This is a genomic window from Kitasatospora sp. NPDC001664 (assembly GCF_053596675.1).
Genome location: NZ_JBSFGS010000002.1, coordinates 225,980 through 341,322 on the forward strand (window position 1 = coordinate 225,980; position 115,343 = coordinate 341,322).

General features: G+C 73.5%; 88 protein-coding genes and 6 pseudogenes (2 of these 94 running past the window's edge). 48 read left to right on the plus strand and 46 right to left on the minus strand.

Features of this window, described 5'->3' with window-relative positions:
- From ACWCYY_RS03450 to ACWCYY_RS03470, 5 genes are all read right to left on the minus strand, one after another.
- On the minus strand, nt 1-4,139 hold the 5' portion of the coding sequence (locus ACWCYY_RS03450) for a tetratricopeptide repeat protein (RefSeq protein WP_449794944.1). It extends 187 nt beyond the left edge of the window; only the first 4,139 of its 4,326 coding nucleotides appear in the window; it begins with the start codon at nt 4,137-4,139; the stop codon falls past the left edge of the window.
- Nucleotides 4,136-5,170, minus strand: a complete 1,035-nt coding sequence (locus ACWCYY_RS03455; protein ID WP_449794945.1) for a hypothetical protein — start codon at nt 5,168-5,170, stop codon at nt 4,136-4,138. The genes ACWCYY_RS03450 and ACWCYY_RS03455 overlap by 4 nt, the downstream gene beginning before the upstream one ends.
- Nucleotides 5,171-5,175: 5 nt before the next feature.
- Nucleotides 5,176-6,162 carry an AAA family ATPase gene (locus tag ACWCYY_RS03460; RefSeq protein ID WP_449794946.1) on the minus strand — a complete coding sequence of 329 codons (987 nt, stop codon included), beginning with the start codon at nt 6,160-6,162 and terminating at the stop codon, nt 5,176-5,178.
- An 18-nt stretch (nt 6,163-6,180) separates the two neighbouring features.
- Nucleotides 6,181-7,587, minus strand: coding sequence for a toll/interleukin-1 receptor domain-containing protein (locus ACWCYY_RS03465; protein ID WP_449794947.1), 1,407 nt, complete (start codon nt 7,585-7,587; stop codon nt 6,181-6,183).
- 137 nt (nt 7,588-7,724) lie between these two features.
- Nucleotides 7,725-9,185: an FAD-binding oxidoreductase gene (locus ACWCYY_RS03470; protein WP_449794948.1), complete on the minus strand. Its 1,461-nt coding sequence runs from the start codon at nt 9,183-9,185 to the stop codon at nt 7,725-7,727.
- Between the two features lie 141 nt (nt 9,186-9,326).
- On the opposite strand from ACWCYY_RS03470, the gene ACWCYY_RS03475 reads away from it, so the two are divergent.
- The gene (locus ACWCYY_RS03475; RefSeq protein WP_345283270.1) at nt 9,327-9,956 is read left to right on the plus strand and encodes a C39 family peptidase; all 630 of its coding nucleotides are present in this window, start codon (nt 9,327-9,329) and stop codon (nt 9,954-9,956) included.
- 20 nt (nt 9,957-9,976) lie between these two features.
- On the opposite strand, the gene ACWCYY_RS03480 is transcribed toward ACWCYY_RS03475, so the two are convergent.
- Nucleotides 9,977-10,939: a phosphotransferase family protein gene (locus ACWCYY_RS03480; protein ID WP_449794949.1), complete on the minus strand. Its 963-nt coding sequence runs from the start codon at nt 10,937-10,939 to the stop codon at nt 9,977-9,979.
- 73 nt (nt 10,940-11,012) lie between these two features.
- Here ACWCYY_RS03480 and ACWCYY_RS03485 point away from each other — a divergent pair, with 73 nt between their 5' ends.
- Complete coding sequence (locus ACWCYY_RS03485; RefSeq protein WP_449794950.1) at nt 11,013-11,765, plus strand: class I SAM-dependent methyltransferase; 753 nt, start codon at nt 11,013-11,015, stop codon at nt 11,763-11,765.
- A gap of 88 nt (nt 11,766-11,853) precedes the next feature.
- On the opposite strand, the gene ACWCYY_RS03490 is transcribed toward ACWCYY_RS03485, so the two are convergent.
- Nucleotides 11,854-13,056, minus strand: a complete 1,203-nt coding sequence (locus ACWCYY_RS03490; RefSeq protein WP_345283274.1) for a low temperature requirement protein A — start codon at nt 13,054-13,056, stop codon at nt 11,854-11,856.
- 299 nt (nt 13,057-13,355) lie between these two features.
- On the opposite strand from ACWCYY_RS03490, the gene ACWCYY_RS03495 reads away from it, so the two are divergent.
- The gene (locus ACWCYY_RS03495; protein ID WP_345283275.1) at nt 13,356-14,903 is read left to right on the plus strand and encodes an ATP-dependent DNA ligase; all 1,548 of its coding nucleotides are present in this window, start codon (nt 13,356-13,358) and stop codon (nt 14,901-14,903) included.
- A 278-nt stretch (nt 14,904-15,181) separates the two neighbouring features.
- Here the strand turns inward: ACWCYY_RS03495 and ACWCYY_RS03500 are convergent, their stop codons facing one another.
- Nucleotides 15,182-16,039 carry an SCO6745 family protein gene (locus ACWCYY_RS03500; RefSeq protein WP_345283276.1) on the minus strand — a complete coding sequence of 286 codons (858 nt, stop codon included), beginning with the start codon at nt 16,037-16,039 and terminating at the stop codon, nt 15,182-15,184.
- A 249-nt stretch (nt 16,040-16,288) separates the two neighbouring features.
- Here ACWCYY_RS03500 and rpe point away from each other — a divergent pair, with 249 nt between their 5' ends.
- Complete coding sequence (rpe, locus tag ACWCYY_RS03505) at nt 16,289-16,972, plus strand: ribulose-phosphate 3-epimerase (protein WP_449794951.1); 684 nt, start codon at nt 16,289-16,291, stop codon at nt 16,970-16,972.
- Between the two features lie 126 nt (nt 16,973-17,098).
- Nucleotides 17,099-18,058 (plus strand): pirin family protein, encoded by a 960-nt coding sequence (locus ACWCYY_RS03510; RefSeq protein WP_345283278.1) that lies wholly within the window; start codon nt 17,099-17,101, stop codon nt 18,056-18,058.
- 124 nt (nt 18,059-18,182) lie between these two features.
- Here ACWCYY_RS03510 and ACWCYY_RS03515 read toward each other — a convergent pair whose 3' ends face one another.
- A complete protein-coding gene (locus tag ACWCYY_RS03515; RefSeq protein ID WP_449794952.1) occupies nt 18,183-18,680 on the minus strand; it encodes a class F sortase in 498 nt (165 codons plus the stop codon).
- Nucleotides 18,681-19,116: 436 nt separating this feature from the next.
- Nucleotides 19,117-19,803 carry a hypothetical protein gene (locus ACWCYY_RS03520; RefSeq protein WP_345283280.1) on the minus strand — a complete coding sequence of 229 codons (687 nt, stop codon included), beginning with the start codon at nt 19,801-19,803 and terminating at the stop codon, nt 19,117-19,119.
- Nucleotides 19,804-20,515: 712 nt separating this feature from the next.
- On the opposite strand from ACWCYY_RS03520, the gene ACWCYY_RS03525 reads away from it, so the two are divergent.
- Nucleotides 20,516-23,380: an ATP-binding protein gene (locus ACWCYY_RS03525; RefSeq protein WP_449794953.1), complete on the plus strand. Its 2,865-nt coding sequence runs from the start codon at nt 20,516-20,518 to the stop codon at nt 23,378-23,380.
- Between the two features lie 21 nt (nt 23,381-23,401).
- Here the strand turns inward: ACWCYY_RS03525 and ACWCYY_RS03530 are convergent, their stop codons facing one another.
- The 4 genes from ACWCYY_RS03530 to ACWCYY_RS03545 all read right to left on the minus strand — a co-directional run bounded on the left by ACWCYY_RS03530 (nt 23,402) and on the right by ACWCYY_RS03545 (nt 31,991).
- Nucleotides 23,402-25,018: a peptide ABC transporter substrate-binding protein gene (locus ACWCYY_RS03530; protein ID WP_449794954.1), complete on the minus strand. Its 1,617-nt coding sequence runs from the start codon at nt 25,016-25,018 to the stop codon at nt 23,402-23,404.
- Between the two features lie 130 nt (nt 25,019-25,148).
- Nucleotides 25,149-27,299, minus strand: coding sequence for an NPCBM/NEW2 domain-containing protein (locus ACWCYY_RS03535; protein WP_449794955.1), 2,151 nt, complete (start codon nt 27,297-27,299; stop codon nt 25,149-25,151).
- Nucleotides 27,300-27,381: 82 nt separating this feature from the next.
- Nucleotides 27,382-29,217, minus strand: coding sequence for an alpha-galactosidase (locus ACWCYY_RS03540; protein WP_449794956.1), 1,836 nt, complete (start codon nt 29,215-29,217; stop codon nt 27,382-27,384).
- A gap of 272 nt (nt 29,218-29,489) precedes the next feature.
- Nucleotides 29,490-31,991, minus strand: a complete 2,502-nt coding sequence (locus ACWCYY_RS03545) for a ricin-type beta-trefoil lectin domain protein (RefSeq protein ID WP_449794957.1) — start codon at nt 31,989-31,991, stop codon at nt 29,490-29,492.
- A gap of 439 nt (nt 31,992-32,430) precedes the next feature.
- On the opposite strand from ACWCYY_RS03545, the gene ACWCYY_RS03550 reads away from it, so the two are divergent.
- The 10 genes and pseudogenes from ACWCYY_RS03550 to ACWCYY_RS03595 all read left to right on the plus strand — a co-directional run bounded on the left by ACWCYY_RS03550 (nt 32,431) and on the right by ACWCYY_RS03595 (nt 50,865).
- Nucleotides 32,431-32,943, plus strand: a complete 513-nt coding sequence (locus ACWCYY_RS03550) for an ATP-binding protein (RefSeq protein WP_345283049.1) — start codon at nt 32,431-32,433, stop codon at nt 32,941-32,943.
- A complete protein-coding gene (locus tag ACWCYY_RS03555; RefSeq protein WP_449794958.1) occupies nt 32,940-34,091 on the plus strand; it encodes an ROK family protein in 1,152 nt (383 codons plus the stop codon). Before ACWCYY_RS03550 ends, ACWCYY_RS03555 begins: the two co-directional genes overlap by 4 nt.
- Before the next feature lie 284 nt (nt 34,092-34,375).
- Nucleotides 34,376-35,425 carry a substrate-binding domain-containing protein gene (locus ACWCYY_RS03560; RefSeq protein WP_345283053.1) on the plus strand — a complete coding sequence of 350 codons (1,050 nt, stop codon included), beginning with the start codon at nt 34,376-34,378 and terminating at the stop codon, nt 35,423-35,425.
- 77 nt (nt 35,426-35,502) lie between these two features.
- On the plus strand, nt 35,503-37,080 hold the full coding sequence (locus ACWCYY_RS03565) for a sugar ABC transporter ATP-binding protein (protein ID WP_345283055.1): 1,578 nt from the start codon (nt 35,503-35,505) through the stop codon (nt 37,078-37,080).
- Nucleotides 37,077-38,108 carry an ABC transporter permease gene (locus ACWCYY_RS03570; protein ID WP_345283057.1) on the plus strand — a complete coding sequence of 344 codons (1,032 nt, stop codon included), beginning with the start codon at nt 37,077-37,079 and terminating at the stop codon, nt 38,106-38,108. Before ACWCYY_RS03565 ends, ACWCYY_RS03570 begins: the two co-directional genes overlap by 4 nt.
- Nucleotides 38,109-38,187: 79 nt before the next feature.
- Complete coding sequence (locus tag ACWCYY_RS03575) at nt 38,188-41,154, plus strand: AAA family ATPase (RefSeq protein WP_449795119.1); 2,967 nt, start codon at nt 38,188-38,190, stop codon at nt 41,152-41,154.
- A 92-nt stretch (nt 41,155-41,246) separates the two neighbouring features.
- Entirely contained in the window at nt 41,247-45,377 is a 4,131-nt protein-coding gene (locus ACWCYY_RS03580; RefSeq protein WP_449794959.1) for a beta-galactosidase, read from the plus strand.
- A gap of 316 nt (nt 45,378-45,693) precedes the next feature.
- Nucleotides 45,694-47,304 (plus strand): annotated as a pseudogene (locus tag ACWCYY_RS03585) (NPCBM/NEW2 domain-containing protein); the annotation flags it as partial.
- A 39-nt stretch (nt 47,305-47,343) separates the two neighbouring features.
- Nucleotides 47,344-47,760, plus strand: a pseudogene (locus ACWCYY_RS03590) (NPCBM/NEW2 domain-containing protein); the annotation flags it as partial.
- Between the two features lie 213 nt (nt 47,761-47,973).
- Entirely contained in the window at nt 47,974-50,865 is a 2,892-nt protein-coding gene (locus ACWCYY_RS03595) for an ATP-binding protein (RefSeq protein WP_449794960.1), read from the plus strand.
- Nucleotides 50,866-50,885: 20 nt separating this feature from the next.
- Here ACWCYY_RS03595 and ACWCYY_RS03600 read toward each other — a convergent pair whose 3' ends face one another.
- The gene (locus ACWCYY_RS03600) at nt 50,886-51,536 is read right to left on the minus strand and encodes an HD domain-containing protein (RefSeq protein WP_380150322.1); all 651 of its coding nucleotides are present in this window, start codon (nt 51,534-51,536) and stop codon (nt 50,886-50,888) included.
- A 71-nt stretch (nt 51,537-51,607) separates the two neighbouring features.
- On the opposite strand from ACWCYY_RS03600, the gene ACWCYY_RS03605 reads away from it, so the two are divergent.
- A complete protein-coding gene (locus ACWCYY_RS03605; RefSeq protein ID WP_449794961.1) occupies nt 51,608-52,039 on the plus strand; it encodes a DJ-1/PfpI family protein in 432 nt (143 codons plus the stop codon).
- Complete coding sequence (locus tag ACWCYY_RS03610) at nt 52,036-52,581, plus strand: GlxA family transcriptional regulator (protein ID WP_449794962.1); 546 nt, start codon at nt 52,036-52,038, stop codon at nt 52,579-52,581. The genes ACWCYY_RS03605 and ACWCYY_RS03610 overlap by 4 nt, the downstream gene beginning before the upstream one ends.
- A gap of 88 nt (nt 52,582-52,669) precedes the next feature.
- Here ACWCYY_RS03610 and ACWCYY_RS03615 read toward each other — a convergent pair whose 3' ends face one another.
- Complete coding sequence (locus tag ACWCYY_RS03615) at nt 52,670-53,965, minus strand: NAD(P)-binding domain-containing protein (RefSeq protein ID WP_449794963.1); 1,296 nt, start codon at nt 53,963-53,965, stop codon at nt 52,670-52,672.
- Nucleotides 53,966-54,075: 110 nt separating this feature from the next.
- On the opposite strand from ACWCYY_RS03615, the gene ACWCYY_RS03620 reads away from it, so the two are divergent.
- The 6 genes from ACWCYY_RS03620 to ACWCYY_RS03645 all read left to right on the plus strand — a co-directional run bounded on the left by ACWCYY_RS03620 (nt 54,076) and on the right by ACWCYY_RS03645 (nt 58,462).
- Nucleotides 54,076-54,429 carry an ArsR/SmtB family transcription factor gene (locus ACWCYY_RS03620; RefSeq protein ID WP_345283068.1) on the plus strand — a complete coding sequence of 118 codons (354 nt, stop codon included), beginning with the start codon at nt 54,076-54,078 and terminating at the stop codon, nt 54,427-54,429.
- Nucleotides 54,430-54,454: 25 nt separating this feature from the next.
- The gene (locus tag ACWCYY_RS03625; protein WP_345283070.1) at nt 54,455-54,943 is read left to right on the plus strand and encodes a GNAT family N-acetyltransferase; all 489 of its coding nucleotides are present in this window, start codon (nt 54,455-54,457) and stop codon (nt 54,941-54,943) included.
- 214 nt (nt 54,944-55,157) lie between these two features.
- Nucleotides 55,158-55,718: a hypothetical protein gene (locus tag ACWCYY_RS03630; protein ID WP_380150320.1), complete on the plus strand. Its 561-nt coding sequence runs from the start codon at nt 55,158-55,160 to the stop codon at nt 55,716-55,718.
- A gap of 56 nt (nt 55,719-55,774) precedes the next feature.
- A complete protein-coding gene (locus ACWCYY_RS03635) occupies nt 55,775-56,578 on the plus strand; it encodes a COG4705 family protein (protein ID WP_345283074.1) in 804 nt (267 codons plus the stop codon).
- Between the two features lie 262 nt (nt 56,579-56,840).
- Complete coding sequence (locus ACWCYY_RS03640) at nt 56,841-57,686, plus strand: undecaprenyl-diphosphate phosphatase (protein WP_449794964.1); 846 nt, start codon at nt 56,841-56,843, stop codon at nt 57,684-57,686.
- A 128-nt stretch (nt 57,687-57,814) separates the two neighbouring features.
- Entirely contained in the window at nt 57,815-58,462 is a 648-nt protein-coding gene (locus ACWCYY_RS03645; protein WP_345283078.1) for a DedA family protein, read from the plus strand.
- Nucleotides 58,463-58,687: 225 nt separating this feature from the next.
- On the opposite strand, the gene ACWCYY_RS03650 is transcribed toward ACWCYY_RS03645, so the two are convergent.
- The 3 genes from ACWCYY_RS03650 to ACWCYY_RS03660 are packed head-to-tail and all read right to left on the minus strand — an operon-like array spanning nt 58,688 to nt 61,237.
- Nucleotides 58,688-59,308: a C39 family peptidase gene (locus ACWCYY_RS03650; RefSeq protein ID WP_449794965.1), complete on the minus strand. Its 621-nt coding sequence runs from the start codon at nt 59,306-59,308 to the stop codon at nt 58,688-58,690.
- Nucleotides 59,301-60,296: a threonine ammonia-lyase gene (locus tag ACWCYY_RS03655; protein WP_449794966.1), complete on the minus strand. Its 996-nt coding sequence runs from the start codon at nt 60,294-60,296 to the stop codon at nt 59,301-59,303. Before ACWCYY_RS03655 ends, ACWCYY_RS03650 begins: the two co-directional genes overlap by 8 nt.
- The gene (locus ACWCYY_RS03660) at nt 60,293-61,237 is read right to left on the minus strand and encodes a D-alanine--D-alanine ligase family protein (protein ID WP_449794967.1); all 945 of its coding nucleotides are present in this window, start codon (nt 61,235-61,237) and stop codon (nt 60,293-60,295) included. The genes ACWCYY_RS03655 and ACWCYY_RS03660 overlap by 4 nt, the downstream gene beginning before the upstream one ends.
- 123 nt (nt 61,238-61,360) lie before the next feature.
- On the opposite strand from ACWCYY_RS03660, the pseudogene ACWCYY_RS03665 reads away from it, so the two are divergent.
- A pseudogene (locus ACWCYY_RS03665) lies at nt 61,361-62,760 on the plus strand (UDP-N-acetylmuramoyl-tripeptide--D-alanyl-D-alanine ligase).
- A 1-nt stretch (nt 62,761) separates the two neighbouring features.
- Here ACWCYY_RS03665 and murC read toward each other — a convergent pair.
- Complete coding sequence (gene murC, locus ACWCYY_RS03670) at nt 62,762-64,186, minus strand: UDP-N-acetylmuramate--L-alanine ligase (RefSeq protein ID WP_345283088.1); 1,425 nt, start codon at nt 64,184-64,186, stop codon at nt 62,762-62,764.
- Between the two features lie 96 nt (nt 64,187-64,282).
- Nucleotides 64,283-64,555, minus strand: coding sequence for a hypothetical protein (locus tag ACWCYY_RS03675; protein WP_449794968.1), 273 nt, complete (start codon nt 64,553-64,555; stop codon nt 64,283-64,285).
- Nucleotides 64,556-64,638: 83 nt separating this feature from the next.
- Between ACWCYY_RS03675 and ACWCYY_RS03680 the strand changes: the two genes are divergently transcribed.
- Together ACWCYY_RS03680 and ACWCYY_RS03685 are read left to right on the plus strand one after the other, a co-directional pair.
- Nucleotides 64,639-65,604, plus strand: coding sequence for a helix-turn-helix domain-containing protein (locus tag ACWCYY_RS03680; RefSeq protein WP_449794969.1), 966 nt, complete (start codon nt 64,639-64,641; stop codon nt 65,602-65,604).
- On the plus strand, nt 65,601-66,164 hold the full coding sequence (locus ACWCYY_RS03685) for a peptide deformylase (protein WP_345283092.1): 564 nt from the start codon (nt 65,601-65,603) through the stop codon (nt 66,162-66,164). Before ACWCYY_RS03680 ends, ACWCYY_RS03685 begins: the two co-directional genes overlap by 4 nt.
- A gap of 87 nt (nt 66,165-66,251) precedes the next feature.
- Here the strand turns inward: ACWCYY_RS03685 and ACWCYY_RS03690 are convergent, their stop codons facing one another.
- On the minus strand, nt 66,252-66,890 hold the full coding sequence (locus tag ACWCYY_RS03690) for an IS3 family transposase (RefSeq protein WP_449794970.1): 639 nt from the start codon (nt 66,888-66,890) through the stop codon (nt 66,252-66,254).
- Here ACWCYY_RS03690 and ACWCYY_RS03695 point away from each other — a divergent pair.
- The 4 genes and pseudogenes from ACWCYY_RS03695 (at nt 66,882) to ACWCYY_RS03710 (ending at nt 71,547) form a co-directional block, all read left to right on the plus strand.
- Nucleotides 66,882-68,008: pseudogene (locus ACWCYY_RS03695) on the plus strand (DUF6236 family protein). The gene ACWCYY_RS03690 and the pseudogene ACWCYY_RS03695 overlap by 9 nt on opposite strands.
- Nucleotides 68,009-68,426: 418 nt before the next feature.
- Nucleotides 68,427-69,662, plus strand: coding sequence for an FAD-dependent oxidoreductase (locus ACWCYY_RS03700; RefSeq protein ID WP_449794971.1), 1,236 nt, complete (start codon nt 68,427-68,429; stop codon nt 69,660-69,662).
- A gap of 75 nt (nt 69,663-69,737) precedes the next feature.
- On the plus strand, nt 69,738-70,094 hold the full coding sequence (locus tag ACWCYY_RS03705) for an ArsR/SmtB family transcription factor (RefSeq protein WP_345283100.1): 357 nt from the start codon (nt 69,738-69,740) through the stop codon (nt 70,092-70,094).
- Nucleotides 70,095-70,200: 106 nt separating this feature from the next.
- Nucleotides 70,201-71,547 carry an MFS transporter gene (locus tag ACWCYY_RS03710; protein ID WP_345283102.1) on the plus strand — a complete coding sequence of 449 codons (1,347 nt, stop codon included), beginning with the start codon at nt 70,201-70,203 and terminating at the stop codon, nt 71,545-71,547.
- A gap of 141 nt (nt 71,548-71,688) precedes the next feature.
- Here the strand turns inward: ACWCYY_RS03710 and ACWCYY_RS03715 are convergent.
- Nucleotides 71,689-71,889 (minus strand): annotated as a pseudogene (locus ACWCYY_RS03715) (TOBE domain-containing protein); the annotation flags it as partial.
- A 53-nt stretch (nt 71,890-71,942) separates the two neighbouring features.
- Nucleotides 71,943-72,008, minus strand: a pseudogene (locus ACWCYY_RS03720) (MerR family transcriptional regulator); the annotation flags it as partial.
- A gap of 312 nt (nt 72,009-72,320) precedes the next feature.
- Between ACWCYY_RS03720 and ACWCYY_RS03725 the strand changes: the two are divergent.
- Nucleotides 72,321-72,737, plus strand: a complete 417-nt coding sequence (locus ACWCYY_RS03725) for a TOBE domain-containing protein (protein ID WP_345283104.1) — start codon at nt 72,321-72,323, stop codon at nt 72,735-72,737.
- A 94-nt stretch (nt 72,738-72,831) separates the two neighbouring features.
- Here the strand turns inward: ACWCYY_RS03725 and ACWCYY_RS03730 are convergent, their stop codons facing one another.
- The 4 genes from ACWCYY_RS03730 to ACWCYY_RS03745 form a co-directional block, all read right to left on the minus strand.
- On the minus strand, nt 72,832-73,518 hold the full coding sequence (locus ACWCYY_RS03730; RefSeq protein ID WP_449794972.1) for a M24 family metallopeptidase: 687 nt from the start codon (nt 73,516-73,518) through the stop codon (nt 72,832-72,834).
- A gap of 38 nt (nt 73,519-73,556) precedes the next feature.
- Nucleotides 73,557-74,303, minus strand: a complete 747-nt coding sequence (locus tag ACWCYY_RS03735) for a methyltransferase domain-containing protein (protein WP_449794973.1) — start codon at nt 74,301-74,303, stop codon at nt 73,557-73,559.
- Nucleotides 74,300-74,974 (minus strand): pyridoxine/pyridoxamine 5'-phosphate oxidase, encoded by a 675-nt coding sequence (locus ACWCYY_RS03740; RefSeq protein ID WP_449794974.1) that lies wholly within the window; start codon nt 74,972-74,974, stop codon nt 74,300-74,302. Before ACWCYY_RS03740 ends, ACWCYY_RS03735 begins: the two co-directional genes overlap by 4 nt.
- A gap of 181 nt (nt 74,975-75,155) precedes the next feature.
- Nucleotides 75,156-76,511: an FAD-dependent oxidoreductase gene (locus ACWCYY_RS03745; RefSeq protein WP_449794975.1), complete on the minus strand. Its 1,356-nt coding sequence runs from the start codon at nt 76,509-76,511 to the stop codon at nt 75,156-75,158.
- A 108-nt stretch (nt 76,512-76,619) separates the two neighbouring features.
- On the opposite strand from ACWCYY_RS03745, the gene ACWCYY_RS03750 reads away from it, so the two are divergent.
- A complete protein-coding gene (locus ACWCYY_RS03750; RefSeq protein ID WP_449794976.1) occupies nt 76,620-76,973 on the plus strand; it encodes an ArsR/SmtB family transcription factor in 354 nt (117 codons plus the stop codon).
- Nucleotides 76,974-76,999: 26 nt separating this feature from the next.
- Nucleotides 77,000-77,488: an N-acetyltransferase family protein gene (locus ACWCYY_RS03755; RefSeq protein ID WP_449794977.1), complete on the plus strand. Its 489-nt coding sequence runs from the start codon at nt 77,000-77,002 to the stop codon at nt 77,486-77,488.
- Nucleotides 77,489-77,573: 85 nt separating this feature from the next.
- Here the strand turns inward: ACWCYY_RS03755 and ACWCYY_RS03760 are convergent, their stop codons facing one another.
- From ACWCYY_RS03760 to ACWCYY_RS03770, 3 genes are read right to left on the minus strand one after another with little or no spacing between them, the layout of a single operon-like run.
- Nucleotides 77,574-78,605: an ArsO family NAD(P)H-dependent flavin-containing monooxygenase gene (locus ACWCYY_RS03760; protein ID WP_449794978.1), complete on the minus strand. Its 1,032-nt coding sequence runs from the start codon at nt 78,603-78,605 to the stop codon at nt 77,574-77,576.
- Nucleotides 78,602-79,363 carry an aquaporin gene (locus ACWCYY_RS03765; RefSeq protein WP_449794979.1) on the minus strand — a complete coding sequence of 254 codons (762 nt, stop codon included), beginning with the start codon at nt 79,361-79,363 and terminating at the stop codon, nt 78,602-78,604. The genes ACWCYY_RS03760 and ACWCYY_RS03765 overlap by 4 nt, the downstream gene beginning before the upstream one ends.
- A 26-nt stretch (nt 79,364-79,389) precedes the next feature.
- The gene (locus tag ACWCYY_RS03770; RefSeq protein WP_449794980.1) at nt 79,390-79,701 is read right to left on the minus strand and encodes an ArsR/SmtB family transcription factor; all 312 of its coding nucleotides are present in this window, start codon (nt 79,699-79,701) and stop codon (nt 79,390-79,392) included.
- A 51-nt stretch (nt 79,702-79,752) separates the two neighbouring features.
- Between ACWCYY_RS03770 and ACWCYY_RS03775 the strand changes: the two genes are divergently transcribed.
- The 4 genes from ACWCYY_RS03775 to ACWCYY_RS03790 all read left to right on the plus strand — a co-directional run bounded on the left by ACWCYY_RS03775 (nt 79,753) and on the right by ACWCYY_RS03790 (nt 83,549).
- Nucleotides 79,753-80,166 carry an arsenate reductase ArsC gene (locus tag ACWCYY_RS03775; protein ID WP_449794981.1) on the plus strand — a complete coding sequence of 138 codons (414 nt, stop codon included), beginning with the start codon at nt 79,753-79,755 and terminating at the stop codon, nt 80,164-80,166.
- On the plus strand, nt 80,160-80,678 hold the full coding sequence (locus tag ACWCYY_RS03780; protein ID WP_449794982.1) for a hypothetical protein: 519 nt from the start codon (nt 80,160-80,162) through the stop codon (nt 80,676-80,678). Before ACWCYY_RS03775 ends, ACWCYY_RS03780 begins: the two co-directional genes overlap by 7 nt.
- 74 nt (nt 80,679-80,752) lie before the next feature.
- Nucleotides 80,753-82,294 (plus strand): alkaline phosphatase D family protein, encoded by a 1,542-nt coding sequence (locus ACWCYY_RS03785; protein ID WP_345283126.1) that lies wholly within the window; start codon nt 80,753-80,755, stop codon nt 82,292-82,294.
- The gene (locus ACWCYY_RS03790; RefSeq protein WP_449794983.1) at nt 82,287-83,549 is read left to right on the plus strand and encodes a hypothetical protein; all 1,263 of its coding nucleotides are present in this window, start codon (nt 82,287-82,289) and stop codon (nt 83,547-83,549) included. The genes ACWCYY_RS03785 and ACWCYY_RS03790 overlap by 8 nt, the downstream gene beginning before the upstream one ends.
- A gap of 7 nt (nt 83,550-83,556) precedes the next feature.
- Here ACWCYY_RS03790 and ACWCYY_RS03795 read toward each other — a convergent pair whose 3' ends face one another.
- Both ACWCYY_RS03795 and ACWCYY_RS03800 read right to left on the minus strand, forming a co-directional pair.
- Complete coding sequence (locus ACWCYY_RS03795) at nt 83,557-83,739, minus strand: hypothetical protein (protein ID WP_449794984.1); 183 nt, start codon at nt 83,737-83,739, stop codon at nt 83,557-83,559.
- Nucleotides 83,740-83,856: 117 nt separating this feature from the next.
- Entirely contained in the window at nt 83,857-84,900 is a 1,044-nt protein-coding gene (locus ACWCYY_RS03800; RefSeq protein WP_449794985.1) for an NlpC/P60 family protein, read from the minus strand.
- 297 nt (nt 84,901-85,197) lie between these two features.
- Between ACWCYY_RS03800 and ACWCYY_RS03805 the strand changes: the two genes are divergently transcribed.
- The 5 genes from ACWCYY_RS03805 (at nt 85,198) to ACWCYY_RS03825 (ending at nt 89,650) form a co-directional block, all read left to right on the plus strand.
- Entirely contained in the window at nt 85,198-86,694 is a 1,497-nt protein-coding gene (locus ACWCYY_RS03805; RefSeq protein WP_449794986.1) for an ATP-binding protein, read from the plus strand.
- A 23-nt stretch (nt 86,695-86,717) separates the two neighbouring features.
- Complete coding sequence (locus tag ACWCYY_RS03810; RefSeq protein ID WP_345283163.1) at nt 86,718-87,104, plus strand: roadblock/LC7 domain-containing protein; 387 nt, start codon at nt 86,718-86,720, stop codon at nt 87,102-87,104.
- Nucleotides 87,105-87,171: 67 nt separating this feature from the next.
- Nucleotides 87,172-87,531, plus strand: a complete 360-nt coding sequence (locus tag ACWCYY_RS03815; RefSeq protein ID WP_345283135.1) for a DUF742 domain-containing protein — start codon at nt 87,172-87,174, stop codon at nt 87,529-87,531.
- On the plus strand, nt 87,512-88,141 hold the full coding sequence (locus ACWCYY_RS03820; RefSeq protein WP_449794987.1) for a GTP-binding protein: 630 nt from the start codon (nt 87,512-87,514) through the stop codon (nt 88,139-88,141). Before ACWCYY_RS03815 ends, ACWCYY_RS03820 begins: the two co-directional genes overlap by 20 nt.
- A gap of 42 nt (nt 88,142-88,183) precedes the next feature.
- A complete protein-coding gene (locus tag ACWCYY_RS03825; protein WP_345283139.1) occupies nt 88,184-89,650 on the plus strand; it encodes a cytochrome P450 in 1,467 nt (488 codons plus the stop codon).
- Between the two features lie 153 nt (nt 89,651-89,803).
- Here ACWCYY_RS03825 and ACWCYY_RS03830 read toward each other — a convergent pair whose 3' ends face one another.
- Both ACWCYY_RS03830 and ACWCYY_RS03835 read right to left on the minus strand, forming a co-directional pair.
- On the minus strand, nt 89,804-91,135 hold the full coding sequence (locus ACWCYY_RS03830; protein WP_449794988.1) for a diaminopimelate decarboxylase: 1,332 nt from the start codon (nt 91,133-91,135) through the stop codon (nt 89,804-89,806).
- A 308-nt stretch (nt 91,136-91,443) separates the two neighbouring features.
- Nucleotides 91,444-93,159 (minus strand): helix-turn-helix domain-containing protein, encoded by a 1,716-nt coding sequence (locus tag ACWCYY_RS03835; protein ID WP_449794989.1) that lies wholly within the window; start codon nt 93,157-93,159, stop codon nt 91,444-91,446.
- A gap of 205 nt (nt 93,160-93,364) precedes the next feature.
- Here ACWCYY_RS03835 and ACWCYY_RS03840 point away from each other — a divergent pair, with 205 nt between their 5' ends.
- Nucleotides 93,365-94,237 (plus strand): D-hexose-6-phosphate mutarotase, encoded by an 873-nt coding sequence (locus ACWCYY_RS03840; protein ID WP_449794990.1) that lies wholly within the window; start codon nt 93,365-93,367, stop codon nt 94,235-94,237.
- A gap of 125 nt (nt 94,238-94,362) precedes the next feature.
- On the plus strand, nt 94,363-97,779 hold the full coding sequence (locus ACWCYY_RS03845; RefSeq protein ID WP_449794991.1) for a molybdopterin-dependent oxidoreductase: 3,417 nt from the start codon (nt 94,363-94,365) through the stop codon (nt 97,777-97,779).
- A 22-nt stretch (nt 97,780-97,801) separates the two neighbouring features.
- Here the strand turns inward: ACWCYY_RS03845 and ACWCYY_RS03850 are convergent, their stop codons facing one another.
- The 8 genes from ACWCYY_RS03850 to ACWCYY_RS03885 all read right to left on the minus strand — a co-directional run bounded on the left by ACWCYY_RS03850 (nt 97,802) and on the right by ACWCYY_RS03885 (nt 111,153).
- On the minus strand, nt 97,802-98,995 hold the full coding sequence (locus ACWCYY_RS03850; RefSeq protein WP_345283148.1) for a CapA family protein: 1,194 nt from the start codon (nt 98,993-98,995) through the stop codon (nt 97,802-97,804).
- Between the two features lie 112 nt (nt 98,996-99,107).
- Nucleotides 99,108-105,122 (minus strand): SAV_2336 N-terminal domain-related protein, encoded by a 6,015-nt coding sequence (locus tag ACWCYY_RS03855; RefSeq protein ID WP_449794992.1) that lies wholly within the window; start codon nt 105,120-105,122, stop codon nt 99,108-99,110.
- An 8-nt stretch (nt 105,123-105,130) separates the two neighbouring features.
- The gene (locus ACWCYY_RS03860) at nt 105,131-106,192 is read right to left on the minus strand and encodes an AAA family ATPase (protein WP_449794993.1); all 1,062 of its coding nucleotides are present in this window, start codon (nt 106,190-106,192) and stop codon (nt 105,131-105,133) included.
- Between the two features lie 3 nt (nt 106,193-106,195).
- On the minus strand, nt 106,196-107,626 hold the full coding sequence (locus ACWCYY_RS03865) for a VMAP-C domain-containing protein (protein ID WP_449794994.1): 1,431 nt from the start codon (nt 107,624-107,626) through the stop codon (nt 106,196-106,198).
- 100 nt (nt 107,627-107,726) lie between these two features.
- Entirely contained in the window at nt 107,727-108,686 is a 960-nt protein-coding gene (locus ACWCYY_RS03870) for a trypsin-like peptidase domain-containing protein (RefSeq protein ID WP_449794995.1), read from the minus strand.
- Complete coding sequence (locus ACWCYY_RS03875) at nt 108,683-109,102, minus strand: CU044_2847 family protein (RefSeq protein WP_449794996.1); 420 nt, start codon at nt 109,100-109,102, stop codon at nt 108,683-108,685. The genes ACWCYY_RS03870 and ACWCYY_RS03875 overlap by 4 nt, the downstream gene beginning before the upstream one ends.
- Nucleotides 109,103-109,217: 115 nt before the next feature.
- A complete protein-coding gene (locus ACWCYY_RS03880) occupies nt 109,218-110,354 on the minus strand; it encodes an FAD-dependent oxidoreductase (protein WP_449794997.1) in 1,137 nt (378 codons plus the stop codon).
- 112 nt (nt 110,355-110,466) lie between these two features.
- Nucleotides 110,467-111,153, minus strand: a complete 687-nt coding sequence (locus tag ACWCYY_RS03885; RefSeq protein WP_345283151.1) for a TetR/AcrR family transcriptional regulator — start codon at nt 111,151-111,153, stop codon at nt 110,467-110,469.
- A 146-nt stretch (nt 111,154-111,299) separates the two neighbouring features.
- Here ACWCYY_RS03885 and ACWCYY_RS03890 point away from each other — a divergent pair, with 146 nt between their 5' ends.
- Entirely contained in the window at nt 111,300-111,818 is a 519-nt protein-coding gene (locus ACWCYY_RS03890) for an EF-hand domain-containing protein (protein ID WP_449794998.1), read from the plus strand.
- A 58-nt stretch (nt 111,819-111,876) separates the two neighbouring features.
- Here the strand turns inward: ACWCYY_RS03890 and ACWCYY_RS03895 are convergent, their stop codons facing one another.
- Together ACWCYY_RS03895 and ACWCYY_RS03900 are read right to left on the minus strand one after the other, a co-directional pair.
- Nucleotides 111,877-112,347 (minus strand): MarR family winged helix-turn-helix transcriptional regulator, encoded by a 471-nt coding sequence (locus ACWCYY_RS03895; protein ID WP_345283154.1) that lies wholly within the window; start codon nt 112,345-112,347, stop codon nt 111,877-111,879.
- A gap of 107 nt (nt 112,348-112,454) precedes the next feature.
- A complete protein-coding gene (locus tag ACWCYY_RS03900; RefSeq protein WP_345283155.1) occupies nt 112,455-112,595 on the minus strand; it encodes a hypothetical protein in 141 nt (46 codons plus the stop codon).
- Nucleotides 112,596-112,669: 74 nt separating this feature from the next.
- On the opposite strand from ACWCYY_RS03900, the gene ACWCYY_RS03905 reads away from it, so the two are divergent.
- Together ACWCYY_RS03905 and ACWCYY_RS03910 are read left to right on the plus strand one after the other, a co-directional pair.
- Entirely contained in the window at nt 112,670-113,200 is a 531-nt protein-coding gene (locus tag ACWCYY_RS03905) for a SigE family RNA polymerase sigma factor (protein WP_345283157.1), read from the plus strand.
- A 121-nt stretch (nt 113,201-113,321) separates the two neighbouring features.
- Nucleotides 113,322-114,491: a hypothetical protein gene (locus ACWCYY_RS03910; RefSeq protein WP_380150318.1), complete on the plus strand. Its 1,170-nt coding sequence runs from the start codon at nt 113,322-113,324 to the stop codon at nt 114,489-114,491.
- Between the two features lie 78 nt (nt 114,492-114,569).
- Here the strand turns inward: ACWCYY_RS03910 and ACWCYY_RS03915 are convergent, their stop codons facing one another.
- On the minus strand, nt 114,570-115,343 hold the 3' portion of the coding sequence (locus ACWCYY_RS03915) for an endonuclease I family protein (protein ID WP_380150317.1). 30 nt of this gene lie beyond the right edge of the window; only the last 774 of its 804 coding nucleotides appear in the window; its start codon lies beyond the right edge, outside the window; it ends in the stop codon at nt 114,570-114,572.

A 115,343-nucleotide genomic window follows, 5' to 3' on the forward strand; every position in this document is an offset into this window, starting at 1 on the left:
ATTTCAGTGAGCATCAGCACGGCTCGTTGCAGCACCTCGACGGCGCGGCTGTTGTCCCCGAGTGAGCTGAGTGCGTTCCCGAGGTTGTTCAGGGCCTGGGCCGTCGCGTGCTGGTCGCCCAAGGTGGTGAAGAGGCCCGCGCTCTCCTCCAGTTCCTGCACGGCGTCGCGGAAGCGGCCGCTCTCCAGGAGCGCGATGCCGAGACTGTTGCGGGTCTGCGCCTGTCCGCGGGGATCGCGGGTGTCCCGGAAGAGGGACAGGGCTTGCCACAGGGCCTCCAACGCCTGTTCGTACTGCTGTGAGCGCGTCGACAGGTTGCCGATGTTGAACAGCACCTCCGCCTCGCCCGCGAGGTTGGCGGCTGCCTGGTGGAGCTCCCGGGCCCGGTGCAGGTAACGGATGGCGTCGGACATGCCGCCGATCTCGAAGCGGGCCAGACCGAGGTTGTTGAGCGTGTGGGCGAGCTGCTGGGTGTCGCCCAGTCGTGTGTGCAGGTCCGCGGCCTGTTCGAGGCGCTGGGTGGCCTCCTCGAAGCGGCCCGTCTCCATGAACGCCGCTGCGAGGCTGGTGAGGACCTGGCCGTGCGTGCGGGTGCCGGCGGGATCGTTCAGCGCCGCGAGCGCGCCCTCCAGGGCGGCGACGGCCTCGGACGGGCGGCCTGCCTGGCGGTAGGTGTCACCCAGGTTGGAGAGGGCGAGCGCGAGACCGGTGCGGGCGTTGACGCTCCGGAAGAGATCGGCGGCCCGCTGCAGGGCCCCGACGGCCTCGTCGGTGCGCTGGGCCGCCCGGTACGCACCCCCCAGGCCGGTGAGTGCGAGCGCGAGATCCACGACCCGGGACTCGTCCCTGCCCGCGAGGTCGACGGTGACCTCGTAGGAGTGGACGGCGTCGTCGTAGCGGTGGAGCTGCAGCAGGGTGTGGGCGCGGTTGCCGAGGATCCGGCCGAAGGCCCGGGGAGAGGCCGACGCGTCACCCAGGTACGCGATGGCCTGGTCGAAAGCGGCCAGCGCCTCGTCGAAACGCTGCGCCTCCAACAGGCTGGCGCCGATGTTGCTGATCACCTGGGCGTGGTGGCGGCTCCCGGTCCCATGGGTGAGTGAAGCACGGCGGAACAACGTGAGTGCCTGCTCCGAGTGGCCGGTCCCGTGGAGGGCGACGGCCTGGTTGTTCAGCGCGCCGGTGAGTGCGGCGGCGTCGTCCACGACCTCGGCCGCCGTCACGGCCAGGGCCGCGAGCTGCTCCAGCTCGTCGAAGCGCTGGGTGGTGGTGAGGTGCTCGGCGAGGCCGGCGGCGATGTCGATGACGGCTCGGTACAGGTGCTGCCGGTGTGCCTCGTGTGCGACGGCCACCAAGTTGGTCCGTTCCGCTTCGAGCCACCGGGTGCTGTCGACCTGGTTGCCGTCGTTTGCCGGTGTCCGGGCCCGCAGCCGCGCATCGGCCTGGACCAGCCGGCCCACGTAGTGCTCCACCAGGTGCAGCAGGGCGGCGCGCTGCTCGGACTCGTCCGTGCCGACCTGCTGTGCGTATCTCCGCACCAGTGTGTGCATGGCCCATCGCTCGCCGTCGTCCCCGTCCGTCCGTCTCACCAGCCCGGCCTGGGCGAGGGCCCGCAACTGGACGAGCGCCGTCCGACTGCCGTACCTCGGCCGGAGCAGGTGGAGGGCCGCCTCCGTGCTGATGTCCGGACCGGGGTTCGCCGCGAGCTGGCGCAAGGTACGCGCCTGGGCGGGGGGCAGCCGTGAGTAGGAGGCGTCGAGGGCCGACCGGACGGCGCGGCCACCCTCCTCGAACGCGGTCAGGTCCTGCGAGCGCAGCTCCTGCACCAGGGTGCTGATCGGGGTGCGCCGGTCCCGGACGAGGAGGGCTGCTGCGATGCTCAGGGCCAGGGGCAGGTGGCCGCACAGCGCCGCGAGCTCCTGAGCGGCCTCCGGTTCGTCCATGACCCGGGTGTCCGAGGGCAGAACCTGGGCGAGGGTGTGCGCGACGAGGGCGACGGACTCCTCGGGGGTCAGGACGTCGAGGCTGACCTGCTGTGCCTCGGGGGGGACGAGGTGCTGCAGACGGGCGGTGTAGAGCATCGCGCCACCAACGCTCCTGGGCATCAGATCGTGGACCGCGTCCGAGTCGGGGAGGTCGTCGGCGACGACCAGTACGGGGCCGGCCACGGCGGTCCGTGCGGCGAGCAGTGACTGGTAGAGGTCTCTCCGAGCGCCGGGTGACCGGGGGATCTTGTCGGGGGCGGCGCCGAGCACTCTCATGTACTGGGTGAGGGAATCGCGGGCATCGCCGTCGGTGAGGTGTGCGTGGACGATTCCACCGGGGAAGTAGCCCAGGGCATCGAGGCGGGAGGCGGCTGCGAAGGCCAGGGTGGTCTTGCCGATGCCGGGCATGCCGACGATGCGCACCACGGCGGCTACCCGATGCCGGTCCGGGCGGGAATCGGTGAGCACGTCGAGAAGCTCGGTCAGCTGGTGCTCACGGCCGGTGAAGCCGCTGGGCAGTGGGGGCAGCGGGGGCAGCGGGATGGGAGCCGACGTTCCGGAGCGCCCCGATCCCGTCCCGCCCCGTTGCACCAGCCGGCCGTGCCCCTGGGACACGACAGCGTCGAGGAATCCCCGGAGCTGTGGGTCGCTCCCGGTCCGTGCCGTGGCTCGGTGGAGTTCACCCGCCGAGAAGCCGGGGGGCACCGATACCGTGGTGGCCGCCCGGACGAGCTCACGCGCGGAGGCCTCCCTCAACGCGGGGGCTGCCGGGTCGCGGGTGGCCGCGATCAGGACCGGGCCGCGCTGGGTGTCGCCGAGCAGGCGCAGGAGGGCGGCGGCGGTCCGGGCGCCGTCGGGCGCGTTCAGGTGGGCGTCCAGGTCGTCGAGCCAGATGACCAGCGGTGTGCCCAGCGGCTTGGTCTCGAGGGTGCCGGCGAGGTCTCCTCGGCCCGGAGCCTGCGGGGGTGACCAGAGCCACCAGGAGGGCAGGGTGCGGAGAACGGCCTCCCAGAGGGCCCGGGTGCGTCCGCTGCCGGGTTCGCCTTCGGCGATGACGATCCGGTTCCCGGTGTGTGCGGGGTCCAGCGCGGCGGTGAGCTGCGCGTCGACGGCGCGTCGGACGTAGCCGGGCAGGCGGGTGGGACCTGCGATGCGACTGCCGACGGGTTTCACGCCGTGGACGATGGCGTCGCGGTCCGTCAGCTGTGCGATGGCCGTTCCGATGAGGAGGTCGGGAGCCGATCGGGTGCTGAGCTCCGGGCCGGTGCCCGCCGCGCCGAGCCGGTACACCGTCCCGTGTGCCGTCCGCAGGAAGACAGGGACGTGGCTGACCGGGACGGTGAGGATGTTCCCCTTGCGCAGGCTGATGAACGGGACGTCTTCCTCCCAGCTGTCGGCACCGGAGACCTGCAGCTGCAGCGGCTGGGTGTCGGGGACGCGGATGCCGGCTGCCGGCCAGGTGGGGTCGCCCAGGGTGATGTGGCTGCCGTCGTGGCGTACGGGCAGCACATAGGTCGGCGGACCCGGTGGCCAGGGCCCGGTCCGCTGGTCGTCGGTGGCGGAGCCCGTGGGCCGTTCGTGCTCCTCCAGGAGGGTACGGAGCTGCTGGAGGGTGAGGCTCGCCCGGACGGCCACGGGCAGGCGGTGCCGGGCGCCGGTCAGCCAGCGCAGGAGGCCGGGGCGCCGTTCTGGCTGTTCCTGGGCCGCGAGCAGCGCGGGCCCCAGGAGGTCCTCGATGGTGGCGTCCGGGACCGGCCGGCCGGCCTCCGCGGGGACGGCGACCCAGGTGACCTTCTCCTCCAGGCCGAGGATCGGCGCGATCGCCTGGTGGGCGGCGTCGATGACCTCGTCACAGCGCAGCAGGGGATCGTCCGGGGCGGCCCGCTCCAGCTCCTGGCGGAGCCGGTCGCGGAGCGGGGCGAGGAGGTCGGGGTGGAAGACCATGTACTCGCCGGCGGCGTGTACGGCCCAGGGGCCGAACCACAGGTCGGATTCGGCGCCGACGTCGAGCGCGGGACGTACGGCGAGGCGCATCGAGCGCAGCAGCGCCGGCTCGATGCGGATGGCGGTGCTCAGGGTGACGGCGAGGTCGAGGACGTGGCGGGGCATGTCCTGCAGGGTGGGCCGGTCGGTGGCGGCCTCGGGGAAGGAGGTCATGGCGACATCGGGTGGGAGGCGCTGCCGGGAGCAGAGGTGGAGCGGTCCCAGGCGAGGACCGGCATGAGGTGGGTGAGCCAGGACGGCCAGCGCGCGGGCGGCAGGGGGACGAGCGCGGTCGGCCGGCAGTTCCCGCGCCGCAGCATCACGCAGATCCGCCGCCACTCGTCGCGCAGGGCGGCAGGGGTCCGGCCGCCGGGGAGGTGGGCGGCGAAGTTGCTGAGGACGAGGACCTGGGTGCCGGGTGCCGGCGGTCGGTAGTGGCGCCAGGTCCAGCCCGGCCCGGGGCCGGTCCGGTGCAGCGGCGAGTCGGCGAAGTAGAGCACCTCGGTGGCGTGGCTGCCCGCGATGGCCCGGACCTTGGCGATCAGCATCTGCTGGTCCTCGCCGAACAGCTGCATGCCGGTGTCGAGGTCGGCCAGGATCTGCACGCCGAAACGCAGGGTGCGGACGGGGTGGCGGGGCAGGGTGTGCATGGGCTGCCCGGTGGTGAGCATTTCGAGCAGGCGGTCGGTGTCGACGCGGCCTTCGGGGACCACGCGTGAGAGGACCGTCTGGAGGGTCGCCAACTCCGAGCGAGGCGGAAGCAGAGAGGGCTTGGGCCTGGGAGCGGTGGCCTCCCGAGGCGGCTCCGCGGGCAGCGGCGGGCCGACCGGCTTCATCGGGAGGGCCCGCGTCTCGGCCAGCGGGAGCAGCAGCTGCAGCGGCTCCCGGCCGGGGGTCGGCGGCGGGGGCGGCGAGGAGGTGGCCGGTGGATCGTCGGGGATGACGGGTGCTGGCGGGTCCGAGGGTGGAGCGGCCGGTGGGAGCGGGGCCCGGTCGGTCACCGGGGAGGGGGAACGCGGCCCGGGCACGGTCCGTAGCGGCTGTGGCGTCCGCAGGCCGAGCAGGGCGGCGATCCGCGCGGTCCGGGCGGTGTCGGAGGGGTCGACGTCGAGCGCGTCGAGCGCCAGTGCCAGGTCGGCGATCCAGGTCGCGCCGACCCGCCGTCCATGGGGGCGACGGGGCGTGGCTGCGGAATTGGCGTCCACCCGGGTCAGTCCTGCAGCTGCTGACGCTTGATCAGGGTCAGCCCCTTGAGGGTCTCCCAGCGACCGTCGCCCGGGATGATCGCCAGGCTGCGACAGGCCCACAGGGCGTCCAGGTACTCGGCCGTGCTCGGCAGACGGATGCCCTGGTTCTTGAGGTGGGCACGCAGTTCCTGGAGCTCCTTCGCGACGGCGGCCGCCAGCTCGAGGTCGGTGTCCTCGACGGCACCGAACCGGGCCCTGAGGTGCTGCTCGGCGATGGTGACCAGGTCCTCGACGGTCTCGGGGTGCTTGAGCTCCGCGATGACGCAGCGTCGCAGGAAGGCCTGGGGGAGCATCCGCTCGTCGTTGGTGGTGATCACGATCAGGTGACCGCCCTGGTCGGCGCCCTCCGCGTCGGTCCGTTCGACACTGACGTGCGTCCCGGTGTCGGTGACGAAGAACTCGTTGGACGCGAGGGGGACCAGGAGGCCGTTTGGCACGTCGGGGTCGGCCTTGTCGATCTCGTCGATCAGTACGACGGCGCCCTGCGTGAGAGCGACCTCGTCGGAGGTCCGCTGACGGCCGCCTCGGGCGTGGCGGGAAAGTCGGGTGCGGCCGCGGGACGCCGCCCTGGCCGCTGACCGCGGGGCGAAGGCCCACCACAGCGGGCCCGGTACCACGTAGGCGCTCGCATCGACGGGCAGGGTGCGGGGCCCGCCGCCGCTCCGGAACGCCTGGGCGTCGGCGAGCCGCCGGACGCTGTCGAAGGTCCAGAGCAGGTCCTTGGCGCGGGTGTGGGAGGTGACGACGTGCTCGTAGTACCGCCATTCCTTCTCACGGGCCACCCAAGGAGCCAGCGAGGACTTGCCGGAGCCCGGTTCGCCGCGCAGCAGGAGCGGCCGGCCGGTGGCCAGCGCGACCTCGACGGCCAGCTCGATCTCCGGCGAGGGTACGTACACCTGTCCGTCACGCCGGTCGGGGGTGTCGAGCGGCTCGGGTGTGGTGTCGGGCATGACGGTCCTTCCCTCTCCTCAGTGGCATCCGACGGGGACGCCGCCCGGCGTCACCACACCGTCGATCAGGCATTTCAGCTCGTAGGCGGCCCGTTCCTCGGCCACCGGCAACGGCGGTCGCACCGTCACGACACGGGCCGAGCAGGATGCCCGCAGTGCCTCCTCGGTGCAGTCGCGGTTCCCGGCGGTCAGCGTGACCACCGTCAGCCAGGGGAAGTCCCGCTGGAGGGCGTTCGCCACCGTGGCGAGCTCGTGACTGCCGCGTCCGCCCGCCCGCAGCACCAGGAAGTTGCGGACAGCGGGGTTGGCCCGCACCGTGGCCGCGTTCACCGGCATCCCCGGCGGTACGGAGAAGACCTGGCGCAGCAGGCCGCGGCACAGCTCCTCGAGGGCCTCCGTCACCGGGCGCTCGTCGGCCGGCAGGTGCTCGGGCTCCGTCTGCAGGCGGTAGGCGCCGGGTTCCTTGCGGACGGAGCGCTGGACGTACTGCTCGGCCGTCCAAGGGGACCAGACGTCCAGCACGACGACCTGACCGGAGGAGGCCGCAGCCTCGGCGGTGGCCGGATCGTCCGCCGGTACGGGCTGCCCCGCCCTCGGACCGGGGACGGTGACCGTCGCACCACCGGTCAACAGGCAGGCGGCCCGGTGGTCGACCCAGGCCGGCAGCACTTCGTCCGCCAGATGACGGAGTTGTTCGCCGCTCAGACCGGGCCGAAGCTGTGCCATCACGTCCGGCAACTTGGAGTGCAGCTCCCCGGACAGGAGTCGCTGAGCGAGGAACAGCTCGGAACCGATCTTGGACCGGATGTGGAACAGGTCCTCCTTCAGCAGGCCGGCGGCCTCGGCCGCCGCGATGTAACCGTCCTCGTTCACGGACCATGCCGTCCGCAGCAGGTTGGCGACCCGTCGTGCCCAGCTGTCGGAGCCCGGTTCCATGGGTGTGACCGGGGCGATCTCGTCGAGGATGCGCGTGGCCACGACCTCGGGTGCGGAACCGAGATCCTCGGCCAGGGCGCCGAGCGCCTGTGCGGCCTGTAACGACAGCACCGTGCCGAACCCGTTCCTCCGTGCGACGGAGGTCGTCAGCTGCCCCACCAGGCCGGGGAAGACGGCCCGCAGTCCGCCGGCCTTGTACCGTCCCACCAGGACTTCCGACTCCCGGCGGACCCACTCGGAGGCCCGCTGCGCACTCGGGTCGTCGCTGCCCATGCCGACGGTGTTCGGGCCGAGCAGGACGACGGCGGCATCGCAGCGGTACATCTCCCGGTACAACTGCCGGTTCCAGTCGTCACCGATCCGCAGGCCTTCGACGTCGACGAACACCTCGTAGCCGCGTTCGTCCAGCGCCGGGGCGAGGATGTCCAGGACCTGTTGCACTTCCGGGTCCCGGCCGGCGCCGTGGCTGATGAAGATCCGTGGACTCATCCTGCGGCACGACTCGATCCGGATCGAAGCGATTCACCACTGTCCGCAAGGGTCACGGCACTGATTGTGGTGCAGAGCGGTCGGCCTGCGCAGTCGATCCGCCAAAGACGGCGCACCGGCCGGCACCGGGGCCGTGGTCACCGGATGCCCTGGGGGAAGTCGAAGGCGCGGTCGGGGTCGTAGGCGGCCTTGACGGCTTCGAGGCGGGGGAGGTGTTCGCCGTAGTAGGCGGTGGGCCAGGTGGTGAGGGTGGGGTCGCGGTAGTTCTGGTAGGCGTGGCCGTTGGCGTACGGGGCGAGGGTGGTGCGGGCTTCGGTGACCCAGCGGAGGCGGGGGGCGGGGTCGGCGTCGGGGGGCCATTCGGTGATCAGTTGGGCGAGGAGCCGCGAGGAGCGGTGGCGGAAGGCGGTGGCGTCGGCGGGGACGCGGTTCACGGCTCCGCCGAGGGCGGTGAAGGTGACGGAGGCTTCGACTGAGTCGGGGCGTTCGGCGAAGCGGCGCAGGTCGGTGAGCGCGGCGTCGGGGAGGAACTCGTCGAAGAAGTGGGAGGCGGCGGCGAAGGCCTGGCTGCCCTGGCGGAGGCAGTCCTGCTCGGAGCGGCAGCCCGCGTAGGCCAGGACGGTGTCGAGGTAGGGGCGGGTGACGACCTGTTCGGAGGTGGTGCGGCCGGTGCGGGCGAGCAGCGGGGCGATGAGGCGGCGGAGGTCGTCGGCCGGGCCGAGGAGGATGCCGCCGGCGTCGACCGACGGGCCGTCAGGGCGGTTCCACACGTGGAAGTTCGACCAGAGCCGGTCCGGTGCGGCGAAGGCCCAGCGCTGCCACTCGTCGAGGGCGCGGCCGGCGTCCGGCCAGTCCCAGGAGTACTGGAAGAAGGTGCAGTCCGGGGCCGGGTGGGTGCGCAGCCGGAGGGAGGTGACCACGCCGAAGTTGCCGTTCCCGCCGCCGCGCAGGGCCCAGAAGAGTTCGGGCTCGCGCTCCGGGGAGCAGCGGAGGGTGCGGCCGTCGGCCAGCACCACCTCGGCCTCCAGCAGGCTGTCGCAGGTCAGCCCGTACGCGCGGCTGGTGACGCCGTGTCCGCCGCCGAGGGCCAGACCGGCCAGGCTGACGGTGGGGCAGCTCCCGGCGGGGACGGTGACGCCGTGCCGGGCGAGCGCGGTGTAGACGGTGATCAGCGGCGTGCCGGGGCCGATCTCGGCCTCCGGCCCGGTCCGACCCTCCGTCACCCGGACGGAGTCCAGGCCGGCGAGGTCGAGCACCAGGGGTGCGTCGCTGGACCAGCCGCCGTAGCAGTGGCCGCCGCTGCGCACCGCGAAGCGCAGGCCGTGGCGGCGGGAGAAGCGCAGGCACTCGGCGACGTCGGCGGTGTCCGCGCAGCGGGCGACGGCCTCGGGTCGGGCCCGGTCGGCGAAGCGGAGGTTGCGGGGGAGGCGGGCGGAGTCGTAGCGCGGGTCACCGGGGCGGAGCAGATCGCCGTGGAGCGCGGTGGCGAGGCCGTCCCAGTCGGGGCCGGTCGAGACCGCTCGGGCGGGCGTGCTGCTCGGGGCGAGGGCGGCCCCGAGCCCGAGGGTGAGGACGGTGCGACGGCTGGGGGCGGTCATGGGGACACGGTAGGCGCGGGTCCGGTTCGTGGACAGAGGGCGCGCGGGCCGTCGGCGGCGGGACGGAAGTGCGGCACCCGGTGTGACCAAGAGTGCCGTTCATGGTCGGCAGTGCCCCGGTGGATGGGTGAGGATTATCAGATGAAGCCGATCACTCATCAGGTCCCGTACCACGCGCAGTGGGAGTCGCCCGAGCTGGTGCCCGGGATCCTGGCCGGGACGGCGCTCGCGGTGGACGACCCGCTGTGGGCGCGGTCGGGGGCGGCCGACGAGGAGGAGTACGAGTACTGGTCGTGGCGCCTGTGCGGCGTCGCCTGCCTGCGGATGGCGCTGGACTACTGGTGGGGCGTCAGCCCGCCCGCCGTCCGGCTGGCCGAGGAGTGCCTGGCCGCCGGGGCGTACGTGCGGCACCCGGACGGGCGGCTGGACGGGCTGATCCACGCGCCGTTCGCCGCGTACGTGCGCACCCGCTGGGGCCTGTACGCCGAGGCCCGCTCCCCGCTCTCCGAGGCGGAGATCCGCGAGGAGCTGGCGGCGGGCCGGCTGGTGATGCTCTCGGTGCACCCCTCCATCCGCACCCTGGACCCGGACCCGCCGCGCCAGGGCGGCCACTTGGTCCTCGCGGTCGGAGCCTCGGACCAGGAGCTGCTGATCCACAACCCCTCGGGCTACCCGGACGGTTCGCAGAGCTTCGCCCGGGTGCCCTGGGACGCGCTGCCGCGCTTCTACGCGGGGCGCGGCATCGTGCTCGGCCCGCCGGAGGCGGGGTAGCGGAGCCGCCCCGGCGTGGCCTACGGCCGGGCCAGGACCCCGGCGACGTAGTCCTCCAGACGGGTGGTCAGCACGGCCGGGGTGAGGTCGGTGCGGCCCAGTTCGCGCCAGGGGACGGCGACCTTCTCGGCGTCGGGGGCGAAGGCCAGCGCGTCGAGCAGGCGCCAGTGGCGGCGGGCTCCGGCGGACGGGGCGAGCTCGCCGCCGGCCGCCCGGTAGCGGTCGGGGAAGCGGAGGCCGGCCGGGGCGCCGTGGAGCAGGGCCAGGGCGGTGGAGCAGTGGGCGACGTCGAGGTCGGCCGGGCCCCAGGAGGTCTCCACCCAGTCCACCACCCCGCTGATCCGCAGCCCGGGGCCCTCGCCGGAGAAGAGCACGTTGCCGGGGTGGAAGTCGCGGTGCAGGAAGCGCCCGGTGTACGGCGGCGGGGCCTGGCGGAGCACGTGCACCGCCCGCCGCCAGAGCTCGGGGCGGGTGGTGTGCTCCGGCACCCGGACGCGGTCGGGGGCGGTCCAGGCCTGGTAGCCACGGGGGCGTCGGCGGCCGTCCGCCGCGGTGCGGTGGATCGCGGCGAGCTGACTGGCGAGCAGCTCGGCCCGATGGTCGGCGTCCGGGCCGTCGTCCAGCCGGACGGTACCGGGGAGCAGGGTCATCAGGAGGGAGGGGTGGTCGCAGTGCGCGCCGGTGGAGTCCACCGCCACCAGCCCGGCCGTCGGAACGGTGGTCGGGCCGAGCAGGTCGAGGACGTCCGCCTCGCGGGTGAGCAGCCCGTCCGCGTGCTCCAGGAAGAAGGGGAGCACGAAGGAGCGCAGCACCAGGTCCCGCCCGGTGCCGGGACCCTCGACGCGCAGCCGCCGCATCTCGGAGGTCCAGCCGCCGCGCAGCCGCTCGGCCGCCACGATCCGTTCCCCGGGGGCCAGTTGGCCCTCCACCCAGGCCCGGGTCCTCGCCCAGCTCCGGCCGTCCTCGTTCAGCGCCAGTTCCATGGCCGAGACCCTAGGCACGGCTCGGCGGTCGGTGCGCTGGAATTACCGTGGAGGCTCACGGAAGGGGCGGCAGGTGCTCGACTACGACGACGAGGCGCGCGGGTACGACGAGACCCGGGGCGGGGAGCCGAGGGCGGCGGCCGCGGCGGCGGCGCTGGAGCGGCTGCTGCCGCCCGGCCCCGGTACGGTGCTGGACCTGGCCTGCGGCACCGGCATCGTGACGGAGCGTCTGCTGCGGCCCGGGCGGCGGGTGGTGGGGGCGGACCTCTCGGCCGGGATGCTCGGGGTGGCGGCGGGGCGGGTGCCGGGCGGGGTGGTGTGCGCGGACGCGACGCGGCTGCCGCTGGCGGGCGGCAGCGTGGACGCCGTGGTGATGGTCTGGCTGCTGCACCTGCTGCCGGAGCCGGTGGCGGAGGCCGTGTTCGCGGAGGCGGTCCGGGTGGTGCGGCCGGGCGGGGTGGTGGTCACCACCGTGGACAAGAACGGCGGGTACTTCGTCGAGGACGGTGACGTCGCCCGGGCCACGGCGGAGTTGCGGCGCCGGCACGCGCCGCGGGCCTCGGACGGGTTCGGGCGGGTGCGGGGCTGGGCGGCGGAGCGGGGGTTGGGGGTGGTCGGCGAGACGGTGTTCCCCGGGGTGGGGCAGGGGCGCAGCCCGCGGCGCTGGCTGGCGGAGATGGCGTCCGGGCACCTCCCGTGGGCGGCGGACGCCCCGGCGGGAGAGGCGGCGGAGGCGCGGAGGCGGTTGGCGGACCTGCCGGGGCAGGACGTGCCGAGGTCGGATCCGCTGTACCGGGTGGTGGCCCTGGGGGCCGCGGGGGCGTGAGGGCCGTGGGTGCTCGCCCCGGGCCGGCTGGGGGTGGCCCGGGGCGAGCGGTTGGGGGGCGGTGTTCGGGACCTGGGGCGACGGGGGGTCAGATCGGGCGGAGGTTGCGGCGGAGCTCGGCGTAGTGGCGGGTTTCGGCGGAGGCGACGGCGGCCAGCAGGAACGCCACCCCGGCCAGGCCGGCGACCGGGGGGAGGGCGGCGGCGGCCGGGGCCCAGCCGAGGAGGGGGACGAGGGCGCCGAGGCGGACGGGGCTCCAGGAGCGGTGCAGGATGCGCCCGAACAGGACCAGGCCGGTGAGGTAGAGCGCGGGCCCGCCGCACAGCGCGGCGGCGTAGAAGCCGCCGAGCGCCTCGCCGTCGGCGGCGTGGGCGACCACGCCCTCCACGCCGAGGGCGGTGAGCACCACGCCGGCCACGATCGGGAAGTGCGCGTAGCCGTACGCCCGGATGGCCAGGCCGAGCCGCTCGGAGTCCTCCGCGCCGCGCAGCCGGTGCTCGCCGTGCAGCGCGGCCACGTCGAAGTAGAGCCACCACAGGCCGAGGGCGACCGCGACGCCGAGCACGGCGGCGACCAGCAGCGGGCCGGTGACGGACTGCTCGGCGGCGCCCGCGCCCATCGCCAGCAGGGACTCGCCGATCGCGATGATCATGAAGAGCTCGTGCCGCTCGGCGAACCAACCCGCGTCGTGGATGCGCCAGTTGCCGCGCCGGGAGGTCACGTACACGCCGCCCCAGTCGACCAGGATGGCCACCGCCACGAAGACGGTCTGCACCTCGCCGCCGATCAGCGCCCCGGTCACCAGCAGCCCGGCGCCGGCCAGCACCGGGCCCCACGAGATCGCCACCTGACGGAGCAGGTCCTGGTCGCCGCGGGCCAGCACGCTGTAGAGCACCAGGTGGACGCAGCGCACCGAGAGGTAGGCCGCCGCCAGCACCACCGGCCCTGACAGTCCGTCGGGCGCGTCGTGCCAGGCCTCCGGCACGGCCAGCGCCACCACGAACATCCCGGCCATCGCCAGCGACATGCCCGCCCGCACCACGCCCGGGTCCGCCCGGGCCTGGTTGCCCAGCCAGGCGTACGCCGACCAGGAGAACCAGACCAGCGCGAGCAGCAGCAGGCCGCGCAGCACGCTGACGGCGTCGTGCTCGTGCGCCATCGCGCTGGTGACCTTGGTCAGCACGAAGACGTAGACCAGGTCGAAGAACAGCTCGAAGGTCGTCACCCGGTTCCCGGCCAGGACGGAGCCGACCCGGGCCGTCGGGCTGCTGTTCCCGGTCCGTTCCACCACGGTCCGCACTCCTCGTCCTCCTCCGGTACCGGGAGCGCCGGGGGAGGGCGCTCGTGACGGGCAGCCTGGCACGGGGAGGGCCGCCGGGCGGCCGGGCCGGGCTGCGGTGATGGGTGTGAACAGGATTGCCGGGTGGGGGAGTTGGCGGCGCGCAGGGAGGCGGAGCGGGACGTACTCCGTTCGGTCGACGCGGGTACTTCGCCGGGTGGGCCGCGGGGCGGCGCGCCGGCCGAGCGGGTGCGGCGGGGCGGCGGGCGGCCGATGATGGGGCTGACGGGGCGGCAGGAGGAGGGACAGCGGTGCTGCTGGAGCGGTTGGCGTCGACCTCGCGGGCGGTGGCGGCCGAACCGGCCCGGAACGGCAAGGTGGCGCTGATCGCCGACTGCCTGCGGGAGTTGGGGCCCGCCGAGATCCCGGCGGCGGTGGCGCTGCTCGCCGGCGAGGCGCGGCGGGCCGGGGTCGGATGGGCCGCGGTGCGGGAGCTGCCGGAGCCGGCCGCGGCGGCGAGCCTCGGAGTGGCGGAGGCGGAGGGGCTGCTGGTGCGGCTCGGGGAGGTGCACGGAGCGGGCTCGCGCGCCGAGCGGTCGCGGCTCCTGGCGGAGCTGTTCGGGCGGGCCACGGAGGTGGAGCAGGAGTTCCTGCGGGCCGTCCTGGTTGGGGAGTTGAGACAGGGTGCGCTGGACGCGCTGATGGGCGACGCGGTGGCGAAGGCGGCCGGGGTCCCGGCGGTGGCGGTACGGCGGGCGCTGATGCTGCGCGGTTCGGCACGGGTGGTGGCGGAGGCGGCGCTGACGGGCGGCGTGGCGGCGCTGCGGGAGTTCGGGCTGGAGGTGGGGCGGCCGGTGCGGCCGATGCTGGCGGCCTCCGCGCCGGACGTGGCGGCGGCGCTGGAGAAGGCCGGGGAGGGCCGCGCCGTCGGCGTGGAGTGGAAGCTGGACGGGATCCGGGTGCAGGTGCACCGGGACGGCGGACGGGTCTCGGTCTTCACCCGCAGCCTGGACGAGATCACCGCCCGGGTGCCGGAGGTGGTCGAGGCGGCGCTCTCGCTGGACGTGCGGAGCGCCGTCCTGGACGGCGAGGCCATCGCGCTCGGGCCCGGCGGCCGCCCCCGCCCGTTCCAGGAGACCGCCGCCCGGACCGCCTCGCGGCAGGACCCGGCCGCGCTGCGCGCCGAGACGCCGCTGAGCGTCCTCTTCTTCGACCTGCTGCACCGCGACGGCGCCGACCTGCTCGACCGCCCGGCCGCCGAGCGCTGGGCCGCGCTGGCGGAGCTCGTCCCCGAGGAGCTGCGGGTGCCCCGACTGGTCACGGCGACGGCGGAGGCGGCGGAGGGGTTCTTCGCGGCAGCGCTGGCGCACGGTCACGAGGGCGTGGTGGTGAAGGAGCTGACGGCGCCGTACGCGGCGGGTCGGCGCGGGGCGGGCTGGATCAAGGTCAAGCCGCGGCACACCCTGGACCTGGTGGTCACCGCCGCCGAGTGGGGCAGCGGACGGCGGCAGGGGTGGCTGAGCAACCTGCACCTGGCCGCCCGCAACCCCGAGGGAACCGGGGAACCGGGGCTGGAGCCCTGGGTGATGCTCGGCAAGACCTTCAAGGGCCTGACCGACCAGCTGCTCACCTGGCAGACGGAGCAGCTGCTGGCCCGGGAGACCCACCGGGACGCGTACACGGTGTACGTCCGGCCCGAGTTGGTGGTGGAGATCGCCTTCGACGGGCTCCAGCGCAGCCCGCGCTACCCGGCGGGGCTGGCGCTGCGCTTCGCCCGGGTCCTCCGCTACCGGGAGGACAAGCGGCCGGAGGAGGCGGACACCGTCGCTGCGGTGCGGGCCCTGGCGGTGGCTCCCTGAGGCCGCCCGGACCTACCTGTCCGCCGCTCCCCGAGGCCTCGGTCGTTGCCGCCCGGCGCTGCCGTCCGGTGTTCCGTAGGGGGCCGGTTCAGGGGTGGATGGGGGACGGGCCCCGATGACGGGTGGTCAGCGGCCGGACAGGATCGGGGCATGACCTCTTCGCAGCGCGGCCTCGGCCGACGGTTCCTGGTCCTCCTCGCCGGCACGGCCGTGGGCTTCGCCACCCTGTTCGGCGGTGGCTTCCTGCCCTGCCCGGGCTGACGAGGAGGACCGGCGGGTCAGCTGCTGACGGGCAGTCCGATCGGGTTGAGGGTGGGGAGTTCGGCCCGACACGCGGTCGCGATCGGCGTGAGGGCGTCGGCCAGCTGGTCCAGCTCGGCGCGGTGGAACGCGGCGGACCAGACCCGCGAGGCGGCCAGGTCGGTGGCGGCCTCCAGGGCCTGGTGGCGGTGGCGGCCGTCGGGGGAGACGGTGCCGTCCGGGTTGAGCCAGCCGCGGTCGACCAAGCGGGCGGCCGCCGCGTCCCACTCCTCGTCCGTCCAGCCCCGGAACGGCTGGAGCTGCTCGCGCCTGGTGTCCAGCGCACAGCGCAGCACCAGGGCCTCGCAGCCGTCCAGCCCCTCGCAGACCAGGGCGGCCATGTGCCCGTCGCCCCGGTGCTCGCGCAGCACGGTGGTGGCGTGCCAGAGCCGGGCCAGCCGCCCCTCGGGGGTCGGCAGGGCGGCGTTGGCGGCGGCCAGCACCCGGCCGGAACAGTCCAGCCCGGCCACCCCGCGCTCCAGCAGCTCCACCGAACGGTCGATCAGATCCGGCTTCACCTCGGCCAGGACGCGCTCCAGCGCGGCGACCGCCCCGTCCAGCCGGGCCGCCAGTGCGGCCTCGGGGGTGGCCCGGGACCAGACGTCCGGCAGGGCCCGCTCCACCATCTGCGGGGCGAAGTTGAAGAAGGCCGCCACCACCGGCGGCGCGTCCACCGCCCCCAGCGGCGCGGCCCGCCCGGCGAAGTACCCGCGCCAACTGCCGCGCAGCCCGGCGGCCTCGGTAGCAGCTCGGCCTTCGGGGGTGAAGTAGGTGAGGGCGTGCACGGGCTCGAAGAGCCACCACAGTGCACGGGCAGGGTGGACCGGCTGGGCCATCGGAGACCTTTCGGGTCGGACGGCGGGCCGGTGCGGCCGGGCTGCGCCCGGCCGGGTGCCACGGCCCGGGCACCGCTCCCGGGGGCTGCTTCCCCTGGGCGGAGTCTCGGGTGGTGCCACGACCCGGGGCGCTGCTGTGACGCGGGTCACCCGGCCCCCCGGGCTCTCACCGCCCGCCTCGGGCAGGGGAGATGATGGAGCCGGGCGGCTGCTCCGGCCGCCCCGCACCGAGTCTGAAGGTTCCCTCATATGGCCCAGATCAACCCCAGCATCCTGTCCTCGGACTTCGCCCGCCTGGCCGAGGAGGCGGAGGCCGTCCGCGGTGCGGACTGGCTGCACGTGGACGTGATGGACAATCACTTCGTCCCCAACCTCACGCTGGGCGTCCCGATCGTGGAGTCGCTGGCCCGGGCCACCGACATCCCGCTCGACTGCCACCTGATGATCGAGCAGCCCGACCGCTGGGCCCCGCAGTACGTGGAGGCGGGCGCCGGTTCGGTGACCTTCCACGCCGAGGCGGCCGCCGCCCCGGTGCGGCTGGCCCGGGAGATCCGGGCCAAGGGCGCCCGCGCCTCGATGGCCCTGCGGCCGGCCACCCCGATCGAGCAGTACGAGGACCTGCTGCCCGAGTTGGACATGGTCCTGATCATGACGGTGGAGCCCGGCTTCGGCGGGCAGGCCTTCCTCGACATCATGCTGCCGAAGATCCGCCGCACCCGGGAGCTGATCGCCAAGCACGGCCTGGACCTCTGGCTGCAGGTGGACGGCGGCGTCTCGGCCTCCACCATCGAGCGCTGCGCCGAGGCCGGCGCGGACGTCTTCGTGGCCGGTTCGGCGGTGTACGGGGCCGGTGACCCGGCCGAGGCGGTCCGCTCGCTGCGGGCGCAGGCGGAGGCGGCCACGGCGGGGGCGGCCTGGGCCTGCGGGCACTGAACCCCCCCGGGGGCTGGCGCGACCTGACAGGGCGGGGAGCGATCCCCGCCCTTCGGTTTGCTGCGGGCCCGAACTGACGGATGATCGGATGCGTCCCGCCGCCGACCCGGATGGAGTGCGCCCGCGATGAGCAACCTCGACCTCAAGCCCACCCCGACCCCCTGCGGCGGCGAGGCCGACTCCGGCCCGGTGAAGCAGCTGCTGACGGGGCGGCTGGTCCAGCTCGGCGAGTCGACCGAGGTCCGCCGCCTGCTGCCCAACCTCGGACGGCGGATGGTCGGCGCCTGGTGCTTCGTCGACCACTACGGCCCCGACGACATCACCGACGAGCCCGGCATGCAGGTCCCGCCCCACCCGCACGCCGGCCTGCAGACCGTCAGCTGGCTGCACGAGGGCTCCGTGCTGCACCGCGACAGCCTCGGCAGCCTGCAGCAGGTCCGGGCCCGCGAGCTGGGCCTGATGACCTCCGGCCGGGGCATCACCCACTCCGAGGAGTCCCCCCGGCAGCACGCCCGCTACCTGCACGGCGCCCAGCTCTGGGTCGCCCTCCCGGACGGCCACCGGCACACGGCCCCCACCTTCGAGCACCACCCCGAACTCCCCACCGTCACCGCGTCCGGCCTGGACGCCACCGTCATCCTCGGCACCCTGGACGGCGCCGCCTCCCCGGGCACCACCTACTCCCCGCTGGTCGGCGCCGACCTGACGCTCCGTGAGGGGGCCGCGCAGCGGGTCCCGCTGGAGGAGCAGTTCGAGTACGCCGTCCTCTCGATGACCGGCTCCGTCGACGTGGACGGCGTCCGGGTCGAGCCCGGCTCGATCCTCTACCTCGGCACCGGCCGCCGCGAACTCCCGCTGCTGGCCCGCACCGACGCCTCCGTCCTGCTGCTGGGCGGCGTCCCCTTCGAGGAGCGCCTGGTGATGTGGTGGAACTTCATCGCCCGGTCGGGGGAGGAGATCGCGCAGGCGCGCGCGGAGTGGATGGAGGGCTCGCTGTTCGGGGCGGTGCACGGCTACGACGGTGCCCGGCTGGCGGCTCCGGAGCTGCCGCCGGTGCCGCTGAAGCCGCGCGGGCGGGTGCGCTGACCTGAGCGTGGTCCACGACGGAGCGCCGCGATCGCTGTCGGCGGCCACCCGTCGGCGGGCAACGTGGTGCGGGTGTCCGGGGCGGCGGTCCCGAAAGCGCCCCGGGGTGGTCGCAGCGCGGCGGTCAAGTCCAGGCCACCAGGTGGGCGTAGATGATGAGGTTGCTCAGGTACTGGTGGTTGCGCTGGTCGAAGGGCGGGGCGCAGGTGATCAGGCGCAGGCCGGCTTCTGCTCCTGTTTGCATGACGCGGGTGGTCGGGAAACGGGTCTTGCTCACGTACTGGCGGGACTGCACCTCGAACGCTGCCGTCGTCCCGTCGGCACGGCCCACCAGGATCCGCTGCCCGGGCTTCAGTTCACTGAGGCGGAAGAAGACGCCTCGTGCGTGGGCGTCGTCCACATGGCCCACGATCACTCCCGAACCGGCTGATCCCGGCATCACACTGCCGTTGAACCAGGCCGCCGTCTGGGCGCGCTGGAGCGGAGGGGCGCCGATCCGGCCTGCTGGATCGGTGCCCACCACTTCGAGGGGGGTGTCGACCTTGATGTCCGGTACCTGCAGTCGCACCGGGGTCGACGGGGGCCGTGGTGTCTGCAAGGCGCCCGGATCGGACTCGTCCACGCACTCCGGGCAAGGGGAGGTGTCGTCCGCGGCGTGACCCACCGTGGCCTGCGGCGTCCCACTTCCGCCGCCACCGACCAGCGCCGTGAGAAGCACACCGGCGCACACCACTGCCGCGGCCCTCCCCGGCCACCTGCCCCAGGCGCGCGGCGCCGTGTCGCGAGGGCCCCGAGGCCCGGGCCGCACCGTCCGCCGCCGTCGAATCACCGCTCTGCGTGTCACTCGGCCATTCAAGAGGCACTGATCAACAACAGCGACCGCAACACACAGGGACCTTCCCCGCATCCGGGTGATGACTGCACCTTCGGCACCACCAGGCATCGACGAAGCCTCGCCGACTTCGAACCGTCGTGCGCGACCTCATCCGCTGGCTGGCCGTCCGGACCTTCCCCGGACGGCCAACCAGACACGCCTTCGGCGCCTTCTAGAGCACGGTCTAGCGGACAGCGCGGCGACGCCGCTTGACCAGTGCCATCGCGCCCGCGAGGAGGGTCACACCAGTGATGGCGGCCGCGGCCGTGCCGATGCCCGGCCCGGAGCTGTCGGACGCCCGAAGGTTGGTCTCCTGTGCCGTTCGGCCACGCGTCAGTTCGTCGGCGGCGCCGCCGCCGCCGGTGTCGGGCCCGTGGGCGGACGCGGGGGGAGGAGCCGCAGCCGCGGGCGTGCCCCCGGTGTGCGGGGCCGCGGCTGCGGGTGCGGCCGGTGCCCCTGCTGCCGGTGCTGCCTGCGCTGCCGGTGCTGCGGGTGCTGCCGCCAGGACGGTCAGGGTGTCCTTGACCTGGGGGCCGGAGACGTCCCATTCGACGTTGGCCGATTCACCTGCGGCGAGGCCGGCCGGAACGCTGACGGCAATCTCGGCCCGGTAGGTGACCTGGCCGCCGGTCCGGCTGACCTCGCTCAGCGGGCAGCCGTAGAGGTAGTTGGTCCGGGTGCAGCCGGGAAGGACCAGCCAATCCGGTAGGCCGACCGGCCCGAGGGAGGAGCCGGACTTGAGGAACGCCGTGGGCGCGGCGCTCATGCCGGCCGCCGGGCCGGTGTAGGTGAGCTCCAGTGTGGTCTTGCCGCCTGCGGCGACCTGGTTGGGCTTGAAGTACGTGCTGACCGTGATCTCGGCGACGGTCACTGAGTCGGCGGCCGCTTGAGCGACCGGAAGAACCGTCACAACGGCCGTTACTGCGGCGGCCGTTGAGATGAGCCGGGCTCTGCGACGGGATAGTGGCGTACGTGCCATGACGTGCCTTTCGTCGGAATGCTCGCATGGTCCCTTCAACGCCCGGGAACATGATCACCGGGCGATTTGATAATCAGGTCTGGGGTGGGGGTAGCGCGGAGGTTAGGCCGACGGCGGCGTGTTGACCCGGGGCGGCTGGGCCGAAGGGTCTAAAGTGCCCCAACGGCCCATCCAGCGGGATCGGGCTTTCCCCTGCGCTGAGGACACCGGAGCCCGGGTCTTGACGATTCGGGAGGACGGGGTCCCCGCGGGGACGAGGAGCTGCCCCCCGGAGTTCTGGGCGGACACGGTCGTGTTGTCACGCTGGTGCCCGGGCGCCACGGTCTCAGCGGTCGCCGCGGACCCGGGCGTCCGCCTGAAGACGCCGCAGAGCTGGATCCGCAAGGCCGACCGACTCGGTGCGAAGCGCGAACGTGCCCGTCCGGCGACTGCGGAAGGCGGGGAGGAGGTGGCGCGACCCCGGGACTTCCGGCGGGCCCAGGCCCCGCTCCGGCGAGCGGAGTAGCCTGGGTGTCCCTTTCGCCCGGCCCTGATCCGTAAGGTCGCCATGGCAAGCTCGTCGGTAGGCAAGCCCGGCTCGGGGCGCCGCGCGGGATTCGCGTTCGTGGGCCGCGGGGACGAGCTGCGGCTGCTGGTGGAGGCTCTGCGGCACGGGCCGGCGGTGGTGTTCGTCGAGGGTGAGGCCGGGGTGGGGAAGTCCCGGTTGCTGCAGGAGGCCGTCCCGCTGCTGGAGGGGGAGGGGCTGGCGGTCCTGCGGGGGTGGTGCCATCCGCTGCGCGAGCCGCTGCCCTACGGACCGGTCGTCGACGCGTTGCGGGACGCGCACGCGCTGTTCGGCCCCGCGACCCGTTTCACTGCGGCGACGGCCGTGCTGGCTCCCCATTTGCCGGAACTCGCCGACCGCCTGCCGGAGTTGGGTCCGGAGATCGGCACCGAGCCGCGCAAGCAGCAGCTCATGCGGGGGGTGCACGACCTGCTCGGTGCGCTGGGCCCGGCCGTGCTGATGGTGGAGGACCTGCACTGGGTGGACGAGGCGACCCGGGACCTGCTCCTGCTGCTCGCCAGGAATCCGCCCCAGCAGCTGCGGATGGTCCTGACCTACCGGCGGTTCGACCTGCCGGGCGCCCGGAACGTGCTCGGCGTGCCGTACCGGCGGCCAGTGGGAATCGGCGGCACCGAGATCGCGCTGAGCTCGCTCGCCGAGGCGGACGTGCGCGAGCTGGCCGCCTCGGCGATCGGCGGGCCGGCCGCGGCGCGGCTCGGCCGGGTGCTGTTCGAGCGCAGCGGCGGGCTCCCACTGGTCGCCGAGGAGGACCTGCTGGTTCTGGTGGACCGTCAGGTCGAGGGGGTGAGCCCGGCCTCGCTGCTGGCGGACGCGGCGGTGCCGCGGGCCTTGCAGGAGGCGGTGAACAGCCGGGTGGCGGTGCTCGACCCGGGAGCCGTCGCGGTGGTGCAGGCCGCCGCGGTGCTCGCCGTGCCGGCCGGCGAGGAGCAGTTGGCGGCGTTGGCCGGGCTCGCGGACGAGCAGGCGGAGCAGGCGCTGACGGCCGCGCTGGAGGCCGACGTCCTGGTCGAACGCGCCCCCGGCCGGTACGGGTTCCGCCACGTCCTGGCCCGCCAGGCCGTGTACGAGCGGATCCTCGGCCCGCGCCGCCGGCGGCTGCACCTGCGCGCCATCGAGTCGCTGAGCGGGCAGGGCAGGCCGGCGCTGGTGCAGATCGCCCACCACGCCCGGCAGTTGGGCGACGTCGCGGCCTGGCTGCCCAGGGCGCTGGCGGCGGCCGACCACGCGGTGGCCGTCGGCGACGAGGGCGTTGCCGCCGAACTCCTGCAGCAACTCCTCGCCGAACCCGCCCTCTCCCCGGTGGACCGGGCCCGTACTGCTCTCACGCTGAGCAACGTCGCCTTCTGGAGCGCGGACTCGGTGGCCAGTACGGCGATCCTGAGCCGGATCATCGCCGACCCGGCGCTGCCCACCCCCGTCCGCGGCGAGATCCGGCTCAACCTCGCCCGCACCCTGATGAACACCAGCACCGACCGGGCCCGCCAGATGGCGGAACTGGAGCGCGCGATCACCGAGTTGGAGAGCCGACCGGGTCTGGCCGCCAGTGCCATGGCGGCGCTCGGCATGGGCCACCGTTCGGCCACCACGCTCGCGCAGGACCGGGAGATGATGGACCGGGCGGGGGAGATCGTGGCCCGTAGCGACGACTTGGTGGCCCGGGCGACCGTGCTCGCTCTGACGATCACCTTGCTGGCGGTCTCCGGTGACCCGCAGGCCTGGGAGCTCGCGAGGGCACTGCCCCGGCAGAGCACGGACCGCGACGTCCTGCGTCAGGTCACCCGGGCGCTGCACAACCTGGCCGACGCGGCCTTCGTGTTCGGCCACGACGACCGGGCGGGCAGCCCGCTGAACGAGGCTCAGGAACTGGCCCGGCGCACCGGCTACAAGCTGTTCGGGTACGGCTGCGACCTGATCCGGGTGAGGCTGGACTTCGCGGCGGGACGCTGGGACGGCCTGGACGAGCGGATCGCGGAGATGATCCCGCGGACCTCCCACGGCAGCGGCTTCCAGACCGAGACGGTGATGGTCCGGGCGATGCTGAACGTGGCGCGCGGGCAGTGGCCGTGGGCCCGCGAGGACCTCGCGACCTTCGAGGACGCCGACGAGGACCACACCTACTGGCAGCTCGGGCAGCAGGGCGTCGCCCTGCTGGGGCGCATCGACCTGCTGGAGGGCCGGCCCTCCAGGGCGTGGGAGCGGGTGCAGGGGGCGCTCGCGGTCAGACGTCACAAGGGCGGCTGGTTCTGGGCGACCGAGCTGGTGCCGGTCGCCGTGCAGGCGGCGCTGGCCTGCGGCCTGCACGAGGAGGCTGAACGGCTCACGGCCGAGGCCGCCGCCGGGATCGCGGGCCACGACGCGCCCGGGGCCGAGGCCGAGGACGCCTGGTGCCGGGGACTGCTGGCCGCCGACAGCGCTCCCGAGGCCGACACCGCTCCCGAAGCCGACACCGTTCCCGAAGCTGCCGACGCGCTGCTGGAGCAGGCCAGGATCCGGTACGAGGCCATCGGTCGGGTGTACAGCGGCGCCCTCGTCGCCGAGCAGCAGGGACGTCTGCGGCTCGCCCACGACCCTGACCGGGGTGCGCCGGTGCTCCAGCAGGCCCTGGAGGTCTTCACCCGGCTCGGCGCCACCGCCGACGTGGCGCGCTGCCGACAGGCCCTGCGCGACGCGGGACGGCGTTCGCCCGATCCGCGCGGTCGCCAGAGCTACGGCTCGGAGCTGTCCCCCCGGGAGGAGCAGGTCGCCGCGCTGCTCGCCACCGGTGCCAGCAACCAGGCCATCGCGCGCGTGCTGGGGCTGTCCCCCCGGACCGCCGAGCACCACGTCGCCCACACGCTCAAGAAGCTCGGTGTCCGGCGGGGCGAGGTCGGCGAGGTACGGGAGGAGCACCGCGACGGGGCCTGATCCGGTACGGGGGTCGGTTCGTCAGCCCTTGACCTGGACCTGGGTCCAGACCGGGTTGCCGAAGGAGTCGAACTTCACGTTCTGGACGTGGGTGGAGAACCCCGAGGTGGTGCGGGTGTACCAGAGCGGGATGGCGGGCACGTCCCGCGCGAGGAGCCGCTCGGCCTTCTGGTAGTCCGAGGCCGAGCTCTGGACCGAGGCGGCCTGGTCGGCCTGGGTGGCCAACCGGTCGAACTCCGGGTTGCTGTAGCCGGTGTCGTTGGACCCGGCGCCGGTCTTGTAGACGTCGGCGAGGAAGTTGGCGTTCAGCGGGTAGTCCTGCACCCAGCCGGTGCGGAAGGCGCCGCTGACGGTGTGTCCGGTGATCGCGGCGCGGGCGGTCTTGAAGTCCGTCTTCGGGTCGCCCGCGCAGTCCACGCCGGTGGTCTGACGGATCGAATTGCAGACCGCGTCGACCCACTCCTTGTGGCCGCCGTCGGCGTTGTAGGTGATGGTCAGCTTGTTGCCGGGGACGCCGCCGCCTTCGGTGATCAACTGCCGGGCCCTGATGGGGTCGAAGGTGCAGACTTCGCCGCAGGCGGCTGCGTCGTAGCCCTCCACGCCCTCCGCGACCCAGGCGGTGGCGGGCTTGCGGGAGCCCTGCAGCACCGTCTTGGTGATGGTGTCGCGGTCGATCGCCATGGAGAGGCCCTGGCGGACCTCGGCCTTCTCGGCGCCGGACCACTCGGGTCGGTAGAGGGGGAAGCCGATGTTCTGGATGGCGCCCTGCGGGGAGTCGACCGCCCGGTCGCCGAGGTCGTTCTTGTAGCTCGCCAGCGCCGACGGCGGCACCTGGTCCAGCACGTCCAGGTTGTCGGACTGCAGATCCGCGTACGCCGCCTCGGCGGTGCTGTACATCTTGAAGACCACCCCGCCGTTCCGTGCCGGGTCGGCGCCCTTGTAGCCGGCGTACGCCTTGGTGACCACCTGCGCGTTGTGGTCCCAACTGACGAACCGGTAGGGCCCGTTGCCGACCGGCCGCTGACCGAAGGCGGCCGGGTCGCGGTAGAAGGAGTCCGGCAGCGGCGAGAAGGCGATGTAGCCGAGCTTGTACTCGAAGTACGACACCTTGTCGGTCAGCTGGATGGTGAAGTGCGTGTCGTCGACGACCGCCAGGCCGGACATCCGGGAGGCGGTCGGAGCGCCGCTCGCCGGGTGGACGTCCCGGTAGCCCTCGATGTCGGAGAACCAGGAGCTGTTGACCTGGTTGTTGGTCGTCGTCGCGGCCCAGTTCCACGCGTCGACGAAGTTCCTGGCCAGGACGGGCGTGCCGTCGTGGAAGGTCCAGCCGGTCTTCAGCGTGACGGTGAAGCTCCGGGCGTCACTGGTGTCGATCTTCTCGGCCACCTGCATCCGGAGCTTCGCGTCGGACGGGGAGTAGTCGACCAGGCCTTTGAAGAGGGTCTGCAGGATGCGGCTGCCACCCGACTCGTTCGCGTTCCCGGGCTGGAGGGGGTTCTGCGGCTCGCTGCTCCGGTAGCTGAAGGTCTTGCCGGCGTCGCTGGGGCTGTCGCCGCCTCCGTTACCGCAGCCGGTGGCCAGCAGGACCACGGTCGTCGCAGCGGCCAGGACCAGCTTGGCCGTACGGGCTGTCCTCATGGAAGTCACATCCCTCGGAACCCACTGTACGCGCAGCACCGCACGGCACCGGCGGCCGAATGAGGCCCCGTCGCCGCCCGCCCGGATGGGCGGCGCGGCAACGGGGCCGGGTACGGCTGTTGACGAGGGGTCAGGTGCAGGTGACGGTGGGCCCGGCCCAGTCGGCGTGGTCGTAGGCGTTCTTGTCGCCGGCGTCGGTGACCAGCAGGGTGAGCTGCTGGCCGCCGGTGAGGTCGGCGGTGAGGGGCTTGGGGGCGTCGGCGCCGGTGAGGGTGCCGCTGTCGGCGACCTTGACGCCGTCCAGCAGGACCTGGAAGGTGACGGTGCCTCGGTTGCCGACCTCGTCGTCGATGCCGACGGTCGTGGTCAGGGAGGTGCAGGTGCCGCCGAGGAAGTAGGTGATCTCGGAGCTCGCGTGGGTGCCGAGGCCCTTGGCGTACGTGGTGCCGCCGATCTTCAACGGTGCGCCGTCGCCGGTCGCCGACCCGCCGTTGCTCCTGTCGTGCTCCGGCCGGCCGTAGCCGTTGACGGCGTACTGCGGGGTCAGGTCGGAGACGGAGCTGGCGCCGGCGGCGGGGCCGTGGCCGCAGGAGATCCGGGCGTCGGCCCAGTCGGCGTGGTCGTACCAGAGGCCGTCGCCGCCGTCGGTGACGCGCAGGGTGAGCTGCTGGCCGCCGGTGAGGTCGGCGGTCAGGGGCTTGGCTGCGTCGGCGCCGGTGAGGGTGCCGCTGTCGGCGACCTTGGCGCCGTCCAGCAGGACCTGGAAGGCGACCTTCCCGCGGTTGCCGACCTCGTCGTCGATGCCGACGGTCGTGGTCAGGGAGGTGCAGCTGCCGCCGAGGAAGTAGGAGATGTCGGAGTTCGCGTGGGTGCCGAGGCCCTTGGCGAACTTGGCCCCGCCGATGGACATCGTGCGGCCGTCGAGGCTGCCCTGCTCGCCGTTGCTGAGATTGCGCTCGGTGGGGCCCCAGCCGCCGGCCGGCGGGGCGGACCACACGAGGTCGGAGAGCTGGTGCAGGCCGGTGGTGGGCGCGACCCGGGAGGCGGGGGTGACCCTGTAGACCACCGTGTCGTGCGGGGCGACCTGCGCGCTGATCGTCCCGGTGGTCGTCGAGGTGACGGCCTTGGACCACAGCTCCTCGAGCTGGTGGCCGGTGGCGCCGCCGAGGCCGATCGCCTCGGCGGTGGTGGAGACGGTCGCGGCGGTGAGGGTCTCGTTGGTGAGGGTGACGGCCCGGGCGCCATCGGCGAGGGGCTTGGTCATGACCACCAGGCCGCCGGTGTCGGAGACGACGGTGCCCTGTTGGCCGAGCGGGTCCTGGTCGACGGCGAGGATGTCGGGGTTCTTCAGGAGGTCGACCGTGGCGGCGTCCGCGGTGGCCAGGTTGTTGCCCAGCAGCAGGGGAGCCGCCATCTCGGCCCACAGGCTGAGGTGGGTGCGGGACTCCGCGGGGGTGAGCTTCCCGTTGCCGATCTGGAGCATGTCGGGGTCGTTCCACGCGCCGGGCCGGGCGAGGTGGGCGAGCGGTTGGTTGCTGTGGGCGGTGCTGATCATGCTGGACCAGCTGTTGCCGATGTCCGGCGTGGTGCGCCAGGAGTTGGCGACGGCCGGGCGCCAGGGGTCGACGGGCTGCTGGGCCTCGCGGTGGATGCTGAAGAACACGGGGCGCCCGGTGGCGTCGAGGGCGTCGCGCATGGTGCTGAACGCCTGTTCGGCGTTGACGCCGTCCTCGTCGGCCCTGCACCAGTCGTACTTGAGGTAGTCGATGCCCCAGTCGGCGAAGGACCGGGCGTCCTGCGTCTCGTGCCCGAGGCTGCCGAGCTGTCCCGGGTAGCTGTCCCAGATGTTGGCGCAGGTACGGCTTCCGGGGGTGGCGTAGAGGCCGAGCTTGAGGCCCTTGCCGTGGACGTAGTTGGCGAGGTCCTTGATACCGGAGGGGAAGCGGGTGGGATGGGGCTGGAGGGCGCCGTCCGCGTCCCGGCCGGGGGCCTGCCAGCAGTCGTCGATGTTGACGTACTGGTAGCCGGCGCCCTTGAGGCCCTTGTCGACGATCGCGTCGGCGGCGGCCTTGATCTTGCTTTCGTCGATGTTGCAGCGGAAGGCGTTCCAGCTGTTCCAGCCCATCTGCGGAGTGCGTCCGAGCCTGTTGTCGAGCGCGGCGGCGGGAGGGGCGGTGGCCAGCTGGAAGGCGGCGGTGGCCAGCAGCGGGCTGGTGGCCAGGAGGGCGGCGTAGGCGGTGGCGGTCAGGCGGCGGAGGAGGGTGGAGCGGCGACGCGGCATGTGCGGTCCGATCGGTGGGGGTGGCGGGCGGGCGAGGCGCCGTCTCAGGGCCTCGCCCGCCCGCCGTGCGGGGTGGTGCCGATCAGCCGGTCTTGATGAAGGTCCAGCTCTGGGCCGCGGCGGGGGCCTGCTGGGTGAGGAGTGCGCCGTTGGTGGTTCCGGAGGGGGTGAGGGCGAGGCCGCTGTGCTTGGCGATCAGCTTGTACCTGTCGGCGCCGTCGGGGGTGAGGGTGAACTTCTGGTTGTTCTGGCCGTTGCAGGTGTACTGGATGACCTTCGCGCCGGCCGTCTTGGAGGCGTTGTCGATGTCGAGGCACTTGCCGGTGGTCTTGTGCTTGACGCTGTAGCTGCTGTCGCCGTTGGCGGTGAGGATCCACTCCTGGTTGGCGTTGCGCTTGCGCTCCCAGGTGATCAGCTGCTTGCCGTTGCTGGACGAGCCGCTGTTGTCGAGGACCTGCGAGGGGCTGGCCGCGGAGGTGATGTCGTAGGTGCCGGTGGTCGGGGCCGCCTGGTCGGGGCTGACCGTGCCGTTGGGGGTGATGCGGTACAGGGCGGTGGCGTGCGGGGCCAGGGTCGCGGAGAGCGCACCGGTCGTGGTGGTGGAGGGGGTGCCGTCGGGGGCCCACACGTCACTGACGGTGTAGGTGGGCGCCCCGGCGATGCCGAGCTCGGCGGCCGAGGTGGTCACGGTGGCGGTCGTGTCGGCGGTGTTGGTGAGGGTCACCGACCGGTCGCCGCCCGCGAGTTCACGGACCGTCAGCACCTGGGTGGCGGAGTCGGTGACGATCCGGGCCGCCTTGCCGAGGCTGTCCTGGTCGATGCTGATCAGCTTCTCGTTGGTGAGGACCTTCCTGGCGTCCTCGTTGGCCGCCGCGACCTCGGCGCTGACCGTCAGGGGGTCGGCCATCATCGCCCTGATGTCGTTGCCGGCGATCAGGGGCGCGGCCATCTGGGCCCACAGGGACATGTGGCTGCGCGCCTCGGCCGGGGTCAGGCTCCGGCCGTCCTTGGTGACGCCGACTTCGAGCATGTCGGGGTCGTTCCAGTGGCCCGGGCCGGTCTGCGCACCGAGCGGGCCGGTGACGTGGGTGATGTCCAGGGCGCCCAAGCCGTAGCGCGTGTCGTCCGGGCCGCTCCTCCAAGCGTTCTTGATGTCCTCCGTCGTCCGCCAGAGGTTGGCGATGGAGGACCAGTCGACGGTCGCCCCGGCGTCCTGCTTGAAGTACGAGTTGGGGTTGATGCTGTAGACGATCCGACGCTCGGCCTTCCCGTTGTCGGTGGCGAACTTGGCGGTGGCCCTGGCCAGTTCGTCGCGCATGAGGGCGAACTTCTGCTTCTGCTCCTCGACGTCCGAGGTCCCCTTGCACCAGTCGTACTTCAGGTAGTCGACGCCCCACTCCGCGAAGGTCTCGGCGTCCGTCCTCTCGTGCCCCTGACTCCCGGTGCCGGTGCCGGCGGTCCCCTTCCCGTAGCCGCTGCGCTGGGCGCAGGTCAGATCGGTGGGCACCTGGTAGATGCCGAACTTGAGCCCCTTGCCGTGGAGGTAGTCGCCGAGGGCCTTCATGCCGCTGGGGAACCGGACCGGGTCCCCCTGCAGCTTGCCGCTGGCGTCGCGGTCGGGGTTGAACCAGCAGTCGTCGATGATGACGTACTCGTAGTGGGCGTCCTTCAACCCGCCCGGCTTGGCCATGGCATCGGCGGTTTCCTTGATCAGCTTCTCGCTGATGTTGCAGCCGAAGGTGTTCCAGGTGTTCCAGCCCATCGGCGGGGTGAGGGCGGCCCCGTTGGCGGCGGCCGTGGCCCCGGGGGCGGTGCCGAGCTGGACGCCGGCGACGGAGCCGAGCAGGGCGGCGGCGGCCGCGAGGGTGGTGGTGGCTCGGCGGCGTCTGGTGGCGCCGGGGTGGGGGTGACGGCTCATCGGGACTCCCTGGGTGGGGGTGGGGGGTGGGGGTTGTGAGCGGCGTGGGTCGACCTCGGGGTTCGGACGCGTGTCTGGGGGGACGGTCCGAAGCCGTCAAGAATCAACATGTCCAAATGGAATGGAGCACATGAAATCCCTGTTAAGGATTTCCGTCAAGGCCCATGAGGAAAAGGGTGCGGATTGCGGCCGTTGAATTCCCGTCATTGCGACAATGGGGGTTCTGGGACCGTTCCAATGGCCGGGTTTTTCCGGGATGGAATTCCCCGGATTCACCGGGCCCGGTGCGGGGCGAACCGCTGGCGCGGGTCGCCCTGCTTGCACTCGGAAATGGTCAGCCCGGTGCCGGCGACGATCCGGTAGCCGGGCTTGCCGGGCTCCTCGGCGGTGGGGAGGTGAAGGCACCGGCCGGAGGCCGGGTTGTACAGGGTGCCGATCTGGGGGATCCACTCCTGGTTGGTGCCGCCGTGGCAGTCCCAGAGGACCACCTTGGAGCCCCGGGCCGGGCCGCCCCGGTAGACGTCCAGGCATTTGCCGCCGACGCGGACCGTCCGGTCGGTGCCCACGGTCCACTGCTGCGGGCCGCTGCCGTCGCAGGGTTCGGTCCGCACGGCGGTGCCGTCCGGGTCGGTCGGTCCGTTGCCGTCGAGGCAGCCGACCACGTTGTTGTCCCAGTGGGTGAGCTCGACCGGGCCGGTGGTGGCGGTGGGCGAGCCGAGCGGAGTGACCGTCAGGTTGTCGAACTGGTCGGCGTGGTAGCCGTCGGCGCTCAGGCCGATCATGCCGGTGGTGAAGGCGGTGTCGGTGGCCGATCCGACCGTGCTGCCGTCGACGGCGGCGGTGAGCGTCGAGCCGGAGGCGGTCAGCGCCAGGCGGTGCCAACGGTCCGTGCCGACGGCGGGGACGGTGCCGTGCGCCAGGACGGTGCGTTCGCCCCGTTCCTTGGTGGAGCGGACGATCGACCAGTCCCCGGTGTCGGACAGCTCCAGGGCGTAGGAGTCGACGTAGGCGGGGTGCCAGCCCTGGTAGCCGGTGCGGGCCATCAGCCGGACGGAGCCGGCCTGCTGGAGCAGCGCGTCGGCGGCGACGGTGTAGTCGGCCCAGCTCAGGTCGCCGCCCATGGTGTAGGGGTGGTCGACGTCGTGGTTCTCGTTCCAGACGATCGGCTTGGCCGGTGCCCGCTGGGTGAGGCAGCGTCCGGGGCGGCCGCCGGCGCACGGGGTGGCCTCGTAGGCGCCCTGCTGCTGGGAGAGGTAGCGGGGCTGCTGGTCGAGCTCGGTCCCGTCGAAGTCGTCGGCGTACGGGAGCGGGATGGTGGCGGGCCTCGGGGGTGTGGTGACGGCCCTGCCCTGCCCGGTGGTGGTGGTCAGGGTGTAGACGTGGCCGGGCTCGACGGTCAGTGCGTAGGAGCCGTCGACGGGGGTGAGATCGGCCAAGTGCACCATGTTGGTGGGGGAGTTGAGGTCGTTGACGTCGGTGGTCCAGACGTGCACCGGGCCGCTGGAGAGTCCGTGGGAGACGTCGAGCCGGACGGTCTGCGGGGTGGTCGCGGTGGTGGTCTCGATGACGGTGGAGTAGTCGGAGCCGCCGGGTGACCGCAGGGTCACGTAGCTGCCGCTGTCCGTGGTGCCGCGCAGGTAGCCGGAGCCCTGGTCGAGGAACTTCCAGCCGGGCGCGGTGAATTGGGTGACCTGTGCGGTGGCCCAGGTGTTCTTGCCCACCGTGTAGGCGCCGGAGGCGGGCTGATGGGCCATCACCAGGCCGACGGTGTTGTAGGGCTGGTTCGGGTAGACCGCCGCGACGGCGGGCCAGTTGAGGTGGGCGGTCAGCCGGCCGTCGATGTAGCCGCGGGTGAAGGTGCGGATCAGCGGTGCGGCCCCCGAGGTGAGGTCCTGCGAGCCGTTCTCACCGGCCCAGAGCGGCTTGCCGGAGTCGAGCGCGGCCGCGTCGACCGGGCAGGAGCGCGCCCCGCCGCCGTTGCCGCCCCCGCCGTTGCCGCCCTCGCAGGGGTAGTGGGCGCTGATCACCGAGACGGCGTCGGCGAAGCCGGGATCGGCGAGGACGTCGGTCGCCACCTTCCAGGCGCCGGCTCCCCAGTCGTCCGAGACCACGGTCCGGACGTGGGCGTTGCCGGAGGCGTCCAGGGCGGCGCGCAACTCCTTGAACCAGCCGGTGTTGTAGGCGTTCTCGTTCCAGCCGCCGAGGTAGTCGACGGTCAGGCCCTGCTGCGCGGCGCAGCCGAGCCAGCTGGTCAGGTAGTGGATGGTGTCGGTGGACCAGAAGTCGCCGCCGCCGACCCACCCCGGTGCTCCCCAGCTGAGCGCGGCGAGCTTGATGTCCGGGTTGCGCTGCTTGGCCTGCCGCATCATCCACCACTCGTACCCGGTGGTGCAGTTGACCGCGGTGGGGGTCCGCATGTGGCTGGACTCGGAGCCGTCCGTGGAGTTGGTGTCGCCGCCGATCTCGACCTTGAGGATCTGCAGGTTCGCGCCGTAGCCGGGCTTGAACAGGTAGTCGAGGATCTGCTGTTGCTGCGCGGCGGGGTAGTCGGTCAGCAGGCGGGTGTTGCCGCCCCCGCCGCTGATCGCCCCGATGCCGTCGAAGGTCCGGCCGGGGCTGGAGCCGTCGACGGTGATGGTGGTCTGCGCGAGGGCCGCCGCGGTCGCGGTCGCGGGTGCGGGCGCGAGCACGGGCGCGAGGGCGAGCGAGGCCGCCAGCAGGCCGAGCGGTGCGCGCGGGAGGCGGGAGAGCAGCGGTCTACCGGTTCTGAGCATGGGGGATCCTCGGGAGGATGGCGGCATGGGTGGGGTCGGCGAGACGGCCGGATCGGCTCAATATCAAACAGAAGTCAACGCCGTTTCGAACATGAAACATCGCTCGCCGCACGGGAGTCAACGGAACGGCGAGCCCGGGCCCGCACTACCCATCCGAGCGCTACCCACTACCCGGTGAACCCCTACCCGAGACGGAAACGACACCGGAAAAAGGCACCGGAAGCAGTGGAACGGGGCGGACCTGCGGGGCTTTCATGGAGGAGCACCGGAGGAACCGGCCCTTTGGAACACTCCTCCCGGATCGGTCCTCCCGGCGCATCCGCAGGGACATCACCTGCCCGAACCGCCCCCCGCGGCACCGGACATCGGAACCTCGTGCGCCTCCACGGCGCGGCTCCGGCGTGCCCGCGACCGGGGAGCACAGACCCGGGAGAGCGCCATGCCCCCCATCCTCATCACCGACGCGGCCGCCCTCGGGCCGGTCGTCACCGTCGCGCCCGCCACCGGTCCGGCCACCGTGCACCGCGCACTCGGCCGGGCGGTCTGCGCCGCCGGGGCGGGCCCGGCCTCGGTGCCCCGGCTGCGCGGCTTCGTCCGGACCTGGGCCCGCTGGCAGGGGCTGTCCGAGGGCACCGGGTACACCGCCTGTCTGATCGTCAGCGAGCTGGCGACCAACGCGGTCCTGCACAGCGGGAGCCGTTCGGTCGCGGTGCTGGTCGACCTGGGCCCGGGCGGTCTGCGGATGGTGGTGCGCGACCGCGGGCGGTGGCTGCAGCGGTTCGAGCCGCGGCACAGCCAGGCCGACGACGCCGTCCGGTGCGGACGGGGCCTCGGTCTGGTCCGGGGCCTGGTCGACCGCTGCGTGGTGGCCACCGGGCCGGACGGCACCGTGGTCGAGGTCCTGGTGCGTCTGGAGCCGGCCGACCTCGCTCGTTGCGGGACCGTCCGATGACGGCCGTCGGCCCGGGCTCCGGTCCGGGATCCGGCCCGGGGCCGGGCGGTGGGGCGCGGCTGCCCGAACGGGGCCAGGCGTTCCGGCGGGCCACCCACCGGGCGTTGCTGCTGCACCTGCTGCGGCGGTACGGCCCGGCGACCCGTCAGATGCTCGCCCGGCGCAGCGAGCTCTCGCCGACCACGGTGTCCAGCCTGGTGGTCGAACTGGAGGAGCGGGGGCTGGTCGTCCAGCGGCCGGTGATCCTGGGCCGGGCCGGCCGCCGCCCCTCGCTGGTCTCCTTCAATCCGGCGGCGGGCACCGCGCTGGCCGTCGAGCTGGGCCCGCGCCACCTGGCCGTCATGGTCGGGAGCCGGAGCCAACTCGCCCTGGCGCAGCGGTGGGTGGACCTTCCGCCGGGGCTGTCCCGGCAGGCGGTGGCGCAGGCCGTGCTGGACTGCACCGAGGGCGTGCTGGCCGACACCTCGTCAGGTCCCGAGCTGCTGACCGGAGTCGTCCTCACCGTCGGCCCGCGGACGTACCCGGAGGCGGCGGGGCAGTCGGCCGAGCAGTGGCCGGCCACCCTGGTCCACCTGCTGCGGCAGCGCTGGCGCGTCCCGGTCGAGGTGGTCGGCGGCGCGGCGCTCGCCGCGCTCGCGGAGCACGCCGAGGGCGGGGCGGCGGGTGCGCACAGCCTGCTGCACGTCACCTGGACCGACCGGGTCGAGATGGGCGTCGTCCTCGGCGGGGTGCTCCACCGGGGGCCGACCGGGCGGGCCGGGAGCCTGGGCCACGTGGTGGTCCGGCCGGACGGTGCGCTCTGCCGCTGCGGCCGCCGGGGCTGCCTGGACGCGTACCTGCGGCCTCCGGGCGGGCAGTCGCCCCCGCCGGGAGGGGAGGGCGCCCGGCTGGTGGTGGAGGTGGTGACCACGGCGGCGCTGCTGTACGACCCGTCCGTGGTGGTGCTCGGCGGTGCGCTCGCGGACCCCGACGACGGGCTCGCCGCACCGTTGGCGGCGGCATTGCGGGCACTGCCGGGCGGGGAGTCGCAGCCCGTGCCGGTGAGGTGCTCCACCCTGGGCGACCGGGCCGTCCGGCTGGGCGGGGTGCACCTGGTGCTCTCCCGTCAGAAACCGTCCATTGGAACCGATTGCGCCTCCGTGCCTTGACGGTTCTTCAGCTGTTTGGATCTGATGGTTTTTCCGTACGCATTCCGGTGGGCCGGGCGCGCGATCAGCGCTGCTCCGACGGCCCCTCCGTACGTGATCGGGCGCTGGTCGACGCGCACCAACTTGCCATTCCCACACCGTGGTTGACGCATCATCGGCCCATTGGTCACAAGCTGATCTCGACTGCGGAAGTTGCTTGACCTCGGCGATTCACGCCGCTGTCATATGTTGCATCCCGTAGGGAAATGTTTGGTCCTGTGGGATTCATCCTGAAGGAGCACCTCATGTCCAGAACCCCCAGCCGCACCGCCGCCGCAGCCGTCCTGCTGCTCGGCCTCGGCCTGACCACCGCGTGTTCGACCGGTTCGACCGGCGGGCAGGCCGGCTCGGGCGAGGCCCAGGTCTCGCCGGTCAGCGGCAAGATCTCGATGACGTACCTGCAGAAGCAGGGCGACCAGGAGTACTTCGTCGGTGAGGCCGCCGGAGCACGGGCCAAGGCGGCCGAGCTCGGCGTCGACCTCAAGGTCGTGAACCTGGGCAGCGACGCCAACAAGACCGTCAGCGAGGTGCAGGCGGCCGTCGCGCAGAAGAGCAACGGCCTGATCATCGTGGTGCCGGACCCGGCCGTCGGCCCGCAGGTGGTGCAGGCCGCGAAGGACGCCAAGGTGGCGCTGCTCACCTCCGACGACCAGATCTGTGCCAGTGGCCCCGACCCGGCGGCCTGCGCCAAGGACGACCTGGTCGCCCGGATCGGCTTCTCCGGGCAGCAGATGGGCGGCGAGGTCGGCAAGCGGGCCGCCGAGGAGTTCAAGAAGGCGGGGTGGAACCCGGCCGAGACCCGGACGGTCTCCGCCTGGAAGCAGGACGTCACCGTCTGCGGTGACCGGGTGAAGGCCGCCAAGGCCGCCTTCACCGCCGCCGTCCCCGGCGTGCAGAACATCGACGTGGCGACCGACAACACCCCCACCGGCGCCCAGGACAAGATCGCCGCGACCGTGACGGCCAACCGCAGCGTCAAGAACTGGGTGGTCTGGGGCTGCAACGACGAGAACGTGCAGGGCGGGGTGACGGCGCTGGAGAACGCCGGCTTCAAGGCCGACAACGTCATCGGCGTCGGCCTGGGCGCCTATCTGGCCTGCAAGAACTGGGGCGGCGACAAGCCCTCGGGGATGAAGGCCGCGCTGTTCATCAACGGCAAGGAGGTCGGAGCCCTGGCGGTGCAGACCATGTACGACCGCCTCAAGAACGGCAAGGACTTCCCGAAGGAGGCGTTCGCCTCCACCACCATGGTCGACGCCACGACCTGGAAGTCCGCCGGGGTCAGCTGCAGCTGACGCCCTCTCAGTCGGCCCGTTCCCCCTCCCCGGGGAGCGGGCCCTCGGACCCTCCCGCACGACCGAAGGCGACCACGATGAGCAGAGCCCGCGAAACCAACCCGGACCCCCGACCGCCGACCGCCCCGCAGACCTCCGGCAGCGCCGGGGTGCGGCTCCTCTCCAAGCGCTTCGGTGCGGTGCGGGCCCTGGAGGGGGTCACCCTGGACTTCCCGGCCGGTCAGGTGACGGCACTCATGGGGGAGAACGGGGCCGGCAAGTCCACCCTGCTGAAGATCCTCACCGGCGACCACCAGCCCACCGAAGGCGGCGTGGTCCTGGACGGCCGGCCGGTCCGGCTGGCCTCGCCGACCGACGCCCGCCGCCTGGGCATCAGGATCATCCCGCAGGAGCCGGAGATCATCCCGCACGTCTCGGTCGCCGAGAACGTCTACGCCGGCGCCCTGCCCCGCAAGGCCGGCCGCCGCCTGGACCGGGCCGAGCTGCGCCGCCGGATCACCGCCGACCTGAAGCGCCTGGGCTTCGAGAAGGTCCTCGACCCGGACCTGCTCGGCTCCCGACTCACCCCCGCACAACGCCAGTTGGTGGAGATCCTGCGGGCGCTGACCGGCGAGGCGAAGGTGATCGCCTTCGACGAACCCACCTCCTCGCTCTCCGAGCACGAGGTGGAGGCGCTGTTCGCCCTGATCCGCCGCCTGCGCGACCAGGGCGTGGCCGTGGTCTACGTCTCGCACCGGATGCAGGAGATCTTCCAACTCGCCGACCGCATCGCCGTGTTGCGGGACGGCGCGCTGGCCGGAGTGCAGGACGCCGCCACCACCAGCGAGGGCGACCTGGTGCGCCTGATGGTCGGCCGCGACCTGACCTCGATGTTCTCCCGCACCCGGGTCGCCACCGAACGCCTCGTGCTGGACGTCCGCGGCCTGACCACCGACGCCGTGCGCGGCATCGACCTCAAGGTCCACGCGGGCGAAGTGGTCGGCCTGGCCGGGCTGATCGGCGCGGGGCGCTCCGAGCTGGCCCTCGCGCTGGCCGGTGACCTCCCCGTCCGCTCCGGCACCGCCACCCTCGACGGCGTGCGGCTGCGCCCCGGCCGCCCCGGCGACGCCATCGCCGCCGGACTCGGGCTCGCGCCCGAGGAGCGCAAGGCCCAGGCGCTGTTCCTGCACCGCACCATCCGCGACAACACCACGCTGGTGGTGCTGGAGCGGCTGTGCCGCTTCCGCTTCGTCCGGCGGCGCCAGGAACGGGCGCTGGCCCAGGAGTTCACCGACCGGCTGCGGGTGCGCACCCCCTCGATCGAGCACGAGGTGCGCAAGCTGTCCGGCGGCAACCAGCAGAAGGTGGTGCTGGCCCGCTGGCTGGCCCGCAAACCGAAGCTGCTGATCCTGGACGAGCCCACCCGCGGCATCGACATCGGCGCCAAGGCGGAGATCTACCGGATCATCGCCGACCTGGCCGCCGAAGGCGTCGCCGTCCTGGTGATCTCCTCCGAACTCCCCGAGGTGCTCGGCCTGGCCGACCGGATCGTGGTCATGCAGAACGGCCGGATCACCGGCGAACTCGACCGCGCCGAAGCCACCGAGGAGGCCATCCTCCAGCTCGCCATGGCCGACGACATCGCCCCCGCCCACACCCCTGGAGCACCCGCATGAGCACCACCACCAAGACCCCGCCGGCCGTGGGCGCGCACGCTGGCCCCGCCGAGGGCCGGCTGGCCGTCCTGGCCTCCGTCGGCGGCCAGAACCTCAGCCTGATCGGCGCCCTGGTCGTGGTCCTCGCCCTGTTCGGGACGCTGAACGACAACTACCTCAGCCTCACCAACATGCAGGTGATCGCCGAGGCCGCCACCATCACCGGCCTGCTCGCCATCGTCCAGACCGTCGTGATCATCTGCGGCGGCCTGGACATCTCGGTCGGCTCGCAGGCCGGCGTCGCCTCGGTGGTCTCCGCGATGGCCTTCACCACCACCGGCGGCAACGCCTACCTCGGCATGGCCGTCGCCGTCGTCGTCGGCATCACGGTCGGCCTGCTCAACGGCGCCGTCATCGTCTACGGCCGGGTCAACCCCACCATCGCCACCCTGGCCGGGCTGGCCGCGTACAAGGGCCTGGCCCAACTCCTGTCCGGCGGCCGGGCCCAGGGCTACGTGCTGAACGACGGCGTGTTCGTCTTCCTCGGCCGCGGCCGGATCGCCGGACTGCCGGTGATGGTGTGGATCCTGATCCTCACCGCCGTCGCCGTGCACGTGCTGCTCAAGTACACCGACATCGGCCGCAACCTCTACGCCGTCGGTGGCAACGACACCGCCGCCCGGCTGGCCGGCATCAACATCAACAAGTACCTGATCGCCGTCTACGCCCTGATCGGCACCGTCGCGGCCGTGGCCGGCATCCTGCTCACCGCCCGCACCGGCTCCGGCCAACCCGTCTCCGGCAGCGAGGGGTTGGAGCTCAAGGCGATCACCGCCGCCGCCCTCGGCGGGGCCGCTCTCAAGGGCGGCAAGGGCACGGTGGGTGGCACCCTGCTCGCCGTCGCGCTGCTCGGCGCGCTGGAGAACGGCCTCACCGTCCAGGGCATCAACTCCTTCTGGCAGAACGTCGCCCAGGGCGCCCTCCTGGTGATCGCCGTCGTCATCCAGCAGCGCCGCAGCGGCGAACGCGCCGTCGGCCTGCCCGCCTGATGCTCCCTGAGGCCCGGTGGTGCCCCCGAACCACCGGTCCTCAGGGCCTGCCGACCGAGCTACGGAAGCGTGCGTGACGATGCCAGGCCCCGACCGACCCGAGGCCCCGACGGACCGCCGCACCACCGGAGGATTCGCCTTCGTGGGCCGGGAGGCGGAGCTCGCCCGGCTGCTGGCCGCCGCGCAGGACGGGCCTGCCGTCGTCCTGGTCGAGGGCGAGGCGGGCAGCGGGAAGTCCCGTCTGCTCCGCGAGGCCGTGCCCGGGCTGGAGGCCGTCGGCCTCGCGGTGCTCCGGGGCGGGTGCCATCCGCTGCGCGAGCCGCCCGCCTTCGGGGCCGTCCTGGAGGCGCTGCGGGACGCGCCGCAGCTCCTCCCGGCCGACACCCGGTTCGGCCAGGTCACCGCTCCGCTCGCCGGGTACCTTCCCGGCGCGGTCGGTGATCCGGCCGGTCAGCTGGCGGCCGGTCAGCGGCCGGCCGGGGTGGGCACCCACCGTCAGCAACTGATGCGCGCCGTCCACGAGTTGCTGCGCCTGCTCGGCCCGGTCGCCCTCCTGGTGGAGGACCTGCAGTGGGCGGACGACGACACCCGCGAACTCCTGGTGCTGCTGGCCCGAAACCCACCGGCGCAGCTCCGCCTGGTGCTCAGCTACCGGGCCGGCGAGCTGCCCGGCCACGGCAACGTGCTCGGCGTCCCCTACCGGCGCCCGGTCGGGGTCGGCGGGACGGAGATCGCGCTCGCCGCGTTGACCGAGCCGCAGGTCCGCGACCTGGCGGTGTCCGTCCTCGGCCCGGCCGCCACCGGGGCGCTGGTCCGTCAGCTGTACGAGTGCAGCGGCGGTCTTCCGCTGGCCGTCGAGGAGGTGCTGGGGGAGCTGACGGTCCATCAGGTGCCGGGCCGCCCGCGGGCCTCCGACCGGGCGCCGCGCGCCGTGCGGGAGCTCGTCGCCGAACGGACCGCCCGGCTCGCCCCGTCGGCCGCCGCGGTCGTCCGGGCCGCCGCCGTGCTCGGCCTGCCCGCCGACGAGGACCTGCTCGGCGCGGTCGCCCGGCTCCCGGAGGGCGAGACCGATCCGGCCCTGACCGCGGCCCTGGCGGTCGGCCTCCTGATGGAGACGGACCCGGGCCGCTACGGCTTCCGCCACGTGCTGGCCCGGCGGGCGGCCTACGAGGCGATCCCGGCTCCGCAGCGGGTGCGGTTGCACGCCCGGGCCGCCGAGGTGCTCTCCGGCCACGGGGCTCCCGCCCTGCTGCGCACCGCCCACCACGTCCGGCGGACGGGTGACGTCGCGGCCTGGATCACCACGGCCGGGGCGGCCGCCCACCGTGCCGTGGAGTCCGGGGACGACGGGGCCGCCGCCGTCCTGCTGCGGGACCTGCTCGCCGAGCCGACCCTGTCCAAGGCCGACCGGACCGCCCACGCCCTGACGCTCGCCCGGATCTCCCAGTACCGGGCCGGCACGGCCGACGGGGCCGAGCTGCTGCGCCGGTTGGCGGCGGACCGGGCCCGGCCCGCCGGAGTCAGGGGGGAGCTGCGGCTCGGCCTCTGCCGGGCCCGGGCTCTCGGCCCGGGCGATCCCGCCGCCCTGCTCGCGGAGTTGGAGCAGACGGCCGCCGACCTGGTGGACCGGCCCGGCCCGGCGGCCGTCGCCCTGGCGGAGCTCGCCGCCGTCGGCGTGCTCCGGGGCCCGGGCTCTCGCGAGCGGGCCGTCGCGGACTTGGCGCGCGCCGCCGCCGCGGCGGCCCGGTGCGAGGACGAACTCGCCCGCACCGTCGTGCTGGTGGGCCGGGTCGCGGTGGCGGAGGCGTTCGGCGACCCGGGCGGACCGGGGCTGGTGGCGCGGCTGCGAGGCACCGGACTGCGGCTGCCGGGCCACGGCACGGAGCGGAGTCCGGACCGGAGGATCGAGCGCGAACGGGCCCGGGGCCTGCACCTCGCGGCGGTGGGTGCCTGGGCCCGGGGGCGTGACGACCGGGCCCGGGCGCGTCAGCAGGAGGCGGTCGCGGCAGCCGGGCGTTCCGGCCATCAGCTGGTCCAACTGGCCGGGCTGGCGCTGGAGTTGCAGCTCGACCTCGAGGCCGGCCGGTGGGACGGGCTGGACGGCCGGATCGAGGCGCTGCTGCCGCGGCTCGACGGGCACGGCGGCCTGCGGCTGGAGGCCCTCGCGGTCCGCGCGGCGCTGGACACCGCCCGGGGCCGCTGGGCCGCTGCCCGTCGGGCCCTCCCGCCCCGGGGCGGCCGGTCGGAGCCGCCCGACGGTGTGCCGCGCCGCATCGCCGCGGCCCTGCTGGGCAGGCTGGAGCTGCTGGAGGGCGCCGACACCGCGGCCTGGGCCGCCGTCCGGCCGACGGTCGAGGCCAGTCGCCGTAACGGTCAGTGGAGTTGGGCCACCGGCCTGCTGCCGGTCGCGGTCCGGGCCGCGCTCGCCTGCGGCCTGCGCGAGGAGGCGGAGGGGATCGTCGCCGACGCCGCCCGCGGGGTCGAGGGCCTGGACACGCCGGGGGTGGACGCGGAGCTCGTGCTGGCCCGCGGGCTGCTCGGCGCCGCGGACGACCCCCGGGCCGCGGTGACCCTGCTGGTCGAGGCCGGGGCCCGCTACGGCGCGATCGGCCGGGAGTACCAGCGGGCGCTGGCCGCCGAGGAGACGGCGGCCGTCCTGCTCGGACTGGGCCGGGCCGCGGACGCCGACACCGCCGTGCGCCGCGCGCTCGAGGTCCTCACCCGCCTCGGAGCCACGGCCGACGCCGCCCGGTGCCGCCGGATGCTGCGGGCAAGCGGCCGTCCGGCGGCGGTGCCGCGCGCCCGTCGCGGCGAGGGCGGTCACCTCTCGCCCCGTGAGCGGGAGGTGGCCCTGCTGGTGGCCGACGGCGCCGGCAACCGGCAGATCGCCGGTGCCCTCGCGCTCTCGCCGAGGACCGCCGAGCACCACGTCGCCAAGGTGCTCGGCAAGCTCGGGGTGACCCGCGCGGAGCTGCGGTCCGGGGAATTGCCCGAGATCGAACGGAAAGCCGCGGATTCCCTTCCGGCCCTGCCGCCCCACGCCTGACCATGCATCCAGCTCGTTCGAATCCGTCGGAGTCTGTGCGATTCCGTCGGTTCGACGTTCCCCCACCCACCCCTCCTCCCCCAGGAGACCCGATGAGCAGAACCGGCCCCAGGGCACTCGCCCTGTTGGTCAGCCTCGCCCTGGCAGTCGGCGGCGTCACCGGCACCGTGACGGCCGTCGCGGACGCGCCCGCACCCACCCCGCCGACCGCCAGCACCCCGCACGACGTGGCCTACGACGGCTACTCGCTCACCATCGACGGCAAGCGCACCTACGTCTGGGCGGGGGAGTTCCACTACTTCCGGCTCCCCAGCCCGGACCTGTGGCGCGACGTCCTGCAGAAGATGAAGTCCGGCGGCTTCAACGCCGTCTCGCTCTACTTCGACTGGGCGTACCACTCGCCGAAGAAGGGCGTCTACGACTTCACCGGCGTGCGCGACGTCGACAAGCTGCTCGACATCGCCGAGGAGGTCGGCATCTACGTCATCGCCCGCCCCGGCCCCTACATCCAGGCCGAGGTGGACGGCGGCGGCTACCCCGCCTGGCTGGACGTCAGGCCCGGGCGGGAGAAGACCACCGACCCCGCCCACCTGGCGGACGTGGACGAGTGGTTCGACCACATCAACCCGATCCTGGCCCGCCACCAGCTGGAGAACGGCACCGGCACGGTGATCGCCTACCAGGTGGAGAACGAGTTCTACCAGTACACCGAGGCGGACCGCGGCTACGTGGCCCACCTGCGGGACAAGGCCCGCGCCGACGGCATCACCGTCCCGCTGACGGGCAATCACATCCACTTCAACGCCAATCCCGCCGACTACAAGTCCTACAACGAGGGCACCGGCGCGCTCGACATCGACGGCGTCGACAAGTACCCGCTCGGCTTCGACTGCAAGGACCCGGCCTGGAAGCCGGTGCAGGCCGACCTGGCGGGCTACCGCCGCCCCGGGAAGCCGCTCTACATCCCCGAGTTCCAGGGCGGCTCGATCAACTACTGGGGCGGGGCCGACGGCGACAAGTGCCGGGAGAAGATGGGGGCGGACTTCGCCTCGGTCTTCTACAAGAACAACATCGCGGCCGGCGCCACCCTGCAGAGCCTCTACATGCTCTACGGCGGCACCAACTGGGGCCGCCAGGCGGTCTCCGGCACCTACACCTCCTACGACTACGGCGCTGCGATCACCGAGTCCCGGCAGCTCACCGACCGGTACCGGGAGGACAAGCTGATCGGCTCCTTCCTGCAGAGCGTCGAGCCGATCACCAAGACCGACCCCGCACCCCCGAGCGTGCTCAGCAACCCGGCGGTCACCGGCACCGTCCGGCTCAACCCCGACACCCGCACCCAGTTCCACGTGCTGCGGCACACCGACTCCACCTCGGCCGCCACCGACTCCACCGGCCTGTCGCTCAAGCTCAGCGGCAACCACCTCGGCTACGCCTTCGACGACGCCGACAGCCGGATCCGGTACACCGGGGCCTGGCAGCACGTCGGGGCCGAAGTCCCCTACACGGCGGGGGAGTACCAGCACACCGAGTCCTTCTCGTTCAAGGCCGGCGACAGCCTCACCGTGCCGTTCACCGGCAGCTCCGTGCGCTGGATCGGCTCCCTGGCCGCCAACCACGGCATCGCCGACGTGTACGTGGACGGTGCGAAGGCCGCCTCGGTGGACGCCTACGGCAGCCCCGAGGTCAAGGGGCAGGTGCTCTTCGCCAAAGACGGACTCACCGACGGCGCGCACGAGTTGAAGCTCGTGGTGAGCGGCGGCAAGAACCCCGCTGCGATCGGCACCGCCCTCTCGGTCGACGCCGTCGACACCACCACCGCCCGGGTCTACCCCACCGTCCCGCAGAAGCCCGGCACCGCCATCACCCTGGCCGGCCGCGACTCCCGGACCCTGGTCGCCGACTACCGCCTCGGCGAGGCCCAACTCCAGTACTCCACCTCGGAGATCATGACCCACGCGGCGATCGGCGGCCGGGACGTCGCGGTGCTGTACGGCCGCCCCGGGCAGGCCGGCGAGACCGTCCTGAACTATCCGCAGCGCCCCACCGTCCAGGTGCTGGCCGGTGCGGTCGAGCAGACCTGGGACGCCGCCACCGGAGACCTCCGGCTGAACTACGTCCACGACGGCCTGGCCCGCGTGCTGGTCACCGGCGGCCCCCGGCCGTTGTTGCTGCTGCTGGGCGACGACCGGGCCGCCGGGAAGTTCTGGCGGGCCGACACCGCGAACGGCCCCGTGCTGGTGTACGGCAGCGACCTGCTGCGCACCGCCGCCGTGCAGTCCGGCCGCCTCGACCTGACCGGCGACAGCGGCTCGGCCCAGCCGGTGGAGGTCTTCGCCGACGGCTCCGGCCCGGTCACCTTCAACGGTGCCGCGCTGACCGGACAGCCGGGCCCCGGCGCCCGGGCCGGGGGCGAACTGCCCGGCCCCGCCCAGGTCGTGCTTCCCGCGCTCACCGGGTGGAAGCACGCGGCCGGATCCCCGGAGGCGCAGCCCGAGTTCGACGACTCCTCCTGGAAGGTCGCGGACAAGGCGTCCTCCCAGAGCGTCACCAAGCCCGCCACGCTGCCGGTGCTGTTCTCCGACGACTACGGCTACCACTACGGCGAGGTCTGGTACCGGGGCCGGTTCAAGGCCGGTGCCGGGACGGACTCCGTCACCCTCTTCGCCCAGCCCGGCAGCGGCGGGGTGTACTCGCTCTGGCTGAACGGCACCTTCCTCGGCAGCTCCGGCGACGCCATCCGCAAGTGGACCTTCCCGGCCGGGCTGCTGAAGGCCACCGGGGACAACGTGCTGTCGGTGCTGGCCGCCAACAACGGCCACAACCAGAACCCCGGCATGAACGACAACAACAAGGAGGCGCGCGGCCTCACCGGCGCCTTCGTCGGCAACTCCTCCGGCCCGTCGATCACTTGGCGGATCCAGGGCGCCAAGGGCGGCGAGGAGCTGACCGACACCGCGCGCGGCCCGATGAACACCGGCGGCCTGCACGGTGAGCGGGCCGGCTGGACCCTGCCCGGGTTCCCGGACGCCGCCTGGGCGGACACCGCCCTCACCACCCGCGACACCACGCCCGGTGTCTCCTGGTACCGGACCACGGCCACCCTGAACCTGCCGACGGGGCAGGACACGTCGGTCGGGCTGAAGATCACCGACGACCCGGCCCGCAAGTACCGGGCGCTGATCTACCTCAACGGGTGGCTGCTCGGCACCTACATCAACCACAAGGGACCGCAGCACGTCTTCGCGCTCCCCAACGGCATCCTGGACCCGCACGGCGCGAACACCATCGCGATCGCCCTGTGGAACGAGGAGAAGACCAACGGGGGCCTGGGCGCGGTCAGTCTGGAGAACCTGGGCAGCACCGTCTCCCCGCTGGCCCCGGCCCCGGTGACCGGGCCCGGCTACGACGCCGCCCAGGCCGATCCGGCGCCCGCGACCGCCGGGCTGGTGCTCGCCGCCCCGGACGCCGTGGCCGCCTCGGCCACCTTCCCGGTGTCGGCGACCTTCTCGGTGCCGGCCGGGCAGCCGACCGCCTCCGAGCTGGCGCTCACGCTGGGCGTGCCGTCCGGCTGGACGACGCAGCCCGTCGGCGCCACCGGCGCGAGCATCGCGGCGGGCGGTTCGCTGACCGCCTCCTGGAACGTCACCGCCCCCGCCGGGACGCTCCCCGCCTTCACCCGGATCGACGTCACCGCGGCCTTCCGGCAGGGGAGTTCGCCCCGGCAGCTGACCGACGCCAGGACGGTGGCGAACCCGGCCGCCGGTCTGCGCGCCCCGACCGGGGAGACCTCCGTCAGCACCCTGCCGTTCCTGGCCGAGCAGAACGGCTACGGACCGGTCGAACGGGACCGGAGCAACGGCGACGACAAGGCGGGGGACGGCAGGCCGCTCAAGGTGGACGGCGTCGGCTACGCCGGCGGCCTCGGCGTCCACGCCACCAGCGAGGTGGTGCTCTACCTCGGCGGGCGGTGCAGCCGCTTCACCGCGACCGTCGGGGTCGACGACGAGGTGGGCAGCAGCGGCTCGGTGGTCTTCAAGGTCTGGGCGGACAACACCTGGCGGACCGACTCCCCGACGCTGCTCGGCAGCGGCCGGGCGGCCACCGTGGACGTGAACACCACCGGTGCGGACCTGCTCCGGCTCCGGGTGGAGAACGCTGACGGCAGCAGCAGCGGGGACCACGCCGACTGGGCCGACGCCAAGGTGCGGTGCTCCTGACACCTGACCAGCACTGAACACCGGGCAGGCCGGGTGGCGCGACCACCCGGCCTGCTCCGGCACGTCCGGACCCGGGCCGTCGATCTGACGATGCATCAGATCGCTCGCCGAGCAAGGCATTTGGCGAAATCCGGCCCAGTGCGGCGATTGGGCGGAGCGGCGGTCGAGTTCCTTGACGTGGCAGCCGGATCGACCCGACGCTCATCCCTGCTCGGTTCTGTTGGATTCGGTCCGATCGTGTTCCGAACGCCCTGGGAGGGCTTCCTTGCGCATGCTCCGACACAGAGGCACCGGCCTGGCCGTCACCCTCGCCCTGATGGGCGGCTCGCTCGCCGCCGTCGGCGCGGTCGGCTTCGATCTGGTGACCGCGGCCCCGGCCGCGGCGAGCCAGAACGGCCTCACCCCGACGCCGCAGATGGGCTTCAACAACTGGAACTCCACGCACTGCCGTGCGGAGTTCAACGAGTCGATGGTGCGCGGCATCGCCGACCTGTTCGTCTCGCAGGGCCTGCGCGAGGCGGGCTACACCTACGTCAACCTGGACGACTGCTGGGCGCTGCCCAGCCGCAACGCGGCCGGAGACCTGGTCGCCGACCCGGTGCGCTTCCCGAACGGCATCAAGGCGGTGGCCGACTACGTGCACGCCAAGGGCCTCAAGTTCGGCATCTACTCCAGCGCCGGGACCAAGACCTGCGACGGCAAGGGCTTCCCCGGCGGGCTCGGCCACGAGCAGCAGGACGCCGACCTGTGGGCCTCCTGGGGCGTGGACTACCTGAAGTACGACAACTGCAACAACCAGAAGGTCGACGCGCGGAAGCGCTACGAGGACATGGGCAACGCCCTCCGGAACACCGGCCGCCCGATCCTCTACAGCATCTGCGAGTGGGGGACGAGCCAGCCCTGGACCTGGGCCCGGGGCGTCGGGAACTCCTGGCGCACCACCTACGACATCGGCGACAGCTGGGGCAGCATGCTCAACATCGCCCACCTCAACCAGAGCCTCGCCCCCTACGCGAGCCCGGGCTCCTGGAACGACCCCGACATGCTGGAGGTCGGCAACGGCGGCATGACCGACACCGAGTACCGCACCCACTTCAGCCTCTGGGCCCAGATGGCCGCACCCCTGCTGATCGGGGCCGACCTGCGGACCGCGACCCCGGCGACGTACGAGATCCTCAAGAACGCGGACGTGATAGCCGTCGACCAGGACCCGCTCGGTCGGCAGGGCGTGGTCATCGCCGAGGACGGCGGCCTGGTGGTGATGAGCAAGCCGCTGGCGGACGGCGGCCGTTCGGTGACCCTCACCAACGAGACCGACACCGCCCGCACCGTCGCCACCACCGCCGAGGCGGCCGGGATCGGCGGGGCCTCCTCGTACCGGCTGAAGGACCTGTGGTCCAAGGAGACCGGCACGTCGAGCGGCGAGATCAGCGCCACCGTCCCCGCCCACGGCACCGTGATGTACCGGATCACCCCCGAGCAGCCCGCCGACATGGCCGCCGGGGACCACCAACTGGGCGACCTGGCCTGGACGGTGGCGTACAACGCGAACGGGCCGGTCGAGCGCGACCACAGCAACGGCGGCCCGGCGGCCGGGGACGGGCAGCCGCTGACCGTCGGCGGCACCGCCTTCCGGCGCGGCCTCGGGACGGCGGCCGAGTCCGACGTCCGCTTCCACCTCGGCGGGACCTGCCACGGCCTCACCGTCGACGTCGGCGTCGACGACGAGGACGCCACCGGCTCGGCCGTCTTCCGGATCTACCGCGACAGCACCGTGGTCGCCGACAGCGGCTGGCGCACGGCCGGGCAGCCCCCGATGCGGCTGACCGCGGACCTGACGGGTGCTGAGGACCTGCGCCTGATCGCCACCTCCCCGGGCGGTACGGGCGCCGCGCACGCCGACTGGGGCAACCCGCGGCTGCGCTGCGGCACCGCCGCGGTCCCCGGCGTCCAAGCCCTCGGCGACCGGACCGCGACCTCCGCGAGCAACGGCTGGGGCCCGGTCGAGCACGACCGCAGCAACGGCGAGAAGAAGGCCGGCGACGGCGCCCCGCTGAAGGTCAACGGCAAGCTCTACCCGAAGGGACTGGGCGTCAACTCCCTCTCGGCGGTGACCTACTACCTCGGCGGGGCGTGCAGCTCGCTGACCGTCGAGGTCGGCATCGACGACGAGGTGCAGGCCAAGGGCTCGGCGGTGTTCCGGATCCTCACGGACGGCCGGACGGCCGCCGACAGCGGCCTGCTCACCGGTGCGGACGGACCCGTCCGGCTGACCGTCCCGCTCGACGGGGTCTTCGCCCTCTCCCTCCAGGTGACCGACGGCGGTGACGACACCCAGTACGACCACGCCGACTGGGGATCGCCGGAGATCGTCTGCGCCTGACCCGTCCACGGACCGGCCCGTCGCGCCTCCTCGGCGGGGAGTGCGACGGGCCGGTCCCGGCGCAACGGCGGCATTGCGCCGGAACGGCCGGACGTCCGTTGACCCTGCGGCCGGCCGGGTGTTTCGATGTGGCCCGCCGTGGCGGTCCCGGTCGGCGCCGTCGGCGGTGGGAGAATCAGGTCTGCGGCCGTCGGCCGTGCGTTCGGAGGCACCATGCAAGACCCACGGGCTGCCACTCCCGGCCGTCGTCCCGTCCACCGCGACGGATTCGCGTTCGTCGGACGGGACCGGGAGCTGGCCGCGCTGCTGGCCGCCCTGGCCGAGGGGCCGTCGGTGGTGCTGGTCGAGGGCGAGGCCGGCATCGGCAAGTCCCGGCTGCTGCGCGAGGCGGGCCGGCGGCTGACCGCCCGGGGCACCCCCGTCCTGCACGGCGCCTGCCACCCGCTGCGCGAGCCGCTGCCGCTCGGGCCGGTGGTGGACGCCCTCCGGGCGGGCGCCCCGTACTTTGGGCCCGACGTTGCCCTCGGGCCCGGCACGGCGGTACTGGCCCCCTACGTGCCCGAGTTGGCGGACCGGCTGCCCGCCACCGACCCGGCCGGTGCCGAGGTGGTGCAGGCCCATCAGCTGATGCGCGCCGTCCACGAGGTGCTGGGCGCCCTCGGCCCGGCGGTGCTGATGGTCGAGGACCTGCACTGGGTCGACGACGCCACCCGCGACCTGATGCTGCTGCTCGCCCGCAACCCTCCCCGGCAGCTCCGCCTGGTGCTCAGCTACCGGGCCCGGGACCTGCCCGGCAGCGGCAACGTGCTGGGCCCGCCCTACCGCCGCCCGGTCGGGGTGCTCGGCACCGAGATCGCCCTGGACCTGCTCACCGAGCCGCAGGTGCGGGAGCTGGCCGCCTCCGCGATCGGCTTCGCGGCCGCCGGGCCGCTCGGCCGGGAGCTGTACGAACGCAGCGGCGGACTCCCGCTGGTGGTCGAGGAGGACCTGCTGGTCCTGACCGACCGGGAGACCCTGCCCACCCCGGCCGGGGCGACCTCGATGCTGGCGGGCGCCGGTGTGCCGAGGGGATTCCAGGAGGCGGTGAACAGCAGGATCGCGCTGCTCGGCGAGGACGCCCGGGCCGTGGTGCAGGCCGCCGCCGTGGTGGCCGTCCCGGCCGACGAGGCGCTGCTCGCCCGGGTGGCCGGCCTGGACGAGGAACGGGCCGAGGCCGCCCTCACCACCGCCCTGGCGGCGGACGCGCTGGCCGAACGGGCCCCCGGCAGCTACGGCTTCCGGCACGTGCTGGCCCGGCGCGCGGTGTACGAGCGGATCCCCGGCCCCCGGCGCAGACGCCTGCACACCCGCGCCATCGACGCCCTCGCCGAGCACCCCGAATCCGCGCTGGTCCGGATCGCCCACCACACCCGGCAGTTGGGCGACGTCGCGGCCTGGCTGCCCCGGGCGCTGGCCGCCGTCGAGCAGGCCACCGAGGTCGGCGACGACGGCGTCGCCGCCGACCTGCTGCGGCAGGTCCTGGCCGAGCCGACCCTGCCCGCCGAGCAGCGCACCCGCAGCGCCCTGGCCCTCAGCTCCATCGCCGTCTACCGGGCCGACCCCGTCACCAGCGAGCTGACCCTGCGCCGGATCCTCGCCGACCCGGACCTGGCCGCCCACGTCCGCGGCGAGATCCGCTTCAACCTGGTCCGCGCCCTGGGCGCCTCCAACCCGAACATCGACAGCAGGGCCGAACTGGAGCTGGCCATCACGGAGTTGGCGGACCGGCCGGGAGCGGCGGCCGCCGCGCTCGCCTCGCTGGCCGTCAGCTCCAGCGTGAACGCGCACGGCGGCCACATCGACGAGTGCCTGGCGATGACCGAGCGGGCGGTGCGGCTGGCCGCCGGGAGCGAGGACCCGGTCGCCCGGGCGGACGTGGCCGCCAACCGGATCACGGTGCTGGAGTTCGCGGGGGACCCGCGCGGCGCGCAGCTGCTGGCGGAGCTGCCCCGGCGCTCCACCGACCGGCAGGTGCTGCGCCAGGTCGCCCGGGCGCTGAGCAACGCGGCGTACGACGAACTGGTCCGGGGCTGCGACGGCCGGGCCCGCACCCTGCTGGACGAGGCCGAGCAGCTCGCCGAGCGGGTCGGCTACCAACTGCTCGCCTCGTTCTGCGGGGTGACGCGGGTTCAGCTCGACCTGCACTCCGGGCACTGGGACGGGCTGGACGAGCGCATCGAGGCGCAGCTGCGGGAGGTCGGCGAGGACGACACCGTCCGGGTCGGCCTGCTGGTGGCCCGGGCCACCCTGGACACCGCCCGGGGCCGGTGGGCCCGGGCGGCCGAGCACCTGCTCCCGGTCGAGGCCAAGCGCGAGGAGATCCACGACTGGGACGTGTTCCCCGCCGTGCTGGTCCTGCTCGCCCGGATCGACCTGCTCCGGGGCGAGCCCGCGCAGGCCTGGCGGCGGGTGGAGCCGGTCGTCGACTTCACCCGCGCCAAGGGCCTGTGGGCCCGGCCGGTGGACCTGCTGCCGACGGCCGTCCGGGCCGGACTCGACTCCGGCCGGGCGGAGCAGGCGCGCCGCCTGGTGGCCGAGGCCGAGTCGGGCGTCGCCGGGCTGGTCGCCCCCGGGGTCGAGGCGGACCTGTCCTGGAGCCGGGGCCTGCTGGCCGCCGAGCGGGAGCCGGTCACCGCCCTCGCCCACCTGGACCGCGCCCGGGCCGGGTACGAGGCCATCGGCCGCGTCCACACCGCGGCCCGGGTGGCGGAACAGGCGGGCCGGCTCGGGCTGGTGGCCGACCCCGACCACCCGGGGGAGGCCGTCCACCGGCTGGAGGACGCGCTGGCCGTCTTTGCCCGCCTCGACGCCACCGCCGACGTCGAACGCTGCCGACAGGCCCTGCGCCGGACCGGCCGCCTCCGCCCCGAGCCGGCCGGCCGGCGCAGCTACGGCGACGACCTGTCCCCGAGGGAGCGTCAGGTGGCCGAGCTGCTCGCCACCGGTGCCACCAACCAGGACATCGCCCGGGCCCTCTCGCTCTCCCCCCGCACCGCCGAGCACCACGCCGCCGCCGTGCTGCGCAAGCTCGGGGTCACCCGCGCCGAGGTCCGCGACGCCCTCTGACCGGATGACCGGACGTGCCGTCAGGAGCCCCAGCGCGAGGCCCGCGCCGCGAGCTCGACGCCGGTGACGGCACCGGGTTCGGCGCGCTCGCGGAGGAACTCACCGGGAAGCGTGTAGCGGGCACCGGCCTTCGGGGAACGGGCGGCCTGCCGGACGATGTCGTCCACCAGCACGGTGGCCATGTCCAGCCTCGGGTACCGACCGTGGAGGGCCTCGCCCTGGGCGTCGGTGACGAACTCGACGCCCACACCGAAGTCCATGCCCACGCCCCGCCGGGTCAGGTAGGTCAGCGCGCCCCGGCGTTCGGCGATGCCGTCCGAGGTGTGCAGGGCGATCGCCTCCCACACCAGGTCGGTCCGGTCGGCGCCGTAGCCCTGCTCGGTGAGGAACCGGGCGGCCATGTCGGCCCCTTCGACCTCGAAGCGCGACTGGCCCGGCGCCGACGGCGAGGCGCCGAGATCGTGCAGGACGCAGGCGTGGAAGAGGAGTTCGGGGTCGAAGTCGGTGCCGGCCGACAGGCCCTCGTGCTCGGCCGCCAACGTGGCGAACAGGTAGCTGCGGATGCTGTGGTTGGCGACGGGCACGCTCTCGCACGACCGGACGAGCTCGACGGCGGCGCGGGCGGCAGGGGTTTCCGGGAGCATCGGCAGGATGCGGTCTTCGGTGTCCATGCGGCGACCCTAGGCGCGTGCCGGGCCCGTCCGTCAGTGGCACGCGTGCCGTCGGGGGATAGGATCGTGCCATGACGAGTCCTCAGGCTCCGGACGAGACGCACCACGTGGTGGTGCTCGCGCTCGAGAACGTGCTCGCCCTGGACCTCGGGATCCCCTGGCAGATCTTCGGGAGCTGGCCGGACGGCCCCTACTCGCTCTCGGTCTGCGCCGAACGGCCCGGCCCCGTCCAGGTGCACGGCGGCCCGGCGCTCTCCGTCACGCACGGTCTGGACCGCCTGGCGACCGCCGACACCGTGATCGTCCCGGGGTACCAGGACCCGGCCGCAGCGCCTGGCGCCGAGGTGATCGACGCACTGCCGCGGGCAGCGGCCCGCGGCACCCGCATTCCGTCCATCTGCACCGGCGCGTTCGCCCTCGCCGCCGCCGGCCTGCTCGACGGCCGCCGGGCCACCACGCACTGGCTGTACGCACGGGAGTTGGCCGCACGGTACCCCGGGTGACGGTCGTGCCCGAGGACCTGTACATCGACGAGGGCCGGATCCTCACCTCGGGCGGCGTGTCCTCCGGCCTGGACCTGTGCCTCCACCTCGTCCGCCGCGACCACGGCCCGCAGCTGGCGAACCGGCTGGCCCGCATGCTGGTGGCCGCCCCGCACCGCACCGGCGGCCAGGCCCAGTTCATCGACCTGCCGGTGCGCCCCGAGCCGTCCGCCACCCCCGCCCTGTACGACTGGGCCCTGCGCAACCTCCACCAACCGCTCACCGTCGACCAGTTGGCGCAGCGGGCCGGCCTGTCCCGACGGACCCTGATCCGCCGCTTCCACACCGACACCGGCCAACCGCCCATGCGCTGGCTCCTCGACGCCCGGCTCGCCCGCGCCCGCGAACTCCTCGCCTCCGGCGACCTCACGGTCGAAGCCGTCGCACGCCGCTGCGGCCTGGGCACCCCCGCCAACTTCCGAACCCTCTTCAAGGCGCACGTCGGGGTGCCGCCGCGCACCTACCGTGAGACCTTCAACTCCGACACCACGAACGGCCGTTGACCCACCCCGCACACCCGGGCCCGCGGTCCCGCCCTCCTCGTCGGCCATCGACGGCACCGGCCTGCCTCCGACCTGCCCGGGCGAGGGTTCAGCAGCAGCCACCGCCCGCGGTCGGTGCGGGCTGGTCGAAGAGGCCGGCGCCGCCGCAGACGCCGGTCTCGGGGAGGGTCAACTCGACGCGGGCGGCGGCCTCGTGGTCGCCGGCGAGGTGGGCGGCGACGGAGCGGACCTGCTCGTAGCCGGTGAGGGCGAGGAAGGTGGGGGCGCGGCCGTAGGACTTCTGGCCGACCAGGAAGACGCCCTCCTCGGGGTGGGTGAGCTGGGCGGCGCCGTGGGGTTCGACGCTGCCGCAGGAGTGCTGGTTGGGGTCGATCAGCGGGGCGAGGGCGGCCGGGGCCTGGAGGCGCTCGTCGAGGTGGAGGCGGAGCTCGCTGAGGAAGGAGTGGTCGGGGCGCAGGCCGGTGAGGACGATGATCTCGTCGAGGGCGTCGGCGCGTTCGCCGTTGTCGGCAATCAGGGCGAGCCTGCCGTCGGCGGTCTGCTCGACGGTGGTGGTGCGGAAGCCGGTGAGGGCGGTGGCGTGGCCGCCTGCGACGGCGGCCTTGGCGGCGAGGCCGAGGGCGCCGCGGGCGGGGAGCTGGTCGGCGGTGCCGCCGCCGAGGGTGGAGCCGCTGATGCCGCGGCGGAGGGCCCAGACGGTGTGGGTGCCGGGTGCGGTCTTCGCGAGGTCGGCGAGGCTGGTCAGGGCGGTGAAGGCGGAGGCGCCGGAGCCGATGACGGCGGTGCGCTTGCCGGCGTAACGGGCTTGCTGGGCGGGGTCGTTGAGGTCGGGGACGCGGTAGGCGATCCGGGCGGCGTGGGTCTTCTCGCCGAGGGCGGGCAGGCCGTCGGCACCGGCCGGGCTCGGGGTGGTCCAGGTGCCGGAGGCGTCGATGACGGCGGAGGCGGCCAGGCGGTGTTCGGTGCCGTCGGCGGTGGTGAGGTGGACGGTGAAGGGCTGTTCGGCGCGGCCGGAGTCGACGACCCGGTCGCGGCCGGTGCGGGCGATGCCGGTGACGGTGGTGCGGTAGCGGACGCGGCCGCCGAGGGCGTCGGCGAGGGGCTGGAGGTAGCGCTCGGCCCAGTCGGCGCCGGTGGGGTAGGCGTCCGGGTCGGGGCTGGTCCAGCCGGTCGGCGTAAGCAGCTTGGCGGCGGCGGGGTCGACCAGTTCGGACCAGGTGGAGAAGAGCCGGACGTGTCCCCACTCACGGACCGCCGCACCAGCTGCGGCTCCGGACTCGGCGACGACCACATCCAAGCCGCGTTCGACCAGGCGGGCGGCTGCTGCCAGGCCGACGGGTCCTGCGCCGATGACGAGGACGGGCAGGCCGGTGCTTTCGGACATGACGGTCTCCCTGATCGTGGCGGCACCAGCCGCCTCGCTGATTCGACAAACGTCGATGTATGACGTCTTCGACCTTGCCAGTGGGGATCGACAGGTGTCAACATAGATGCATGTCGAATCAGGAGTTGACGGTGCTGGAGCCCGAGGGCGGGGCGTGCTGCCCGCCGATCACCTCGGCCGAGCTGTCCGTGGCGGACTCCGAGAGGATGGCCGCCATGTTCAAGGCCCTGTCCGACCCGGTGCGACTGCGCCTGTTCTCCAAGGTCGCCTCGCACGCGGGCGGGGAGGCGTGCGTCTGTGACATCCAGGACGTGGGGGTCTCCCAACCGACCGTCTCCCACCACCTGAAGAAGCTGCGCGAGGCCGGGCTGCTCAGCAGCGAACGGCGCGGCACCTGGGTCTACTACCGGATCGAGCCTTCCGTGCTGGCCGCCATGTCGGCCATGCTCGACCGGCACCACTGACGCACCGTCCGAAGGAGCACCCGTCTTGCACGTCGCCCCGCTGCGTGCCGAGCACGCCGAGCAGGTCCTCGCCGTCTACCAGGCCGGGCTCGACGAGGGGAACTCCTCCTTCGAGACCACCGCTCCCGACTGGGCCCGCTTCGACGCCGCCAAACTCCCCGAGCACCGCTTCGTGGCCCTGGACGGGGACGGCCGGGTCCTCGGCTGGGTCGCGGTGAGCCGGGTCTCCGAGCGCAGCGCGTACGCCGGGGTGGTGGAGCACTCGGTGTACGTCGGCCCCGGGGCACGTGGCCGGGGCGTCGGTGGTCAACTGCTGCGCGCGCTCGCGGAGTCCACCGAGGCCGCCGGGATCTGGACCATCCAGTCCGGCATCTTCCCGGAGAACACCGCCAGCCTGGCCGTCCACGCCAGGGCCGGCTTCCGGGTCATCGGTACCCGTGAACGGATCGGACGGCTGAACGGCGTCTGGCGTGACGTCCTGTTGGTGGAGCGCCGCAGTTCCGCCGTCAACTGACCGGCTCCGCCGATGAGGCTGGCGGAGCATCAGAAGTGCCACTTGCCGTCCTTCGCCGTCCGCTCAGGATCCCGGCGTCACTGCCGGCAGCCCGTAGCCGGGAGCAGACCCGGCAGCTGAAGGCCTCTTCAGGTCTTCAGCAACCCTTCAGCGCGCGCTCGTCATGCTGAGCCCATCAGCCGGGCGTGGTGCCGGGCAAGGTCGGGAGGCCGGGGTGAGCAGGGTGGACGAGTCCGCGGGCGAGCAGGAGTTCCAGGAGCCGCAGGGGAAGCAGGGGCCCGCCGGAGGGCTTCGGCGGTGGCGCCCGGGCTGCCGGGCGCGCTGGGCTGGCGCGGCGGCCGCGGTGGTCGTCCTGGCCGGCGGCGCGGTCGCCGTTGCCGCGCACGACGGCTTCGAGGAGGAAGGCCGGGCCTCCGTCCGCGCGGAGGGCCACGGCCACGGCCACGGCCACGACCGCGACCGCGTCCGGACGGACCGTGCGGACGGGCGCGACGGCGAGCAGGGTGCGGAGCGCGAGGGCCGGGACGACGGCACGGATGCGGCCGGCCCGGCTCGGGCGCCCGCGCCGCTGCCGTCGCTGGACGCCGCCGACGCCGTGGTCAAGGCGTCCTCCGCCGTGCCCGGCGGCAAGGTCGAATCGCTGCACCCGGTGTCCGTCAGCGGCGGCGGCCGCGCCTGGCAGGCGGTGGTCCTCGGCCCGGACGGCGTCCGGCACGCGGTCACCGTCGACGGCACCACCTTCGCCATCACCTCCAACACCGTCGTCGGCGGCTGACGCCCCCTCAGCTGGCGGCACGGGCAAGGCCCGTGCCGTGAAAGGAGTGCGCCGCTGTGAGCGCCACCACGACGACCGACGCACCCGCGCACCGTCAGGGCGAGGTCCCGCCCGGCGCGGCCCGGAGCAAGGTGCCCGCCGTGACCGCCGGGTTCTGGGCGGTCAAGGTCCTCACCACCGGCATGGGCGAGACGACCTCCGACTACCTGGCCCGCGCGCTCGGCCCGGTCCCGGCCGTTGCCGGCGCCGCGGTGCTGCTCACGGCCGCGCTGTACGCCCAGGCCCGCAGCGACCGCTACCGGCCGGCCGTGTACTGGGCGGCGGTGGTCATGGTCAGCGTCTTCGGCACCATGGCCGCCGACGTCGCGCACGTCGCGCTCGGCATCCCGTACGCCGTGTCCACCATCGTCTTCGCGGTCGCGCTCGCCGCGACCTTCGGGCTGTGGCGCCGCCTGGAGGGCACCCTCGATGTGGCCACGGTGCGCGGCGGGCGCCGCGAGGTCCTGTACTGGGCGGTGGTGATGGCCACCTTCGCGCTGGGCACCGCGGTCGGTGACCTGACCGCCGCCACCCTCGGCTGGGGATACCTGCCGTCCGGGCTGCTGTTCGCCGCCCTGATCGCGATTCCCGCGCTCGGTCGTCGCGCGCTGCGGCTGCCGACCGTCCTGGCGTTCTGGTGGGCGTACGTCCTCACCCGCCCGCTCGGCGCGTGCTTCGCCGACTGGGCCGGCGTCAGCCACCAGCGCGGCGGCCTCGACCTGGGCACGGGCCCCGTCAGCCTCGTGCTGGCCGCGATCATCGCGGCGGCCGTCCTCGCGCTCGGTGTCCAGGCCCGGCGACCCGCCCGCGCCGAAGTCTGACCAACCGCGCCCACCCGACCCGGTCGGGGACCGGGCCTTCAGGAAACGTTCAGCACACCTCGGCCATGCTGGCCGAGCCGCACGCCCGCACGGCACAACGCGCACCGAGCAGGTGCAGGATCCTGCCCCCCGTCCCCGGGCCGCCACCCGGAACGGCGTCGGCACACGAGCGCTGCACGGCGGGTGGCGCCAGCGCACGTCCCCAACCCGAACAGGAAGACACGATGCGAAGCCAGCGACGGACGAGCACGGCGGGTGCCCGGTGACCGAGTGGCTCCACGCGGCCGTCCTCGGCCTGATCCAGGGACTCACCGAGTTCCTGCCCGTCTCCTCCAGCGCCCACCTGCGCGTCTCCTCCGCCCTCCTCGGCTGGGACGACCCCGGCGCGGCCTTCACCGCGGTCACCCAACTCGGCACCGAGACCGCCGTCCTGATCTACTTCCGCAAGGACATCGCCGCGATCGTCTCCACCTGGGTGCGCTCGCTCCTCAAGCCCGCCCTGCGCAGTGACCCGCACGCCCGGATGGGCTGGTTCGTCATCGTCGGCACCCTCCCGATCGCGATCCTCGGCAAGCTGTTCCAGACCACGATCGAGACCCAGCTGCGCGACCTGCGGATCATCGGCACCACCCTGATCGTCTTCGGCCTGATCCTCGCGGTCGCCGACCGCACCCGCGCCGTCCGCGACGCCCGTACCGCCGACCAGCTGACCTTCCCGCACGCGCTGATCTACGGCGCGGCCCAGTCCCTCGCGCTGATCCCGGGCGTCTCCCGCTCGGGCGGCACCATCAGCGCCGGCCTGCTGCTCGGCTACAGCCGGGAGGCCGCGGCGCGGTACTCGTTCCTGCTCGCCATCCCGGCGGTGCTCGCCTCCGGCCTGCTGGAACTCTTCAAGATCGGCGAGGGCCCGGCCCCCGCCTGGGGACCGACCATCCTCGCCACCCTGATCGCCTTCGCCGTCGGCTACGCCGGGATCGCCTGGTTCCTGAAGTACATCTCCCACCACAGCTTCCTGCCGTTCGTGATCTACCGGATCCTGCTCGGCATCCTGATCATCGGCCTGGTCACCGCCGGCGTCCTCGCCCCGACCGCAGGCGCCGCCCACTAACGGGCGACCCGTAACAGCCGACTCGCCAACCGACTGTTGGACACGACGCCGACCGCAGCGGGGGACACCCGCCCCGCGCCCGGCCCGGCGGCGCCGGCCGGCAGCCCCTCCCGGAAAGGCATCGAACGATGCTCACCTCCTCGGCCCTGCTGGCCGTCAACCCGCTGGACGCCGGCTCCCTGCTGGCCGCGTTCGGCGCCCTGGGCATCGCCGTGATCATGTTCGCGGAGACCGGCCTGCTGGTCGGGTTCTTCCTGCCCGGGGACTCGCTGCTGTTCACCGCAGGCCTGCTGTGCACCACCGGGGCCCACAGCGGCCCCCACCTCCAGCTCGGCCAGGTCCTCGCCGCCGCCGCGGTCGGCGCCCTCACCGGCGCGCAGGTGGGCTACCTGATCGGACGCCGTGGCGGACCCGCCCTGCTCGCCCGATCCCGCAGCAGGCACCTGCACGAAGGCGCCGTCCGGGCCGAGGAGATCCTCACCCGCTACGGCCACGGCAAGGCCGTCGTCCTCGCCCGCTTCGTCCCCGTCGTGCGCACCGTCCTCAACCCGCTGGCGGGCGCGCTCGGCGTGAGCGCCCGGACCTTCACCGTGTGGCAGGTCGTCGGCGGCCTCGTGTGGACGGTCGGCCTGGTCATGGCCGGGTACGCGCTCGGCTCCTCGATCCCGAACGTCGACCGCTACCTGCTGCCGATCGTCGCCGCCGTCGTCGCGGTGTCGCTGGCGCCGCTGGTACTGGAGGTGCTCCGCTCCCGCCGTCAGGCCAGAACCCGATGAACGGGCCCGCGAGCAGACTCGCCCGCTGCGGCCGCGGAATCGACGGCGGCCTGTACCAGCGGATCGACCAAGGGGTCCAGCACCTGCCCGCACCCCCGTCTCCACGTTCTCCGCGTACGGCCTGGCCCTGGGCCGTCTTGATGCTCCTCGCCTGCTGGCGCGTCCGCCGACCCTGATGCGCTGGGGCGCTTGGCGGTGCGAGCTGGCGACACCGACAGGAGCGACTCAGAGATGAAGGGAAATCCCCCGGTGCGCTGCGAAGTCGTCGAAGCGATCGAGCGGCAGAACGGCATCGACGGCCTCCGGGGTGTGACCGGAGGGGTTACGAAACGCGACCGTGCCTGCGCGGTGGCCGGTGACGAGCACCAAGTGCCCGCCGCGAGCGGGTGCGGCGAGGTCGGGGCGGCGGATCTCCTTGTGCACGGAGGCGATCACGAGGTGGCCTTGTTCGAGTTCGGCGACGAGTCGGTCCGTGTCCAGGGCAGTGATGATCTCCGACTTGAGTCCGTGCTCGGCGGCGGCGTACTCGGTGAACGGTCGGTAGTAGAGCCCGCCGACGCCACCGTCCTCCCGCGGGACGTAGCCGCCGTGGTCGAGGCAGCCGGTCAGGAGGTCGAACAGTGAGGGGGCACGGCCGTCACGCGCGAACAGGGCCATCCGCAGGCAGGCCATGCCGCACATGCGGGTGCACCAGTAGCCGTACGCGGCCTTGTCGGGGGCGCCGCTGGCCTGCCAGTTGTCGTCGTCGCCCGGAGGGTGGCCTTGGTAGGCGATGGCGTTGATCAGGCCGGGGGTGGCGTACTGGGTGATCAGCGGGATCGGGTGGCGTACGGACTGCTCAGGCAACGGCTGGTTCCTTCCCGGAGGGTGGGGTGGCAACGAGGTGGTGAAAGGTGTTCAGGTCCACCGAGCCGCCGGAGATGATCACGCCGACCGGCCCGGGGGGCAGGTCAAGACCGGCGACGGCCGCGAGCGCGACCGCTCCCGACGGCTCGGCCACGACCTTCAGGTGCTGGAACGCCCAGCGCATAGCCTGCCCGATCTGTAGGTCCGTCACGGTTGCCACGCCGTCGAGCAGTTGGCGGTTGACTTCCCACGGGAGAGGAGCGGGGACGGTGTGCCGCAGACCGTCCGCGACGGTGTCCGGCACGGTCGCAAGCTCTGTGCGTCGACCGGCTCGCAGCGACGTCGCCGTATCGGCAGCCGTCTCGGGCTCCACACCGATCACTTTGATGCTCGGGTTGATGTGCTTGGCCGCGACGGCGGTGCCGGCCGCCAGGCCGCCTCCGCCGATCGGAACGAGGATCGCGGTCAACGCCGGGGCCTGCCAGAGCAGTTCCAACGCGACGGTACCCGCTCCCGCCATCACCGTCGGGGAGTCGGCGGACGGCACGATGGTGTAGCCGTGGTCGGCGGCCAGGCGCTCGACGATCGCGTCGCGGTCCTCAAGTCGGCGGTCGTAAACGACGATGTCGGCACCGAGAGCGCGCACGCCGTCCACCTTGGTGGTGGGGGCATCGTGAGGTACGACCACGCGGACCGGTGTCCCGAGCAGGCGGCCTGCCAGGGCGAGGGCCTGGGCGTGGTTGCCGGAGGAGGCGCCGATCACCCCGTACTGCCGATCGCTCGCGCTGAGTGCGGCCAGCGCGTTGTAGGCGCCGCGGAACTTGAACGAGCCGCTCCGCTGGAGGGCTTCGACCTTGACCACCACGTTCCGCCCGGTGAGCCCGTCCAACACGGGGTGGGAGAGTACGGGGGTGGAGACCGCGACACCGCGCAGTCGGTGTTGGGCGTCGTAGATGTCAGCCGCGGCCAGCGGCAGGGCTGCCCTCACGGCCGGTACCCCTTGGTGTGGGCGCTGGCGAGGATGGTCTGGATCAGGTCGTCGTAGCTGATCCCGGCGGCCTTGGCCATGGTGGCGAGGTTGCCGTGCGGGGACAGGCCCGGGAGCGTGTTGAGCTCCAGCCAGTACACGTCACCGGTCTCGGTGACGAGGAAGTCCGAGCGCGAGTAGCCCGAGCAGTTGAGGACCCGGTGGGCTCGGACGGCCGCGCGGGAGATGGTGGCCAGGGCGGTGTCCGGAAGCTGGGCGGGGCAGCGGTAGCGGTGGCCGGCCGGGTTGCGCTTGGCCTTGTAGTCGTAGAAGTCGGCGGTGGTGGGGACGGTCTCCAGCGGCGGGAGTGCCAGGAGGGCGCCGTCCTGCTCCAGCACGCCGCAGGTGACTGCAGTCCCCTCCTTGAAGGGCTCGACGAACCACTCGCCACCGTGGGTGTCGTGGGTGAGCGTGGTGGTGAGCGAGTTCAGGTCCCGGAAGACGCGCATGCCGATCGAGCCGCCCTCCGAGGCGAGCTTGAGGATGACCGGCAGGTCGAGCTCCTCCGTGCAGGCCTTGGCGGCGTCCTCCGGGTCCTGACCGCTCCGGAGCGGAATGTGCGGCAGGACGGTGACACCAGCGGTGCGGACGACGGTCTTCGCGGTCGGCTTGTGCATCGCCATGGCGCTGGCCAGCACGCCGGAGCCGGTGTACGGGACGTCGAGGCTGTCCAGCAGGCCTTGGAGCTTCCCGTCCTCGGCCCACTGGCCGGCGATGGCGAGGAAGGCGAGGTCCGCCTCGCGGACGCGGTCGGCGAAGTCCTTGTCGGTGGGGTCGAGCACGACGTGCGCCAGTTGCCGGCGGACCAGCGAGGTTCGGACGGCCTCGCCGGAGATCAGCGAGCGGTCGCGCTCGCCGGAGCGCCCGCCGGTGACGAGTGCAATACGACGGTCAGCAGACATATCCATCTTCCTTTTGTCACAGTCTGGTTCGGAATGCGTGGGGCTTCGGGTCGGAGGCTGCGGAGCCGCTAGCGTCGGCGGCAGGACGCCCCGAGGTGGGGCGGATGTCGAAGTGGAGCCGCCATGGTCCCCATGTCCTTGCAAGAGATCGCCGAGGCTGTCGGGGGTGCTCTGCACGACGTCCCCGACCCGGGGGCGGTGGTGGACCGGGCCGGTGTCATCGACTCACGGCTGGTGGAGCCCGGGGCGCTATTCATCGCGCTGCCCGGCGAGCACACCGACGGGCACCGATTCGCCGAGGCCGCGGTGGCCGCGGGCGCGGTGGCCGTGCTGGCCGCGCGACCGGTCGGGGTGCCGGCGATCGTGGTGGTCGATGTGCAGGACGCGATGGGAGCACTGGCCCGCGCGGTGCTGGCCCGGTTGGACGCTCCGACGGTGATCGGGCTGACCGGTTCGGCCGGGAAGACCAGTACCAAGGACCTGCTGGCCCAGGTGCTGCAGACCATGGACACGACGGTGGCGACTCCGTTGTCGTTCAACGGGGAGATCGGCATGCCGATCACGGTCTTCCAGGCCGACGAGAAGACCCGGCTGCTGGTGCTGGAGATGGGCTCGCGGGGGAAGGGGCACATCAAGTACCTGACGGGGATCGTCCCGCCGAAGGTCGGCCTGGTGATCAACGTCGGGACCGCCCACGTAGGCGAGTTCGGGGGGGGGGGAAGGCGTCGATCGCCGAGGCGAAGGGCGAGCTCGTCGAGGCCCTCCCCGCCGATGGCCTGGCGGTGCTGAACGCTGACGACCCGTACGTCATGTCGATGGCCCCGCGTACGAGCGCGCAGGTGCTGACGTTCGGCCTGGAAGCCGGGGACGTGCGGGCCGTTGACGTCGTGTTGGACGCGGCCGGTCGACCGTCGTTCACCCTGACCCACAGAGGGGAGCGAGCCGAGGTCACGCTTGGGCTGCACGGTGCACACCACGTCGCGAACGCCGCTGCCGCTGCGGCGGTGGCGATCGGCCTCGGCGCGAGCGTGCCGCAGGTGGCCGAGGCGCTGAGCGGAGCAAGGCAGTTGACGCCGGGTCGGATGGACGTCACCGAGCGGCTGGACGGGGTGACCGTGATCAACGACGCGTTCAACGCGAACCCCGATTCGATGGCGGTGGCCCTGGCCGCACTGACCGCGATGGCCGGTGGCGGGCGGAGGACGGTGGCAGTACTGGGCGAGATGCGGGAGTTGGGCGAGGCGTCGAACGCCCACCACGCGGAGCTGGGACGGGCGGTGGCACTGGCCGGCGTCACTGACCTGATCGCGGTCGGCGGCGCGGAAGCCGCGCTGGTGTATGCCGCAGCAGTCGAGGGTGGTGTGCGCTCCACGCTGGTTGCGGACCGGGACGCTGCCCTCGACCTGCTGGAGAGCTACCTGGAGCCTGGGGACGTGGTACTGGTCAAGGGCTCCCACAGCGTCGGGTTGGAGGACACCGCAGTGCGGTTGGCCAAGTCCGATGTAGTGGGCAGGGCGGCCTGACCTACGCGGCCGGGGCCGACAGCGCAGCTTCCGCCAGCCGCATCAGGAGCGACTGACCGAGGTGGCCGACCGTCTCGGTTCCCATGGTCACGACGAGGTCGCCGGGTTCGGCCAGCTCGGCGACCAGGTCCTCGAGTTGCCGGGAGTTCGCGCTGTGGACCCGGCCGCCCAACTCGGTGATCTGTACGGCGATCGGCGCGGTGTTGACCGCTGCGAGAGGGGCTTCGAGGGAGCCCTGCACGTTGAGCAGGACCACGTCGTCGGCTGCGGCGAGGCGGCGGCCGATCTCCTCGCCGAGAGTGGCGGTGCGGGTCCGGCCGACGGGTTCGAACACGGCGATCACCCGGCCGTCGGTGAGCATGCGGGCGGCCGCCAGGTCCGCGGTGATCGCGCTGGGGTGGTGAGCGAAGGAGTCCAGCACCGTCACTCCTCCCGAGCTGCCGGTGATGGTCAGACGCCGCCGCACACCGCGGAAGGAGTTGATGCCGTTCACCAGGTCGGCGGGCTCGGCTCCGAGGACACGCCCGGCGGTGAAGGCGGCGGCGGCGTTGAGGGCGTTGTGGTGGCCGGGGACGGACAGGGTGAAATGGTGCCAGGAGCCGTCGGTGTCCTGGACGGTGACGAGGCTGGCCTGGCCGTTCCACAGCACGCGCATCACCCGCACGTCCGCGTCCCGGTTCTCGCCCACGGTCACCACGCGCGGGCCGGGAGCGCGCCGCAGGCACTCGGTCAGCAACCGGGCGCCGTGGTCGTCGGCGGAGATGACCAGCACGGAGCTGTTGCGGGCCAGCAGTTCGAAGGTGTCGAGGACATCGTCGAGGTCCGTGTACTGCTCGGGGTGGTCGTCGTCGACGTTGAGGACGACGGCGACCGTGGGGTGGTAGCGGCCGACGGTCCGGTCGCTCTCGTCGGCCTCGGCGATCATGAGGCGGCTGGTCCCGTGGCGGGCGCTGGGGAAGCCGAGGGGGTCGCCGCCGACGGCGTAGGAGGGGGCGAGGTGGGTCATGGCCGCACTGAGGGCGGCGGTGGTCAGGGTCTTGCCGTGGGTGCCGGTGACGGTGACGGACTGCTCGGCGTCGTCGATCAGGTGGGCCAGGACATCCGAGCGGTGGACGACGGGGATGCCGGCGCGGCGGGCCGCGGCGACCTCGGGGTTGCCGGGGGAGACCGCGCTGGACCACACGAGGACGGTGGTGTCCGCGGGCAGGTTGCCGGCGGTGTGGCCGACGAAGACCCGGGTGCCCGAGTCCTCCAACGAGCGGAGGCGGTCGGTGTCGCTGGTGTCCGAGCCCGAGACGCGGCTGCCGCGCTCGAGCAGCAGCCGGGCGAGGGCCGACATGCCGGTGCCCCCGATGCCCACGAAATGCGGGCGGTCCAGGTCGAGGTGGCCACCGAAGGCGGGAACGATCACGCTCCTGGTTTCCATGCTGTGTGCTCCGATCAGAGGTAAGGGCCTGCCTGAGTGGTGGTCAGCATCGGTCACGCGCCTGCTCGGCGCGGCCCACGCGAGTACAGCGCCGCGCTAGACGAGCGGCTCGTGGTCAGGTGTTGAATGGGTGGCCCGCTCCGTGCCGAGGTGGCCCGGGTCGAGCTGGTTGTGGACGATGCCGCCCATCAGGGCGATCACGACCGCGTGGCCGAGTGCCCATACGGTGTTGAGGGCTGCCCCGACGGGGTCGTGGTGTTTGCCCCGATGGCGACTTGGGGGCTGGCGCACGGTGAACTCCTCGTAGCGGGAGGGCTGGTGGAAGGTCGCTCGTCGGGGGTCGCTGGTGATCCCCGCCCAGTGGGTCAATGACAGCTGCGAAGGCGACCGTGACGCGATGGTGAGCTAAGGTCACTCACGGTTCACTCATCACTCACCCGGGGGCGGAGCGGATGGAGACGCAGGCCGACGACGTGGCTGACCCGACGGCAGAGGCGTTCTGTGCCGAGGTCGCCCACTGGCGGGAGGTGCGGGGCTTGTCCAAGCGCGCTCTGGCCAGGGAGATGGGCTTCGACCCGTCGTACGTCAGCCACGTCGAATCCGGCCGTCACAAGCCGACCGAGGACTTCGCGCGCAGGGCCGACGAGGTGCTGAACGCGGGCAAGGCGATCTGGCGGAGGTGGAGCGAGTACGACGGAGCCCGGGCTCGTAGTCGTTCGCAGGCGGGGCCGCCGGCCCCGCGGCGCCCCGAGCAGCCGTACGCCTCCGGATCGGCGATCCTGGTCGAGCACGACGAGGCCGTTCTCGAATTCGACGGCTCCACCTACCGGCTGACGATGCGTCGGCTGCTACGGAACACCGGAAGCGATCCGATCACCCGCTACCTGATCCGCATCGCCGTCGACCGGTACCCTGGTGAGCCCGAGCGCTCCAATGCGCACTACCGCGAACACCCTTTGACCTGGCATGAGTTGGCACTGACCGCCGAATGCCAGGGAGAAGAAATGCGCTGGCAGGCGAAGCACGACCGCGACGCCTTCAAGGAGGTCTGGCTGTTGTTCGACAACGAGCACGGCCGCTTCCCGCTCTACCCGGGCGAAGCGACCTGGATCGAGTACGCCTACTCGGTGGGCGCCGACAAGTGGGGCCACTGGTTCCAGCGGGCAGTCCGACTGCCTACCGAGCACCTCGCCGTCCGGCTCGACTTCCCAGCTGCCCTGGATCCGGTGGTGTGGGGTACAGAAACGTCGATGACCGCCGAGGCCGTTCCGCTTCGAACCGCGGTGGGGCGGAAGAATGTTGATGATCGGCGGCGCTTCGCGTGGGCGACCGATGACCCGCCCCTGCACGCACGCTTCCGCCTCGAGTGGCGCTTTCGCGCCGACCCCAATGAGCAGCAGACCAAGGAGACCAGGTGATCGAGGTGCGGCCCAGCCAGCAGATGCAGTCCCTCGGCGTCGTCCAGCAGGGCACCCCCATCCTCCACCGGCCGGCCGAACCGTTCGACCTGCCCGCTGAGCGCGCCACCGCAGAGGGGGTGATCGAGGAACTGTTCGCCGCTGTCGAACGGATCGGCCGTGTCCACTCCTTCGCCAAGGGCATGGGCATCGCCGCTCCGCAGATCGGCATCCCCCGGGCCGCTGCCATCGTTCTGCCGCCGTCGGGCGGTTCCGAGCCGATCATCCTGCTCAACCCGAAGGTCACCACCGTGTCGGCGGAGGCGGACGAGCAGTACGAGGGATGTCTCAGCTTCTTCGACGTTCGCGGCATGGTGCCCCGCCCGCTGCGGATGCACGTCGTTGCGACTGACCTCGACGGTGCGGTCACCACGACGCAGTACGAGTTCGGCCTCGCACGTCTCATCGCCCACGAGATCGACCACTTGGACGGCCTGCTCTACACCGACCGGATGCACGACGGGATCCATCCGATCCCGGTCGAGGAGTATCGCGGCACCGGCTCCACCTGGAACTACTGAACCCAGTTGCTGCCGAGGGTGCGATCAGAGCTGATGGCGGTACTGGGCGGGCGAGTGAAGTTCCCCCGTGATCCTGGACACTCGTTCTTATGCTGCGAGGGTGTGTCGTTGTCGGGTCTCGTGTGGGGTGAGGTATCCCCAGGCGGGGTGTCTGCGTAGTCGTCGGCGGTTGTAGAAGGTCTCGATGTAGGCGAAGACGTCGGCGCGTGCGGTGGCCCGATCGGGCCATTCGTGGGTGCCGATCTCGGCTTCCAGGAGTGCCCAGAAGCTCTCGGCGGGGGCGTTGTCGTAGCACGAGCCGGTGCGCCCTGTGCTTGCCAGAATGCCCAACTGGGTTGCTGCCGTGCGGAATTGGGTGGAAGTGTATTCGCTGCCGCGGTCGTTGTGCGCCACGCGGCCGGACTCCAGGCGGCCTCGTGCGTGGGCCATGTGCAGGGCGTCGACGACCAGGTCGGCGCGGTGGTGCTCGGCCATCGCGTAGCCGACGACCTCGCGGGTGGCGAGGTCGAGCCAGCAGGCGAGGTAGAGCCAGCCCTGGCCGGTGGGCAGGTAGGTGATGTCGCCGACCAGGCGGGTTCCGGGCCGGGTGGCGGCGAAGTCACGACCGATCAGGTCGGGTGCGGGGCGGGCCTGGTGGTCGGGGCGGGTCAGCGAGCGGCGCCGGCGGCGGGTGATCCCGGCGATGCCGCGTTCGCGCATCAGGCGTTCCACTCGCTTGTGGTTCACCACGCATCCCACACGCCGAAGCTGGCCCGGGTCGTTCCGGAGGATTTCCCGATCGCTGACCCCGACAGTGTCAAGGCCCTGCGCAGCGAGCTCGACTTCATCGTCGACCAGAAGCCACGCCGGGCCGCAGCCGTCATCGCTCCGGCTTTCATCCAGGCCATCCATGACTACCAGCATGTCCTTCCCCGCCACTACCGAGCAGCAGCGGGCCGGCCGTTCACCCGTCTGCGGATCAACACCCAGCCCACCGTGCCCGGAGAACCGCTGCGGGACCAACCGCTGGCCGGTCTCTACCGAGCCGAGGTCGACCCGGCGTTGACCCAGGTACTGGAGGACGCCGACCTGGCCCAGGTCGCAGCCAGGGATCTGGCAGGGGACCGGACCCAGGAGTGGCTGGGAGTCGATCCGGCTCTGGCCTGGGTCTACAAGTGCGCCCTCACCGAGGAGTTGGCCCGTCAGACGGGCTACATTCCCACCACCGACCAGGTCAGTGCGCACACCGCGGCGGGCGACTGGACGACCGAGAACATTGCCGCCGCGCTGCTCGGTCATCCCGTCGCCACCCAGGAGACGGATATCGCGGTGAAGGTCGGGCAGATGGCCGTCCAGATCATCCTGCCTGCCGGCTGCGCCACGTCCCCATCCAAAAGATCATCGACCTGCGGATCCGCTACGAGGCGGAGTTCGCCGCCTTCGCCGAAGCTGTCGACCGGACCGTCAGCGACCTGGGGGAGGCCACGGCTTCCGTCACTGACCGCAGTGCCTTCGAACGGCACCTCCAGCTGGCCTTCGACAAGAACATTGCCCAGCCGCTGGCGGCGCTGCGCGCCGCGATGGTAGGTCTCGACCTGAAGGTCTTCACCAGCGCGCTCGGGTTCCAGGCCCCCGCCCTCACCAGCGTGGTGGGCGGACTTTGGGGCGGTGTCACTCCCGTCGCGGTCACCGGCATGGCGGTACTCGGCGTCACCGTTCGCCAGGCGGCATCCGAACTCCGCTCGGAGCGGATGGCCGGATCTGCAACCGGCTTCCTCCTCCGCGCTGAGCGTCACCTCAAGCCGGCCACTCTGGTACGTCGCATCGGTCGTACGGCGCACCGGGCGTTCGGGACCGGCATCTGATGCGCGGCGACCCGAACGCCAAGGGCGTCACCCGCCACGTCAGCTCCTTCAGCTCCGCCTCGGCTGACCGGTCGTCAACCCGTGCCGGTGCCCTCGTCCCCGCCGATTCCCGGTGGGGACGGGGGCACCCGTGGTCGTACCGTCGTGCCGGAGCGTCCCGAACGCCACCGGCGCTGCGGTGCACCGCCCCCGTGCGTGGACTGACCGGAGGAAGGGTGCGGGGCGGCCGAGATTTGCGGATCGGGCAAATGGTGCAAAGCTTGCCTCTAGGGGATGTTCGAGGGGATGCGGCGCTGCCGACGGGCCGGGTGCGGCACGCGCGTGCGGGGAAGCGGGGGTAGCAGGGGGTCGAGGCTCAGCCGGGTGCCGGTCGCTGTGGCGGGGCCGATGTGGGGGTCTCCACCGAGGAGGTGCGGCGATGTCCCGCGCTCTTGCCACCCGACGTCCCGTGACGGTCCGCAGGGCGGAGCCGATCGTGGTGATCGGTGCTGGGCCGTACGGTCTGGCCCTCGCGGCGCACCTGCGCCTGCTGGGGATCGAACCACGGGTGTTCGGCCGGCCGATGGACGGCTGGCGCTCGCACATGCCGGCCGGGATGCGGCTGAAGTCCACCCCGCGGGCCTCGGACATCGGGTCGGTCCGCGGCTACGGCTTCAACGACTTCCGGATGCGGCACGGACGCGCGGCGGTCGGTGACCTGTATCCGATCCCGCTGGAGGAGTTCGTCGCGTACGGGGAGTGGTTCCAACGGGAGTTGGTGGCCGGCGTCGAGCCCGAGGACGTGATCGCGGTCCACCGCGAGGGCGGCGCCTTCCGCCTCGTGCTGTCCGGCGGGGCGGAGTTGACCGCCCGTCAGGTCGTCCTGGCCAACGGGGTCCAGTGCTTCGCCAACACCCCGCACCTCTTCCGGCCGCTGGTCGAGCAGGGGCTCGCCTCCCATCCGGCCCACCACCGTGACCTGCGGGTGTTCGCGGGCCGGACGGTCGCCGTGATCGGCGCCGGCCAGTCGGCGTTGGAGAGCGCGGCCCTGCTGCACGAGTGCGGGGCCCGCCCGGTGCTGGTCGCCCGTACCCGCGAACTGGTCTTCGGCACGATGCCCGAGGCGAACCGGCCCGGCTCGCGCGCGGTCGGCGCGCGGCTGCTCAGGCCCGCCTCCGCGCTGGGGCCCGGCTGGCGCCTCCGGGCGTACTGCGCCAACCCTGGCCCGTTCCGGCTGCTGCCGGACGCGGTGCGGGCCGCCAAGGTCCGCACCGTGCTCGGCCCGGCCGGCGCCTGGTGGCTGCTCGAACGCGTCCTGGACGCGTTCCCGGTCGTCACCGGACACACCGTCAGCGAGGCCCGCGCCGTCGACGGGAAGGCGGTGCTCGGCTTCACCGCCTGCGAGTCCCGGCTGGAGGCGGACCACGTGCTGGTCGCCACCGGGTACCGGGTGGACCTGAGCCGCCTGGACTTCCTGGAACCGGCGTTGCGCGGCGACATCGAGCGGCTGCCCACCGGTTCGCCCCGGCTCGGCCCGGACTTCGGGTCCTCGGTCGACGGGCTCCACTTCTCCGGCCTGGCCGCGGCCGGCACCTTCGGCCCGCTGATGCGGTTCGTCGCCGGCACCGGCTTCGCCGCCCGGCGCACCGCGAGGGCCCTGCGGGCGCGGGTCTGAAGCGTGGCCGGGAGGCGTGGGCCCGCCCCGGTCGGCCGGACCGCCGGGAGAGTGCCCGGCCCTACTATGAGCGGCATGAGCACGGGCACCTCAGCAGCAGCTGCGCACGAGTCGCACCAGCGGGACGACGGCGAGCGCCTCGACGTCGCCGCGACGATCCTCTCCCTGCTCGCCGACCGCACCCGCCTTGCCCTGCTCCGTCAGCTCGGCCTCGGCGAGGCCGACGTCACCACCCTCACCGAGGCCTGCGGCGCGGCCAGACCCGCCGTCAGCCAGCACCTGGCCAAGCTGCGTCTGGCCGGTCTGGTCACCACCCGCAAGGACGGCCGCCGGGTGGTCTACTCGCTGCGCCACGGCCACCTGCGCCGCCTGGTGGACGAAGCGCTGAGCGCGGCCGACCACCAGATCGGCGCCCTGCCCTCGCACGACTGACGGCCGGGCCGGGGGTCGGAGGGGGTGCCCTCCATCTGATACGTGCCTGGATGCGCACATGTGCACTACTCTGAGGGTGTGCCGCCGTCAGAAGGGGCCCGCCCGCATGCTCGCCGTCCTGCGCAACCGCACCTACCGCCGCCTGTTCACCGCCCAGGTCGTCGCTCTGGCGGGGACGGGGCTGGCGACCGTCGCTCTGAGCCTGCTCGCCTACGACCTGGCGGGCTCCAACGCGTCGGCCGTGCTGGGCACGGCGCTGGCGATCAAGATGGTCGCCTACGTCTCCGTCGCCCCCCTGATCGGCGCGCTCGCGGACCGGATTCCCCGGCGGACCCTGATGGTGGCGACGGACCTCGTCCGGGCCGGCGTCGCACTGACCCTGCCGTTCGTCACCCAGGTCTGGCAGGTCTACCTGATGGTCTTCGTGCTGCAGACCGCCTCCGCCGCCTTCACCCCCACCTTCCAGGCCACCATCCCGCAGGTGCTGCCGGAGGAACGCGACTACACCCAGGCCCTGTCGATGTCCCGGCTCGCCTACGACCTGGAGTCCCTGGCCAGCCCCGCCCTCGCCGCGCTCCTGCTGACCGTCGTCTCGTACAACTGGCTGTTCACCGGCACCGCCCTGGGCTTCGCCGCCTCCGCCGCGCTGGTCGTCTCGGCCGTGCTGCCGAAGGCGGTGCCCGTCGAGCGCGAGGGCGGCGTCTACGCCAAGGCCACCCACGGCACCCGCCTGTTCTGGCGCACCCCGCGCCTGCGGGCCCTGATCGCGCTCGACCTGGCGGTCGCCGCCGCCGGTGCCGTCGTCTACGTCAACACCGTGGTCATCGTCCGCGACCACTTCCAACGCCCGGCCGCAGCCGTCTCGGTCGCCCTGGCCGCCTTCGGTGTCGGCTCCATCCTCACCGCCCTCGCGCTGCCCGCCCTGCTCCGCCGCGTCCCCGACCGCGCCGTGATGCTGCCCGCCGCCTTGGCTCTGGCCCCGGTGCTGGTGGGCGTAGTCGTGGTCACGGCCGCCCCGGCGGGCACGCCGAGCTGGCTCGGACTCCTCCTCGTCTGGGCCGCCATCGGGGCGGCCACCTCCGCCGTCCTCACGCCGGGCGGGCGGATCATCCGACGCTCCGTCAGCGACGAGGACCTGCCCGCCGCCTTCGCCGCCCAGTTCTCGCTCTCGCACGGCTGCTGGCTCCTCACCTACCCCCTCGCGGGCTGGCTGGCCGCGGCGGCCGGGCTCCCGGTCACCGCCGCCACCCTCGCGGTGATCGCTCTGGCGGCGGCCAGCACCGCCGCGCGCCTCTGGCCCGCCCGCGACCTGGCCGTGGTCGAGCACCTCCACCCCGAACTCCCCGCAGACCACCCGCACCTCGCCGACGCCCGCGTCACAGCGGGCGGCCTCGGCCACAGTCACCCGTACGTCCTGGACCACCGGCACCGCCACCTGCGCCGCGCCGCGTGACCGGCCCCGCGCGGGCCGCGCCGGCCCGGTTGGTGCTCAGAGTTCGACGAGGGTGATCTCGGCGATCAGGTCGGGGGTCTGAGCGGAGGTCAGCACCTCGGGGTGGTGCAGCGGAACGGCACGTGACGGTGGGCGCGGTGTTCAGGCGAGGTCGACGTGGGCGCTGGTGGACTTCACCCGGCCGGTCGCCCGCATTCCCACGTCCAGCCCCATTTCCTCCACCGCTTCGCGGGTCGGCTGCGAGAACCGGCCGGTGGGGTCGGCATGGAATTCCACCAGGGCCGCCACGTCGCCGAGTTCGACGGCGGCGATGATGCCCGGGAACGAGTTGCGGACCGAACTGTGGACCGGTGCGTCGTCCGCCGGTGCGCGGTGCGCGGTGCGCGGTGCGCGGTGCGCCGGGTGGCGAGCCGGCCGGCGTCGGCCGAGCGGCGGGCCGTGTCGGGGCTGACGCCGAGCACGCGTGCGGCCTGGCCCGCGGTTCAGTGCTGCAGGTGCGACGCATGAGGGAGCAAAACCGGGCATTTGCAATTCTGTCGCACGTCGGCATATCAGACGCCCGAACCGAGGCGGCCGTCCGAATCTCCGAAATGGTGTGGTGGCCGGCCTGAATTGTTGTGATGTTCTGCCCAGGTGAACTTGCGAGGCGCAACCGCTGTCCGTCCTGGCGGATGCGAGGGGCCCGCTGCGTGCGCCGGGCGGCGCGATTAGCGTGGCCGGTGGCGGCCCGAAAGCCGCGGAATCCGCAACCGACCCGAGTGAGGCGTACTTCCATGAGCCTGAGCATCCGCAACCAGATCCCCGGCACCGTCACCTCCGTCACGGCCGGCGAGGCCATGTCCACGGTGAAGGTCCGGCTGACGGGCGGTCAGGACATCACCGCGGCGATCACCACCGACGCCGTGAAGGACCTCGGCATCGCCGAGGGCACCGCCGTGAAGGCCCTGGTGAAGTCCACCGAGGTCTCGCTGGCCACCGCCCCGGTCGCGGGCATCTCGATCCGCAACCAGATCGCGGGCACCGTCACCGACGTGGCCACTGGTGGCGCCATGGGCTCGGTGAAGGTGGACGTCCAGGGCGGCGCGCTGACCGCTGCCATCACCAAGGACGCCGTCGAGGCGCTCGGGCTGGCGGCCGGGACCTCCGTGGTCGCGCTGATCAAGTCGACCGAGATCTCGCTCTCGCTCTGACCAAACCCGTACGGCACACGTACGCGCCCGTGCGGCCGAGGGCCCCGCTCCCGAGCAGGAGCGGGGCCCTCGGCGTGCCGTCGGGGCGCCGATGTCAGGCGAGGTCGAGGAGTTGCTCGTGGAAGCCGCCGAAGCCGTGGGACGGGTCGACGAGGTGGACCTCCAGGATCCAGTGGCAGCGCCAGCCGGACCGGTCGGTGCGGCGGAGCGGGGTGTGGTTGTCGGGGGTGACGTAGGACTCGGCCTTGGCGCCGTCGATGGTCTCGTGCGGGAACTCGCCCACCAGGTGCCCGGCGTGCCAGCCGCCGAGGAGCCAGCCGCGATCGGCGGCCAACCGGCTCACCCTGGCGTGGAGTTGCGCGCCGGTGATGTCGGGGTCGGCGTGGAAGGCGGCCCGCCCGGCGGCGAAGACGGTGGAGAGGTCGTCGCGCAGGCGGTGCTTGTCGGGGTCGTCGCCGAAGACGAAGGTGCGGCCGAAGTCGGCCTCGTACTCCTCGAAGACCGGGCCGAAGTCGGCGAAGGCGATGTCGTCCTCGCCGATGACCCGGTCCGGCGGGTTCTCCCGGTAGGGGAACACGGTGTGCGGGCCGGAGCGGACGATCCGCTTGTGCCAGTGCTTGGTGGTGCCGAACATCTCGTTCGCCAAGTCCCGGATCAGGTCGCTGACTTCGCGCTCGCCCCGGCCGGGGGCCACCAGGCCGCGGGCCTCGACCTCGGCGAAGAGCCGTTCCGCCTTGGACTGGGCCTCGACGAGCCCGAGGGCCCGCAGTTGTTCGTCCATCCGGTCGGGTGTTCCCACGGTGCCGTCTTCCGTTCTGGTCACGGGGTCGCGCGCACGAGGACGAGCGCCCCTTCGTACTGGGGTCGGGTGCGCAGGTGGCCGAAGCGCCGGTCCCAGGCCCCGGAGGCCAGGTCGGCGCGGAGGGTCCGGTCGAACCGCTCGCGGACCGAGTCGCCGACGGAACTCCAAGTCCAGTCGACCCGGCGGGCGTTGGGGTCCAGCAGGAGATCCGGGCGGCCGTAGCAGGCCTCGTCCAGGCCGTCCGTGCAGTCGAACGGGATCGGCGCCGGCCGCACCGTGGACCGGCCGCCCAGGGCGGCCGTCAGCTCGTCGAGCGGCGGGTACCGCCGGGCTTCGGCTGCGACCACCTCGGGCGCGTACTCGTGCAGCCAGAAGTCCCCGACCCGGGCGGGGTCACGGGGCAGGACGAGGACCGGGCCGCGGGTGACCCGGCGCATCTCGCGCAGGCCGAGCCGGACGTCGTCCCACAGGTGGATGTTGAGCAGCGTCATGGCGGCGTCGAACTCGCCGTCGTGGAAGGGGAGTTCTCCGGCCACGGTATCGACGGACGGTACCGTTCGGGACGGTCGCGAGGGGGCGGCGGGAGCCGATGGGCCGGTGCCGCGTGCGGCCGCACCGACGTTGAGCACTGTCCGAGCGGTGCCGAGCGCCTCGGCGACGAACCGCGCCGGCCGGGGGTCCGGCCGATGGGCGGCGCCTGCGGAGCGGTTCGGGGCGGCCGGGCCGGGGAGCACGGACGTGGCGGCGCGGTCGACCCCCGTCACGACCAGATCCGCAGCCGGTCCCAGCCCTCGCCGCCCCGCTCGTAGCGCAATCGGGTGTGCGCGCGGTCCTGTGCGGCCTGCCAGAACTCCACCCGGTCGGCGGCCAGGGTGTAGAGCGTCCAGGCCGGATCGACCAGGGAGGGATCCCGGGCGATCAGGGCGGCCGCCTTCTCCGCCTCCACGTCACGTTCGGCGGGGTCGCGCAGGTACTGGCTCTGACGGCCGATCAGGACCTCGGCGCGGGCGGAGCGCGAACGCCGCAGGAAGTCGGCCGAGTTCTCCGCTGCGGTGCCGGGCGTCACGGTGCCGCGGATCCGGACCTGGCGGCCCTGCTCGGGCCAGTAGAAGGTCAGGGCCGCGCGCGGGTGCCCGGCCAGCTGCTCGCCCTTCGGGCTGAAGGCGTGCCCGGCGAACTGCCAGCCGCCCGCGTCCACGCCCTTCAGGATCAGCACCCGCGCGTCCGGGGCACCCGCCCCGTCGACGGTGGACACCGTCATCGCGTGCGGCTCGCGCACGCCCTCCGCCACCGCCTCCTCCAGCCAGGCCAGGAACAGCCGGACCGGATCGGCCGGCGCGAGCGCCGGGTCGAACGCCGGCAGCGGCCCCGCGAAGACCTCCAGGCGGCGCAGCCACTCCCGGGTCCTCTGCGCCTCCTCCGAACCCGCTGCCATCTCCGGCTCCTCAGATCTCGGCGAGCATGTTCCAGACATCTTGCAGCCGCGAGGGCTGGTTCGTAAAACACCTGGCAAATGCTTGTCATTTCCGCTGATCGTCTGGAAGGTGCGATGTCGAGGGCTTGTGGGTGCCTCCAAGGCGGCCCGGTGCGCCGCGACCCTGCGGGCGGATGTCCGGTCAGGGGTGGGTGGGGGCGGTGCCGAAGGTGACGAGCCGGGGTGCGGCCGGGGCGGAGCAGCAGCCCCCGGTGGCGGCCTGTTCCGCTTCGGGCTGGTCGAAGACGCCGGCGCCGCCGCAGACTCCGGTCTCGGGGAGGGTCAACTCGACGCGGGCGGCGGCCTCGTGGTCGCCGGCGAGGTGGGCGGCGACGGAGCGGACCTGCTCGTAGCCGGTGAGGGCGAGGAAGGTGGGAGCGCGGCCGTAGGACTTCTGGCCGACCAGGAAGACGCCCTCCTCGGGGTGGGTGAGCTCGGCCGCGCCGTGCGGGTAGACGGTGCCGCAGGAGTGCTGGTTGGGGTCGATGAGAGGGGCCAGGGCGGTCGGGGCCTGGAGGCGCTCGTCCAGTCCGAGGCGGAGCTCGGAGAGGAAGGAGAGGTCGGGGCGCAGGCCCGTGAGGACGACGACCTCGTCGACGGGCTCGCTGCGGCGGCCGTCCTCGGAGACCAGCATCAGTCGGTCGCCGTCCGGTTCGATCGCGGCGGTGCGGAAGCCGGTGAGGGCGGTGGCGTGGCCGTGGTCGACGGCGGCCTTGGCGCGCAGGCCGAGCGCGCCGCGGGCGGGCAGCCCGTCGGCCTCGCCGCCGCCGTAGGTGTCGGCGCCGATGCCGCGGCGCAGGATCCAGGTCGCGTGGGTGCCGGGGGCGTCTGCGGCCAGGTCGGCGAGCAGGGCGAGGGCGGTGAAGGCGGAGGCGCCGGAGCCGATGACGGCGGTGCGCTTGCCGGCGTAACGGGCTTGCTGGGCCGGGTCGTCGAGGTCGGGGACGCGGTAGGAGATCCGGGCGGTGTGGGCGTGCTCACCGAGGGCGGGCAGGCCGTCGGCGCCGGCCGGGCTCGGGGTGGACCAGGTGCCGGAGGCGTCGACGACGGCCCGGGCGGTGAGGCGTTCCTGGCGGCCGTCGGCGAGCTGGAGGTGGACGGTGAACGGCTGTTCGGCGCGACCGGAGTCGACGACGCGGTCACGCCCGGCGCGGGCGACCCCGGTGACGGTGGTGCCGTAGCGGACGCGGTCGCCGAGGGCGTCGGCGAGGGGCTGGAGGTAGCGCTCGGCCCAGTCCGCGCCGGTGGGGTAGGCGGCGGGATCGGGAGTGGTCCAGCCGGTCGGGGCGAGGAGCCGCGCCGCGGCCCGGTCGACGAGCTCGGACCAGGTGGAGAAGAGGCGGACGTGGCCCCAGGCGCGGACCGCGGTGGCCGCGGTGGGGCCGGCCTCGGCGACGACCACGTCCAGGCCGCGCTCGGTGAGGTGGGCGGCGGCGGCCAGGCCGGCGGGGCCCGCGCCGATGACGAGGACGGGCAGGCCGGTGTTCTCGGACGACATGACGGTCTCCCTGATGGGGCGGCAGCTGCCGCTCGTTGATTCGACAAACGTCGATGTGTGACGTCCTCGACCTTGGCACCGGGTATCGACGGATGTCAACATAGACACATGTCGAATCTGGAGCTGACCGTACTGGAGCCCGAGAGCGGTGCCTGCTGCCCGCCGATCACCTCGGGGGAGCTGTCGGTGGCGGACTCCGAGCGGATGGCCGCCATGTTCAAGGCGCTCTCCGACCCGGTGCGACTGCGACTGTTCTCGAAGATCGCCTCCCACGAGGGCGGTGAGGCGTGCGTCTGCGACATCCAGGACGTCGGGGTCTCCCAGCCGACCGTCTCGCACCACCTCAAGAAGCTGCGCGAGGCCGGACTGCTCAGCAGCGAGCGGCGCGGCACCTGGGTCTACTACCGCGTCGAGCCTTCCGTGCTCGCCTCGATGTCGGCCATGCTCGACCGGCACAGCTGATCCGCCGTCACCCCGAAGGAGCCGCCTTGCACGTCGCCCCGCTGCGCGCCGAGCACGCCGAGCAGGTCCTTGCCATCTACCAGGCCGGTCTCGACGAGGGGAACTCCTCCTTCGAGACCACCGCCCCCGACTGGGCCCGCTTCGACGCCGCCAAGCTCCCCGAGCACCGCTTCGTCGCCCTCGACGAGGACGGCAGGGTCCTCGGCTGGGTGGCGGTGAGCCGGGTGTCCGACCGCTGCGCGTACGCCGGGGTGGTCGAGCACTCCGTCTACGTCCACCCCGAGGCGCGCGGCCGGGGCGTGGGCGGGGTGCTGCTGCGGGCGTTGGCCGAGTCCACCGAGGCCGCCGGGATCTGGACCGTCCAGTCCGGCATCTTCCCGGAGAACGCCGCCAGTCTCGCGGTCCACGCCAAGGCCGGCTTCCGGGTCATCGGCACCCGCGAACGGATCGGCCGGCTCAACGGCGTCTGGCGGGACGTCCTGTTGGTCGAGCGCCGTAGTCCGGTGGTCGGCTGAACAAGGGCCCGAACGGCGGACCCCCGTGCGTGGTGCGGCCCTTCGGCAGGCCGGTGGTCCTCCGTGGCGGCGCCCGGGGCGCCGGTCAGCCGAGCTGGGCGCGCAGCTGCTCGACCGCGGTGCGGGCGGTGCGGCCGACACCGATGAGGGTGGCGGAGGCGGGGCCGGTCCAGTCGCCGTAGCCGAGGAGGTGGATGCGCGGGTCCTCGGTGGAGCGGGTGCCGTCTGTGGTGATGCGGCCGTCGGTGCGGGGGAGGTCGATCGGGGGGAGGTCGGGGCGGAAGCCGGTGCACCAGATGACGGTGTCGCAGTCCCAGGTGGTGCCGTCGGCCCAGGCCGCGCCGGTGGGGGTGAGGCGGTCGAACATCGGACGGTCCGTCAGTCCGGCGGCGCGGGCGGCGCGGACGGGCGGCACGGCGACGATGTCGCCGAGGTCGGAGATGCGGGGCCCGCCGGACTGGACGCGGCGGGTGGCGAGGTCGAAGAGGGCGCGGCCGTCGATCTCGTCCGGGAGGTGGCGGGCCGGGCGCCGGGTGACCCAGTGGACCTCGGCGGTGGCGTGCAGGTCGGCGGCGATCTGGGCACCGGAGTTGGCGCCGCCGACCACGACGACGCGCTGTCCGGTGAAGTCGGCGGCGCTGCGGTACGCGTGGGTGTGGAGCTGACGGCCCGTGAAGTCGGCTCGGCCGGGTACGGCCGGGATGAAGGGACGCTCCCAGTTCCCGGTGGCCAGGACCAGGGCCCGGCCGCGCCAGTCGCCGTCGTCGGTGGTCACGGTGATGCCGTCGAGGTCGCGGGCGATCGCCTCGACCCGGACGGGGCGGTGGACGGGGAGGTCGTAGCGCCTCTCGTAGTCGGTGAGGTACGAGACGACGTGGGCGGCGTCGGGGTACTCCTGGCCGGGCTGCTGCGGCATGGGGCGGCCGGGGAGGGAGGAGTAGCCGGCGGGCGAGAACAGTCGGAGCGTGTCCCAGTAGTGCTGCCAGGCGCCGCCGGGCGCCGGGTTGGCGTCCAGGATCGCGAAGTCCAGCCCGGCGCGCCGCAGGTGGTACCCCGCGGCGAGGCCGGCCTGGCCCGCGCCGACCACCAGGACCTGGGCGTGCCGGGCGGCGGTCACTTCTGCCCGGCCGTGCGGCCTCGGTGGTCGAAGACCAGCGCGACCAGGGCCAGGCCCAGCGCACCGCCGATCAACTGCATGCCGATGAAGCCGGGGACGGACGACGGGGCGATGCCGGCGAAGGTGTCGGTGAAGGCGCGGCCGAGGGTGACGGCGGGGTTGGCGAAGGAGGTGGAGGAGGTGAACCAGTAGGCGGCGCCGATGTAGGAGGCGACGGCGGCGGGGGCGAAGCGCAGGTTGCTGGTCCTGCCGAGGCCGAAGATCAGCAGGACCAGGCCGGCGGTGGCGACGACCTCGCCGAGCAGCAGGTGCCCGGCCGAGCGGTCGTGGGTCGACCACGTCACCAGGGCCCGGCCGAACATCGCGTCCGCGAGGACCGCTCCGGCGATCGCGCCGACCGTCTGTGCGGCGCAGTACGCGGCGACCTCCGCCGGGCGCAGGGCCTCGGGGCCGCGGCGGCCGGTCCACCACTCGGCGAGGGTGACCACCGGGTTGAAGTGGGCGCCGGAGACGGGGCCGAGGAGCAGGATCAGCACGCCGAGGCCGAAGACGGTGGCCAGCGAGTTGGCCAGCAGCTGGAGGCCGACGTCGTGGGTGAGCTCGGTGGCCTGGATCCCGGAGCCGACCACGACCGCCACCAGGGCGGCGGTGCCGAGCAGTTCGGCCGCCACCCGGTTCAGCAGCGGGACGGCCGGAGGCTCGGCGGTGAGCGGCTCGGCCTCGGTGGTCTCCGGTCTGGCCTCGTCTATGGCGTTCAACGGATGGTGCTCCTCGTGCGGGTGGCTCAGCAGGACCGCTTGAATCCGGCTTCGGCGGTGAGTCGTGCGGTGGAGGCCAGTGCGGCGAACTCGGCCGCCAGGGCCGTGAGGGCGGCGGGGCGGAGCGAGTAGTACGTGAAGCGACCGCAGGGCTCGGTGTCCACCAGCCCCGCCTCACGCAGGATCTTCAGATGGTTCGACAGATTGGTCTGCTTGGCACCCGTCTCCTCGACGAGGTGGGTGGTGCACAGCGCCTCTCTGGCCAGCAGCTCGACGATCCGCATCCGCAGCGGGTCGGCCAGGGCCTTCAATACATCACTGTCGACTGACGTCACCATGGGCTGATACGTTAGCCGACGCCCGGGAGGAACCCAAGCCCAAGGACCGCCATGACCACCGCCCCCGCCGCCTCCGTGCTGTTCGTCTGCATCCACAACGCGGGCCGCTCCCAGATGGCCGCCGGGTTCCTGCGCCACCTCGCCGGTGACCGCGTCGAGGTCCGCTCCGCCGGCTCGATCCCCGGCGACCAGGTCAACCCCGCCGCGGTCGCGGCGATGGCCGAGCTCGGTATCGACATCTCCGACCAGCGGCCGAAGGTGCTGACCACCGAGGCCGTCCAGGCCTCCGACTACGTGATCACCATGGGCTGCGGCGACGCCTGCCCGTACTTCCCCGGAAAGACCTACCTGGACTGGCAGTTGGAGGACCCGGCCGGCCAGGGCATCGAGGCCGTCCGCCCGATCCGCGACGAGATCAAAGCCCTGATCGAGGGCCTGGTCGCCGAGATCGACGCCGCGTGCTGATCGGCGCGCGGGACGGCTTCGCGCTGGAGTTCCACGTGGAGCGGGACGCGCAACTGCTGTGCGTGGACGTGTTCGTGGGCGGGGCGCACGTGAACGCCTGGGACAACGCGTTCTACCCGCCGTTGCTGGTCAAGAAGTTGGGGGACGAGCTGCGGCGCCTCCGCGAGCCGGCGGAGCTGCCGGAGGGGTTCACCGAGCCGGTCGAGGCGTTCCTGGCGGCCGAGCGCCGGATGGACGGGCAGGACGGCGCGGATGACGGCGGGGCCGTGCTCGCGCGGTGCGGGTTCCTGGAGTGGGGCGAGTGCACCGACCAGGTGACGGCGTTCGCGTTCCCGGACGGGGAGTCGCTGCACCTCGCCTGCCGGGTACGGGAGTTGGACGGAGGTGCCCCCGGAGAGCCGGTGGTGGTGACGGTGGGCCGCGGGGAGTTCGTCGCGACGCTGGAGCGCGGCCTGGCCGTCGCCGAACGGGAGTGGTCCGACCGGCGGGCCGCGGCGGGGGACTCCAACTAGCTCCGCAGGCGCGTCACCCGGCCTTCCCCTGCGCAGTGACGGGAGTTCACCCGGCTCCCTGAGCATGGACGGTCATGAGCAACCTCAGTCGCCGCATCTTCATCCTTGGCGGGCTCACCACCACGGGCGCCGCCGCGCTCCAGCTCGGTGCGACGGCCCAGCCGTCGGCCGCCGCCTCCACCCCCTTCCCGTTCACGCTCGGCGTCGCCTCTGGGGAACCGGACGACAGCAGCGTGGTGCTCTGGACGCGTCTGGCCCCGTCGCCGACCAACGCGGACGGCCAGGGCGGCATGCCCAACGCCGACGTGACCGTCGACTGGCAGGTGTCGGCCAGTCAGAACTTCACCACCCTGGTGAGCTCCGGCACCGTCACCGCCCGCTACGCGCAGGCCCACTCGGTGCACGTGCTGGCCGGAGGGCTCGCGCCGGACGCGGAGTACTACTACCGCTTCCGGGCCCAGGGCTTCATCTCCCCGGTGGGCCGCACCCGCACCGCGCCGGCGCTCGGCACCGTCGGGCGGGACTTCACCATGGCCTTCGCCTCCTGCGCGCACTACGAGAGCGGCTACTACACCGCCTACCGGCGGATGGCCGACGACCGCCCCGACGTGATCCTGCACCTGGGCGACTACATCTACGAGGGCGGCGCCGGCACCGGCGGCGTGCGGCAGCACCTCGGCAGCGAGATCGTCTCGCTGGCCGACTACCGCCGCCGCTACGCGCTCTACCGCACCGACCCGGACCTGCAGGCGGCGCACGCGATCGCGCCGTGGCTGGTGGTGCCGGACGACCACGAGGTGGAGAACAACTACGCCGGCACGGTCCGGGCCGACAGCAGCCCGGTGCTGACGGCGGCCCAGTGGACCGCGCGGCGCACCGCCGCCTACCAGGCCTACTTCGAGAACATGCCACTGCGGGCCGCCGCGGCGCCGTCCGGCAACGCCATCCAGCTCTACCGCCGGGTCCGCTGGGGCACCCTGGCCACCTTCCACATGCTCGACACCCGGCAGTTCCGCGACGACCAGGCCTGCGGCGACGGGACGAAGGTCTGCGCCGACGCCGACCTGACGAGCCGTTCGATCACCGGCACCGCGCAGGAGTCCTGGCTGCTCGACGGGCTCGGCCAGCGCCTGGGTACCTGGGACCTGATCGGCCAGCAGGTCTTCTTCGCCCGGAACGTGAACGCCGCCGGTGCGATGAACATGGACGCCTGGGACGGCTACCGGGCCAGCCGGGCGCGGATCCAGCAGGGCATCGTCGACCGGGGCGTGCGCAACCCGGTGGTCCTCACCGGCGACGTGCACGCCTCCTGGGGCAACGACCTCAAGGCCGACTACGCGAACCCGAACTCGGCGACCATCGGCACCGAGCTGGTCTGCACCTCCATCACCAGCGGCGGCAACGGCAGCACCACCACGACGATCCCCAACGGGGCGTACAACCCGCACCTGCGCTTCTACTCCAACCAGCGCGGCTACGTCCGCACCCGGGTCACGCCGTCCCGGCTGACCGCCGACTTCCGGTCGGTGGCGACGGTGACCGAGCACGGCGCGGCGGCGACCACCGCCCGGACCTTCATCATCCACGACGGACAGCCGGGGTTGGCCGATGCGTAAGCTCTCCGTGGTCGGCGCGGCCCTCGCCGCCTTCGCCGCCGTCCTCGCCCTGTCCGCCCCGGCCTCGGCGGCCGGGCCCTCGTCCTGGACGACCGCGAACAGCGACGCCAGCGGCGACCAGGACTCCTCCTCGATCGCGGCCGACCGGCTCGGGGACGTCGCGGTGGTCTGGGAGGACGACCGCGACTCCACCAACCCGGGGGACGACGCGCACAGCGACGTCTGGGTGCGGCTGTACCGCAACGGCGTCTCGGCGTACGAGCAGAAGCTCTCGGCCGGCGGGACGGCGGGTGCGGCCTGGCGGCACGTCCAGCCCGACGTGGGGCTCGACGACCGGGGCAACGCCGTCGTGGTCTGGGCGGAGGACCCGGACGGCAACGGGCTCTACAACATCGTCTACCGGGTGCTCTCCCCGGCCGGCGCGGTGCTCGGCTCCGGCCGGGCCAACGCCAACACCGACGGCCAGCAGGTCCACCCGCGGGTCGCGGTGGACCCGGACGGCGCGCCGGGCAGCACCACGGCGGTGGCGTTCTCGGTGGTCTGGGAGGACGTCCAGGGCAGCGCGGCGGCGACGGCGAAGGCGGCCGGGTACACCGGGACCACCACCAAGGCCTACGAGGTGACGGTCAACGCGACCGGCGGTGCGCACCACAACCCGGACGTCGCGACCTCCGCCTCGGGCGACGCGGTGGTGGTCTGGGACGAGGACACCGACGGCAACGGCTACGACCAGATCGGTCTGGTGAAGCTCGCCAAGGCGAACGGCGCCGTCACCCTGGCCCGCCGCAGCGCCAACAGCCTCGGCGGCGGGCAGCAGCAACACCCGTCCGTGGCGGCCGACTTCAACGGCGACTTCGCCGTGGCCTGGGAGTCCGACCACACCGGCACCCGGGGCGTCTGGGCCCGCTCCTTCACCGCGAACGGCACCCCGGGCGCGGCCGAGGTCGAGGTCTCCTCGGGAGCCGGGGCCGGGCGCCCGACGGTGGGGATCGACGACCAGCGCGACGCGGTGGTCGGCTGGAGCGTCACCGGCGCGGATCCGGCGGTGTGGGCCCGCGGCCTCAACCCCGACGGCACCTTCGCCGGCCGGCTGCCGGCCGGGTCCGTCAGCCAGACGGCGACCGGCCGGCAGGAGCAACTCGCGGTGGCCTCATCGCCGTTCGGCACGCTCGCGATGTCGTACACCGACGACAACGACGGCAACACCTTCGACCAGGTGCTGCTGGGCCTGGGCGCGGGCAACTCCGACTGGTGAGGCCTCGTCAGCGGGTCGGCCTCGACGCCCGTGAGCACTGGGGGTTGCGGCACGGGCCGGGGCCCCACACGTAGCGTCTGATGCCGTCGAAGTCGGGTGCGGTGTCCAGGTACTCGGCTTCGACGGCGGCGTGGCACAGCGGGCACTGCAGCCCCTGGGGCCTGACGGCGGAGAAGATGATCTCTGGCATGGGATGCCTACACTCAGCGAGCGGGCGACGCCCAACTGTGATGCCGACGGCGGGTGTTCACACCGCCGCCCCCGCCCCCCGGTGGCACCGCGTACGCCCCGGACCTCCAGGATACGGCTAGCCCGGTCGGACGGCGCCCATGTAGTCGGGCATGTACTGCAGGTCGAGGACGGTGACGTTCTTGCCGGTGCGGGGGGCGTGGATCATCTTGTTGTTGCCGATGTAGATGCCCACGTGGTGCAGGTCGGAGTAGAAGAAGACCAGGTCGCCGGGCTGGAGGTTGGCGCGGGGGATGCGGGTGCCGGCGTTCCACTGGTCCTGGGAGACCCGGGGGAGCCGGACGCCGGCCTGCTCCCAGGCGCGCAGGGTGAGGCCGGAGCAGTCGAAGCCGGCCGGGCCCTCGGCGCCCCAGATGTAGGGCTTGCCGAGCTGGGCCTGGGCGAACTTGAGGACCGCGGCGGCGCGGCCGCCGGCCGGCACCTGGGGCAGTTCGGTCAGGTCCGTGCGGTCGGCGGCGCCGCGCGAGGCGCGGCCGGCCTCGTCCACGTCGACCTGGGCGCGTTCGGCGGCGGTGAGGGAGTTGAGGATCTTCTTGGCCTCGGCCAGCTTCGTCTGGACCTTGCCCTTCTCCTCGGCCAGCGCCTTGTGGTTGGCGTCCAGGGCGGCGAGGGTGGCGGCGGTCTCGGCGCGCTGCTGGTCCAGCCGCTGCTGCTGCCGCTGGGCCTGGCGCAGCAGGGCGAGCTGGGTGTCGGCCTCCTGGTCGCGGGCGGAGGCCTGGCGGAGGTAGGTGTCCGGGTCGGAGCTGAGCATCAGCTGGAGCGAGGGGTCGACGCCGCCGTTGCGGTACTGGGCTGCGGCCAGGGCGCCGAGCTGGCCCTGAACGGCGTTCAGCTTCTCCTGGCCCTCGGCGAGTTGGGTCTGCAGCTGGTTCGCCTCGGCCTGGAGCTTCTTGGCCTTCTCGTCCGCGCCGTTGAAGCGCTCGATGGAGGCCTCCGCCTCCTCGTACAGCGCGTCGACCTGCTTCTTGACGGTCGCGAGGTCGGGCTTGGGCGCCGCGTAGGCCGTGGTGGAGGAGGCCAGGACCGCGGTGCCCGCCGCCGCGGTGGTCAGGACGGCGAGCCTGGCACGGCTCGGCGGACTCGGCTTGCGGCGCTTTCCCACGGACGGCTCCTCGGTCGACTTCCGGACACTTACTCCTAGGAACCTTAGTAGTTTAGGAGTGGAGCGCGGAAGGCGGGGTCGGTGATCGGTGCGATCCGGCCCGGCGGCCGTGACTTAGCACGGACCGTTCGGGGGCGGGGCGGTTCTCCGGGAGGGTCGCCCGCACGGGGGAAACGGGGGCGGAGTCGGGTGTGAGGCGGGCGGGGCGGCGGAAGGCTGGTGCCTGCACCGAGGCGGAGCGGAGGAAGAGCGTGACCGGTGCTCCGCCCGTACCCCTACGACCCTTTGAGGACGCTGATGCTTCGTGCTGGACCGTCACCCACGAGCCGGTGGTCCGGGGCGGCCCTCGGGTGGCTGCTGCCGGTGGTGGTGACGCCGGCCGTGGCGGTGGCGGCCGCGGTGCTGACCGGGGCCGGGGCGCGGGCCGGGGTGGTCTGGTGCGGCGCGGTGGGCACCGGGGCGGTGGCCCTGCTGGCGGCCCAAGTGGTGCGTCGTGGGCGGGAGTTGACCGAGCTGCGGGAGCGGTACGCCCGGCAGGGGCGGGAGCTGCGCGAGCAGTTGCTCCGGCAGGAGGCGGAGACCGTCCGGCTGGCCAGGGTGATCCTGCCGGAGACGGTCGCACGGCTGCAGCGCGGTGAGTTCACCGAGGACGTGCTGAAGGCCTACGAGACCCACGACGGCGGCGCCGGCCCGGAGTTCAGGGCCGCCCGGCAGGCGGTGCTGCGCACCGTGCTGGAGGCGGTGGACGCGGAGGAGGGTCTGCGCGAGTCCGCGCAGCGGGCGTTCGTGAACATCGCCCGGCGGGTGCAGGCGATCGTGCACCGGCAGGCGCAGGACCTGCGGGAGATGGAGGACCGGCACGGCAACGACCCGGCCGTCTTCGAGGACCTGCTCCGGCTCGACCACGGCAACGCGCTGGTCGGGCGGTTGGCCGACTCGATCGCGGTGCTCGGCGGGGCGCGGCCGGGCCGTCAGTGGAGCCGGGCGGTGCCGCTGTACAGCGTCCTGCGCGGTGGCATCTCGCGGATCCTGGACTACCAGCGGGTGGAGCTGCACCCGGTCTCCGAGGTCGCGGTGGTCGGCCCGGCCGCCGAGCCGCTGATCCACGCGCTGGCCGAACTGCTGGACAACGCGACCCGCTACTCGCCGCCGCACACCAACGTGCACCTGACCGCGGTCGAGGTGCAGACCGGCATCGCGATCGAGATCGAGGACGGCGGCCTCAGCCTCAGCGAGGAGGGCCGGGCCCGGGCCGAGCTGATGCTCCGTGAGGCGCAGGAGGGCATCGACCTGAACGACCTCGGCGAGACGCCCCGGCTGGGTCTCGCGGTGGTCGGACGGCTCGCTCAGGCGTACGGCTTCCAGGTCTCGCTCCGGCCATCCGCGTACGGCGGCGTGCGTGCCGTGCTGATCGTCCCCCAGGAGCTGATCACCACGGCGCGGGCCACCGGCCGGGCGCACGGCATCGGCGTCACCTCCGACTCCCAGGCGCTCCCGGTCCAACCCTCCGCGCAGCAGCGGCCGGTGATCCCGCCGACGGTGCCGGTCGTCCAGCCGTGGACGCCGGGCACCGAGACCCCGACCGGGCTGCCGCAGCGCCGCCGGCACGCCGCACCCTCCGGGAGGACCGCGCCCGCTCCGCCGTCCCCGCCGGCGCAGGACCCCGGCGCGGTGCAGCCCGGCGTCTGGCTGGCCGCGTTCCACGAGGGGGTGAACGGCCAGGCGCCGTCGGCCGGGAGCGGGGCACCGGGCGACCACACCAGCGAATACCCGGCCAGGAAGGGCGAGCTGTGACCCAGCATCAGCAACGGACCAACATGGACTGGATGCTCAAGGACCTGGCGGACGGTGTCCCGCACACCCGCCACATCGTGGTGCTCTCCGCCGACGGTCTGAGGATGGCCCAGTACGGCGCCGGCACCGACGCCGCCGACCGGCTGGCCGCCGCCTGCGCGGGGCTGCAGAGCCTGGCGGCCGCGGTGGGGCACGAGTTCCCGCACGGGGACCGCCGGATGCGCCTGGTGGTGATCGAGATGGGCGGCGGCTTCTTCTACCTGATGGCGGCGGGAGCCCGGGCCTTCCTGGCGGTGCTGGCCGACGAGGGAGTGGACGCCGGGCTGATGGGCCAGCGGATGCGTGACCTGGTCGCCAGGATCGGCGAGCACCTCAGCACGCCGCCGCGCCGAGCCGAGCAGGTCGTGTGAACGGGCTTGCCGCCGAGGGGAGTCCGGTGGGTCGAGGGACGGTGGACGGGTGCGGCGCGGACGGCGGATGAACGCGGACGGACAGGACTGGGACGTGGGCCGGCCCGAGCGCCTGTACGTGATCACCAGGGGTCGCAGCGGGGCGGCCGACCGGGCCGTGTTCGACCTGGTGACCCTGATCGTCGCCCGCTCGGAGCCGACGCCGACCATGCAGCCGGAGCACGCGGCGATCCTGCGGGTCTGCGAGTCGCCGCTGTCCGTGGCCGAGATCTCGGCCCACCTCAGGTTGCCGGTGAGCGTGGTCACCGTGCTGCTGGCGGACCTCCTCGCCGAGCGGCGGATCGAGGCCCGCGCCGGAGTACCGAAGGCGATCCTTCCCGACATCGCCCTGTTGGAAGCGGTGATCAATGGACTTCAGAGGCTCTGACCCGGCCCTCCCGGCGCTCCCCGGGCCGCGCGGGGACGACCTGCTGCCGGACTCGGCCGCCACGGCGGTCAAGGTGGTGATCGTGGGCGGCTTCGGCGTCGGCAAGACGACCCTGGTCTCCTCGGTGAGCGAGATCCGCCCGCTGACCACCGAGGAGACGATGACCCAGGCGGGTGCGGACGTCGACGACACCGAGGGCATCGAGCGCAAGACCTCCACCACGGTGGCGATGGACTTCGGCCGGATCAGCATCAACGAGGAGCTGGTGCTGTACGTCTTCGGCACCCCCGGCCAGGAGCGGTTCTGGTTCCTCTGGAACGGCCTGTTCGACGGCGCCCTCGGTGCGGTGGTGCTGGTCGACACCCGTCGGCTGGAGGTCAGCTTCGACGTCATCGGGCGGCTGGAGGACAGCGGGGTGCCCTTCGTGGTCGCCGCCAACACCTTCCCCGAATCGCCGTCCCACCCCGTCGAGGACCTGAGGGCCGCCCTCGACCTTCCCCCCGAGGTCCCGATCGTCAACTGCGACGCCAGGAGCCGCAGTTCGAGCCGTGACGTGCTGATGGCCCTGATGCGCTACCTGTACGACCGCTCGGCCGCCCCCGCGCGCTGACACCCACCACCCGCCGTCCCCCACGAGACCCCCGGAGATGCCGTGACCAACCCGTACAGTGACGACGCGTCAGCCACCCCGCCGCCCGGCTGCCCGGCCCACGGCGCGGGCACCCGCGACTTCGGTGCCCACGGCCTGGGCGCCGAGGGCCTGCGGCGGCTGTACGGCCCCGAGGCGGAGGCGGACCCGGCCGGCCTGTACGAGAAGCTGCGCGCGGAGCACGGCGAGGTGGCGCCGGTGCTGCTGCACGGCGACCTCCCGGCCTGGCTGATCCTCGGCCACTCGGCCAACCTCACCGCGATGCGCACCCCCTCCCGGTTCTCCCGGGACTCCCGCCGCTGGACGGCCTTCCAGGAGGGACTGGTCGCCGCCGACTCCCCGCTGATGCCGGTGATCGCCTGGCAGCCGCTGTGCGTCTTCGCCGACGGCCCGGAGCACCGCCGCCTGCGCGGCGCCGTCACCGACGGCCTCAACCGCTTCGACCGGCGAGGCATCCGACGCTACGTCACCCGCTTCGCCGACCAGCTGATCGAGGAGTTCGGGCCGACCGGCAGGGCCGAGCTGATCTCCCAGTTCGCCGAGCACCTGCCGATGCTGGTGATGACCCACGTGGTCGGCATGCCCGAGGAGTTCGGGCCCCGGCTGGTCGAGGCCGCACGGGACCTGATGAAGGGCACCGAGACCGCCATCGCCAGCAACGACTACGTGGTGGCCACGCTGCGCCGCACCATGGAGCGCAAGCGGGTGGCCCCCGGGGCCGACCTGGTCTCCTGGCTGATGCAGCACGAGGCCGGACTCACCGACGACGAGGTGCTGGAGCACCTGCGGGTGGTGCTGCTGGCCGCCAACGAGTCGACGGTCAACCTGATCGCGGACACCCTGAAGATGGTCCTCACCGACCGCCGCTTCCGCGCCCACCTGTCGGGCGGTCACATGACGCTGCCGGACGCCCTGGACCAGGTGCTCTGGGACTCCGCGCCGATGTCACTGGTCGCCGGGCGCTGGGCCACCGGGGACACCGAACTCGGCGGGCAGCAGATCAAGTCCGGCGACATGCTGCTGCTCGGCCTCGCCGCCGGGAACGTCGACCCGGCCGTCCGGCCCGACCTCTCCAAGCCGCTGCACGGCAACCGCGCCCACCTGGCCTTCGGCGGCGGACCGCACGAGTGCCCGGGCCAGGACATCGGGCGGGCCGTCGCGGAGACCGGCATCGACATCCTGCTGGCCCGGCTTCCCGACCTCCAACTCGCGATCGGCGAGGATGAGTTGACCTGGACCTCGGCCTGGCTCTCCCGGCACCTGGTGGAGCTCCCGGTGCGCTTCACACCGCGGTCCCCGGCCCCGAGGGACACGGCCGCCGCCCCCGTCCCCGCGACCCCGCCGCCCGCTCCGCCCGCCCCGCCCGTGGTGCCGCCCGCCGTCGCGGCCGGGCACGGCCACCGGGGCGCGGCCGTGCCGGGGCAGCGGCGCAGTTGGTGGAGCGTCCTGACCGGCATCTTCCAGCGCTGACCCGGCCGGGCCGGCGGCCCGGCACGGGACTCACGCCGCTCGGTGGCGCTCCGCGCGGTGGACGGCGGCGCGAACGGGGCATGACGCTCCTTCGGGACGGACGGGGCGGACGGGGCGGACGGGGGAGGTGCGACCACCGGACCGGGGGAAGGCTCACCCACCGGTGCGGTGCAGCAGGTCCTCGAGGGTCTGCGCGGCGCGCAGCGTCTCGAAGCGCACGGCCCCGTCCGCCGCCACCGTGACCCCGTGGACGGCGGGCTCCAGCAGGCTGTTGTAGGAGAACGGGGTCGAGGTGTAGTAGGCACCGGTGTCGAGCAGCGCGACCAGGTCGCCCGGCTCCAGCAGCGGCAGCGGGCGGGCCCGGGCGACCAGGTCGCCGGCGAAGCAGGCCGGTCCGGCCACGTCCTGCTCGACCGGCGCCCCGCGCTTGGCGGCCCCGGTCGCGTCGTGCGCCGTCACCCGCAGCGGCCAGGAGTCCGGGGCGAAGACCGTCCGGGTGGCCACCTGCGCTCCGGCGTGGGTGATCGCGATCGCCCGGCCGCCGGAGTTCTTGGTGTACTCCACGTAGGCGGCGGTGAAGCCGCTCTTGGCCAGCACCGAGCGGCCGAACTCGGTGACCAGGGCGAACTCGCCGGAGAACAGCGCGGGTACGTGCGCCCGCAGCAGCTCGACGTAGTCCTGGTGGCCGGGGGTGGCCCGGTCGTCGGCGAAGTTGACCGGCAGGCCGCCGCCGATGTCCAGGCCGACCACCTGACGGCGGCCCAGTTCGCCGTTGATCTTCTGGGCGAGGGTGACGGTGGCGGCGACGCCCTCCGCCATCAGGTCCAGCGGGCACCCCTGGCTGCCGACGTGGCAGTGCAGCCAGGTGAGCCAGGGCCGGTCCCGGAAGGCCGCGACCAGCCGCTCGGTGCTGCCCTCGTCCGCGAGCGCGATGCCGAACTTGGAGGTCGCGGTGGCGGTGCTCATCGCCCCGATGGTGCCGCCGCCGATCTGCGGGTTGACCCGCACCCCGATCCGCGGGTCCGTGGTGCCGGATCCGCTCCGGCGGCCCGCCAGCAGTTCGTCGACCCGGGCCAGCTCCTGCCAGCTGTCGATGTTGACGGCCGTCCCGAGTTCGAGCGCCAGGGCCAGCTCGCGGCGGGTCTTGGCGGGGGAGTCGAAGACGATCCGCTCCGGCTCGAACCCGGCGGCGAGCGCCTGCGCGAACTCGCCGGGGCTGGCCACCTCGCAGCCCATGCCCAGGTCCCGCAGCCGCCGCAGCACCGGGACCAGGCTGTTGGCCTTGGCCGCGAAGGCGTGCAGCACCCGCACCGACCCGGGGAAGGCGCGGTGCAGCGCCTCCACGGTCGCGGCCACGGCGTCGAGGTCGAGGAAGCCCGCGAGCGGCGCGTCCTCTGGGGACAGCAGCCCCTGGCGCACCGCCGCCCCCAGGATGAGCTCACGTCGTTCGGGGCCGTGCAGGGCCGCCAGTTGAGGGTTGGTCACGGTGCCGCTCTCCGTCCGGTCGTCTCGGTCGCGCGGCCCGCGCGTTCCGGTGGTCCGGGTGGTCCCGGCGGGCCGTGCGAACAGAGTGCCCGTCGGGCGCCGGGATCGTCTTCAGGCCGCTGACCGGGCTTGCGCCGTCTCCCTCGTGCGGCGCGACGAAGCGCGGGCGGCGGCGGTCCCGGCTCCGTGGGCCGCACCGGAAACCTGCGGGAACGGTGGTGCCGCCGGGCGCCGCAGCGGGGGAGACCGGCCCGTTCTCGCGCCGTACGGCGAAGGCGGAGCGGCCTCCTCGCGCGCGGCGCCGAACCTCACCCCTCCCCGGCCACCGAGCCGCGGAGCAGCAGCAGTTGGAGCTGGGCCAGCAGCCGGGCGTCGGGGTCGTCCAGGTCGATCCCGCTCTCCCTCACGACCGTGCTGTCCAGGCGGTAGGCGTACGTGTTGCCGGGCACGCCCAGCGCCTTCGCCGCCCGGGCCTTCTCGCCCGGCTGCGCCAGGAAGGTGCGCAGGGTCTCGACCAGGGAGGCCACGTCCTTGTGCGAGGAGGCGAGCAGCCTGGTCACCGGGGTCTCCACCGGCAGGGGCCCGACCGCCCGCAGGGCCTCGGCGAAGCGCAGCAGCGCGACCGCCCCGGCGACCTCGCCGACCCGGGCGCAGGGCTGCGGGCCGCGCCCGAACAGCAGGCCGCCCAGCGCCAGATCGGCCGTCCGGCGGGAGTCGGGTGCCGCGTCGAGCCGGTCGCTCACCTCGCCGATGCCGACCCGGGCCGTCCGCCCCGACCGCCGCGACAGCTCCGCGGCCAGCGACTCGGCGGTCAGCCGCACCCGTTCCTGAGCCCGCGTCAGCTCCTTCGGCAGGTTGCCCAGCAGGACGAGCACGCCCTCCTGCGAGGGCACCACCACGGCCACCTCGCCGCGTTCGGTGCAGTGCCGGAACGCGGCCTCGACCATCCGGCCGCGTGTCCGGGCGTCCGCCGGGCCGCCGGAGCCGGAGTCCGAACCGGTGCCGGTGCCGGTGCCGGTGCCGGTGCCCGAGCCCGAGCCGGTGCCCGCGCTGATGCCGACCGACAGGACCGCGCACCGCCGCGCCTGCGGCAGCCCGGTCCGCGCCGCCAGCAGCTCGGCCGACCCGTGGCCCTCCAGCAGCACCCGGACGGCCTCCAGCAGGAGCTGGTCCTGGCCCTCCCGGCGGGCCCGGTCGTGCAGCAGGTGGGCCGCGGCCGACTGCGCCGCGACCCGCAGGGCCTCACGGTTGGCCGGGGTGTCCAGCGGCCGGTTCCCCTCCGCCGCCACCCAGATCGAACCCAGTGGGACGTCACCCGCCCGGACCAGCACGATCAGACGCTCGGGGGCCTCGCCCTGGGCCTTGCGGTACAGCACCCGGTCCGAGCGCAGCAGGTCGCGGTCGAAGCCGGCGTTCCGCATGTCGTCGCGCCGGTCGGCCGGCGGGGCCTGGCCGAGGATGGTCCGGATCCGGACCCAGTCCACGTCCTCCCCGACGGGCGAGTAGGCGAGCACGTTGAAGGACGTGTCCTCGATCGTCACGGACCCGTTCACCTGGAGCGCGATCGCCTCGGCCAGCCGGGGCAGGTCGCCCAGCGGGACGGTGGCGATCCGGGGCCGCGGCGTGACCGACAGCCCCGCCTGCAGGATGCCGATGACGGTCGGCCAGTCGGTCCACCGGCTGCGGAAGAGCACGGCCGTGCCCGCCGCCGCGGCCGCCTCGCCCAGCGCCCCGTGCCCGGTGCCGGTCTCCACCGGGCGGAACAGCACCCCGGCCACCCCGGCCGCACCCATCCGGCGGACCAGGTCCACCGCCCCCTCGGTGTGCGGATCGACCCCGACCGCGACCAGCAGGTCGCCCTGCGAGGCCGGCGGCTCCAGGCCGTCCAGCACCACCAGGCGGCCGACCGGCCGGTCCAGCCCCCCGGCCGCGAAGCCCGGCACGACGAAGTCACCCGCCAGCTGCAACAGGTCCAGCAGGCTCTGTCTCGCCCCGGACCGGTCCGCACGCTCCGCGTCGGACATGGGCACCCCTCCCCAGGCACACGTGCCGCGCCCGACGGGGCGTCAACTCCCCGGCAGTGCAGGCGATCGGCTCAGCGTAGTGCCGGGCGCGGGCGGTGCGGGGCGCTTCCGGTGGTCCGGGCCGGACCCGGCGGAGTGCGGTGATCGGCCGGCGGTTGCCGATAATGACCTCACTGCGCCGACCGAACCCGTGAAGGACCCCACCGTGCCCGAGAACTTCCTCGCCCTGCCCGTCCGCCAGGAGCTGTCCCCGTCCGTGACGCTGCGCCAGAAGGGCGCGATCCCGGTGGTGGTGGTCGACCACCCGGCCGGCCGGGCCGTGGTGAGCCTGCAGGGGGCGCAGCTGGTGACCTGGCAGCCGAGCGGCGAGCAGCCGGTGGTGTGGGTCAGTGACGAGTCGTCATGGACCGAGGGCGTGGCGATCCGCGGCGGGGTGCCGCTCTGCTGGCCGTGGTTCGGCCCGGCGGGCTCGCCCTCGCACGGCTTCGCCCGGGTGGTGGAGTGGGAGCTCGCGGGCACCGAGGAGACGGCGGAGGGCGTGGAGCTGACCCTCGCCCGCAGCGAGGACGAGCGGACGCTGGCGCTCTGGCCGCACGTCTTCACCGCGACGGTGCGGATCCGGCTGGGCCGCGACTGCACGGTGGAGCTGGAGGTGGCCGGTGAGCACCGGAGCACCGGCGCCCTGCACACCTACCTGCACGTCGGCGCCGCCGACCGGACCACCGTCTCCGGCCTGGGCGCCGACTACCACGACCGGGTCGCCGCCGGCGACGGCCGGGGCCCCGGCTCGGTCGTCCTGGACGAGCGGGTCGACCGCACCTACACCGCCCCGGCCGGCCTCACCCCGGTCGACGACGCCGGCCTCGGCCGCACGATCGAGGTCCACCACAGCGGCCACAGCGACGTGGTGGTGTGGAACCCGGGCGCGCAGCTCTCCAAGGAGATGGCCGACCTCGCCGACGAGGGCTACCGCGGCTTCGTCTGCGTGGAGACCGGCCGGATCGGCCGCGACCTGGTGGCCACCCCCGGCAACCCGGACCGTCTGGCCACCACCCTCCGGGTCGTCCGCCCCGCCTGACGGGGCCCTCCGACCCTCCCGTCGGGGACCGACGGCGGGTGGGCGGGGCGACGGGGCCGCGGTGCAATGGGTGCGAGACGACAGGGCTCGGCGGGCGACCGCGAGCGGCACCCGGAGGGCCTGGGATGGTCGAGGAGAAGCGCGGATTCTGCACCCTGTGCAAGTCGCGGTGCGCGGCGGTGTACACGGTCGAGGACGGCCGGATCACCGCCGTGCGCCCCGACCCGGACCATCCGAACGGGGCGGCGATGTGCCCCAAGGGCCGCGCCGCGCCCGAGATCGCCCACGGCAGCAGGCGCCTGACCACACCGCTGCGCCGCACCACCCCCAAGACCGATCCCGACCCGGGCTGGCGGCCGGTCGGCTGGGACGAGGCGCTGGACGAGATCGCCGGGCGGCTGGCCGCGGTCGCCGCCGAGCACGGCCCCGAGGCGGTCGCCTTCGCGGTCGCCACGCCGAGCGGCACCATGGTGTCGGACGCCACCGAGTGGATCGAGCGCTTCGTGCGCCGCTTCGGCAGCCCCAACACCGTCTACAGCGCCGAGATCTGCAACTGGCACAAGGACGTCGCGCACGCCTTCACCTTCGGCTGCCCGATACCGCCGCCCGACTACGCGCGCGCGGGCCTCGCCGTGCTCTGGGGGTTCAACCCCGCCAAGACCTGGCTCTCCCAGTCCGCCGCGCTCTCGGCCGCCCAGGCGAACGGCACCAGGCTCGCCGTCGTCGACCCGCGCCGCTCCACCAGCGCGCTGCGCGCCGACCGCTGGCTGCGGATCCGCCCGGGCGCGGACGCCGCGCTGGCGCTCGGGCTGGCCCACCAGCTGATCGAGAACGCCTGGTACGACGAGGAGTTCGTCCGCGCCTGGACCAACGCCCCGCTGCTGGTGCGGGAGGACGACGGCCGCTTCCTGCGGGCCGGCGAGCTCGCGGAGCCCCCGGCGGGCGACGGCGGCCGGGCCTTCGTCACCTGGGACCACGAGGCCCGTGCCGCCGTGCCGTACGACACCCGGCGGGCGGCGGTGCGTCCGGAGCGCTTCGCACTGAGGGGCCGTCACCCGGTCCGCACCCGCACCGGGGCGGTCGTCCACTGCAGCCCCGCCTTCGAGCACTACGCCCGCGCCTGCGCGCACTGGCCCCTCGACCGCGCCGCGGCCGCCACCTGGCTGACGCCGGAACAGATCCACGACCTGGCGGCCGAGATCGGCGCGCAGGTGCGCGGCGGCGGCTCGGTGACCTACTACGGCTGGACCGGCGTCGGCCAGAGCGCCAACGCCGCGCAGACCGAGCGCGCCCTCGCCACCCTCTACGCGCTGACCGGCTCCTTCGACGCGCCCGGCGGCAACCTGCTCGCACCCCCTCCGCCGTACCGCCCGGCCAGCACCCTCGCCGACCTCGCCCCCGGACAGCGCGCCAAAGCCCTCGGCCTCGACCGGCACCCGCTCGGACCGCCCGCCTCCGGCTACGTCAACGCGGGCGACCTGCGCCGGGCGATCGAGGACGGCGAGCCCTACCCGGTCCGCGCCCTGGTCGGGTTCGGCTCCAACCTGGTGGTGTCCCAGCCCGGTTCGGACGCCACCGCGCGGGCGCTGCGGGCGCTGGACTTCCAGGTCCACCTCGACCTGTTCGAGAACCCCACCAGCGCGAGCGCGGACCTGCTGCTGCCGGTCAACAGCGCCTACGAGCACGAGGCGCTGCGGTTCGGCTTCGAGGTCGGCCACCGGGCCCAGGAGCAGGTGCAGTTGAGGCAGCGGATCGTCGAACCCCTGCCCGGCACCCGCTCCGACACCGAGGTGGTCTTCGAGCTGGCCCGCCGGCTCGGCTTCGGCGACCGGTTCTTCGACGGCGACGTCGAGGCCGCCTGGAACTGGCAGTTGGAGCCGCTCGGCCTGACGGTCGCCCAGCTGCGCGAGCGGCCGGGCGGGGTGCGGGTGCCGGTCCCGGAGGGCGAGCGCCGCTACCGCCGCAGCTCCGGCGACGGCGAGGTCGCCGGCTTCGGCACCCCCACCCGCCGGGTCGAGCTCTACTCGCAGAAGCTGCTGGAGCACGGCTACCCGCCGGTGCCCGAGCACCGCGAGCCCGCCCCCGGCGAGCCCGCCGCCACCGACGCCGACCACCCCCTGCTGCTGACCTGCGCCAAGCACGGCACCTACGTCCACAGCCAGCACCGCGGCGTCAACGCGCTGCGCCGCCGGGCCGCCGAACCGCACCTCGACCTCCACCCGGAGACCGCCGCCGCACGCGGCATCGCGGAGGGCGACCTGCTGCGGCTGGCCACCCGCACGGGCGCGATCCGGATGCGGGCCCGGTTCGACGGGTCGCTGCACCCCGGCGTCGTGGTCGGCGAGTACGGCTGGTGGCAGGAGGCCGCGGACCTCGCCCTGCCCGGTGCCGATCCGCTCTCCGAGGCGGGCAGCAACTACAACCGCCTGGTCGACCACGCGGTCGTCGACCCGCTCAGCGGCTCGGCGCCGCTGCGTGCGGTGGCCTGCCAGGTCACGCCGGTGGACGGGCAGCCCGGCTGGGCGGGCACCCGGCCGTTCACCGTCAGCGCCCTGGAAGGCGAGGGCGCCGACGTGCTGACGCTGCGTCTGACCCCCACCGACGGCGGCCCGCTGCCCGACTTCCGTCCGGGGCAGCACCTCACGGTCGCGGCCGAGGAGCCCGGGACCGCGCGCAGCTACTCGCTCACCGGCGCGGCCGTCGACCCCGACCGCCGCGCCTACCGGCTGGCGGTGCGGCTGCAGTCCGGCGGGGCCTTCTCCACCTTCGTCCACCGGCGGCTGCGGGTGGGCGACGAGCTGCGGGTGGGCAGCCCGAGCGGCGTCTTCTGCGTGCCCACCGACACCGACGCGCCCGTCGTGCTGCTGGCCGGCGGCATCGGCATCACCCCCTTCCTCAGCCACCTGGAGACCCTGGCCGCCCGCGGCGGCACCGTCCCGGAGGTCGTCCTGCACTATGGCGTCGCCCACGGCGGCGACCACCCCTTCCGCGAGCGGCTGCGCGAACTGGAGCTGCTGATACCGCAGTTGCGCGTGGTCACGTACTACGCGCGGCCCCGGCCGGGCCAGGACCTGCGGGGCCGTGACCACGACCGGGAGGGCTTCCCGTCGGCGGACGACATCGAACCGGGCCTGCTCGCCCGCCGGGCCCGGTTCTACCTCTGCGGCCCCGAGCCGATGCTCCGGGCCCTGACCGCCGGGCTGCGCGAGCGCGGCGTGCCGGCCTTCGAGGTGTTCAGCGAGCGGTTCCGCGCGGCCCGCCGCGAGGTGGAGCTGGCCGAGGACGCCCGCTTCACCGTCACCTTCGCGCGCTCGGGCCGCAGCGCCGAGTGGACCGCGCGCTCGGGCTCGCTGCTCGACCTCGGCGAGCGGGCCGGGGTCGCGATGGCCACTGGCTGCCGGGCCGGGCAGTGCGAGAGCTGCGCCTGTACCGTGCTGGAGGGCCGGGTCGGCCACCTGGTGGAGACCTCGGAGGAGCTGCCCGAGGGGACCGCGCTCACCTGCCAGGCGGTCCCGTGCGGCGATGTCGTCCTGGACCTGTGAGACCTGCCCCGCGGGCGTCCGGTCAAGGGGCCGCGGTGAGGCCGGCGTCGGCGCCGCCGCGGCTGAGGACGACGGTGCGGATGTGGTCCAGCGCCTTGGCCCAGTCGGTGTTGGCCGGGTTCTGCCGGACGGCCTCGGTGAGGTCGAGCACCCGGTTGGTGGCCAGGTCCGTCAGCTGCGGGACGAACTCGGCCTTGCTGACGGTCCACGGCCCGTTCGGGCCGGTGGGCGGGGAGAAGGTGAACCGGGCGATCGAGCTCTGGTTGCCCCGGGGGTCGAAGGCGCCGGTGTAGTTGTACATGTCCCCGGCCAGCTGGTCGCCCATGCCGTAGACCACCCAGGTGCCGTTGACCTGCTCGTAGGCCTGCGGGATGTGGGCGTGGGTGCCGAGGATCAGGTCGACGTCGCGCCGTCCGTCGGTCCGGGCGGCCGTCAACTCCTGTGCCAGGGTGAGCTGTTGCTCATTGGGGTCGTCCTGCCACTCGGTGCCCCAGTGCATGCTGACCACCACCACGTCGGCACCGGCCCGGCGGGCGGCGCGGGCGTCGGCGAGGATGCGGTCGCGGTCGATCAGGTTGACCGCCCAGGGGCGCCCCTCGGGGAACGGGATCCCGTTGGTGTCGTAGGTGTAGGCGAGTTGGGCCACGGTCGCACCGCCGGCCCTGAGCAGGGCGGGGCGCCCCCGCTCCTCCTCGCTGCGGGCCGACCCGGCGTGCCCGAGCCCGACCGCGTCCATCGCCCCGAGCGTGCGGTCGATCCCGGCGGCCCCCGCGTCCAGGGTGTGGTTGGAGGCGGTGGAGCAGGAGTCGTAGCCGGTGTCCCGCAGCGCCCGGGCCACCTCCGGCGGGGACTTGAAGGTCGGGTACCCGGTGAACGGGCCGCCCTCGGCGCCGTACACCGTCTCCATGTGACAGATCGCCAGGTCGGCGGCCGAGACCACCGGTCTGACCCCGGCCAGCATCTTGGAGAAGTCGTACCCGCTGCCCCCGGCGTCGGCCTGGGCCTGGCGGATGATCGAGGCGTGCGGCAGCACGTCCCCGGAGGCGACCAGGGTGAACGGCCGCCGCCCGTCGTCGGCGGGGGCCGGCACGGCGGGAGCGGCCGGTACGGGAGCGGGCTGGGCACTCTGCTGCGGGGCGGGGCCGGCGCAGGCCGCCGTGGCCGCCAGCAGGACCGCGGCGGGGAGCAGGGCCGTGCGGCATGAATGACTCATCATCAACTCGTCTCATGGTCGGTATCTCCGACCATGAGACGAGTGCGGCCGCGCGCGGTCGCGCCACGCGAGGCGGTCACCCGTTCGACCGAGCCCCAGGGTGGATGCCGTCCCGTCAGCCGTCCGGCCGCTCCACGGCGGAGCCCTCCGCGTCCGGTGACAGCCAGGCCGTCTGGACCAGGACCCCGCCGGGGTTGCGGCGCGTCACGAAGGTCCCCCGCCCGGGTGGGAGTGGCCGGGCCTTCGCGGTGCCGAGCAGTTGGCCCTCCCGCTCGTCACCGGACAGCAGTACGCCGCCGGCCCCGAAATCGCGCATCCGCTGCATGAACGGCTCGTACAGCGAGCGGCCCGCACCGCCAGAGTGCCGCGCGATGATCACGCGCAGGCCGAGGTCCCGGGCGAACGGGAGGAACTCGGCCAGCGGCGCCATCGGGTTGCCCGAGGAGGTGGCGACCAGGTCATAGTCGTCCACGATCACGAACATGTCCTTGCCGGTGTACCAGCTGCGGTCGCGCAGCTGCTCCCGGGTGACATCCGGGCCGGGGGCGCGGCTCGCGCAGGCGCCGCGCAGCAGCTCCACGACGGAGGCCATCGCCGGGGCGGCGGCCGCGTACTCCACCAGGTACTCCGGCGGCACCGCCCCGAGCAGCGAGCGGCGGAAGTCGCCGACCACGATGCCGGCCTGCTCGGGGGTGTACCGCTCGGTGATGCGCCTGATGAGCAGCCGCAGCAGCGCCGACTTTCCCGCCCCGCTCTCGCCGAACACCACGAACAGCGGGTCGGTCTCGGGATCGACGGACACCGGCGTGAGGCCGGGTCCGACGCCGAAGGCCAGGCCGTGCGAGGTGGGGTCGGAGTCCGGGGGCAGGTCCAGCGCGTCCAGCACGTCGGGGAGCCCGTCGTACGCGGGGGGCGGGACGGGCTCGACGGAGCTCAGCCGTTCGAGCAGGCCGTCCACACTGCCGGACCGGAGGTCGCGGTCGTGGGCGTCGATCCGGTGGTAGAGCGCGGTGAGCTCCGGGCCGGGCTCGATGCCGAGTTCCTCGACCAGCAGCCGCCGAGTGGCCCGGTAGACACTGAGCGCCTCCGGTGACCGGCCGCACCGGTCGAGGGCGAGCATCTGGAGTGCGCACAGCCGCTCCCGCTGCGGGTGGGCGGCGGCCAGCCGGGAGAGCTCCGGCACGATCTCCTCGTGCCACCCGAGGTCCAGCGAAGTCTCGAACAGCAGCTCATTGGCGTCGACCTGACGTTCGAGCAGCTCGGCGCGCATCATCTCGGCGTACGGCCCCGGGACACCGGCGAGCGGGGTGCCCTTCCACAGGGACAGTGCGGACTGCAGGAGCTGATGCGCCCTCTGAGGGTCGCCGGTCCGGCCTGCCTGACGGGCCCGCTCCATCAGGGTGCCGAACTCCTCCAGATCGCCCGAGACCAGCAGCGCGTATCCGTCACTGACGCTCTTCAGGAGCCGACTCGGTTCGCCCGGCCTGCGGAAAGGCTCGAGGATCGCGCGAAGGCGTGACACGTATGTCCGCAACGCTGCGACGGCCTGGGGCGGTGGGCGGTCACCCCACAGCCCGTCGACCAGAGCCCGAGTGGTCACCGCCCGTCCGGAATTCACCAGCAGCGCGGCGAGCACCGCCTGCTGCTGCGGCGACCCGAGGGACAGGGGCTCGTCGTGGTGCCAGGCCTTCAACGGCCCCAGCACCGAGAAGCGCAGCCCCTCGCGCGAGTCCGCGTCCACCTCGTCGGGAGGGGATCCGGTCACCAGCTCCTGCGCCCGGACGCGGCGCTCCTCCAACTGGGCACGGTATCCGCGCACCCAGTGTCCGAAGGCGCCCGAGAACGGTGTCCCGTTCCACAGGGTGAGGGCGTTCCGGGCATGACGTCGGGCGCCGGGCAGGTCCCCGTCCCGGAAGTCCTGGTCCGCTCGGTCGAGCCACCGCTCGAAGCGCACCACGTCCACGGACTCCTCCGGGATGCGCAGGCGGTGCAGGCCCCCGGCCGCCGGGAGCAGGACGTCCGGTGCTCCGGCTCCCGTGTTCAGCACCTCGCGCAGGCTCTCCAGATCGGTCGTCAGCAAGGAGGCCGCGTCCGGAGGATGCGGCTCCTCCCAGAGGGCCGCCACCAACTCCTCGGTGGTGAGCGGGTGCTTGAGGTTCATCAGCAGGATCGTCAGGACCGCCAGCTGCCGGCGAGATCCCAGCTTGACCGGCTCCCCACCGCGCCAGGCCTGAACGGGGCCGAGCAGTGAGAAGTTCAGTGCGGACTCCGTCGGACGCCTGGTCACGACCGGCAGGGCGGCAAGTCGCTCGGCGACCTCGCCCGCGGTCCGCGGCCGTCGGCTCGGATCCTTCTCCAGCAGGTCCAGGACGAGCTGGGCGAGTGCCTCCGGCACCTCGGGCGCGGCCTCCCGGGGAGACGTCGGTGGGGAGCTGGTGTGACGCGCCATCACGTCCCAGGCCGACCGGCCACTGAATGGTGGTGCACCGGTCAGCATCTCGTACAGCACACAGCCGAGTGAGTAGAGGTCGAGGGCGGGGCCCTCCGTCCGGCCCAGGGCCTGCTCCGGCGCCATGTAGTGGGGCGTGGTCCCCTTCCAGGTGAGGTGGACGTCCTCCCGTTCGTCGTAGTCCGGCCGATCCTCCCACCCGACGCCGAAGTCGCAGAGCACCGCCTCTCCCGTCGGGCGGAACAGGATGTTGGCGGGCTTCACGTCCCGGTGGACGAGGCCGTGATCGTGCAGGTGCTCCAGCGCCGCGGCGACGTCACGTCCCACCTCCACCGCCCGTTCGAGCGGCATCCGTCCGGCCGCCAAGGCGGCGTGGAGGTCCGGTCCGCCTACGAGCTCCATCGCGAGGTAGGCGGTGTCCTCCTGGACACCGGCGTCGAGCACGGCGGTGAGGCCGGGGTGCCGCAGCGTACGCAGGGCGCGAGCCTGCCGGACGAAGTCCGAGGCCCGCCCGGTCTGGTACCACGCGGCGGTGCGGTGGCTGACCTTGACGGCCACCACCGAGCCGTCCCGCTGGTCCACCGCCTCCCAGACCCGCCCCGCACTCCCCTTGCCGATCTCCCGGACCAGCCGGTAGCGGTCCGCGATCACTCGGGTGGGGGGCTCCTCCTCGACCGGTGGGACGGGGACGCTCCAGATGTGCAGGTACTCGCCCCGGCGGTCGAGCGAGGCGAAGGTGTACCCCTGTCGGGAGGAGGTGAGGCCGGCCACCGTCCACACCGAGTCGGGTGACGTGACGCCGAGGAGGAGGCGCCCGGTGCCGTCGAGCTCGCACCGGAACACCCGTCCTGCGGTGTCGACGACGATCAGGTCCGACGAGCCGTCAGCACGGGTGACGGCAGTGGCGGTCTGCACGTCGGGGAACGGAAGCCGCGGCAGGGTCCGGACCAGGGCCGCGGTGGCGGGGTCCCTCAGGTCCATGCCGCCGTCCTCGTCCAGCGTCCAGAGGAAGGGGCTTCCGTCGACGTGGGTGAGGTGGCCCAGTGCGGAGGGCCGTCGCGGGCGCCCCGTCCGCAGACGCGTCCGCGTGGTGTTCGTGCCGGTCGACCTGTACAGCAGGCCGTCGCCCCCGAGGACGTGGAGCACGAGGGAGCGGTCCGACCGGAGCCGTCCCCCCATGGTCACGACATCGGTGTCGAGCCACAGCGGGACCACGGGACCGACGACGGACCCGTGTGCGGGGTCGCGGAGGGACACCACCCCGTTGCGGTCGCAGACGGCGAGCCGCGATGTGCCGTCTGGGCCGGAGATCGTCGCCAGTGCGACGGCACGCACATCGAGGCGGTGGCTCCTGACGCGGTGGACCTGTGCCTCCGGACCGGCGGCTGCGCCCGCATCCGCCGTCGCGTCCTCGACCGACTTGTCGAGCCCGATGATGACGGTCCCCTCGGGAAGCCGTGTGCCGCGCAGCGAAGGCGTCGCCACCAGCAGGCAGCCCGGTCCGGGATCGGCCAGGCCGAAGCCGCCGGCGATACCGGCGAGGGCGTCGTCGTGGACCAGGTCGTCGATGACGACCAACCAGCCCGGACGCCGACGCAGAATCTGTCCGACCGACCGGGTCGGGAGACCGGGCCGGCCCAGGGTCGATCGCAGTGACTCGAACCCGGTGGCCAGGGACTCGACACTGCTTCCGTCGATCCAGTGCACGAGCGAGTGGCGCGCACCGTGACGGTGGACGTACTCCCGGAGCAGCGAACTCTTGCCCGTGCGCGGAGCGGCCTCGACGACCACGGTCGAGTGACGGTCCTTCAGGCTGGCCGACTCGGGATCGCAGGCTCGTACCAGAAGGGCCAGTTCGCGCGGCCGGTGGCTCACGAGCCCCGTGTCGTGAACGAGGGGCGCCGGTCCGGGGGCAGGCGGGCCGGAGTCCACCTGGACGGTCGCCACCGCCGTGCCCAACTTGCGTGCCAGCGCAGCGTGCTGTCCGCCCGCGCCGGCCAGTACCGCGACCGCGACCTCCGCGAACGGACGGCTCCGGGACGGCAGCGGCAGGCCGTCCGCGCCGGCGCTCGCCGCGAGGGCGCGGAAGTCGAGGGTCCCGCCGAAGGTGGCGGCGACCTGACCGGACACCTTGGCCAGGACACCCTCCAGGACCTGGACGGACTCGGTACGGGTCAGCTCGGCGAGGAGCTCCTCCCGTACGCCGTCCCGGAAGTCGTAGACCACCTCGTCCGGGTCGGGAGCGTCCGTGCGGACCTCGAGCAAGCCGGAGAGGAAGAGTTCGGCGAGTTCCGGCTGCCCGGAGCCGGGCAGGGTGGCGCGCTGGACCAGCCGCATCACCGGCAGGCTCAGCGGTGCCGCCGCGAGGTGACAGGCGAGCCGGTAGGCGTCCGGGGAGCTGCCGGCCCGGAACTGGGCGACCTGCTCGGAGGCCGTCGCCGGGGTGGGGTCGGAGCGCACTGGTGGCCGTGGCCGGGGGACGCCGCGGACGGGAGCGGCCAGCATCGGAGTCCAGCCCGAGGTGCGCCCGGCGACGACCTCGGCCCAGGGGGCTAGCCATTCGGCATCCACCTCCAGCACCGGGAGCCAGCGCACCGCCGCCCGGGCTGCGCCGCCCCGCTGGCCGCGGGGGATGCCGGGCAGGGCGGCGTCGGACCGGATGGCCGGGACGGAGCTTCCCTGGCTGCCCGAACGTGCCTCGACGGACTTGGGGCGCAGCGCGGTTCGGTGCCAGAGCCGGCGAGGCAGGACCTGGAGCACGGCGGCGGGGCGGCGGCTGACGTTCCGGGCCAGAAAGCCGGGGAGCTCCTCGCCGTACCAGGCCGGCCCGACACCGTCGGTGAGCACCAGGAGAATGCGGCGGCCCAGCGGGTCGGCGAGCGGCCGGGCCCACCGCGGGTCCGGGACGGCGGGCCGTACGGTCGTCCGGGTGTGCCGGACCGTTCGGCGGAACGGTGTCAGGCGCGGGACGGGGTGGTCGGTGGAGAGCGACCAGCACCGTACGTCGTCGAAGGCGCCGTGCCGCTCCAGCAGGGCCGCGAGTTCGCCGGCCAGGCCGTGCCAGATCGCCATGGTGCTCCCGGCATCCACCAACAGGTCGACCGAGAACCGGCGTTGGCGCTCCGACCGCCAGACGGGGAGCAGGAATCCGAGGTCCGCGCTCGAGTCGGCCGTCGCCTCCTCGTCCAACCCGGTCCGTTCGACGCGACCCGACGGGTCACGCAGCGGGCGCCGCAGCGGTCGCAGCGCACGCGCGAGGTCGAGCGCGCCGGGAAGAGCCGGTGGACGGGTCACCTGGACGACTTCGGCACCGCGCGTCCCGTCCGAGCCGGCGGCGCCCGCGACGGGCCGGGGGTGGAGTTCGGTCCTTCGAGCTCCGGACGGCGCTTCGGGCCCGGCGGGCCCGGCGACGGGTTCCGGCTCCGGTGGCTCGGGCGGGGCCGGTGCCCCGCCCCGGTCGGGTGTGTCGTCCCGCTCCGCCACACCGTCGGAGGGAGCCGGGGCGATCCCGGTGAGCCGGGCGATCCAGAGGACGTCCGCCACGTCCTGGGGGAGCGGCAAGGAACCTGACGTGCCGTCGACGGCACGGCCGAGCAGCCCGGCGAGCGCCTCCCGGAGGGCCTCGTGCGGATCGGGCGGTGCGGGCACCCCGGTGCGGTCCGCGGGATCGCGGTCGGTCACCGCGGGCCTCAGCTCTCGTTCAGCGGGCGCAGCAGCACGTCCTGGATGACGTCGTCCCCACCAGCCCCGCCGTCCGGCAGACCGCGCTCGCTCATCAGCAGGGCGTTGAGTAGCTGGTCGTTGGCCAGTTCGGCGCCGTCCTCGCGCTGCCGGCGTAGGAACTCGGCGATCAGCGCGGTGCGCCGGGGGCCGGCGGCGGTGTCGTCCCCGAGGTGGGCGGAGACCATGGCGGCCAGTCGCTCCTCGGTCGGCGGTTGGATCTCCAGACGGATGCAGCGCCGCAACAGCGCCGAGGGGAACTCCCGTTCGCCGTTGCTGGTGAGCACCACCAAGGGGAAGTCGGCGCAGCGCACCTGGCCGTCCCTGACCACGGCGGTACGGCCGGGGTCGGCGGTGGCGACCTCCTGGGCTCCCGAGCCGAGGCGCTGGAGCTCCGGGATCTCGAACTCTCCCTCCTCGAAGACGTTCAGCAGGTCGTTCGGCAGGTCGATGTCGCTCTTGTCGATCTCGTCGATGAGCACCACCCTCGGCACCCGCCAGGGCAGCAGGGCGGTCCCGAGCGGGCCCAGACGGAGGAAGCGTCCGATGGCGGGGGGCTCCTGACGGCCGTCCTGCGGTGTGCGCAACCCGGCTTCGTGCAGTCGGCCGATGGCGTCGTAGGTGTAGAGCCCGTCCCGGAGTGTGGAGCGGCTGCTGATCGGCCAGCGCAGTACCGGACCGACACCGAGCTCGTGGGCGACGGCGTAGGCGAGGGTGGACTTCCCCACGCCGGGTTTGCCGGTGATCAGCAGCGGGCGCCTCAGGTGCAGCGCCAGATTGACGAGTTGGATCTCCCGGCGGTCGGCCTGGTATGCCGTTGCCTGCCGCAGGCGGCCCAGTCGGCGGGCGGTCGGACCGGTCGGGTCGCCCTCGGGTGGGAGCGGCAGTTCGTCCTTGCGCTCGACCCAGTCGCCGAACGCCCGCCAGACCGGGGCCGGTGGCAGCGAACCGATGCCGGGATGAGGTACTCCGGTGCCCCGGTAGACGTGCCAGTCCTCGGGCACCACTGCGGCCTTGTGATCGGTCGTCATCTGTCACACCATTCCCGGATAGGGGGCGTCCTGGTCGGGGTCCACGCAGTCGGGGTCGTCCCAGAGCAGGGTGATGCCTTCCTGGCCCACCGCCTCCCGGGTGTCCTTCCGGTGTTGGTGGACCAGTTCGGGCAGCTGGGCCAGTGAGATCGGGCACCGCTCGCGCAGGGCGGAGACAAGCTCCTTCGGGTCACCGGCGATCCTTCGCCAGAGCATGACGGGCACTCCGTCGATGAAGATCGCGTTGTCCACGGCGCGCCGGACCCGGGGATCGAGTTCCTCGTACGGGGTGTTCAGCCCCATGCATGCGAGCGTGGGGCGGCCGGCCAGCCACTTCGGGAGGTCGGCGGCCTGCTCCGGCAGCAGCGAGGGCCACTCGATGCGGTCCAGCACGTCCTGGTCGATGCTCTCGGCGAACAGGTGCTGCCACCGGTCGCGCCACGGGACCGGGTCGAGCCAGGGATCGGCGTAGCGGTCGAGGGAGCGGACCACCACCGGGTAGTGGTGGCCGAGCCGTTGTCCGTTGCGGCTGGGTGACCACAACTCTGCGCTGTGGCCGAGGAGGGAGGCGGGGAGGAGGAACTCGATCCGGACCTGGCTGCCCACGGCCGACCGCATCTCGGCCACGAGGCTCGCCCAGCCGGCCAGCCGGGCGCTCCCCTCCGCGATGAGCTCGTCCTTGGCGAGCGACGTGCTGGCGCCGAGGGTGTCGATCCGGCGGAACCGGCCACCGGTCAGCGGCTGGCGGTAGTAGGAGGCCCGGAGCAGGTAACGGCAGTTGTCGATGTGCTCGGGCGTCTCGGGGTCGAGCCGGATCTGGACGATGAGGCGGTGCGCACCCCGGCTCGCCGCAGACCGGCCGGAGCCTCCTACCTGAACCAACAGCGTTCTGAGGGAGTCCACTTGCGGGTCGCTCTGGAGGGCGGGGTCGGTGGTCAGGGCGTCCAGGAAGTGCAGGACCGGACCCGGATCGGCGGTACCGCGCCGGTCCATCAGCCGCCGTACGACCTCCGGCAGGGTGGCGTCGGCCGGCAGCAGGGTCAGGCCGCTGACCCCCTCGGGCAGGTGGCGCCTCAGGCGCTCGGGCGCGGGTTGCGCTGCCAGCGCCCGTAGCAGTCGAACGAACCGGAGCAGCGTCTCGGTGGGCAGGCCGCACTCCCGGGTGAGCCCCAGGACGGTCAACTCCAGCCAGGCCAGGGCGCCGTCGTCGGGCGCGTGGTCGCGGAGCGCCCTGCAGAGCGCCTCGAGCGCGGCGCCCGGATCACGGTGGCGGCGGAGGGTCGCCACGATGGTCCGAACGTGCGCGCGGGCCTGGTTGCTCTCCTCGACGTCCGAGTCGAAGCCTCGGCACGGTTCCGAACGACCCATCGCCTCCAGGACGTCCTGACGGAAGGACAGCCGGGACATCCGGTGGAAGCCGAGCAGGATCTCCATCAGCAGGTCGTCGGTCTGGTGCGGCCATCCGCCACTCCGCTCGCGCGGCGCTTCCCCCCACTGCGGTCGGCTCCGCCCGTGTGCTCCTTCCCCCATCGTCCTACCTGCTCTCCCAGCTCCCTGCCGCGCGTCCGATGACGGTCCGGAGCTCCTCCAACGTGCCGTCGTAGGGAGCGAGTTCCTCCATGGCGGCGTACAGGGCCCGCAGGGCGGATCGCCAGTCGCGGTGGTGTCGGCAGCGACGCACGATGCGGTGGAGGTGGTCGCGACGGCCGGATCGCTCCTCCGCCTCGAAGGAGTGGGGCAGGCCGAGGTGGTAGCCCATGATCTCCAGCAGGTCGAAGCGGCCGTCGGCCCGGGCCGTCACGGGGAAGGCCATCAGTAGCTCCACCAACTCGGCGTCGGTCGGTGGGGATCCGGGTGCGGCGGCCGGAGCCGCCAGGCCCTGCCCTCGCCCGGAGCTGATTAGCGCGGTCAAGGCAGCCAGCGGTACGTACCAGCCCCCTAGGTCCTGCTTGTACGAGCGGCTGCCCTTGAGCACACCGGCCACCCGGCCGTCCGCACCGACCAGCATGCTGCCGCTGAAACCGGGCTGTACCGAGCCCTGCACGCGGACGAACGGGCCCGAGCGGCCGACCACTTGGAGCGACAGGGTGTCGGCCTCGACGCTAGGGGAGGGGGTGAAGGTGGAGAAGCCGAGAGCGGTCAGCCAGGTACCGGGTTCGGCCTCCGTGTCCGCCAGCGGTGCGGCGGGCGAGCCGGCCAGCCCGGGAACGGTGAGAAGGGCGAGGTCGGGGAACGCGTGGAACCTGCCGTCACCCGCGAGTGGCGGCTCGGCGCGCACCGCAGTCGGGGCGACCGCGTACGCCTCGGAGCCGTGCCGGACGAGGACCGCACCGGTCCCGTCGTCCCGGCCCGGCCGGACCACATGGGCACAGGACATCACCAGGCCCGGACCCGCCAGGAAACCGCTGCCCCGGAACTCGCCCGCGACCTCGACCCGGACCGCACAGCGGCGCAGGTCCTCGGCGTGCGCCCCACCGAGGTGAGCCCCGGTCACTCTCCGGCGGCGGGCACCGGCCCGGCCCCGGCGGCTGCGGCCCGCTCGCGGCGCGCCGCGAGGTCCCAGGAGAGCCGGACGGTCAATCCGGCCTCGCTGCCGGCCTCGGCGATGATCCCGAGCAACTGGCCCGACTTCACGGCCAGTTTCAGCCCGAACTCGACCTCGAAGGCATCCGGTGAGCCCGCCTGGCCCTGGGTGATCGACTCCGCCGCCCAGCGGCCGATTCCCTGGACGGTACCGCGCACCTGGTCGAGCGTCAGGGCGACGGCCGAACCCACCTGCGCCGCGCGGTCCCGGAGGCCGACGTCGCCGTACCCCGAACCCTCGTCGTCGGCCTGGAAGTTGACGTCGCCGATGACCTCGGCCCGGACGGTCGTGCCGTCCCCCAGCTCGATCGTCTCGAGCGTCACCATCCCCGCCACCCGGTCCCCCTGTCCAGCAGTCGGTTCCAACTGTCGGACAGGATACCGCCGTCGCTTCCGCCGGATGCCGGTACGTCGTGATCGACCTCCGAGGGCTGACGCGACGTCAGGAGGGGGATCCGGTGAAGAAGGCCGTCATGCGCTCCAGGCCGTGCTCGCCGAACATCGTCTCCAGGCTCTCGGCGGACTCGGCGGCGGAGGCCTCGCTGCGTGGGAAGAGCGCCTCTTCGTAGCCGGCCAGGGCGGCTTCGGGCCGGCCGGGGTGGGCGGCCAGGGCGAGGGCGAGTTCGGCGCCGTCCAGCATGGCGAGGTTGGCGCCCTCGCCGGCGAACGGGGACATCAGGTGGGCCGCGTCGCCGAGCAGGGTGACGCCCGGGACGCGGGCCCAGCGGTGGCCGACGGGGAGGGCGTGGATGCGGCGCGGGACGAGGCTGCCGTCGGCGTCGGAGACGAGGGCGCGCAGGCCCTCGTCCCAGCCCTCGAAGTGGGCGAGGACGGCGGCCTTGGCGGCCGGGGCGTCGGTGAAGTCGACGGTGTCCAGCCAGGCCTCGGGGGCCCGGAGCGCGGTGTAGACGTGCAGGCTGCCGTCCGTCTCGCGGTGGCCGAGGAAGCCGCGGCCGGGGCCGAGGGAGAGGAAGAAGCCGCCGCCGAGCAGGGCCGCGCTGTGCGGGTGGCGGGTGTTGGCCTCCAGCAGGTCGGCCTCCACGAAGGAGATGCCGGTGTAGGCGGGGACGGCGTCGGAGAGCAGCGGCCGGATCCGGGACCAGGCGCCGTCCGCGCCGATCAGCAGGTCGGTGGTGACGGTCGGGCCGTCGGCGAAGGCCACCTCGTGCCGCCCGTCGCCGAGCGGGCGGGCCCCGGTGACCTTGCGCCCCCAGTGGACGGTGCCCTCGGGGAGCGAGTCGAGCAGCATCCGGCGCAGGTCGCTCCGGTCGATCTCGGGGCGGCCGCCGGTGCCGTCGTCCTCGGCCTCGACGTGCACGGTGCCGTCCGGGCCGACCAGCCGCATGGCCTCGCCGCCGGGGTGGACCAGGGCCAGGAACTCCTCGTGCAGCCCGGCCGCGCGCAGTGCCCGCTGGCCGTTCTCCTCGTGGATGTCCAGCATCCCGCCCTGGGTGCGGGCGGCGGCCGACTCCTCCAGGTCGAAGACCGCGGCCTCGATGCCGTGGCCGTGCAGGACCCGGGCTGCGACCAGGCCGCCGAGGCCCGCGCCGATGATCGCGATGGGGTGGTGGGTGCTCATGGTGGCCTCCTCGGGGCGTGCGGTCTGACTCCTCCACGGTAACGAACATGTTCGTAGCGAACAAGTTCGTCGACGGGCGCGGCGGAGGAGCGGGCCGCGCGGAGGGGGTCGGTCAGCCGTGCGGGGGCGGGACGGGGGTGCTGACGACGCCGTTGATCAGGGCCTGGACGGACCAGGCCAGCCGGGCCCCGGCGCCGCCGACCAGGGCCGGCATGTGGGCGCGGATCGCCGGGTGGGTGGCCGGGTCGACCGTCTCCAGCGCGTGGGTGAGCGCCTCCCAGTCGCGCTGCCGGGCCGGGTCGCCCGCCCGGGTGGAGTGCTCGGCCGCGGCGGCGGTGGCCTGCTGGAGCAGGACGTCCGCACCCCAGGCCACCTGCGCCGTGGGTGCGCCGCTGTGCGCCAGGAGCGCGAGCACGCGCTCCACCAACCGGAGGTAGTTCTCCCCGCTGGGCCGGGCCACCAGGGCCGAGCGGGCCAGCTGCGGATGCTCGAACAGGGCCAGGGCGTAGCCGAGCAGAACCGCCGTCAGCTGCCCGTGCCAGTCGCCCTCCTCGGCCCGGGGGGCCGTCAGGTCGACCGTGCCGAGCAGGTCGTCGAGCACGGCCGCGTGCAGTTCGGCGGTGTTGGCCACGTAGACGTAGAGCGAGGCCGGGCCGGTGTCCAGCTCCTGCGCCAGCCGGCGCATCGTCACCTTCTCCAGGCCCTCGTCGCGCATGATCCGCACGGCGGTCTCCACGATCCACCGCCGCGACAGGGCGGGCTTGGCAGGGCGCTCCCGGCGGCTCCTCGGCTCAGTCATCCCCCGATCGTAACGAACGCGTTCGTGCCCGCCGGGCCGCGCCGCCGGGCCGTGCCGTTCCACCGGGTGAATCGGTGTGGCTGCGGGGGCGGGTGGCCCGGTAACCTCCCTCCGGACCTGTCCGTTCCGTGTGAGGGAGTGCGACCGTGGGTGCTTCGCAGGACCGTGCCCGTTACCGCTTCGGCCTGTTGGACGCGGACGACAGCGGGGTGCTGGAGCGGGGCGACTTCGAGCTGCTGGCGGACCGGGTGATCGCGGCCAGCGGGATCGAGCCCGGGACGGCCGCCGCCCTGCGGGTGCGGGAGGCGTACCTGACGTACTGGCAGGGACTGTACGAGCAGGCCGACAGCAACGGCGACGGTGTCGTGGACTTCGAGGAGTACTCGGCCGTGGTCCACGACCGGGCGGCCTTCGAGCGCTACGTCCGCCCCTACGCCGAGGCGCTGGTGGGCGCGGCCGACCGGAACGGCGACGGCTGGGTGGAGCGCGAGCAGTACGTGGCCTGCATGGTGGCCACCGGCTTCGCGGTCGCCCGGGCCGAGGCCACCTTCGACGAGCTCGACCCCGCGGGAACCGGCCGGGTCTCGGGCGAGCGCTGGCTGGAGAGCATCGCCGGCTACTACACCGGCGAGGGGCACCAGGTCACCGACCACCTCCTCGGCTGAGGCTCCCCCTGACGCTCCGTCGGGCCGCTCGGCAGGGCGGGGCGAGGACGACGGGTCCTCAGGAGGCCCGCGGCCGGGCCGAGCCGCGGGACGCCGAGGCGCAGACCTGCCGGAGCATGTAGTGGAGCTGGGCCCGCTCGCCCCGGGTGAGCGAGGCCAGCATCTGGTCCTGGACCTCCTGCTCGTCGGTGCCGCCGGCCGCCGCGGCGGCCGTGCCCGCCTCGGTGACGGTCACCAGCCGACGGCGCCCGCCGACGTGGACCACGAGGAGGTCCACCAGGCCGTGCGCGGTCAGCTCCTCGACCACGGGGGAGAGGGCCGACTCCTCGACGTCCAGCTGGCGGGCGAGGTCCGGCAGCCCGTGCGGGCCGAGCTCGGTCAGGGCTTCCAGGACGCTCTGGTGCAGGGCCGACAGCCCGCGTCCGGTCAGGCGCGCGGTCAGCATCGCGTCCAGCGACCTGGCCGCCTGGGCCAGGAGCCGGACGGTCCGTTCGGAGGGGTTGGAGGCGCCGCTCCGCCTGTCGTACACACTGCATCCCATCGCCGCGGGGGGAGGACGTCACCCCCGGTCGGGGCCGCGCACGACGGCCCGTGAAGTGAACCGCCCCCACCTTACGGCCGGGGCGGCCCTTCGGTCTACATCGATGTCGTCGACGGGGCGGCCGCATCGGCCGTCAGCATGCGGCGCAGCACGTCCTCGTCCTCCGCCGGCAGCGAGGAGACGAACCGTTCCGGCACCAGCCCGCGCTGCGGCTCGCGGTCCAGCTCGCGCCGCATCCGTCGGCGGCGCCACCGGAAAGAACCCCGGACGGGGGTGTGACACGATCGCGGTCCCATCGCGTTGAAGTGGCATGAGGGACACCACCGCAGACGAGACGGCCCATGACCGGCCCCTGGACTTCCTGGAGTTCGCCGCCGGGCGGGGGCCGCACCTGGTGAGGACGGCGTTCCTGCTCACCGGCGGCGACGCCCACCTCGCCGAGGACCTGGCCCAGGAGGCGCTCGGCCGGATGTTCGTGAAGTGGCGCAAGGTCTCCCGGATGGAGAACCCGGCCGCCTACGCGCAGACCACGCTGGTCAACGCCTTCCTGACGCACAAGCGGCGGCGCAGCAGCGGCGAGCACGTCACCGACACCATCCGCGAGACGCCGTCCGGCGAGACGGACCCGGCCCTGCGGGTCACGCTGCTGGACGCGCTGGCCCGGCTGGCCCCGCAGGACCGGGCGGTGCTGGTGCTGCGCTTCTGGGAGGACCGCAGCGTCGAGGAGACGGCGGCGGCGCTCAAGCTCCGCTCCGGGGCGGTCCGCACCCGCAGCGCCCGGGCGCTGGAGCGCCTGCGCGGGGTGCTCGGCACCGACCTCGCGGAACTGGCCGTCAAGTGACGGCCGCTCAGCTGCCTCCGTCGCCCCTCCGGCCACCGCCCGCCGGGGCCTGCTGCCCTCCACCCTCCCCTTCCCGCCGGCCCGCCGCGCGCCCCGAACCACGCCCGAGGAGGGCCAAGTGATGTCGTACGAGGACGAGTTCGCCCGGGCGCTCCGAGGCGCTGCCGCTTCGGCCCCGCAGTCCGAGCCGACGGCCCTGGCCGCCGGAGCGGCCACCCGCGGCCGGGCGCTGCGCCGCCGGCGCCGTACGGTCCGGCTGGGGGTCTGCGCCGCCGTGGTGGCCTCGGGGCTGGCCACCGCGGCGCTGCTCCCGGGAGCGGGCACCGTGACGCCGGCCGACGACCAGCCGATCTCGGCGGCCTTCATGGAGCGCACGGTGCGTTCGCTGCTGCCGCCCGGCTCGGTCACCGGGATCCACGGCTCCGGGATCGGGACGCGGGGCTTCGGTTCGGTCGGCCCGACGGTGGCGCTGATGCTGGACGTCGGCCACGGGCCGGTCCGGTTCTCGCTGACCACCGAGCGGATGCCGCTCCCGGTGGACGCCGACACGCCGGGCACCGAATGCCTGACGAGCGGTCAGCCGGCGGTCTGCACCCGCACCGAGGGCGCGGACGGGACGATCGTCCTGCTCCAGCGCACCCAGGACCCGGGCGAGGCGGGTGGCCGGAAGGGCCTCCTCCTGCAGACCACCACCGCCGAGGGCCGCCGGATCCGGCTGGACCTCTCCGGGCAGGATCCGGAGGCCTCCCTGACGGTGGCCCAGCTGACCGCGCTCGCCACCAGCCCGGAGTGGGACCCGGTGTTCAGCGCCCTGGCCGTGCCCGGCTACCCCAAGTCGGCCTTCCAGGGCATGCCGGCCGACCGGATCGCCGCCACCGGCCTCGCGCTGCTGCCCCCGGGGGTGACCGGCAAGGCCGCCGAGGGACGCTTCGGCAACGGCGAGCAGCGGATCGCGCTCACCGGCGACGGCCGGGAGGCCCAGCTGGGCCTGTCGGTCCACCTGCACGACCAGATCACCCCGCAGGCCTTCGAATCCGGCGCCCAGCCGGGCGAGTTGACCCGCGCCGCCGACGGCACGGCGGTGATCGCCCGGCGGGTCCGGGACAACTCGGACGACACCGCCCCGGTGAAGAGCTGGTCCGTCGAGGCCCTGCACGCCGACGGCACCCGGGTCGGCCTGGTCCAGACGGGCCCCGGCGTCTGGCCGGACGTGCCGCCGATGGACGGGCGCGAGGTGCTCAGCCTGGACCAGCTGGTGGCGATGGCCGGATCCCCCGCCTGGCGGGGCTGAGAGCGGCGGCCCCGGCCGCCTGCCCCACGGGGGTGGGAAGGCGGCCGGGGCCGCGGACCGCCGTGCCCGGCACGGCCGTCACCAGATCAGGTTGACCCACTCCGGGTGGTCGACGAAGGGGTTCCGGTTCTTCTGGTAGGTGTCGAAGATGATCTGGTTGCGGCGCTCCTCGAAGGCGCTCGGCGGGTCCTGCTGGTTCCACTGCTTGAGCACCGAGAGCCGGCCGTGGAAGCGGACGCTGCCGTTGATCAGGTCGTTGGCCTCCAGGTCCGGGAACGCGTCGTCGCCCTCGTAGCGCACGGCCATGTAGAGGATCATCCGGGCCACGTCGCCCTTGTCGGCGTCGCGCGGCTCGAAGGAGTCGGAGTCGGTGTAACTGCCGGGGGCGCCGCTGACCGGGCTGCCGCCCTGGTCGAAGTCCTTGTTGCCCCGGGTGCTGTTGACCTGGACGTCGGCCGCCCGCAGGTGGTGCAGGTCGGTGCCGGGGCCGGCCGTGGTGCCGAAGTCTCCGTGCGACTGCGCCCAGACGTGCTCGCGGTTCCAGTTGCCGACGGCGCCGCCGTTGAGGGACTTGCTGCGGGAGACGCCGCTGTAGAGCAGCAGCACGTTGGCGGTGTTGTTGGGGTCCTGGTCGGTCACCTTGAGGGCGTTCCAGACCGCGTCGTAGGAGATCTTGCTGGTGCCGCTGGAGATGATGCCGTGCAGCGCGGACTTCAGGCTGCTGCCGCTCTTGCCGACCGCGTTCTTGTAGTACGTGCTGTCGTACGCGGTCGTGGTCGCACTGGCGGGGGAGGCGGTGACGCCCGGCAGGGTGAGGCCGACCAGGAGGGCGGCCGCAGCGGCCGCCATCGC

Excerpts from the sequence above, each read along its gene's own strand:
- ACWCYY_RS03460 (WP_449794946.1), bottom strand. The coding sequence starts at position 6,162 with ATGCCCGACACCACACCCGAGCCGCTCGACACCCCCGACCGGCGTGAC.
- ACWCYY_RS03465 (WP_449794947.1), bottom strand. The coding sequence starts at position 7,587 with ATGAGTCCACGGATCTTCATCAGCCACGGCGCCGGCCGGGACCCGGAA.
- ACWCYY_RS03470 (WP_449794948.1), bottom strand. The coding sequence starts at position 9,185 with ATGACCGCCCCCAGCCGTCGCACCGTCCTCACCCTCGGGCTCGGGGCC.
- ACWCYY_RS03475 (WP_345283270.1), top strand. The coding sequence starts at position 9,327 with ATGAAGCCGATCACTCATCAGGTCCCGTACCACGCGCAGTGGGAGTCG.
- ACWCYY_RS03480 (WP_449794949.1), bottom strand. The coding sequence starts at position 10,939 with ATGGAACTGGCGCTGAACGAGGACGGCCGGAGCTGGGCGAGGACCCGG.
- ACWCYY_RS03500 (WP_345283276.1), bottom strand. The coding sequence starts at position 16,039 with ATGGCCCAGCCGGTCCACCCTGCCCGTGCACTGTGGTGGCTCTTCGAG.
- rpe (WP_449794951.1), top strand. The coding sequence starts at position 16,289 with ATGGCCCAGATCAACCCCAGCATCCTGTCCTCGGACTTCGCCCGCCTG.
- ACWCYY_RS03510 (WP_345283278.1), top strand. The coding sequence starts at position 17,099 with ATGAGCAACCTCGACCTCAAGCCCACCCCGACCCCCTGCGGCGGCGAG.
- ACWCYY_RS03530 (WP_449794954.1), bottom strand. The coding sequence starts at position 25,018 with ATGAGGACAGCCCGTACGGCCAAGCTGGTCCTGGCCGCTGCGACGACC.
- ACWCYY_RS03535 (WP_449794955.1), bottom strand. The coding sequence starts at position 27,299 with ATGCCGCGTCGCCGCTCCACCCTCCTCCGCCGCCTGACCGCCACCGCC.
- ACWCYY_RS03540 (WP_449794956.1), bottom strand. The coding sequence starts at position 29,217 with ATGAGCCGTCACCCCCACCCCGGCGCCACCAGACGCCGCCGAGCCACC.
- ACWCYY_RS03545 (WP_449794957.1), bottom strand. The coding sequence starts at position 31,991 with ATGCTCAGAACCGGTAGACCGCTGCTCTCCCGCCTCCCGCGCGCACCG.
- ACWCYY_RS03550 (WP_345283049.1), top strand. The coding sequence starts at position 32,431 with ATGCCCCCCATCCTCATCACCGACGCGGCCGCCCTCGGGCCGGTCGTC.
- ACWCYY_RS03555 (WP_449794958.1), top strand. The coding sequence starts at position 32,940 with ATGACGGCCGTCGGCCCGGGCTCCGGTCCGGGATCCGGCCCGGGGCCG.
- ACWCYY_RS03560 (WP_345283053.1), top strand. The coding sequence starts at position 34,376 with ATGTCCAGAACCCCCAGCCGCACCGCCGCCGCAGCCGTCCTGCTGCTC.
- ACWCYY_RS03565 (WP_345283055.1), top strand. The coding sequence starts at position 35,503 with ATGAGCAGAGCCCGCGAAACCAACCCGGACCCCCGACCGCCGACCGCC.
- ACWCYY_RS03570 (WP_345283057.1), top strand. The coding sequence starts at position 37,077 with ATGAGCACCACCACCAAGACCCCGCCGGCCGTGGGCGCGCACGCTGGC.
- ACWCYY_RS03575 (WP_449795119.1), top strand. The coding sequence starts at position 38,188 with ATGCCAGGCCCCGACCGACCCGAGGCCCCGACGGACCGCCGCACCACC.
- ACWCYY_RS03580 (WP_449794959.1), top strand. The coding sequence starts at position 41,247 with ATGAGCAGAACCGGCCCCAGGGCACTCGCCCTGTTGGTCAGCCTCGCC.
- ACWCYY_RS03595 (WP_449794960.1), top strand. The coding sequence starts at position 47,974 with ATGCAAGACCCACGGGCTGCCACTCCCGGCCGTCGTCCCGTCCACCGC.
- ACWCYY_RS03600 (WP_380150322.1), bottom strand. The coding sequence starts at position 51,536 with ATGGACACCGAAGACCGCATCCTGCCGATGCTCCCGGAAACCCCTGCC.
- ACWCYY_RS03605 (WP_449794961.1), top strand. The coding sequence starts at position 51,608 with ATGACGAGTCCTCAGGCTCCGGACGAGACGCACCACGTGGTGGTGCTC.
- ACWCYY_RS03615 (WP_449794963.1), bottom strand. The coding sequence starts at position 53,965 with ATGTCCGAAAGCACCGGCCTGCCCGTCCTCGTCATCGGCGCAGGACCC.
- ACWCYY_RS03620 (WP_345283068.1), top strand. The coding sequence starts at position 54,076 with ATGTCGAATCAGGAGTTGACGGTGCTGGAGCCCGAGGGCGGGGCGTGC.
- ACWCYY_RS03645 (WP_345283078.1), top strand. The coding sequence starts at position 57,815 with ATGCTCACCTCCTCGGCCCTGCTGGCCGTCAACCCGCTGGACGCCGGC.
- ACWCYY_RS03660 (WP_449794967.1), bottom strand. The coding sequence starts at position 61,237 with ATGTCTGCTGACCGTCGTATTGCACTCGTCACCGGCGGGCGCTCCGGC.
- murC (WP_345283088.1), bottom strand. The coding sequence starts at position 64,186 with ATGGAAACCAGGAGCGTGATCGTTCCCGCCTTCGGTGGCCACCTCGAC.
- ACWCYY_RS03680 (WP_449794969.1), top strand. The coding sequence starts at position 64,639 with ATGGAGACGCAGGCCGACGACGTGGCTGACCCGACGGCAGAGGCGTTC.
- ACWCYY_RS03700 (WP_449794971.1), top strand. The coding sequence starts at position 68,427 with ATGTCCCGCGCTCTTGCCACCCGACGTCCCGTGACGGTCCGCAGGGCG.
- ACWCYY_RS03705 (WP_345283100.1), top strand. The coding sequence starts at position 69,738 with ATGAGCACGGGCACCTCAGCAGCAGCTGCGCACGAGTCGCACCAGCGG.
- ACWCYY_RS03710 (WP_345283102.1), top strand. The coding sequence starts at position 70,201 with ATGCTCGCCGTCCTGCGCAACCGCACCTACCGCCGCCTGTTCACCGCC.
- ACWCYY_RS03725 (WP_345283104.1), top strand. The coding sequence starts at position 72,321 with ATGAGCCTGAGCATCCGCAACCAGATCCCCGGCACCGTCACCTCCGTC.
- ACWCYY_RS03730 (WP_449794972.1), bottom strand. The coding sequence starts at position 73,518 with ATGGACGAACAACTGCGGGCCCTCGGGCTCGTCGAGGCCCAGTCCAAG.
- ACWCYY_RS03740 (WP_449794974.1), bottom strand. The coding sequence starts at position 74,974 with ATGGCAGCGGGTTCGGAGGAGGCGCAGAGGACCCGGGAGTGGCTGCGC.
- ACWCYY_RS03745 (WP_449794975.1), bottom strand. The coding sequence starts at position 76,511 with ATGTCGTCCGAGAACACCGGCCTGCCCGTCCTCGTCATCGGCGCGGGC.
- ACWCYY_RS03750 (WP_449794976.1), top strand. The coding sequence starts at position 76,620 with ATGTCGAATCTGGAGCTGACCGTACTGGAGCCCGAGAGCGGTGCCTGC.
- ACWCYY_RS03770 (WP_449794980.1), bottom strand. The coding sequence starts at position 79,701 with ATGGTGACGTCAGTCGACAGTGATGTATTGAAGGCCCTGGCCGACCCG.
- ACWCYY_RS03775 (WP_449794981.1), top strand. The coding sequence starts at position 79,753 with ATGACCACCGCCCCCGCCGCCTCCGTGCTGTTCGTCTGCATCCACAAC.
- ACWCYY_RS03785 (WP_345283126.1), top strand. The coding sequence starts at position 80,753 with ATGAGCAACCTCAGTCGCCGCATCTTCATCCTTGGCGGGCTCACCACC.
- ACWCYY_RS03790 (WP_449794983.1), top strand. The coding sequence starts at position 82,287 with ATGCGTAAGCTCTCCGTGGTCGGCGCGGCCCTCGCCGCCTTCGCCGCC.
- ACWCYY_RS03795 (WP_449794984.1), bottom strand. The coding sequence starts at position 83,739 with ATGCCAGAGATCATCTTCTCCGCCGTCAGGCCCCAGGGGCTGCAGTGC.
- ACWCYY_RS03805 (WP_449794986.1), top strand. The coding sequence starts at position 85,198 with ATGCTTCGTGCTGGACCGTCACCCACGAGCCGGTGGTCCGGGGCGGCC.
- ACWCYY_RS03810 (WP_345283163.1), top strand. The coding sequence starts at position 86,718 with ATGGACTGGATGCTCAAGGACCTGGCGGACGGTGTCCCGCACACCCGC.
- ACWCYY_RS03815 (WP_345283135.1), top strand. The coding sequence starts at position 87,172 with ATGAACGCGGACGGACAGGACTGGGACGTGGGCCGGCCCGAGCGCCTG.
- ACWCYY_RS03820 (WP_449794987.1), top strand. The coding sequence starts at position 87,512 with ATGGACTTCAGAGGCTCTGACCCGGCCCTCCCGGCGCTCCCCGGGCCG.
- ACWCYY_RS03835 (WP_449794989.1), bottom strand. The coding sequence starts at position 93,159 with ATGTCCGACGCGGAGCGTGCGGACCGGTCCGGGGCGAGACAGAGCCTG.
- ACWCYY_RS03845 (WP_449794991.1), top strand. The coding sequence starts at position 94,363 with ATGGTCGAGGAGAAGCGCGGATTCTGCACCCTGTGCAAGTCGCGGTGC.
- ACWCYY_RS03850 (WP_345283148.1), bottom strand. The coding sequence starts at position 98,995 with ATGATGAGTCATTCATGCCGCACGGCCCTGCTCCCCGCCGCGGTCCTG.
- ACWCYY_RS03860 (WP_449794993.1), bottom strand. The coding sequence starts at position 106,192 with ATGACGACCGATCACAAGGCCGCAGTGGTGCCCGAGGACTGGCACGTC.
- ACWCYY_RS03865 (WP_449794994.1), bottom strand. The coding sequence starts at position 107,626 with ATGGAGATCCTGCTCGGCTTCCACCGGATGTCCCGGCTGTCCTTCCGT.
- ACWCYY_RS03875 (WP_449794996.1), bottom strand. The coding sequence starts at position 109,102 with ATGGTGACGCTCGAGACGATCGAGCTGGGGGACGGCACGACCGTCCGG.
- ACWCYY_RS03880 (WP_449794997.1), bottom strand. The coding sequence starts at position 110,354 with ATGAGCACCCACCACCCCATCGCGATCATCGGCGCGGGCCTCGGCGGC.
- ACWCYY_RS03885 (WP_345283151.1), bottom strand. The coding sequence starts at position 111,153 with ATGACTGAGCCGAGGAGCCGCCGGGAGCGCCCTGCCAAGCCCGCCCTG.
- ACWCYY_RS03900 (WP_345283155.1), bottom strand. The coding sequence starts at position 112,595 with ATGCGGCGCGAGCTGGACCGCGAGCCGCAGCGCGGGCTGGTGCCGGAA.
- ACWCYY_RS03905 (WP_345283157.1), top strand. The coding sequence starts at position 112,670 with ATGAGGGACACCACCGCAGACGAGACGGCCCATGACCGGCCCCTGGAC.
- ACWCYY_RS03910 (WP_380150318.1), top strand. The coding sequence starts at position 113,322 with ATGTCGTACGAGGACGAGTTCGCCCGGGCGCTCCGAGGCGCTGCCGCT.